The sequence below is a fragment of the Novosphingobium bradum genome, assembly GCF_042646485.1.
GTDB classification, from domain to species: domain Bacteria; phylum Pseudomonadota; class Alphaproteobacteria; order Sphingomonadales; family Sphingomonadaceae; genus Novosphingobium; species Novosphingobium bradum.
The window spans coordinates 1-111,413 of sequence record NZ_JBHRTQ010000004.1 but is presented as its reverse complement, the minus strand read 5'-3'; the positions used below and the strand labels follow the sequence as shown (position 1 = coordinate 111,413).

The following is a 111,413-nucleotide window of genomic DNA, read 5'->3' as shown; positions in this document are numbered from 1 at the left end:
CGCGAATACGGCAATGTCCAGATCCCGCAGGAGGCCTTCATCGCGGCGCTCCGGATGGGCGAGGAATAACCCTGGCGTCGCCGCGCCACCCTTTGCGGGGCAGGCCGCGGTGGCCAGACGCCAGACATCGAACGGAACGCGCGGGCCAAGGCCGGCGTTTCGCCACTGACCAGACCAGAAGAGAACCACCAGAACCATGGCATCGTACAAGGACCCCGGCTTCCAGGAACGCACCGCGATCGCGCGCCAGGCGCGCGAAAAGGCGCTGAAGCTGCTCGCCGCCAAGCCCGTGCTGGATGAAGCGGAGATCGCCGCGCGCGCCGCCGCCCAGCAGGCGCGTGAAGAGGCCGCCGCCCGCAAGAGCGCCGAACGCAAGGCCGCCATCGCCCAGGCCAAGGCCGATAAGATCGCCGCGCGCGAAGCGGCCGAAGCCGCGGCAGCCGAAGCCGCCGCCGCGCCGCTCAAGGCCCAGCTCAGTGCGGCGGAACAGAAAGCCCTGCGCGACGCCCGCTACGCCGCGCGCAAGGCCCGCAAGAAGTAAGCCCCAAGCCGGGGCTGCGTGCCGCCCCGGCCTGTTTTTGGCCTCGGCCGATGCCGGCCGCGCCCCGCCGGATGTGCACAAGGCCATCGCGGTGCTGCATTTTTCTCGTCCATGCCCCCCCGCCGCGCCAACGATCGCGGTGGGGGGCGTGTTGACGCGCCTGCCCTCCGGGCCTTGCGGGCCTGATGCATCCAAATCGGCGCAGGATCGGGGCACTTCCTTTGAAATGGAGGTACTCGTGGCGGCGATCACCACGTGAAAATTGGTGAACAATTTGCCGCTCAATATCTGCGTATAAAAATTATCGTTTTATGTGCATCATTAAAACGTGATATAGAGATCATGTTGAATGTTGGTGTAAATAGTTATGGTGTTTGGCATTGCCTCAATGGAGGCGAATCTTAATATTCGTCTCGTCACTGGAGAGTTTGAAATCATTTCGTGGTTGTATCACAATGGTCCGACACGCTCGCGCGAACTGTCCCTATGCACGAAGGTTTCCATTGCGAACTTCCAGATTATCCTTCGCAGGCTGAAGGATGACAATATCATCATCAGTTGCCGCGATGAAGATGATCGCCGGGTCCGCTTGTTCGATCTAGCTCCGGATGTGCGGAACGAGTTCATGAATTGGCTGTGTGCAAGCGCTATTGCAAGCAAACCTCTGGCGCGGGGGGGGGCTAGTATTGGCCCGGCGTCCCCGGAGGCAGGATTGCGGTAATTGGCGCCCGGGGGGGGCGGCGCGCGCCATGGCCCGGGCGCGGTGGCGCCTGCGGGCATGGCAGACAAGGTTCACGCTGGCGTCACGATGGCTCGTGGCCCGTTCCCATTACCATCCTTATGCGTTCGCTGATTGCCTGGGCTTCGGCCTTGGCGAATGGCGCCTGCAGCGATGTGGCCCTTTCTGGGGAAGGGCGAAGGCTGGCGCGTGAGCGCGCGCGGCGCGTTTCCCGGTTTCCCGTTCCGGCAATTCGGCTGCCTCGGACTGGTCGCCGGCTGCGCCTGTTCGTGGCCAGAAATGGCCTGGATGGTAGTGCCGGCCCGCGTCGATCGATGGCTGATCGCGCCTCCAGCCTGATGTTTGGCCGGCTCTCCTGCGCGATCAATTTCAGCATCGCCCGTATGACGGCACTCCTGGCCATCGTGTTGAATGAGCAAATTTTCCTCGTACCGACTGATTTTTGTGAATAAATTTTGGATGTAAAAGTCGCTGTCCAAACATAAATGCAATATATATAGTTTTATCATGCATTTCGAGAAGCGATAGAGCGGCCATCTTCCTGAGTAATGAGGGGTACGGTATGTTTGTTCGTTTCGCTAAGTCGGTCTCGATTGTCGCGCTGGGAATCGGCTTGGCTTCTGTAGGCTCGGCGCCTGCGGCCGCGCTCGGCTCCGATGGCACCTTTGCGGTGGGTCAGCCGCTTCTCGGCACCGCCCCGCCGGTGGTGAGCCCCCAGGCCGCTGCCGGCGCCGCGTCGGCCGCCGCGGGTACCGCCACGCAGCAGGCCGTGATCACCGCCGCTGTCTCGGCCCAGAACAAGACCGATCTTGCTGCCTACAAGACCGCCGTTGCCGCCACGGCGACCGCCGGCTCGGCGCTCACCGCCGCCAATGCCGCCCTGGGTAAGGCAACCACCGCCGCCAACTCGGCGACGGCGACGAAGAGCGCCCTTCAGGCCAGCGTGACCTCGGTCACCAACGCCATCACGGCGCAGACGACCACGGCCGCCAATGCGCTGACCGCCTACAACACGGCCGTCACCACCGCCGGCGGCAACCTCGCCGCGCCGGCCGTTGTCACGGCCAAGCTCAACCTCGATGCCGCCAATCTGACCCTCAGCACCCTGCAGGCCCAGCTGGCCCCGCTGCAGTCGGCCCTGGCTACGGCCGTGACGGCGGAAACCGCCGCCATCACCGCCCAGAACAGCGCCCAGGTCGCCCAGGTCACCGCCCAGAACAACGTCAACCTGGCGAACACCTCGCAGACCAACGCGCTCAGCACCCTGAACGCCGGCCTGGCCGCCAACACCGGTCTGGTCTCGGCGCTCGGCGTCTACAACCAGGCCACCGCGAGCTCGCTGGCCGCCAACTATGGCTCGCTGACCCCGGTGATCGACCCGGCGGCGGTCCCGCCGTTCAACGACAACGGCTTCGCCCGCAACACCGCGCTCTTGGCCAATGCCGCCAGCAGCGCGCAGAAGAACATCTCGCTGGCCTCCTCTGCCCTCTCGGGCGACACGGCTGCCACGAGCATCGGCGCGCACTTCGAGACCGAAGTGCTCGGCGCGCTGGTCGATCACGAAGGCCGGATCACGGCCAACACCGCGGCGATCACCGCGGAAACCTCCGCCCGTGTCGCGGCCGATACGGCCGAGACCAACGCCCGCATCGCGGCCGACACGGCCGAGACTAACGCCCGTATCGCGGCCGATACGGCCGAGGCTAACGCCCGCATCGCCGGTGACGCCGCTCTGCGCACCGACCTGACGGCGGAAACCACTGCCCGGGTTGCCCAGGGCAAGGAACTGCGTGACCGGATCGCCAGCTCGACGGCGACCTCGATCGCGCTGGGCGGCACGGCGATCCTGCCGGATACCAACTTCACCCTCTCGGGCAACGTTGGCTTCTACCAGGGTGCCCAGGCTGTCGCGCTCAACGCGGCGGCCAAGGTTGGCCCGAACATCTATGCCACGGCAGCCGTTGGCGGTGGTCTGAACAAGCATGGCGAAGTGGGCGGTCGCGTCGGCTTCGTGTTCGGCTTCTGAGCCTGACCGGAACAGCTTAGTCTCCTGGGGCCAAACACCCGGGATGGCTCGGCGGGGGCCGCTTCTCTTCGGAGAAGCGGCCCTTTTGCCGTTGTGAACGTCATGCCGCGCGGGGGCGAGAGGTGGGGCGCAGGGGGATCGGGCGCGCGGCCGGGGTGCCCGGCGCCGGTTCCACCGGCGCACGCACGATGCGGTTGCGGCCGTCCTTCTTGGCCGCATAGAGCGCCGTGTCCGCCGCCTTGAGCGCGGCGCGCGGATCGCTGGTGGCGAAGACATCGGCAAGGCCGGCGGAGAAGGTGACCTTGCCGAAGGGCACATCCGTGGCGCGGTTGACCATGCGGCGCTCAGCCAGGTGTTCGCGCGCGCTGTCGAGCAGGGCAAAGGCCTGGTCCATGGTCCGGCCGCGCAGCAGGACCACGAATTCCTCGCCGCCGTGGCGGGCCACATGGCAGCGATCGTCGGAAATCTCGCCAAGGACAGCGGCGACGACCTTGAGCACCCGGTCGCCGGCCTCGTGGCCGTGGGTGTCGTTGATCCGCTTGAACCGGTCGATGTCGGCGAAGGCGAGGCACAGCGGCTCGCCGGCGGCGCGCGCGGCGACAACCTCGCGCTCGAACCGGGATTCGAACGAACGGCGGTTGGGCAGGCCGGTGAGGTGATCGATCTCGGCGGCGCGGCGGGCATCCTCGAGGCTGCGGTGTAGCGCGCGGGTCTGCTTTTCCGAACGGGCGAACTGGCCTTCGATCTCGCGGGTGCGCTCAAGCATGGCGCGGGTGATCGCGACGAGATCGCTCAGCACGGCTCCGGCCTGGGGACCCTGCTGAAGCTCGGCGACCTGGCTGCCCAGCGCGGTGCGATAGGCGCTGGTGGCGCGGCCGGCTTCCTGGGTGGTGCGGGTGAAGACGTCGACGGTGTCTTCCAGGCGGTCGGTCAGGCGGGTGAGGGATTGGAGCTCGTCGGCCGGGCCGTGGTGCCCGCGCATTTCGGCCAGCCATTCGAAGGTGACGGGCTCGCCCGCTGCGCGGCGGTGGGCAATCGCGCCCGACAGGCGCGGATCGTTGCCCGACACGCAATCGAGCGCCACGCACAAGGTGGTGTGCGAGAGGTGCAGGTGGTTCTCGGCGAGGAAATCGCCCAGCGCCGCGACCTGGGCGCGCAAGGCCGCGGCCGAGGCCGGCGCCTCGGCGGACGGCGGCGTTTCTGCGGGGGGAGCCGTCGGACCGGCGAACAGCGCGGCGAGGCGCTGGAGCAGGGGCCGGGGCGCGGCGGGAAGGTTTGCGCTGTCCATGGATGCACGAACGGCCGGGACGGCGGGATTTTAAGGTTAAGGCGGGGCCAGGGATGACGCGGGGCTGTGCGGCCGCGCCGTCGCCGCCGCTTCAGCAGACCGAGCGCTGGACCTTGCCGACCGTGCCGTCGGCCTCGGCGAGGAAGGTGGTGTGTTCGCGGCGCAGGTATTCGACCCGGGCCGGGGGCAGGTGGAACTGGAAGGCGAGGCCGGCCTTCTCGCCATCGCACCAGCGCACGGTGCCTTGCAGCGAATCGCCGGATTCAAGGCGGACCAGCACCGGGGTGCCGGTGGCCAGGGTCGCGCCGCCCGTGGTCAGGCAGCAGCCTTCGGAATTGATGTTGACCAGGGTCACGCCGCTTTCCGCGCCATCGGGCGCGGCCATGCGGGCGTGCAGCGTGACTTTCAACCGTTCGGACCTGTGCACCCACTTCTGCTCCGGCACCGCGACCTCCTTTTTCCCGCCGCCAGGTATATCGCCGGATGGTAAATGCCTTGCTAATCGATTGCCCTGATTTGGGGCGGTGGCGCAGGCTCAGCAGGTGTTGGAGGTGGCCGCCGGCGAGGGGTTGTAGAGCTGGCTGAGATCACGGTCGTCGCGCACGTACATGGCGGCGGCGCGGTAGATCGTGGGCGAGGTGGTGCTGCCGATCGTGAAGAAGATCGGCTTGTACCTGTAGTAGACCTCGACGAACATGATCGCCGAGGCCGGATCGGCGGTGACCACGGTGCCGGTCGGCCCCATGCCGGCGAAGCTGGTGCCCGAGCTGCCGGTCCCTTGCGTGCCGTATTTCGAGCTGCCGATGGTGCTGAGACCGCGGCAGCGCTGCCAGTGGATCCACTGGCCGCCGCCGGAATTCTGTTCGAGGCTGGACAGGATGACCCGGCCGTTCGTGTAGATCTGCAGGCCCGGGTAGACGAGATCGACCTGGGCGAAGGCATCGTTCACGTCGTATTCGCGCATCATCGCGCCGTTGGTGCCGGTGGCCTGCTTGGCGCGGCTGGCGTTGTCGGCCACCTGGATCGCCACCTGGCTGACCCGGGTGTAGACCAGCGCCATGTTGGCCAGCTCGATCGTGCCGAGGCCCACGGTCATCAGCAGCGGCGCGACCATGGCGAATTCGACGGCAGAGATCGCCGCGCGGTCGGCGACGAGCCGGCGGGCCGTGCGGCGCAGGCGGGCGATCACGGGCAGACCCGCGTGGTCGACCAGCCCGGCTGGCTGGCGAAGGGCTGGTTGCGGAGCATGGTGGTGGCCTTGATCGACGTGGTGGGCGAGAGGCCGATGGCGCTGCCGCCCGGGATGATGCTCGCATAGGAGACTGTGGCGGTATATTCGACCACGTCGTTGGCGCCGCCGATGCCGGAACGGCCGCCATCGGCATCCCAGGTATTGTTGCCATTGGCATCCTGGAAGCATTCGGTGGTGTCGCGCACCCCGTTGCCGTTGGTGTCGGTGAAGTCTTCCGGGCGGCCCACGGTCTGGAAGGCCTGGTAGTTCTCGCGCACGAAGGTGACCGTGGCATTGGGCAGGATCGCCTGGACCCGGTCGCGCACGAAGGTGTCGATCGCGGTCTGGCTGGCCTGGGCGGTTTGCAGGCTGGAATTGCGCCCGGCCTGCTGCATCGCCCCTTCCAGCACGGCGCGCATATAGACGTTGAGGCCGAATTCGATCGAGCCAAGCAGGAGCATGGCCACCACCGGAATGATGATCGCGAACTCGACCAGCGCCGCGCCGCGCGCGTCGGCGGCGAGGCGGCGCAGGGCGCGGGCGGCGCGCGCGGTCATGTCTTGAGCCTCAGGTTGGCGATTCGGCTGGCGATGTCGCGGAAGGTGGTCTGCAAGGCCGAGGTGCTGGTGGCCGCCATCGCCGAGCCGCCATTGCCGGCGCAGGAGGTCATCTCGGTGGTCACGGCCTGGCCGAAGCCGATCACCCAGACCGTGTAGCCCATGTCCTTGGCGCGCTGGCAGGCGGCGAGATAGCGGGCGTTGTGATAGGGCTTGAGCGCCGTGTCGCAGGCCGAACCGGTCGTGGTCGGGGCGGTCATCACCCGGTTGTCGAGGTATTCGATGCCGTAGGCGCTGTAGAAGGCTTCGCAGTAGGGCGACATCTCGCCATCGGTGAGGAAGATGATGTGGCGGCTGATCGAGGTCACGCTGCCCGAGTTGACATTGGCCGACATGATCCCGTTGGGATTGGCCAGGCGCGCCCCCCAGATCATGCCGATGTCATGATAGGTCCCGCCCCAGGGGGTGAGCGTGCCGAGATAGGTTTCGATCCAGGTGGGCACCGTGGTGGGCGCCGAGGTGTCGACCGTGGTGAACTTCTGCGCGCTGGGCACGCAATATTCGGTGATCGTGCCCAGATCGAGGAAGGAATCGAGGTTGCCGCTCTGCCCGCGATCGTATTCCAGATCGGGGAAATAGGGCTTCCAGCGCGTGGCCTCGGAGCTGGGGGCGCTGGCCACGTCAAGGTCGGTCGCGCCGGCCACGATGGCGGCGGGATCGATCAGCGAATTGACCGTGGAGCGTTCCTCCATGCAGCCGTCCCAGGTGGCGGTGGTGGTGGTGATCCCGGTGGTCCCGGTCATCGCGCCCAGTTCGACCAGATCGTAGGTGCCGGTGGTCGGCACCGTGGCATTTGGCAGGATGGCACTGGCGATGGTGACCGCGGCGCGGTTCCGGATGGTCGAGGTGTCGATCGTTTCGGGCTGGTAGCGGATGGTCGAAAGGGTATAGGCGCGGGTCGCGGTGGAGCCGGTGATGGTCGAGGTGGTCTTGTTGCGAACGCAGACCGACTGGTTCTTCTTCGTGGCCGCCGTCCAGGAATTGGGCGTGTAGCTGGTATCGCTGACATTGCTCGGCGGGGTGCCGCTCTGCTGCGGGTTCTGGCCGGTCTGGTCGGGATACTTGTTGTAGGAATAGAGGTAGCACTCGTCCTGGGTGAGACCCTTCATCGTATCGGTATTGGTCGAGGCGCCGGTCTTGGTGCCCTTCCAGATCGGCCGGTCGAATACGCCGACCCGGCTCTGGTAGGTGGCCGTGCTGGCGATATAGGACGAAGGAATGTCGGCAGGGCTGCTGGCGAGCAGGTTGGTCATGTTGACCGTGCCGGCATAGGGCACGAAGCCGAAGCGCACGCGGGTGGTCCCGCCCGAGGGGATGGCGGCGGCGATCGTGTAGTAGAACGAGCGGATCGCGCTCTTCAGCCCCTCGATCTTGGACGTGCTGCCCGAGCTACAGTTGGTGCCATCGGTCTGGCAGGCCATCGAGCCGGTGGTATCGAGCACCATCATCACGTCGATGTTGGAAACCTGGAACTCGGCGCTGCAATTGGCGGTGAGGGTGAAGGTGTTGGTCCCGAAGATCTTCATGATCGTGGTCGGCACGGTGGTGGTGGCCACGCCGGCGATCACCCCGGTGGAGGGATTGGTCAGGGTCAGGCTCGTGCCGGTCGCATTGGCCGCGGCGCCCTGGTAGTTGATGGCGAACATCTTCTGGGCCTTGGCCTGCTCGGTCGTCCCCCAGGCGCCCGACTTGGCCTGGGCGCGGCGGCCGGCGAGAACGCCGGCGTCGCAGGCGTTCTGGAGGCTGGTCTGGGCCATGTAGGCGCGGCTCATGTCGACCCCGCCGCCCACCAGGATGAGGATCGGCGGCAAGGCGGCAGCCACCAGGGCGAGCACGTTGCCGGCGGTGTTGCGGCGCAGGCGGCCAAGGAAGCTGCCGGCGCGGCAGGCCAGGTGGGCCAGGGAGCGTCTGGCAAATGAGCGGCGGGCGCGGTTAACCATTGGCAAGGCAGTCGGCTGTGGATCCGGGCCGGATGGTAGGGCGCGAGGGGTTAAGGAAGGGTTTGAATCGGTTGTCGCGCGGATTACGGCGCGGGCGCCCCCTCGGGAACAACGTCGATCTCCACCGCGCGGTCGGGCGCGAGGTACTGGCGGGCCAAGGCCTGGACGTCGGCGGCGGTAAGCGCGGCGAGGCGGGCGCGGGACTGGAGCTGGCGCTCGATCCGGTCGGGGCGGGTCTGGGCGCGGCCCACCAGGGCAAGCCACGAGCGGTTGCTCTTCAGGGCATTGGCGAAGGCATCGAGCATGGGTTCGCGGGCGCGCTGGAGCAGGTCATCGCTGACCGGTCGGGCGCGCAAGGCCTCCACCGTCTCGCGGATCGCGGCGCGGGTGACGGCGAGGTCGGCCAGGTTGACCGAGGCGGCCACCGCGAAGGTGCCATAGCCGCGCCAGACGCGGCTGGTCTCGCTGTCGGCGGCGGGCGAATAGGCCTTGCCCAGCTTTTCGCGCAAGGTTTCGACCAGGGTGATCCGCGCGACCTTTTCAAGCAATTCCAGCGTCATCGCCGCGACCGGATCCTCGCCGTCGCGGGTGGGCCAGGTGAGGCGCACGATCGCCTGGTCGGCCGGGCCGGTGTGGCGCACGATCCGCACTAACCGGTCCTGGGTGAAGGGGCGCTGGCGCTGCTCGGGATAGGGGCGGAATTCGGCCTCGCGCGGGGGCAGCGCGCCGAAGGTGCGGGCGACCAGGGCGATCGCCTCGTCTTCGGCAACATCGCCGACCACCCCGATCTCGATGGCGCCATGGGCGAGCCGATCGGCCACGGCCTCCTTGAGCCGGGCGAAGTCGAGCGCGCGATAGGCCTCGGCCGGCTGGAAGGAGAAGCGCGGGTCCTCGTCGGACAAAAGGCCGCCCAGCGAGGAGCCAAGCGCGCTGGCCGGCGTGGCGAAGCGCTGGGCGAAGAAGGTGTTGACGTTCTGGCGATAGATCACCTCGCCTTCCGCCCGGTAGCCGGGATCGGTGACATAGGCCGCCATGAGCTGGAGCTGGAGGGCCAGGTCGGCCGGGGTGGTCTGGGTGATCGCGGTGAAGGATTCCGGACCGGACTGGAGATCGAGTCCGACCGTGCGCCCGGCGAGGATCGACTGGAGCTGGTCCTGGCTGTGCCGGCCAAGGCCGCCGGCGGCAAAGGCGCTCATCATCTCGGTGGCCAGCGGATTGTCGCGGGTGGCCAGCATATCGCCGCCATCGAGGTCGAGCTGGACCAGCACCCGGTCCTGTTCGAGGCCGGTCTGCCTGAGGTTGAGGCGCACGCCATTGGCAAAGCGGATCTCGCGGATGCCCAGCGCTGCTTCGCGCCGATCGGCGACGACCGTGCCGGCGGGGCCGAAATCGGCATAGGCGAAGGTTGCGGGCGCGCGCGCGTCGGTGCGGGGCAGCGGGCCGCGCATCGCCTCGTCCCAGGCCGCGCGGATCGCCTCGGCCCCGCCCTCGGGCGCGCGGCGGCCGGCGAAGCGCAGCAGCGGCCGGTCGAGCGGCACGGCCTCGCGCCGCAGCGCGGCCAGCACGGCCCCGGGGGTGATCGCGGGGATGAAGGCCTCGAGCCGGGCGAGCGAGCTTTCGGGGGTGGCCGGAACCTGGTCGTCGCGCACCAGGGCAAGGGCGGCGTTGACGAGCGCCGCGTTGGAACGGGTGGCCGCGGCCCGGGCGCCATTGCGGTGGGCGGTGCGGACGATGGCCACCTGTTCGGCGACTTCCGCGGTGCTGAACCCGTGGGCAAGGGCGCGGCGGTATTCGCGGGCGGCGGCCAGCAGGCCCGTGCGCCAGCCGCCGTCGATCGTGTCGATCTCGAGGCTGGTGGTGCGCCCGGCGCGGAACACCTCGCCGGTGGAGAGCGAGGCGGCGCGGAACGGCGCTTGCGGCTGCCGCGCGAGGCGCTGGAAACGCCGGCCGAGGATGTCGTAGCCGATCTGGCGCAGAAGGTTCTCGCGGCGACGGGCGGCCGTATCGGGCCGGTCCTCGTAAGGCCCGTGGCGCGAGGCGGTGATGCGTTCCGACAGGGCGGGATCAACGAGGATTCCGGTGCGGCCCCGGTCGTCGAAGCGGACCGGCCCGGCCGAAGGCTGGGGCGGGGAGGGCGCGGCCTGCCAGTCGGCGAAGTGCTGGCGGATCGCAGCCTCGGCAAGATCGGCGGGCAGGTCGCCGATGACCACCACGGTGGTTTTCGCCGGCACATAGGTGCGGCGCCAGAAGGCGCGCAAGGCTTCGGCCGTGGCTGCGTTCAGGGTCTCGGTCGTGCCGATCGGCAGCCGCTCGGCATAGCGGGCGCCGGGGTTGAGAAAGCGCATCTCGTCGATCGCCGCCCGCAAGGCGAAGGTGTTGCGGTCGCGCATTTCGGACAGGACCACGCCACGTTCGCGCCCGACCGCCGCGGGGGCCATGGTCAGTTCGCTCGCGGTCTCGCGCATGAGCATCATCGCGGTGTCGAGCAGGGCGGGATCGGCGCGCGGCAGGTCGAGGGTGTAGAGGGTGTAGTGGAAATTGGTCTGGGCATTGGTGTCGGCCCCGAAGGCCAGGCCCTGGCGTTCGAGCAGGCGGACCATTTCGCCCTCGGGCACCCGGGTCGATCCGTTGAAGGCCATGTGCTCGACGAAATGGGCATAGCCGCGCTCGGCCTCGGTCTCGTCGAGCGAGCCGGCCGCGATCTCCATGCGAACCAGCACTGTGCCGCGCGGGGTGGCATTGGACCGGACGATGAATCGCAGGCCATTGGCGAGCTGGCCAGTGCGAAAGGCGGGATCAATCGCAATGTCGCTCCGCTCCATCGCCCAGACCGGGCGCGGGGCGACGACGCTGGAAGCGGACGAAGGCGGGGCGACCTGCTGCGCGCAGGCGGCCAGCGCCAGCGCGAGCAGGAGAATCAGGCGGCGGACCATCGCGCCGAGCCTAGGGACGCCAGCGCGGGGGGCAAGGGGCGTCCGCCGGCGGTTCAGGCCAGGAAGTCCCCCTGGTTCAGCCCCACCAGCACCCCGGCGATGCCGAAGCCCACGATATCGGCCAGCCCGTCCCTGTTCATGTCGGCGACTTCGCGGTGGTAGGTGTTGTCGTTGGTCCAGCCCTGGTTGGCGCCGAAGTTGGCAACGTCCAGGCCAGCCTCGCTGAAGGTGCCGTCGCCCTTGCCGAAGGCGATGAGGGTGCCGGCCTGGCCGAAGCCGACGATGTCGGCCACATGGTCGCCGTTGACGTCGGTGACCAGGCGGCTGAAGCTGTCGTTGCTGGCCCAGCCCTGGCTCGCGCCGAAATTGGCGAGGACCAGATTGGCGCTGGCGAAAGTGCCGTCGCCGTTGGAGAGGGCGACGAGCGTTCCGGCGATGCCGAAGCCGACCAGGTCGGCCCTGCCGTCGCCGTTCACGTCGGCCAGCGCGCGGTGGAACGAATTGTCGCTGGTCCAGCCCTGGTTGACCCCGAAGTTGGCGATGCCGGTCTTGACCGCCTGGAATGTGCCGTCGCCATTGCCGAGGCTGACGAGGGTTCCGGCAAAGCCGAAGCCGACGAGGTCGGCCTTGCCGTCGCCGTTGACGTCACCGACGAAGCGGGCGAAGCCGTTCTGGCTGGCCCAACCTTGGTTGGACCCGAAGTTGGCGACGCCAGTGAAGGGATTGTCGAAGGTCCCGTCGGCCTTGGCGAGGGACACCAGGGTTCCGGCGATGCCGAACCCAACGATGTCGGCGCGGCCGTCGCCATTCACGTCGGCGAGCTCCCGGTGGAAGCTGTTGTCGCTCGACCAGCCGGCGGTCTGGCCGAAGTTGGCGACGACCACGGCGGCGTTCGAGTAGCTGCCATTGGGTGAGCCGAACGAGACCAGCACGCCCGAAAAGCCGAAGCCGACGATGTCGGCATAACCGTCGCCGTTCACGTCGGCGAGGTGGCGCGGGTTCTGGTCCTGGCTGGCCCAGCCGTTGGCCGGGTTGAAATTGGCCACCACCGCCGCCCCGGGATGGGTGAAGGTGAAGGAGAACAGGCCGTCGGCGAACTGGAACTGCTCGACGCGTTGCAAGGTATCGATGCCTTCGCTTGTCGTGCTGATCATCAGGACATGGCTGGTAGTGTTGCGCCCGAATGTCACGCTGCCCCGGGTTACTCCGAAAACGGCCACATCGGCGCCCGTCCCGCCGTCAAGGGTATCGTTAGCACTTCCGCCGACGAGGGTGTCGGCCCCGCCGCAACCGCGAAGATAGTCGATGCCACTGCGGCCATCGAGCAGGTTTGCGGCATTGTTGCCGAACACCTGATTTGGCAGATCGCTGCCCGTGAGGTTGATGGGCGTGGTCGTGTTCGGATTGAGGTCAGCCTGGAGCAGTTCGATTTCGGAACCGGCGGGCAAGGCGAAAGTGGTCAAGGCAATGACGACATCATTGCCACCACCGACATCCTCGATCACCGAATCCGCGGAGTTGACAATATAGGTATCGTTTCCAGGGCCTCCCACATATGTTGCAGCGGTCGCCCTGGGTGGGAAAAAGTCGTCTCCGGCCGTGCCGAACACCGGGTTGGAGAACAGGCCGATGAAATCGCCACCGGCCGGCGAGATGCCCCCGGTCAGTTTGAGCCGATAGTCGGCGATGCCGTCACCGGTAGAATCGAGCAGCAAGGCCGGAACGCTCAAATAGGTGCCCAGACGCAGGTCTCCCGCATGGCCGGAAAACGCAGCGGAGCCGATGTAGTACCGCGCACCCCAGATCTGCAGCTTGTCCTCACCGCTGGTGAAGTCCGTCACGGTATCGTTTACGGTGCTGGCGTCGCCCAGCATATCGTCAAGCGAGATGTCAAAGAGATCGGCGCCGGCACCGCCGGTCAGGGTGTCGGTCCCGAGCCCGCCGGTCAGGGTGTCATTGCCGCCATTGCCGATCAGGGTGTCGTTGCCGCCGAGGCCGCTTAGCAGGTTGCTGGCCTCGTTGCCGGTCAGCGTATCGTTGTTCGAGCCGCCGATCGCGTTTTCGATCGTGACTCCGAAGGCAATCGCCAGGTTGCCGGTAAACTGGAATGGCGGCGTACCGGCTGCAATCAGCGAACCCAAGGTGACCTGCACCCAGTGATAAAAGTCCTGGTAGGCAAATTGCTGGCTCACCGGGACATTCACTCCCAGCGCATCGGCCTGATCGGACAGCGTCCAGATTCCAAGGTCGGAATAGGCCCCGGGGCGCAGGTCGATGTTGTTCTTGCGTGTGAAGTTCGACAGGTCGATCGTATCGTTCCCACCAGCATCGTAGATCGTCCGGTAGCCGATTTCGCCCTGCTGGAATTGATAGGTCGTATCGCCCGTGCGGGTGGCCGCATCCGCGCCGTAGATGGATTGCACGGCGATGATGTCGGCCACCATCGGTGTGAGCGCGGTCACGATCGACGGGTTGGCGCCATAGCTCGAGCCATTGAACCACAGCGTGTAATACTGCGATTTCTGCGTATAGGACATGACCGTGTAATTGGTCTGGTCATAGGTGGTCGGCAGGGTGCTGGTGCCGTCGAACGGATGCTTGAGTCCCAGAGCGTGGCCGATCTCGTGGATCAGGGCCTCGTAGCCTTGGGAGCCAGGCGCAACGATGCCGCCGCTGAGCCCGATGTTGATCCAGATGTCGCCGGCCTTGGTGCCGGGAGCCTGGTAGGCGTGGCCGAGTTCATTCGCGCCGAAATTCGAACTGAAGGCGACGCGCAATTCGCCGCGCGAGGTCGCATTGTCCGCCACTTCGGTAAAGTTGGGTGCGATCAGCTCGTCCCACGCCTGAATAGCCTGTCGGAAATAGGCCGCCTGCTGGCTCGTGAAGGTCTGGTAGCCAATGCTGGGCTCGGTCCCCGCCGCATATTCAGGCCAGATCGAACCTGGGCCGGGTATCGAAAATGTGAACTGGCCCGACGTCAGCGCCCCGCCCGGTGTCACCAACGCATTGTTCACGGTCGTGAATGACAAGGGAAACACGGCCATTGCTGATTTCCTTCCCCATCCTGGGCCGAGTCACGTGCTCAGCCCCCAATTCAGCGGTCCATGTCGCGATGCGCCGATGTGCACGTTGTTTCTCGTGCGTTCCGGTGGTGTCAAGCGCGAGCGACGTGTCGGCGGGGGTAGTCCCTTCATCGCACGGCGCCGGTCAGAGCAGGAAATCGCCCTGGTTCAGCCCGACCAGCACCCCGGCGATGCCGAAGCCGACCACGTCGGCCAGGCCATCGTGGTTCATGTCGGCGACTTCGCGGTGGAAGGTGTTGTCGCTGGTCCAGCCCTGGCCCGAGCCGAAGTTGGCAAGATCCTGGCCGGCGTCGGTGAAGGTGCCGTCGCCATTGCCGAAGGCGACGAGGGTGCCGGTCGGGCCGAAGCCGACGATGTCGGCGATATGATCGCCGTTGACGTCGACGACGAGGCGGTTGGAGGCATCGTTGCTGGTCCAGCCCTGGCCCGCGCCGAAGTTGGCGAGGACCAGATTGGCATTGGCGAAGGTGCCGTCGCCGTTCGAGAGGGCGACCAGGGTGCCGCCCTGGCCGAAGCCGATGAGGTCGGCCTTGCCGTCGCCGTTCACGTCGGCCAGTGCCCGGTGAAAGGCGTTGTCGCTGGTCCAGCCCTGGTTGACGCCGAAGTTGGCGAGGCCGGTGATCACCGGCTTGAAGGTGCCATCGCCATTGCCGAGGCTGACCAGGGTGCCGGCGTAGCCGAAGCCGACCAGATCGGCCTTGCCGTCGCCGTTCACGTCGCCCACCGTGCGGGCAAAGCCGTTCTGGTTGGCCCAGCCCTGGTTGACGCCGAAATCGGCCACCCCGGTGAAGGGGTTGTCGAAGGTGCCGTTGGCCTTGGCAAGCGAGACCAGGGTGCCGGCATAGCCGAAGCCGAGGATGTCGGCCCGCCCGTCGCCGTTGATATCGGCCAGTTCGCGGTGGAAGCCGTTGTCGTTGGCCCAGCCTGCGGTCTGCCCGAAATTGCTGACGACCACGGCGGCGGTGGAGAAGGTCCCCGCCGCCGATCCGAACGAGACCAGCACCCCGGCATAGCCGAAGCCGACGATGTCGGCATAACCATCGCCATTGATGTCGGCCACGTGGCGCGGATACTGGTCCTGGCTGGCCCAGCCGTTCGCCGGGTTGAAATTGGCCACCACCGCAGCGCCGGGATTGGTGAAGGCGAAGGAATAGAGCCCGTCGGAAAAGCGGACCTGTTCCACGCGGACCAGCCGGTCGGTCCCCTCGGTGGTCGTGGCGAGGACGAGGGTATGGGCGGTCTGGTCGTGCGAGACAGTGACCGCGCCGCGGGCATCGGCAACCAGCGCGACGTCATTGCCTGCGCCGCCATCGAGCACGTCGTTGCCGGTGCCGCCGGAAAGGTAGTCGCCCCCGCCCGCGCCCGACAGGGTATCGTTGCCGGCCGAGCCTTCGAGGAAGTCGCGCCCTGCAAGGCCGGTCAGGCTCTCGGCGCTTGCCGTGCCGACGAGATGGACGCCGACGGTCTGCCGGACCACGTCGGACAGGGCGAACGTGCCGTTGACGGTCACGCGGAAGGCGCCGGAGAGGCCGGCCCCGGATACGGCCCAGCTGCCGCCCGCGCCGGTCACCTGGACATCCCACAAGGGCATGGCCGAGGTGTCGAACAGGTCCGTGCCGGTGGCGAAGTCGGCGATCGTGTCGGTCGCGACCGGGGTGGAATCGGTCGCATCGAGGAACACGAAGCGATCGGCCCCGCCATCGCCGCTCAGATAGTCCACCCCCGCGCCGCCGACGAGGGTATCGGCGCCATCGCCGCCAAAGAAGGTATCGTTTCCGCCCAGCCCCGCGAGGTAGTCCGCCCCGGCGAAGCCCTGGATCTGCTCGCCCGCCGCCGTGCCGGTGATCTGGTCGGCCGCGGGGCCGCCCAGCACGTAGACCCGCTCGACATTGGCGATCTGGACGGCGGAGCTGGCGAGCGAGACGATGAACGGGGAATAGTAGGCGGCGGACGTGATCGTGAGCGTGTCGTTGCCGGTGCCGCCATCGATGCTGAAGGCCGGCGCCGAGGTGGCGATCTGGAGCGACAGGCTGTCATCGCCGGTGCCGCCGAGCATGGTCACCGCGCCATAGCCGGGGGCGACCACCGCGCTGATGGTATCATTGCCGTCGCCGCCGTCGAGCGAATCGCCGCCCGAGCCGCCGGTGATGCTGTCAGCCCCCAGCCCGCCCGAGATGATGTCGCGCGCGGCCACGCCGGCGATGATGTCGGCCGCGGCGCTGCCGGTCTGGGTGAGGGTCTCGGTGGTGGCGTTCCAGGACCAGCTGGCGACCTGGGTGCCATCGTTGGACGCGCTGCCGTAGAGATACTGGATGGCCTGGAGATCGAACGTGCCCAGCGTGGACCCGGTCGAGCTGCCGGGGGTGTAGCTCATCACCGTGTGGGCAAAGTCGTTGAGCGAGGGATCGAGGGTGATGGTCCCGTCGAACGGATGCTTGAGGCCGAACGCGTGGCCGACCTCGTGCAGCACCACGTGCAGGTTCGAGGCATCGGCGGAGGACAGGAACACGTCGCTGTCGACCCCGTAGCGGCTGTCGGTGCCGTAATAGGCGAAGCCGGCGAAGCCGGCCTGGCCCAGCAGGGCCATGTCATAGACCCCGAAATTGATGTCGCCCACGCCCTGGGTGACTTCGAACAGGGTAACCCCCGAGGCCGAGGCCCACATATTGAGCGCGGTGCGCGCAACGCCCTGCTCGGCGCTGGTCAGCGGGCGGAACGAGGCCAGTTGCGCGGCCGAATAGGTGTCGGCGAGATAGGCCGGGGGCGTGGCGGCAAACGAATAGGTGTAGAACGCGGCCTTGCCCGGACTCGACGAAATCGAGTCGGAGAGCAGCGCCGTGTAGTCAGTGACAACCGTCATGCGTGTCAGGTCCCCTGGCGGGCCGCAGCCGTCACAGAGGCCCGCAGCCGGAATCTATCGCGCCCTAGATAGCCGGAGAAAATTACCGACCTCTGAATTGGGCCGCAGTGCACCTACAGGCATCCAGTCGTGGGGCAAGCCGTTAGCGTCAGACCAGGAAATCGCTCTGGTTGAGCCCGACCAGGACCCCGGCAATGCCGAAGCCGACGATGTCGGCCAGCCCGTCGCGATTCATGTCGACCACTTCGCGGTGATAGGTCGTGTCGCTGTTCCAGCCCTGGTTCGCGCCGAAATTGGCAATGTCGGTGCTGGCCTTGGTGAAGGTGCCGTCGCCATTGCCGTAGGCCACCAGCGTACCTGCGATGCCGAACCCGACGATGTCGCCGATGTGATCGCCGTTCACGTCAGCGACATGGCGCGCGTAGGTGTCGTTGTTGGTCCAGCCCTGGTTCGTGCCGAAATCGGCCAGCACCATCTGTGCATCGGCGAATGTGCCGTCGGTTTTCGCCAAGGCGACCCAGGTTCCGGCGTTGCCGAAGCCGACGATGTCCGCACGTCCGTCGCCGTTCACGTCGGCCACCGTGCGGTGGGTGAACAGGTCGCTGCCCCAGCCCTGGCCGACGCCGAAGTTGGCGATGGCCGTGTTCACCGGCTGGAACGTGCCGTTGCCATTGCCGAGCGCCACCAGCGTTCCGGCAAAGCCGAAGCCGATGATGTCGGCATAGCCATCGCCATTGACGTCGGCCACCGTGCGGTTGAAGCCGGTCATGTTCGCCCAGCCCTGGTTTTGCCCGAAATCGCCAAGGCCGGTGATGGGGCCGTTGAAGGTACCGTCGGCCTTGGCCAGGCTGACCATGGTGCCGGCATAACCGAACCCGACGATGTCGGCCCGGCCATCCTTGTTCACGTCGACCACCACGCGGTGGAACATATCGTCCGTGGTCCAGCCCGAACTCTGGTTGAAGTTGGTGCCTGCCAGGGTTGCGCTGGAGAAGCCGGTTGCGGACCCGGAGGAAACCAGCACGCCGAGAATGCCAAAGCCGACGATGTCGATATAGCCGTCGCCGTTCACATCCGCGAGATGGCGGGGAAACAGGTTCTGGCTGGCCCAGCCGTTGGCCGGGTTGAAGTCGGCGACGATGGCCGCGCCGGGATTGGCGAAGCTGAACGAATAGAGTCCGTCGTTAAACTGGAACTGCTCGACATGTCGGGTGGTGTCGGTGCCGTTCACCGCATCGGACAGGATGAGCTTGTGGTTGACCGTGTCGCGGGTGACGGTCGAGGTGCTGCGCGCCACGCTGTAATAGGCGATGTCGTTGCCGCCGGCTCCATCGATGGTGTCGTTGCCGTCGATCCCGGAGAAGCCGTTCGCTGCGGAATCGCCGACGAAGGTGTCGGCGAACCGTGTGCCGCCGTAACGCGAGATGGCGTTGTAGACATCGCCCGCCGCATCGCCGGTGCGCGCCGCGGGATTGACGAGGTCGATCGTGACCCCCGAGGCAGCGTTCAGATAGATGACCGCGTCGATCCCGCCCCCGCCGGTCATCGTGTCGGCTCCGGCACCGCCCTCCATCGTGTCCGCGCCCGGTCCGCCGTCCATCACGTCGTTCCCGGCCCCGCCCAGAAAGTAATTGTCCTGGCTGTCGCCGGTCAGGGTATCGGAAAAGCCGGAGCCGATGATTCCTTCGATGCTGTAATAGACATCGCCGGCGGCATCGCCGGTGTTGGCGGCGGGACTGGCCAAGCTGACGATCAGGCCAGAACCAGCGGTCGCGTAGCCGACCATGTCGAGGCCATTGCCGCCGTCGAGCGTATCGGAACCGCTCCCGCCATCGAGCCTGTCGCTTCCGTCACCGCCTTCAAGGTAATCATTGCCGGCGTAGCCAAGGATGGTGTCGTTGCCGGCGAATCCATTCGCCCGGTCGCCCAAGGCAGACAGGGTTATCGAATCGTTCCCCGACATCGCCGCAGAGATCAGCGCGAGTTCATCCGAGTTCGATGCGGTGAGCGCGGCGTTATAGATCGCAACGGCGCTGACCGATATGCCGGAGAGCTGCCACAAGAGCGTGCCGCTTGAGGTGCTGCTTTCGGAAATGCTGGTGATCGTCCCCGCGGTCACCGCTTCATTGACTACCGTAATGCCCTGCCCGCCGAAGGTGAGGAACTGACTGTCGAAGGCGTCAGAGGCGTAGACCCAGAGCGTGGTGCCAGCGCCGCCCTGCGACATGAAATCGAAGTTGGCGGAATACCAGTAGAGGTCCACCTGCGTGTAATCGAACGCGAAGTTCTGATTGACAGTAACCGACGCCATCGTCCGCCTCCAGCCCAAAGCGGTTAAATTGGTTGGCCGAAAGTTAAGCCTGTGAAGAGGCTAAGGGCAAGATAATTAACCGTGGCACACGGTCTGCATCGCTCCGTGGGCGGAGGCACAGGTTCCCCGCGCCGCCAGGACGTCTCAAGCCTGGACGGAAATGTGCTGCGCGCGGCTCCCTGCCGGCGGCATTGCCGGTAGGGAGCGCCTCGGGCGATTACTTGCCGCGCAGCTTGCGGTGCTTGGTGAGGTCGAACACCTCGCTCGGACCGCCGTCGTTTTCCAGCAGGCCGAGGCGGCGGGCCACTTCCTGGTAAGCTTCTTCCTCGCCGCCAAGATCGCGGCGGAAACGGTCCTTGTCGAGCTTCTCACCGGTGATCATGTCCCACAGGCGGCAGCCGTCGGGGCTGATCTCGTCGGCCAGGATCACGCGGCTGTAGTCGCCGTCCCAGATGCGGCCGAACTCGAGCTTGAAATCAACGAGGCGGATGTTGATCGCGGCGAACATCCCGACCATGAAATCGTTCACCCGGATCGCCATGGAGGAGATGTCCTGCATCTCCTCGTTGGAGGCCCAGCCGAAGCAGGCGATGTGTTCCTCGGCGACCATCGGATCGCCCAGCGCATCGTCCTTGTAGTAGTATTCGATCAGGGTGTGGGGCAGCGGTTCGCCCTCGGGAATGCCGAGGCGCTTGGAGATCGAGCCGGCGGCCACGTTGCGGATCACCACCTCGATCGGGATGATCTCCACCTGGCGCACCAGCTGTTCGCGCATATTGAGGCGGCGGATGAAATGGGTGGGGATGCCGATGTGCGAAAGGCGAGTGAACACATATTCGCTGATGCGGTTGTTGATCACGCCCTTGCCGTTGATCGTGCCCTTCTTCTGGGCATTGAACGCGGTGGCATCGTCCTTGAAGTACTGGATCAGCGTGCCCGGTTCGGGGCCTTCATAGAGGATCTTGGCCTTGCCTTCGTAGATCTGGCGGCGACGGGACACGGGCAATTCCTTCAGGCGGGGGCGCGGGAGAGCCGGCCCTGAAACAGCAAGCCCCGGCTGGATGCGCGGGCCGGGTGGCAACCACGCGGCGCGCCGGGGCCATCGCGAAGGAGCGCCCATATCGCCGCGCGGCCCGAAATGCAATTGGCAGGCGGCCGGGCTTGCCGGCGAACCATGGGCGGGCAGGGCCGAGGTCAGCCGGCCCGGGCGGCCTCGTCGATAGCCTTGACCACTTCGGCGCGGATCGCCTGCCAGACCGCGCGTTCCCCGGCGCGATCGGCCGGGATGGTTTCGATGATGAGATCGGCGGCTTCCTCGACCATGCCGCTGACCCAGGCCACCGGCACGCCCAGGGTGGCCTGGTGGTGAGGCAGTGAGCTGACCAGCATGATTGCGATCATGGTCGGCTCGGCCAGCCAGCGCATCAGGCAGAACAGGCTCTGCTCGACCATCTGCCCTTCGAGCGCGCCAACCGCGCCCAGCCCCAGCCGATCGAAGGCCTCGCGCCCTTCGGGAAAACGCGCGTAGAATCGCTCCATCACCGGGCCGGTCAGGTCGCCGATCACCTCGGCCGCGCGCTCGAGAGCGGCCTCCATCAAGGCTTCGCGTTCGGCCAGGGACAGGGTCTGCGGCGCGGCAAGGCTGGTCATCGGGCGCTCTCAATCATGCTTTCACAATGTATGTTAACATGGCGAGGCCGCGCGGAATTGACTTTCGTCAATCGCGGGCTGCGATTTCGGGGCGGCGGTGCCGCGCTTGCATGGCCATCGGCCGGGCGCGCCATGTCGGCCCCACGGCCGAAATCAGGGCCGACAGCAGGGCCGAAAGCGAAGTTTCAGCAATTCTTGCAGGGGCCAGGCTCGGGCGGCAGACCGTCGGTCATGTCCGGCAGCGCCAAGCGATAGCCCATTCCGCGCAGGGTCAGGATGCGATCGGGGCCAAGCTTGGCCCTGAGCCGGTTGCACAGAACTTCGATGGCATTGCTCGTGACATTGCGATCCCCCGGCCACAGCGCTTCCGAGATCTGCTGCTTGGTGAGGAACCCGCCGTTGGCAAGCAGCAGGTTCTGGAGCAGGCGGAACTCGTTGCGGGTAAGGGCAAGGCATTTCCCGGCGCGCCAGGCGCAGCGGGCCTTCATGTCGAATTCGATGTCGCCGAAGGTCATCCGCGACGCCGCCTTGCCGGCATTGCTCCGCACGGCGGCCCTGAGGCGGGCGGCGACTTCCTCGGAATGAACCGGCTTCAGCAGGATGTCGTTGGCCCCGGCGTCAAGCGCCGCGACCCGCTCGCGCCAGTCGTCCCTGGCGGCGAGGACCAGCACGGGCTGGGTGAGCCCGGCGGCACGCAGTTCGGCGACCGTGCCAGCGGTGCAGGGCGCTTCGCGGCCCTGATCGATCAGGATCGCCTGGGTGCTGGCACGCAGCGGGCTGGCCGGAATTTCCGCGGCCGTGCCCACCGCAGCCAGCATGAACCCGGCCAGCCTGAGGCGATGGGCCAGCCGGTCGAAGATGCCGCCGCCCTGATCGATCACCATCAGCAACATGGCGCCTCGATCCCCGCGACCATCAGCCTCGCGGCGCCCTTGCCGCCGTTCTCCCGTTCCCGGCTCACCCGCGCGTTCCCCCGCGCAAGCGGCGCCTTGTCGTGCGCCGGTTCTCGGCAGCGCCGATGCGATTGCCGGTCAGGGCCGTGACCGCCGCGATCGTCCGTGCCCGCGAACCGGGCGAGGACTATTGGCTTGCGTGAATCTGACAAAATTCGATGTCCGGGATGGCCAATTTTTAGTCAGGTCGCATGGTTGGCTTTGTGAAATCAAGACTTAAACTGACAATGTAAGGTTGATGTAAGGATTAACTTGAGGCTAACTCTCCATTAATGTGGCTCAACTGATAATACGTTTTCAGAGATATTTAAGCATTAACTCGAATGATTCCGTGCATCGGAAAGTATTGATTGGTGGGACTGTGCCAACACGAAAACCAGCTCCGGCGATGCGGGCATTGGCCTCTCCTGTCCGTCGCTTGCTGCATCGCCTTGCCGCCAGCCGCGCGGGCAACGTGCTCGTGGTGGCGGCGTTCAGCCTGCCGCTGGTGATCGGCGCGGTCGGTCTGGCCATCGACGTTGCCGGCTGGCAGCAGTCCAGGCGGGCTCTGCAGGGCGCTGCCGACAGTGCGGTCTATTCCGCCGCGGTTGCCTCGGCCGCGGGCGCCTCGGCCGACCGGGCGCGGGAGGAGGCCAGGGCCGTGCTGTCCACCTATGGCCTGGTCAATGGCGCCAATGGGGTGACGATCACGGTCAGCAATCCCCCCACGATCGGGAACTACACCGCCAACAGCAATGCCTGGGAGGTCAAGGTTGGCAAGGCCCAGGACCTGCGCTTTGCCAGCCTGTTCCTGAGCGCCGCGCCCACGGTGTCTGTGCGGGCCGTGGCCAAGGCGGGATCGGGCGGCAGCGGCTGCATCCTGGCTTTGAGCACGACCGCGGCGAAGGCGGTCAACGTGACCAACAACGGCCAGATCGCCAATCCCAATTGCGTGGTCTATTCCAATTCCGCCGATACCAAGGCGCTCTCCTGTTCCGACAACTGCTCGATCAAGGCTTCCACTTCGGTCGTCGGCGGCATCTCGACCTACAGCAATGCCGCCATGACCGGCGCGTTCAACCGCACCGGCCAGGCGCCGATCGCCGATCCCTATGCCGCGGTCGATCCCGGTGCGGCCGGAGGGTGCACCCAGACTTCGGCCGTCACGACGGCGACCACGCTCAACCCGGGCCACTATTGCGGCGGCTTCAACGTCAGCGGATCCAAGACGCTGACCCTCAATCCCGGCATCTATTTCGTCGATTCCAAGTTCTACTTCACCAACGGGGCCAAGCTCGATGCCACCAGCGGGGTCACCATCGTCATCAACGGCTCGTACTGCATCGGGCTTGGCGATTGCGCGGTGGGCAACGGGGTGGGCAACAACGCCACGATCAACATCACCGCGCCGACCTCAGGTCCGACGGCGGGCATCGCGATGATGGGGCCGCGGACCGGCGCCGATGGCAAGAACCAGGAGTTCACCAACAACTCCTACCTCAATGTCCAGGGCGCGCTCTACTTCCCCAGCCAGAAGCTTCACTTCAACGACAATTCGAACATGAACAGCGCGCTGTGCACCCAGCTCATCGGCTCCACGGTGCAGATCGACAACAACGCCAACATGAGCCCGAACTGCACCGGCACCGGGGTTACCCCCATCGGCAGCGGCGGCAGCGGCTCAACCGGTATGCTGGAGTGATGACGATGATCCGGTTGCCTTTCGCCGCGATCGGGCGCCTGCGCCGCGACACCGGCGGCCTTGCCGCGGTCGAGTTCGCCCTGGTCGCCTCGGCGCTGATCGGCCTGCTGGTCGGCGCGATCGACTATTCGCTGTGGTCGCTCTCGCGCACCATTGTCGAACGCGCCGCGCGCGGCGGGTCGGAATATGCCGCGGCCAACGGCTACTCTTCCGCGGCCATTGCCACCGCGATCACCTCGGCGACCAGCGCCCCCGCCTTCCTGTCCACCATTTCGGCCAGTCCCGCCCCGACCAGCTGGTGCGGCTGCCAGAGCAGCGGCACCAGCATCACCGCGGCCACCTGCAATTCCACCTGCGCCAATGGCCAGAAGGCGGCCACCTATGTGACGGCCAGCGCCAGCGCCACCTATACCCCGATCATGACCTGGCCCGGGGTCCCGGCAACGGTCGCCGTGTCGCAAAGCAACACAGTGAGGATTAAGTGAGCCGGCCCCGCCCTGATCGCCGCCCCAGCCACGGTCGGCCTCACTGCCTTGCCGCCGACACGCGCGGTTCGTCGGTCGTCGAGGCGGCGCTGGTCATGCCGGTCCTCCTGTTCATGGTCCTTGGCGCCATCGATGCCGGGCGGGTGCTGTGGGTCCGCAACACCCTGCAATACGCGGTGGAAAGCGCGGCCCGGTGCGCCGCGATCGACAGCAACAGTTGCGCCACCACCAGCGCGATCCAGAGCCATGCCGCGGCCATGGCAACAGGGCTCGGCGTGGCCGCCTCGGCGTTCACGGTGTCGAGCCCCGGATGCGGCGAAATGGTCGCGGTAACCTACACCTACACCGGCGGGATTTCGTCGGCGATCAACTTCCAGCCCACCTTCACGGTCAGCGCCTGTCACCCCTGATGCCGCCGCCGAAGCCACGCGGCCACGAGGAACCCATGCAATTGCCCGCCGGAAACGCGAACATGACCCAATATATGCAACGTCTGCCCACCACCCGGGGGCGCATCGTCCGGGGCGGGAGAACCATGCTGGCCGGCCTTGAGGCCGCTGCCGCCTACCGCAAGGCGATGACCAATTTCCAGGACGCCTGTGCCGAACTCCAGCGGCAGACCAATGCGCTCAAGACCTTCGCGAGCGCAGTCGCCCGCGCGCCCGGCAGCGTCACCTTCGCGGACCTTGCCTCGGAGGGGGATTCGTTCGGCACACCGGCGGCATCGGCGGCGCAATGGACGGCGCGCGACTTTCCCAGTCCCGCAACCTTGCAGGCCACGCTGTGCCTCCGCAACAGCGCCCGCCAGGACCTGCTGAACCTCTGGAGCCAGATGCCGGCAGCGGTGCGGCAGAAATTCACGCCGCCGCCCAGGTCGTGAGGCAAGGGCGAGGCAGGCCCAAACCCGCTCCAGTCCGGACGCCCCTGCGAGCCGAGGCGAGGGCCACGCCTTTCGCGCCGCGCGAAGTGCCCCCCAAGATCGCCCCCGGAATTACCTCATCACAGGCGAACAATGGCGAAATCCGGCGGTCAGGCCGGGCCATTCCAGGCAGATGCCTGCGGATTTGTCAGTGCGCGGAACCCCTTGCGATCAGGCAAGTGGTGCCCGGGGACGGAATCGAACCGCCGACACCGTGATTTTCAGTCACGTGCTCTACCAACTGAGCTACCCGGGCATCGCCTGATCGTGCAGCGCCGCCCGCATCGGGCGGCGGAGCGGGACGGCCCGGGGTTGGTATCGGGCTGCCCAGCGATTGGAAGCGCGCCTATGGCGAAGGGGCGCGCGGTTGGCAATAGGGTTTGTTGGGTTGGAACCCGCCGAGCCTAGACTTCGTGGCCGAATACGTCGCGGGCAACGGTTCGCAGGTATTTCCACGCCAGGGCCGGAGGCAGGCCGCCGATCAGGGGATGCAGCGGCAGGGGCATCCCGGCGCCGGCCATGGCGCGGGCTTCCTCCACGCTGACGATGCGGTGGCTGCGGTTCTCGGCGCGCAGGTCCGCCGCCGTCTGCGCGAAGGAGATGTTGCTGGTCTCGGTATCGCCCGCGTTCCACGCGCCATACATCCGCACGTCGTTCATCAGGTAGGGGCCAAGCTCGGCCCAGGCGGCATCGAGATCATCGGCCACGAACAGCACGGTGGTGTTGTCGCGGTGGTTGAGCAAGCACATCCCCGGCTCGTGGCCATGGGCGCGGCAGGCGGCCTCATAGGCGGCGCGCAGTTCCTCGTTGCCCTTCTGGGCGATGAAATCCAGGCCGTGGCGCCCGGCGCGCTCGGCCGCCGGGATCGATCCGCCGCCCCAGGCGATGCGCGGCCCGCCGGGCGTGACGGGGGCCGGGGTGACATGGATCTGGCGGCCTTCGTGCTCCACCGGCTCGCCGCCCTTGATCTTGAGGAACAGGGCGAGCTTTTCCTCCGCGATCGCGCCGCGCCGGCCATAGGGCACGCCGTGCATCTCGTATTCGCGCGGCATATAGCCAAGGCCGCCAACATAGGACACCCGGCCCTGCGACAGGATATCGAGCACGGCGGCGTCTTCGGCCAGGCGGACCGGATCGTAGAGCGGCAGCTGGACGATGGCGATGCTGATCCGCAATTGCGCGGTGCGCGCGGCGATCGCCGAGGCGAGGATCATCGGCGAGGGGAGATAGCCGTCCTCGCTCATGTGGTGTTCGGAAAGGGTGGCGGCAAGGCAGCCCCGGGTCTCGGCCCAGGCGCAGATTTCCGGCACGGCGGCGTAAAGCTCGGTGGTTGGCGCGCCATTGGCCGGTGCGCGCATATCGAACCGCATCGTGTACATCGGTGATCTCCCTTGTGCGGCGGACATCGGGGGAATCGGCCGAGTGGTCAAGCCGGGCGGCCGGGCGGCCTCAGTCCTCGGGTTCCTCCACCTCGGCGCGGGGGCCGGGCAGGGCATAGCCATCCTGGAGCCATTGCAGCAGGTCGCGGTCGCGGCAGCGGGCGGAGCAGAACGGCGCGTGGGCAGGCAGGCGGGGCTTGCCGCAGATCGGGCACTTGCGGGCAGGGGCGGAGGCGGTCATGCGGCAAGCGCCTGCGCGTAGCAGCCATCGAGCGCAAGGGCCGAATCGATCCGCCATTCAAGCGCTCGGCCGGTGCGGCGGACAAGCTGGGCCTCCCATCCGGGGGTGAACGCGGCCCGCACGGCGGGGTGGGCGACCAGCAGCAGGCGCGGCCCCGGCTCGGCCACGGCCTCGGCGCGGCGCAGCAGCAGGCGGGCGGCGGCGCCGGGCCGATCGGCCATCAGGCGGTGGACCAGCGAGGGGCGTTCGAGCCGGGCGACCAGCTGCACGAGGCCGAAGCCGTTCATCGCGGTGCGTTCGTGCGGCCAGTCGGCCAGGGCGGCGCCGAGCGCCTCATCCACCGCGCGGCGATCGGCCTTGGCCTCCAGCGTGGGAAAATCGATGCCGATCGAGCCGGCAAGGTCGAACCGGCGGATCGCGGCGGCGGCGGCATTCGCCGCGGCCAGGGCCAGCGCCGGGGCGGGCAGGGTGCCGTCAACGTCGATCACGGTCATTCCGGGGGTGGGGCTGATGGTCAGCGTGCCGCCGGGGAAGGCCACATCGCCGGCCCAGGCCTGGCCCCACAGCTCGTCCCAATCGGCCGGCAGGCGGCGGACCACGCGAACCGGGGCGCCAGTGGCGGCGAGCCGGTCGGCAAGGGTGGGGGCGGGGCAGGCCGGATCGGCGCTGGGGCGGGCCTGGGCGCGCTTGAACCGGCCCCGTTCGGCCAGCGCCGCGCGGGTCACGGCAAGGCGGATCGGCGCGCCCTCGCTGGCCTCGCGCGGGAGCCGGTCGACCAGCGCTTCCTCGCCAGAGGGGAAGCGGGCGGTGCCGCGCGCCGAACCGGCGGCGCGGTGGAGGAGCACGGCCTCGGCAACGAGGCCGGGGGCGAGGCGGCCGGGCCAGTCGATCCGGGCGGCGAGAACGGCGTCGCCGTCAACCAAGATCGCGCGCTGTTCGGCGATCCCGTCCTCGACCAGCCATTCAGGCAAGGACGAAGCCCGCCGCCTTGAGCAGCGCCCGGGTTTCGAACAGGGGCAGGCCGACCACGCCGGAATGGCTGCCGCCGATCCATGCGATCAGCCCTTCGGCGCTGCCCTGGATGGCATAGCCGCCGGCCTTGCCGTGCCATTCGCCGCCGGCGAGGTAGGCGGCGATTTCCTCTTCGCACAGCGGCTTGAAGCGGACGACGGTTTCGCTGATGCGCTCGCGCAGGGTGCCGTCGGGCGCCTTGAGCGCAATGGCCGAGAGCACGCGGTGGCGCCGGCCGGAAAGCAGTTCGAGGCAGTGGCGGGCAGTCGCCTCGTCTTCCGCCTTGGGCAGGACGCGGCGGCCGCAGGCCACCACCGTATCGCCGGCCAGCACATGGTCATCGCCGGCGGCAACGGCCATGGCCTTTTCGCGGGCCATGCGGCGGGCATAGTCGCGCGGGGGTTCGGCCTTGCGCGGGGTCTCGTCGATGTCGGCGGCGGCCACGCGGGCCGGGGTGATGCCGAGCCGGCCGATCAGGTCACGCCGGCGGGGCGAGGCGGAGGCCAATACGAGGGTTGGCGCCGGGGTTCCGGCCATGATGGTCAGAAGCCGCCGGGTCCGCCGCGGCCGGGCATGAAGCGGTAGGTGATGCGGCCCTTGGTGAGATCGTAGGGAGTAAGCTCGACCAGCACTTCGTCGCCGACCAGCACGCGAATGCGGTTCTTCCGCATCTTGCCGGCGGTATGGCCAAGGATCTCGTGATCGTTTTCCAGCCGCACGCGGAACATCGCGTTGGGCAGGAGTTCAACCACCTGGCCGCGCATCTCGAGCAGTTCTTCCTTCGCCATCCGCTATTCTGGTCCGTTCCAACTGGCCGTCTGGGGGCCGACAATCCGCCGCGCCCATACCTGCGAGGGAGCAAAAAGGGAAGCCTTTCCGGCCAGCCGCGCGCGGGGGCGCTTATCCCGGGGAACGCGCGGGGGGGCGGGCGGTATCAGGCCCGAGACAATTTGTTACCGCGCGCCGGCTTGTCCGGGCGGAGCCAGCGGGGCAATTGCGGCAGGGGGAAGGTGCCGCCAACGGACCAGGAGCTTGTTGCCTTGCGCGTTTCCCTGATTGCCCTGTTGCTTGCCGGAACCCTGTTCTCGTCGCCCCCGGTGCGGGCCGAGGTGCGGGCCGAGGGCGGCGCCGACGCCGCCGACGCGCAGCGCCGGGACGACAGCGCCGAGCCGCAGGCCGGCGAGATCGTGGTGATCGCCACGCGCATCAAGGGCGCGGTCGAGGCGCCGCAGAAGCCGGTCCAGGTGCTGACCGAGGAGGATATCGCCAGCTACGGCGCAGCCTCGATCACCGACCTGCTCGATGCCCTGGCCCCGCAAACCGGATCGGGGCGCGGGCGCGGCGGCGGGCACCCGGTGGTCCTGCTGAACGGCCAGCGGATTTCGGGTTTCCGCGAGATGCGGAACATCCCGCCCGAGGCGATCCGCCGGATGGAGATCCTGCCCGAGGAAGTGGCCCTGCGCTATGGCTACCCGGCCGACCAGCGGGTGATCAACTTCATCCTCAAGGACAATTTCGCCGCCACCACCGTGGAAGCCGAATATGGCCGGCCAACGCGCGGCGGGACCGATACGGCCAAGCTGGAAGGCTCGCTGTTCCGCACCGCGGGGCAAAGCCGGCTGAACCTCACGGTCACCGCCGACGATACCACCCCGCTGTTCGAGAGCGAGCGCGCCGTGCGCCAGGCGCCGGGCAGCGTGCCGACCGTGGCGGGGGATCCGGATCCCGCCTCGGCTCGGACGCTGATCGCCGATAGCCGCGACATCGGGGTGAATGCCACATGGACCAAGGGGCTGGGCGAAAATGGGCTGGCCGGCACGATCACGCTCAACGGCGCCTATACCCGCGCCGATTCGACCAGCTTTTCCGGCCTGTCGCTGGCGACCGATCCCGCCGGAACCGTGGTCCGCGCATTAGGCGATCCCCTGCTGCGCCGCACCCGCACCGATACCGCCGAGGCCGGGGCAACCTGGGCGCGCCCGCTCGGCACCTGGCAGCTGACCGCGACCCTCGATGCCAGCCACGCGATCACCAACACCGCGATCGACCAGCGCGCCGTGGTGACGGGCACCCTGGCGGCAAGCGGGCCGGTCAGCTTCACCACCCCGGCGCCGGACCTGGCCCGGGGAGTGAGCGATTCTGCGACCAGCCTGGTGACCGTGGTCGGCCGTCCGCTGAGCCTGCCGGCCGGCGATATGGCCGCCACGCTCAAGGCCGGCTTCGCCTGGACCGGCATCGCCAGCACCGACACCCGCAATGCCGGCGGGGAAACCCGGCTGCGGCGCGGCGATGCCTCGGTGGGGGTGAACCTGGGCCTGCCCCTGGCCAGCCGGCGAAACGGCGTTCTGCCCGGGATCGGAGACCTCACGCTCAATCTCAGCGCGGGGCTGGACCACCTGTCCGACCTCGGCACCCTGACCGACTGGAGCGCCGGGCTGACCTGGGGGCTGACCGGGCAGCTCAGCCTCCAGGCGAGCTACATCGTCAACCAGGTGGCGCCGGGGCTGAGTGACCTCGGCAATCCGCTGGTGCAGACCTTCAACGTGCCGGTCTATGATTTCACCCGCGGCGAAACCGCGCTGGTGACCGTGACCAGCGGCGGCAACCCCGCGCTGGCCCGCGAGACCGACCGCGACGTGAAGCTGGGGCTGACCTGGCAATTGCCCTTCCTTGCGCGCTCGAACCTGCTGGTCGAATATTTCCGCAACAATTCCGACAACGTGACCGCCGCTTTCCCGCTGCTCACCCCGGCCATCGAGGCCGCCTTCCCGGCGCGGGTGACGCGCGATGCGAGCGGACGGCTGGTGGCGGTCGACCGGCGGCCGCTGACCCTGGCCAACGAGACTGGATCGCGCCTGCGCTGGGGCTTCAACCTGGCCGGCCCGCTGGGCAAGCCGAAACCGGGATCAGGCGGCGGCCGCTTCGGTGGCGGTCGCGGCATGGGCGGCCCGCCACCCGGCGGCGGCATGGATGGCCCGCCGCCCGGCGGAGGCGGCTTTGGCGGCGGTGGCTTTGGCAGTGGCCGGGGCGGCAACGGTCAGGGCCGGTGGAACCTGTCGCTCTACCACACGGTGCAATTCGTGAACCGGGTAACCGTCATCCAGGGCGGCCCGGTGCTGGATCTGCTCTCGGGCGATGCCCTGACCGGCGGCGGCCTCGCCCGCCACAGTCTCGAATTCGAGGGCGGCGCGTTCTACCGGGGCATTGGCGTCAGGCTCAACGGCACCTGGACCGCGCCGACCCACGTGCACGGCAGCGGCGCGCCGGGCTCGGCCGACCTGCGCTTCGGCGCGCTGGCCAAGGTGTCGATGCGGGTCTTTGCCGATCTCGGCCAGCAGCGCGCGCTGACCAATGCTTCGCCCGTCTTCAAGGGCGCGCGGCTGTCGCTGAAGGTCGACAATGTGTTTGACGCGCGCCAGCGGGTGACCGACCAGTTCGGCGCGGTGCCGATTTCCTACCAGCCCGACCTGGTCGATCCGCAGGGGCGGGTGGTCCGCGTGGAATTTCGCAAGCAGTTCTGAACGCGCCCCTCCGGATTACCAGAACGGATCGCAGCCCAGCAGCGCATGGCGCGCCTCGCTGGCGCGGTGCAGCAAATGGCGGGCCTGCGCCTCGTCATCCGGCGCGGCAGCGCCAAGGACCGCCCGGGCCACCGCCAGGTCATTGAGCAGGCCAAGCCGGTCCTGCAGCTCGGCAAGGGCGGCAAGGAACCGGTCGCGGCGCTTGCGGGAGGCTGCGGGCGCTGGCAGCCCGGCAAAGAATTCCACTGCATAGCGCAGCTTCTTGGCGTCCTTTCGCAGGGTGTGGCGGGCCTCGTCGGGGAGGTCGGCGAGATGGTGGCCATGGCGCCGCACCCGCTCCAGCCGCTTGTCGAGCGCGGCGGCGGCAAACGGCGCGAGCGGGGCGGCGCGCAGCTCCGCCGTGAGCGGGGCATCGCGCCAGCCGCCCAGCATGGCCCATTGCGCGAGATCGAGCATCAGGCGGCGCGTCGCCGGCGCGGCCAGCGCCCGGCTCACTCCGCGCCAGGCGACCTCGCGGCGCGGCTTCAGGGCGGGGCGCAGGTCCGGCGCGCAACGCTCCCACAACACGTCAAGATCACGCGCCGCGCCCAGCACCCGGGCCAGGCCACGCACGGCAGAATCGAGCCGGGCCGATTCGCCGTCGCGCAGCAGCGGGGCGAAGACCGCATGGGCCGAACGCAGCCGGCGCAGGGCAACCCGGGCCTGGTGCAGGGCTTCGCCGTCGCGCGTGGCGAGCAGGATCGCCTCATTGCGGCGATAGTGGTGGAGGCAGCCGGTCACGATTGCGGCGCAGGCGCCAACCACGCCGGTGGCAGGGGTGAGCGCCACCGGCGCCGCCTTCTCGCTGCCCGGCAGCGCCCCCACCAGCCGGAACCCGCGATCGGACTTCGACAGGACCCCGATCCGCAAGGGTGCAACCTGGTCGAGCCGCCGCGCCAGCGCAAACAGATCATCCGCCGCGCCCGACACCAGTTCAAGCTCAAGCTCGGCAAAGCCGGTGGCGCGATCGCGCGCATGAACCTGGCCGCGATCGAGCACGGCGGCAATCGTGGTCCGGCCCTCGGCCAGGGTGAAGCGGGTGCGCTCGCAGTCCACCGTGAACCGGATCGCCAGGTCGCCGGCATGGCGCCCGAGCGCTTCCTCCAGCGGGCCGCGGCTGTCGACCACGGGCGTCAGCGAACGCACCGCGAACTCCCACTCGCCCCGCGCGAACAGCCCCGCGCCGGGGGCATGGCGCTGCTTCACGGTCTGGACCAGGCGGTGGCCGTCGCGGCGGATCCGCAGGGCCAGGCCGTGGCGGCGCAGGCGGTCATCGGGCGTGTCGAAATAGAGCGAGCGCAACTGGCGAACCTCGCCCGCGCCCAGCACACCGCTTTCGGCCAGCCGATCGGCGGCCTCGGCGGTCAGGTCCAGCTTGAGTTCCACTTCGCTGCCCATGGGCGAGGGGTCTGCACCCGGCCGCCCGTTCAATCAATGGCGGGGATCAAACGCGGCCCGCCCGTTTGGCCCCTCCCCAAGCGCGGCGCGATTGCCTATCTGCCTGACCATGGCCCGCTCTCCCGCCGGAACCCCGCCCAATCCCCAGGGCGCCGAACGCTTCCTGGAACAGGCGCAGGCGGCAACCGTGCGCGGCACCGAACAGCCCGATATCGACAAGGGCGTGGCCGCGATCCGCGAGACCCTGCAAACCCTGCCGGCCCGGCCCGGCGTCTACCGGATGCAGGATGCGCGCGGCGACGTGCTCTATGTCGGCAAGGCGCGGGTGCTTCGCAACCGGGTGGCCAATTACACCCAGGTCGATCGGCTGCCGCTGCGCCTCAGGCGGATGGTCAGCCAGACCCGCGGCATGACCATCGTCACGACCAATTCCGAGGCCGAGGCGCTGCTGCTCGAAGCCCAGCTGATCAAGCGCTACCGCCCGCCCTACAACGTGCTCCTGCGCGACGACAAAAGCTTCCCCTTCATCCTCCTGCGAAGCGATCACGAATTCCCGCGCATCACCAAGCATCGCGGGGCGCGGCGGGCGGCGGGCAACTATTACGGGCCGTTCGCCAGCGCCGGCTCGGTCAACACCACGATCAACGCGCTGCAGAAGCTGTTCCTGCTGCGAAGCTGCACCGACAGCTTCTTTGCCCGGCGCGACCGGCCCTGCCTGCTCTACCAGATCAAGCGCTGCTCGGCGCCCTGCGTCGGGCGGATTGATCCGGCGGCCTATGGCGAGCTGGTGGCCGAGGCCAGGGATTTCCTTGGCGGGCGGAGCCAGGCCGTCCAGCGCAAGATCGAGGCCCAGATGGCCGAAGCCGCCGAGGCGCTGGATTTCGAGCGCGCGGCCATGCTGCGCGATCGGCTGCGCGCGGCCACCTTCATCCAGGGCAGCCAGGCGATCAACGCGCAAGGGCTGGGCAATGCCGATATCTTCGCGATGGCCAGCAAGGGCGGGCAGATCGCGGTCCAGGCCTTCTTCATTCGCGGCGGGCAGAACTGGGGCCACCGCGCCTTCTTCCCCACCCATACCGAGGGGCTGGACGAGGCCGAGGTGCTGACCAGCTTCCTCGCCCAGTTCTACGAGGAAGTGCCCCCGCCGCGCTGCGTGCTGGTGGACCGCGCCCTGCCCGAAGGCGAATTGCTGGCCGAAGCCCTGCGTGAGGGCGCGGGCGGCAAGGTGGAGATTTCCGTCCCCCAGCGCGGCGATCGGCGGCGGCTGATCGAGCAGGCGGTCCGCAATGCCGCCGAAGCGCTCGACCGGCGGCTGGCCGAAAGCGGCACCAAGGCCCGCACCTTGCGCGAAGTGGCCGAATTCTTCGAGCTTGCCGAAGTGCCGCAGCGGATCGAGGTTTACGACAACAGCCATATCCAGGGCACCAATGCGCTGGGCGCGATGGTCGTCGCCGGCCCGGAAGGCTTCCTCAAGAACCAGTATCGCAAGTTCAACATCAAGGCCGCGCAGACCAATGATGATTTCGCGATGATGCGCGAGGTCATGGCCCGCCGCTTCGGGCGCGCGCTCGCCGAAGACCCCGACCGCGAGGCCGGCACCTGGCCCGACCTGGTCCTGATCGATGGCGGCAAGGGCCAGATGAGCGCGGTGAAGGAAGTGGTCGAGGAACTCGGGATCGAGGACCTGCCGCTGATCGCCATCGCCAAGGGGCCGCATCACGGGCGCGAAGGGCGCGAGGTGTTCCACTTCCCCGATGGGCGGGAGAAGACCTTGCCGGTCAATTCGCCCGTCCTGTTCCATCTCCAGCGCCTGCGCGACGAGGTGCACCGCTATGCCATCGGCGCGCACCGGGAAAAGCGCAGCCGGGCGATCGTCGCCAGCCCGCTGGATGAGATTCCTGGCATCGGCCCGGCGCGCAAGCGCGCGCTGCTCCTCCATTTCGGCACGGCGGGCAAGGTGCGCGCGGCCAGCCTCGATGATCTCCAGTGCGCCCCCGGGGTGAGCGCGGCGGTCGCCCGCACGATCTACGATTTCTACCACCCCGGCGGGTGAGCGGCGCTGTTCAGCCCAGCACGCGGGCGGCGGCGTCCTCGCTCAGGCGGCTGAGCGCTTCCTGTGTGGTGGTGGCGACCAGCCGGCCCGCCCGGTCGTAAATCTCGCCGCGCGCCAGCAGGCGGCCATGGGCGGCGCGGTCGCTCATCGTGGTGTAGAGCAGCCACTGGTCGGCGCGGACATCCGGCTCGTGGAACCAGACCATGTGATCGAGGCTGGCGGTGTTCACCTCGCCGCGCCACCAGTTGAGGCCATGGCGCACGTCTGAGGCCTGCATCAGGCTGACGTCGCTCATATAGGCCAGGGCCGCGCGGTGGCGGGCCGGATCATCGCCGATCGGCGCGCCGAAGCGCAGCCAGACATGGACCGGGGCGGGGCGTGGCTCGGCCAGGTCCCACTGGGCCAGGTCCACCGGGATCATGTCGAAGGCGCGGCTGTCGGAGACGATCAGCGAGGCGATCCGCGCCAGCGGGCCGGTGCCCGCGCGCTCGGCGGCCACGGTGGCCAGCGCCTCCTCGGGCGAAATGGTCGCGGGCATTTCCGGCTGGTGGGCCACGCCGGGTTCGGGCGCATGGAACATGACCGAGGCGGTCAGGATCGGCTTGCCGCCCTGTTCGGCGACCACCCGGCGGTGCGTGAACGAGCGCCCGTCGAGATCACGCGCGACCCGGAAGGCGATCGGCTGGTCAACCGCGCCGGGGCGCAGGAAGCGGCAATGGAACGAGGCGGCGGGGCGCCCGTCGGACACCCCTGCGCCCACGGTGCTGGCCTCGGCCGCGAGCAGGGCCTGGGCGACGACCTGCCCCCCATAGATCCGCGCGCGCCCGGTCCGCAGCGCTTCCGGCGTGGCGGCGGCGGTCCAGACATCGCCGCCCTCGCCCTGCACCGCGAGGTGGGAGAGCAGGGCCAGGGCTTTGGGGTGCGGGGCTTGGGACATGGCCGCGTCACTTGGCCCAAGGCGCCGGGCCGGTCAACGCGGCCCCGTGCCGGCGGGGGCGGTCAGCGCTTGCCGGCGATCCGCGCCAGCAGGCGCCAGCCCAGCGCCTTGGCGCCGTTGCGCGCCGGCCAGCGGCCGGGCGCGCGGGGCTTGAACCCGATCCGGCGCAGCACCTTGTTGAAGGCGCGGGCATCGGCCTCGGCAAACGACCATTCCGAGCGCCAGGTGATCGACAGCGAAACCGAAGGCTGCGGGCCATTGCGGACGAAATGCGGGGCCATGACCGGCACGAACAGCGCCTCGCCCGCCGCCAGGGCGAATTCGGTGCCGCCGGCCAGCAGGCCATCGTCCCAGTGCAATTCGCGCCCGCCACCGGTGTGGTAGGATTCGTGAGTCTCGTCGGGCGCGTAGCGCGCGTCCCCGGCGGGAAACTGGGTCATCACCTTCGCGCCGCGCACCTGGAGCAGGATGTTGTGCTCCGGGTCGAAATGGTAAGGCGTCACCCCGCCCGGCGAGGTGATGAACACGAAGCCCTGCAACTTGAGCATGGCCCCGGTGCGCGGCTCGATCGCCTCGCGCAGTTCGGCCAGCAGGCCATGGAGTAGGTCGGCATAGGCGGGAACCTGTTCGATGTTCTTGAGCGCCGCCCAGGAACCGGTCTCGCCGATCCGGCGGATGGTCTCGCCAATCGGAATGCCGGTGGGCGCGGGCTTGCCGTCGATGCCCAGCGGCAGGTCGGCGAAGTTGTATTCGATCGAGCCGGGCGGGAGCGCCTCGGCCAGCGCGGCAAGGGCATCCAGCTCAAGCAGCGGGTGGGTGCCGAGGTTGTGGACAAACCTGTGCGGAACCTCGGGATAGTTCCGGGCAAAGGTGTGGAGCGATTCTTGCGGGAACACGGTCATGGTTGGTCTCCGGACGGGCGGCGACCCGTTGGGAAGGCGTCGTCCCGGACTTGATCCGGGACCGGTGCCGGGCTGGCGCGGCGATCGGCGCGGGCGCGTTCGGCTTTCAGCAGCGGGCTGAACAGGGCGCGGCGCAGCCTTCCCCCGATGCCAACCGAAAAGCGGCCGATGGCGCGGCGCTCGCGCCACACATGGTCGATCATCGGGTGATCGGCGGCGGCGCACGAATCGCACCAGTCGAGCGCCGGATCGGCCAGCAGCGCCAGGTTCTCGCGCTGGAGCAGGACGCCGGGCGAAAACCGGGCGAAGCGCTCGTCGAAGGCGGTCTTGTAGGAAAAGGCGCCGGGCGGGGCGAGAAAGGTGGCTAGCATGGCCAGCGGCGCGCCATCGAGCGAAAGGGTCAGCCGCTCCAGCCGGCCGCGCGTCGCGGCCCCGTCCAGCGCCTCGGCGAACAGGCGCGCGGTGGCCGGGCTGGCGGCCAGCGCGGACCCGGCGCCGCCCTTCCACCCGGCCGCTTCCAGCGCGAGGAAATCGGCGGTCCATTGCGAAAGGCCGGTGCCGTCGCGGCGGCGCGTGACGGCCAGCGCGCCCTGTTCGGACAGGCGGGCATATTGGCGGCGCAGCTCCTTGCGCTTCTTTCCCGAGAGCGCCGCCTCAAGATAGGCCTCGGGCGCCAGCGATGAGGCGAGCAGGGCGCGTTCCTCGCGGTGGACGAGGCCGCAGGGGCGTTGTTGTTCGGTGCAGACCCGTTGCAGGGCCGTTGCAAGCGGGCCATCGAGCGGGATCTCGGCCAGATGCAGGAACAGCGCCGCGCCCGCCGCGCCGTCGACATGGGCAAGCAGCGCGCGCCAGAACGGCGCCTCGTGGCCTTGCGCCACCAGCGGCACGCCCAGAAAGGCATTGCCGTGGAGCCAGTTGCCCAGATGCGGCACCGGCCGGCCATAGTAGCGTGGCGAACGTGCCAGCGGGAGCAGGCCGAGCCATTCCCCGCCCGCCTCCAGCACCATGACCTCGGCCTCGCCCGCCTGATCCAGCGCGGCAAGGGCGGGGGCAAGATACCAGCTTTCGTGGAACGGGTTCGGCTCGGCGGCCCGGCCGGCAAGCGAATCCCAGCGCGCGCGGGCTTCGGGCGCGGTCAGTTCGGCCATGGCAATGCGGCGCAGCCGCGCGGGCGCGCCCGTGGTCGCGGGCGGCGCGCTGCCGGTGCCTTGCGGCGCGAGATCGGCCAGCCATGCCATGCCAGCGCCCTAGCAAAGGGGCGCAAAGGATTTCCTAACGGCGCGCCAGATCAGGCCGCCGCCTTGCGCGCGATGGCCGAAAGCCCCTTGGTCAGTTGCAGCAGGCCGTTGAGGCGGGCCTTGGGATCGCCCCAGGCGCGGTTGACCACCAGCTTGTTGTCGGGACGCAGCTTGATCGTGCCCTCCAGCCGCTGGGCATAGGCTATGAGGCCCATCGGATCGGGGAAGCTGTCCTCGTGGAAGGTGACAAGGGTGCCCTTGGCGCCCACGTCTATCTTGGCGATGTTGGCCGCGATCGCCTGGCGCTTGATCTGGATGAGCTTGACCAGGTTGGCCGTGGGCGGCGGCAGCGGGCCGAAGCGGTCGATCATTTCGGCCGAGAGGCTTTCGATCTCGCCCTGGTCCTCGGCATCGTTGAGGCGGCGGTAAAGCGCCATGCGGACCGCGAGATCGGGCACATAGTCGTCCGGGATCATGATCGGCGCGTCGACCGTGATCTGCGGCGAAAGCGCATTGCGCTCGCGCGCCAGGCCGATCTCGCCGGCCTTGGCCGCCAGGATCGCGTCTTCCAGCATGGCCTGGTAAAGTTCGAAACCCACCTCGCGGATATGGCCCGATTGCTCGTCGCCCAGCAGGTTGCCGGCGCCGCGAATGTCGAGATCGTGGCTGGCAAGCTGGAAGCCCGCGCCCAGGCTGTCGAGATCGCCCAGCACCTTGAGGCGCTTTTCGGCCACTTCGGAAAGCTGCTGGTCAGCGGGCGTGGTCAGATAGGCATAGGCGCGCAGCTTGGCCCGGCCCACGCGCCCGCGCAGCTGATACAGCTGGGCGAGACCGAAGCGATCGGCGCGGTGGATGATGATCGTGTTGGCGCTGGGGATATCCAGCCCGCTTTCCACGATCGTGGTGGAGAGCAGCACCTCGTACTGCTTTTCGTAGAAGGCGCTCATCCGCTCTTCCACTTCCGTCGGGCTCATCTGGCCGTGGGCGGTGACGAAGCGCACTTCGGGGACGGTCTTCCTCAGCCAGTCCTCCACTTCCGGCATATCGGCGATGCGCGGCACGACGATGAAGCTCTGCCCGCCGCGATGGTGTTCGCGCAGCAAGGCCTCGCGCATCACCATGTCGTCCCATTCCATCACGTAGGTGCGAACGGCGAGCCGGTCGACCGGCGGGGTCTGGATGGTGGACAGCTCGCGCAGGCCGCTCATGGCCATCTGGAGCGTGCGCGGGATCGGGGTGGCGGTCAGCGTCAGCACGTGGACATCGGCCCGCAACTGCTTGAGCTTTTCCTTGTGGGTCACGCCAAAGCGCTGCTCCTCGTCGACGATGACCAGCCCCAGCCGCTTGAACTTCACCGTTTTCGACAGGATCGCATGGGTGCCCACCACCACATCGGTGGTGCCCGCCGCCAGCCCGTCGCGCGTGGCATTGGCCTCCTTGGCGGTAACCAGCCGGGAGAGGCGCCCCACTTCCAGCGGGAAACCGGCGAAGCGCTCCTGGAAATTGGTGAAGTGCTGGCGGGCCAGCAGCGTGGTGGGGGCGACCACCGCGACCTGCTGGCCGGCCATGGCCGCGACGAAGGCGGCGCGCAGGGCCACCTCGGTCTTGCCGAAGCCGACATCGCCGCAGACGAGGCGATCCATCGGCTTGCCCGAGCCGAGATCCTCCAGCACGTCCTCGATCGCGCGGTCCTGGTCCTCGGTCTCGTCCCAGGGGAAGCGATCGACGAAGGGGCCGTAGGAATGCTCGTCGGGCACCAGCGCCGGCGCGTGCTTGAGCGCGCGGGCGGCGGCGACCTTGAGCAATTCGTGCGCGATCTCCTGGATGCGCTCCTTCAGGCGGGCGCGACGCTTCTGCCAGGCCTCGCCGCCCAGCCGGTCCAGCGTCACCGCCTCGCTCTCGCTGCCGTAGCGCGAGAGGACTTCGAGGTTCTCCACCGGGATGTAGAGCTTGTCGCCCCCGGCATAGACCAGCATCACGCAATCGTGCGGGCTCTTGCCCACGGGGACCGATTGCAGCCCTTCGTAGCGGCCGATGCCGTGGTCCATGTGAACCACCAGGTCGCCCGGGCTGAGGGCCGACAGCTCGGCGAGGAAGGCGTCGGCGCTTTTCTTGCGGCGCTTGCGGCGCACCAGCCGGTCGCCCAGGATGTCCTGCTCGGTGACGACTTCGAGGCTGTCGTTGGCAAAGCCGGTTTCCAGCGGGAGGACGAGGGCGACCGGCGCCCCTTGCGCGGCCAGCCCCAGGGCTTCCTGCCACGAATCGGCCAGGACCGGCGCCGGCCCCCCGAGCTTGGATTCGGCCGCCTCGCCCAGGATCGCGGCCAGCCGGGCGCGGCTGCCCACCGAATAGGCCGCGATCAGCGCCTTGCGGCCCTTGCGCGCCTGCCCGGTCAGGTAGGTGGCGGCGGCCTCGTAGATGTTGTCGCCCGAGCCGCTGGTGATCCGGGCGCGTTCGGGGGCGAAATCGCGGCCCGAGGAGAAACCGAAATCGACGATGCCCGGGCCTTCGGGCTGGGCGAAGATATCGGCCTTGTGCACCGGCCAGTCGGCCAGCTTGCGGTCCAGTTCGTCCCGGCCAAGGTAGAGCGTCTCGGGCGGCAGCGGGCGGTAGGCGCCCGGCGCCTTGGCCGCGCTGTCGGCGCGGCTGGCGAAATAGTCGGCGATATCGGTCAGCCGTTCGTCGGCCGAGCCGAGCGAGGCGCTGTCGACCACCACCAGATCACCCTTGCCCAGATGGTCGAACAGGGTTTCGAGGCGCTCCTCGAACAGCGGGAGCCAGTGCTCCATGCCGGCCAGCCGCCGCCCGTCGCTCACCGCCTGGTAGAGCGGATCGGTGGTGGAATGGGCGCCGAACTTCTCGCGGTAGCGGGTGCGGAAGCGCTTGACCGTATCGTCGTCCAGCAGCGCCTCGCTGGCGGGGAGCAGCAGGTGCTCGGGCACCTCGCCCACGGAACGCTGGGTATTGGGATCGAACAGGCGCAGCGTTTCCAGCTCGTCGCCGAAGAAATCGAGCCTGAGGCCGCCATCTAGGCCGGAGGGATAGATATCGAACAGCGAGCCGCGCACCGCATATTCGCCGGCATCGACCACGGTGTCGGTGCGGGTGTAGCCTTGGCGCTGGAGCAGGGCGATCAGGCTCTCCCGGCCGATCTCCATCCCGGGCTTGAGCAGGCGCACCGATTCGCGGATGCGGAACGGGGTGAGCACGCGCTGGAGCACGGCGTTGATCGTGGTGACCAGCAGTTGCGGGCCGCCCCTTTCCCCATTGGCAGCCTTCTGTTGCAGGCGGTGCAGTGCCGCAAGGCGGCGGGCGCCGATCGCCAGCGCGGGGCTGGCGCGGTCATAGGGCAGGCAGTCCCAGGCCGGGAACTCGATCACCTCCAGCTCAGGCGCGAAGAACTTCGCCGCCTCGCCCACCGAACGCATGGCGGCTTCATCGGGGGCGATGAACACGGCGCGGCCTTTTGCGGCGCGCGCAAGGTCGGCCATGACCAGCGGCTGCGCGCCGCGGGCCAGCGAAGCGAGCGTCAGCGGGGCCGTGGCGGCAAGGATGCGGGCGATATCAGGCATGGCAGGAGAGCGGGCGGGTAGCCGTTCGCCCCGCGGAAATGAAGCGAAAAGGCTGGCGGATGGCGGCAGGTCGGCGGGAGAGAGGCGCCGGCCTGGCGGGAGTCCGGTGGGCAACGGGGGGATTGTGCTGGACATTGCCCGAAAGGACAGGGCAGCAACCGGGGGAGGCAGCAGGGAGAGCGCGCATGGATCATCGGCGGTATTGCAAGGCGGCACTGGCCGGGATCGCAGCCATTGCGCTGGCTTCGCTGTCTTCTGCCGCCGTGGCGCAGTGGGAGGGCAAGGGGCTGGCGCCCTCGGCCAACACGCAGGATCCGGCCGCGCCGTTCCATATCGATCTCGCCGGGGTGGACATGGCCTCGTGGCCGCCGGTCCACGATCCGCGCACGCCGGGCTTTCCGGCAGCGGTGGACCTGCCCGACGGCACCCTGCCGCCGGCGGGCGCGACCGGCAATTTCATCATCGGCCCGTCCCATGCCCCCGCGCCCGAAACCGTGGCGCGCGCCGGGGTGCCCCGGGGCCGGCTGCTAACCTTCACCATGCATTCGGCCGAGAGCACGATCTACCGCCCCGGCATCGCGCGCGAGGAGCGCGGGTTCAACCAGAGCGTGTTCGCCGCTGCCACCGCGCCCGGCGATCCGTCGCAGCTCCTGGTCACCACCAGCCGGGCCGGAACCTGGACGCGGATCGTGCGGGTCTATGTCCCGGCGCAGGTCCGGCGGGGCAAGCCGGCCCCCTTGCTGGTGATCGGCGATGGCGATGTCGCGCGCGATGGGGGGCAGTTCTACGCGACCGTGCTGGACAACCTGATCGCCGCCCGGCGCATTGCCCCGATGGTGGCGGTGATGATCGGTTCGGGCGGGCAGGATGCCCAGGGCAGCGAACGCGGCCGCGAATACGATACGGTTTCGGGCACTTATGCCCAGTGGGTGGAAAGCGAGGTCCTGCCCCGGGTGGAGCGCGAGGCCGGCGTGGCGCTGAGCCGCGATCCCGATCAGCGCGCGGCCATGGGGATCAGTTCGAGCGGGGTGGCTGCCTTCACCATGGCCTGGTTCCGGCCCGACCTCTACCACCGGGTCATCGCCTGGTCGCCGACCTTCGTGAACCAGCAGTGGCCGCGCGATCCGGCGCTGCCGGGCGGGGCCTGGCAATACCATTCGCCCTGGGCCGGGGTGGCGCCCGCCCCGCTCGATAGCGGCGGGTTCCTGCACACCGGGCCGGCCAGGGGGCCGCTCGGCACGCCGCTGATCCCCGCATCCCCGCGCAAGCCGATCCGCTTCTGGTTCAGCGTGGGCGACCGCGACCTGTTCTACCCGGTGGGCCAGATGGCCGACGGGATGCACGACTGGGTGCTGGCCAATGAACGGGTGGCCGCGGCGCTGGCCGCCAAGGGCTATGCCTACCAGTTCCTGTTCGCCCGCAAGGCGCGCCACGCCGACCAGGACCTGATCGCGCAGACCCTGCCGGCGGCGCTCGAATGGGTGTGGGCGGGCCAGCGGGTGCCCTGAGCCTGCCGGAGTCGAACCGCTCAGCGCGGGATTTCGACGTAGTCCAGCAGCTTCATCCGGTCCATCAGCGGACCGGCATATTCGTCGGGCACCGACAGGGTGCCCAGCGCCCAGCCCAGGATGTCGACGTCTTCCTCGTCGATCAGGGCTTCGAACCAGGCGAGTTCGGACTCGCCCCATTCCTTGTGGAAACGGTCGAAGTAGCAGCCGATCATGTAGTCGGCCTCGCGGGTGCCGCGGTGCCAGGCGCGGAACTGGAGGCGTTTGAGGCGATCAAGATGCTTGGCGTCGTCCATGGCTGCGCGCGCTAGGCCATCGGCGCGGCCGGAGCAAGCCGGGCGCGCGGGAACACGCCGGAAGCCGGGCAGTCTGCGACCGCTCCGCCCGGCTCCGGCATGGCTCCCCGCTTACCTGCCCTTGAGCGCGGCGAGGATTTCCGGACCCTTGCGGCCGGCCAGGTCCTTGGCCAGTTCGCCCATCAGCACCTGTTCGAGCTGCTTGTGATAGTGGCGGCGCATCTCGCCCAGGGTGCGCGGGGCGGCGATCAGGACCAGGTTGTCGATCTTGTGGCCCAGCACCTGCGCGTTGAGCCAGTTCACCGCGGCGATGGCATGGGCATCTTCCGAAACCAGGGTGCCGGCATGGTTGCCCGCGCTGGAATGATGGCCGGTGCCCGAATGGTTGTGGGCATCGAGCTTGGGGCTGGGCAGGGGATCGAGCTCGGGCGTGGCTTCATTGCCGGCATTGCGGAAAAGCTGGAAATTGTTCCCGTCGACCAGAGCGATGACGGTGCCGTGGGGAAGTAGCATGGGGTGCTCCCTGTTTCTTGCGGATCAGGTGCACCACCCTTTGCGCTTGCGTTCCATGCGCTGAGTCAAAATGGGGGGCAAAACGGGGGCATCGGCGGCGAAAAGGTGGCGAAACGCGCGTGGGTGGCTATGAACCGGCGCGATGCGTCCCGAGCGGCTCAATCCCCTGTTTGCGACCAGCGCCGGCCTGAAGGGCGTGGGCGCCGGGATCATGCGCCCGCTGGAGAAGCTGGGCCTCACCCGGGTGCGCGACCTGGTCTATCACCTGCCCGACCGCTTCGTGCAGCGCCGCGCCGTCGCCGATCTCGACGAGGCCAGCGTGGGCGAACAGATCGTGGTGCGCCTGACCATGCGCGAATACCGCGCGGGCGGATCGGCGCGGGCGCCCTTCCGGGTCCATGCCGAGGATGCGGCGGGCAATGTCTGCGCGCTCACCTATTTCGGGCGCAATGCCGGCTGGGCGCGCAAGCAGTTGCCGCTGGGCGAAAGCCGGTGGATCGCCGGGCGGCTCGACCAGTTCGGCCAGACCTTGCAGATCGTCCACCCCGAACACGTCGCCGATGATGGCGCCGTGGCGCTGGGCACCCTGTGCGAGCCGGTCTACCCCCTCTCGGAAGGGCTGACCCAGGGACGGATCGCGGCGCTGGTCGGCCAGGCGCTGGCCCAGGTGCCCGACCTTGCCGAGTGGATCGAGCCGGGCCTCAAGGCGCGGACCGGCTGGCCCGACTGGAAGCCGGCCCTGCTCGAAGCCCACCGGGGCGAACACAAGCTGGCGCGCGATCGCCTCGCCTATGATGAATTGCTGGCCAACAGCCTCGCCCTGATGCTGGTCCGCGATGCCAACCGGGCGCGGGCTGGCCAGCCCTTGCGCGGCGATGGGCACCTGCGGGCCAGGCTCTCGCTCCCCTTCGCGCTGACCGGCGCGCAGCGGCGCGCGATCGCCGAGATCGAGGGCGACATGGCGCAAGGCTCGCCCATGCTGCGCCTGCTCCAGGGCGATGTCGGCGCGGGCAAGACCGTGGTGGCGCTGGAGGCCATGCTGATCGCGGTGGAAGCGGGCGCCCAGGCGGCATTGCTGGCCCCAACGGAAATCCTCGCCCGCCAGCACCACGCCACCCTGACGCGCATGGCCGCGGGCACCGGGGTGACCATCGCCCTCCTCACCGGGCGCGACAAGGGCCGGCAGCGCGAATCGATCCTGATGGGGCTGCTTGATGGCTCGATCCAGATCTGCGTGGGCACCCACGCGATCTTCCAGGACGCCGTGGCCTACCGCGATCTCGCTCTTGTGGTAATCGACGAGCAGCACCGCTTCGGGGTCGGCCAGCGGCTGATGCTGACCCAGAAGGGCCAGAATTCCCCGCAAGGGCGGCGCACCCCGCACTGCTTGGCGATGACCGCCACCCCGATCCCGCGCACCCTGACCCTCGCCCAATATGGCGAGATGGACGTGAGCCGGCTCGACGAGATGCCGCCCGGGCGCCAGCCGATCGATACCCGGGTGGTCGCGGTCGAACGGATGGACGATGTGGTCGGCGCGCTGGAGCGGCACCTGGCCACCGGGCAGCAGGCCTATTGGGTCTGCCCGATGGTGCGCGAGAACGAGACCGTCGACCTCGCCGCCGCCGAGGCCCGTTTCGCCCAGTTGCAGGTCCGGTTCGGGGGCGATGCGGTGCTGGTGCACGGGCAATTGCGGCCCGAGGTCAAGGACGCCGCGATGGAGCGGTTCGCGGCCGGGCAGGCCCGGCTGCTGGTGGCGACCACGGTGATCGAGGTGGGGGTCGACGTGCCCAATGCCACGCTGATGGTGATCGAGCAGGCCGAGCGCTTCGGCCTTGCCCAGCTTCACCAGCTGCGCGGCCGGGTGGGCCGGGGGGCGGAGAAATCGACCTGCCTGCTCCTGCGCGGCGAGGCGCTGTCCGAAGTGGCGCGCGAGCGGCTGGCCCTGATGCGCGAGACCCAGGACGGGTTCCGCCTTGCCGAGGAAGACCTGCGCCTGCGCGGTGGGGGCGAACTGCTGGGCACCCGCCAGTCGGGCGACACGCCGTTTCGCGTGGCGAGCCTCGAACAGATCGCCGAACTGCTGCCGCTCGCCCACGATGACGCGCGCCTGCTGGTCGAACGCGATGGCGGCCTCACCGGTGAACGCGGCGAGGCGGCGCGCCAGTTGCTCTACCTGTTCGAGCGGGACTACGGGGTGCAACTGCTGCGGGGTGGGTGAGCCGGCGGCGGCGCGGGAAACCCTGCGATCCGCGCAAGCCCGAAAAACGCGAAAGGGCGCCCTTGCGGACGCCCCTGCGGCTTCTTGGTACTTGGAAAATGTGGTCGGGGAGAGAGGATTCGAACCTCCGGCCCCTGCCTCCCGAAGACAGTGCTCTACCAGGCTGAGCTACTCCCCGACCGGATGCCCCCGCTTGCGCCGGGGCAGGGCAGGAGCGCGCCTATAAGGGGCGATTTCCCGGTTGCCAAGTGCGAGTTGCAATTATCTCGCGGCACCGCCCCGCGCAGGCCGGCCTGTGGAAAATCGCCGGCCTTGGCAATTGCCCGCACCGGGCTATTCAGGGGCGCATGGCCGCGCACCCCACCTTTCCCGATTCCGCCGATCCCTCGCACTTCGAGTGGCAGTACCTCGCCCTGATGCGGCGCGTCTGGGACGAGGGCAGCGAGCGGGTCGACCGCACGGGCGTGGGCACGCGCTCGCTGTTCGGGGCCGAGCTGCGCTTCGACCTGGCCGAGGGGCGCATTCCCCTGCTGACCACCAAGCGGGTCTACTGGAAGACCGCGGCGCGCGAATTCCTGTGGTTCCTGACCGGCGATACCAACATCCGCGCCCTGTGCGCGCAGGGCGTGGAAATCTGGACCGACTGGCCGCTGGCCCACTATCGCCGCGAGACCGGCGAGGACATTTCGCGTAAGGATTTCTCGGCGCGGATCGTCGCCGATGCCGAATTCGCCGCGCGCTGGGGCGATCTCGGCCCGGTCTACGGCAAGCAATGGGTCAACTGGCCGATTTACGAACCGGCTGGCGACGGCCTGTTCCGCCAGCGCCCGCAAGGGGTGAACCAGGTGGCCGACCTGGTGCGCTCCCTGCGCGAGAACCCGGGGAGCCGGCGGCACATCGTGGAAGGGTGGAACGTGGCCGAGCTGGACCGCATGGCCCTGCCGCCCTGCCACAAGTCCTACCAGTTCCACGTGGACGGGCGGCGCCTGTCCTGCCTGCTCTACCAGCGCAGCTGCGACGTGGCGCTGGGCCTGCCGTTCAACCTGTTCGGCGCGGCGCTGTTCACCCGGATGCTGGCCCAGCAATGCGATCTGGAGCCGGGCGAACTGGTGTGGATGGGCGGCGACGTGCACCTCTATCGCAACCATGCCGCCCTGGTGCACGAACAGCTGAACCGCCTGCCCGCGGGCAGTCCGCGGCTGGAACTGGCCCGGCGGCCGGATTCGATCTTCGCCTATGGAATCGAGGATTTCGTGGTGACCGGCTATGCCCCCCAGGCGGCGATCGCGGCGCCGGTCGCGGTCTAGGGGCGCAGCCACGCGCAAACCGCCGGCTCGGCCGGGCGATTCGCACGCCTGTCCGGCGTCATGCAGGGTGGTTTCGGGGGCAACGAATTTTGCTCTGAATGGCGGATTTTCGCGCCTTTGGACCGGTTCGGGGCAGGGGCGGAGCCAAGGAATTTCACCGGGCTTCCGCAAGGTGGCGATGGGCTGTTGACAGCCCCGTTTCGCTGGCCTAGTGGCGGCGCTCCCCAAGGGGCGAGCGGGTGTAGCTCAGTTGGTTAGAGTGCCGGCCTGTCACGCCGGAGGTCGCGGGTTCGAGCCCCGTCACTCGCGCCACTTGGGGCAGTTTTCTGCCAAAGCGGAAATGAGGAAGGCGCCGATTTCGGCGCCTTTTTTCGTTTGGGGCCGGGCGCCCGGCAATCCCGGGTCAGGCCGTGGGAGGGCGCGCGGGCGCTGCGTTCAGCCCCAGCGGCCGGTTTCCATCCAGATCAGGAAGCGGCGCATCGGCAGGAGCCAGAGCAGCCCCAGGACAATGTAGACAGGCGTCTGCGCCAGCGCGGGCCAGGTGCCGATCAGCGAGGGCACGTAGCGCGCGATGACCACGCCATAGGCCATCAGCGCGGCGAACAGCGCGAGCACGCCCACCGGGATGCGCCAGGTCGGTTCGGTTCGCATCAGGCTTCTCCTTCATGGATGCGGGTAGGCGTGACCACGGCGGCCAGCCGGCGGTCATGCGCTTCATGGGGCAGCGAATCGACGCGCTGGACATCCCAGGCGAGGCCGATCGGCACCGCCTCGGGGTGGGCTTCCAGCCAGCGGTCATAGTGTCCGCCGCCCTGGCCGAGGCGGTGGAGATCGGCGGTGAAGCCGATCAGCGGCACGAAGACCGTGGCCGGGCTGACCAGGGGCGCATCGGCGCGGGGCTGGAGGTGGCCCATCGGGCCGGGCTCCAGGTCCGACAGGTCGAACGGGTCGGTCCAGGCGCGAAAGGCCATCGGGCTGGTGCGCGATTCGAACCAGGGTAGGGCAAGCTGGCGGCCGTTTTCCTGGAACCAGCGGGCATAGCCCAGGGTGGGCGCCTCGTTGGCCGTCGCGTGATAGAGCCCGACGGTCGTTCCCTCGGACACCCGAGCGGCGACCGGGGCCGGCGGGCGCATCAGGATCAGCGCGCGCGTGTTGGCCGGCAGCGCCGCGACATGGGCACGACGCTCGGCCCGCAGGCGGGCGCGCAGGGTGGGCTTGTCGGTCATGGCGCTTTCATAGGGGACGGGGAGGGCGGGGCAAGTGGGGGGCGCAGGCCTGCCCCCTCCGTCAGCCCTGCGGGCTGCCACCTCCCCCAGCGGGGGAGAATCGGGCGCGGCGCTTCGTGGCCACCTTGATCAGGCATGGATGGCCGTCTGGCCTTTCCTGGCGGCATCGGCCCACTCCCCCGGCCCGACCACCCGTTCAGTGTATCCTGTCGGGTGGTCGGGCCGGGGGAGCGGGCCGGTGCCGCAAGCCCCTGACGGATGTCAGGGGCGCACCAATCCTAAAAGTGACGGGACCACCATGGGCCGTTGCCGTGAAATCCTCTGACGCCTCAACGTCAGGTGGGGACCGTGTATTCCGGACCAGGGTCCGGGCAGGGACAGCCCCCTTGGATTGCTTATAGCCTCAGGGATGTTCGAAGGCTCGTACCGGGCAGTACCCGTCGGCCCATGACTTAGGCCTCGTCGGCCATAGTCTCAAGGGCGGCGGCGCATTTTTCGAGCGCTTCGGCGATGGATTCGAGCCGGGCGGCCAGAGCCATGTCCTCAACCGGGGGCGGCGGGGGCGGGGGAGGCGGCGGCGGAGGTGGCGGGGGCGGCGGTGCGCCGGGGCCGTGGCGGGATTCGTGCAGTTCGTCGGCCAGGACGATCGCGGCGAACAGCAGCATCCGGGTTTCGTTCTGGTTGGCCCCGGGGCCAAGGGTGCGAACCTTTTCATCCACCATCCGGCCCAGGCCGAGGATATGCTCTTCCTCGCCGGGCGCGCAGGCCACGGTGAAGGTGCGGCCGCCGATGTGCAGGTTGACGTTGCTCATGCGCCCGCCCCCTCCTGCTCGGAAATGAGAAGATCGAGATCGTGGAGCGTTTGCGCCACGGCGCTACGCAGCCGATCGTGCTGGCGGGCGATATCGCCCGTGCGCGTGCCGACGCGGGTGGAGGCCTGGTTGATGCGCGCGAGGGCGGCATCGATGCGCGCCAGCGCCGTTTCGGTTCGTTCGCCCGTCATGCGCGCTTCGCTAGCGCAATTCGCGCCGAGATCAAAGCGGCTCGGGCCGTAAACTTGACGCGGTGCAGCGCGTCCGCGAAAGGGCCGCAGTCCCGAATCGACGCGCGCGTGGGGCGCGCCGATGGTTGCCCTGGAGCCTGAACGCATGAGCATCGACCCGTCTCGCCTGGGGCCAATGGCCAACGCCATCCGCGCCCTCTCGATGGATGCGGTGCAGGCGGCCAATTCCGGCCACCCCGGTATGCCGATGGGCATGGCCGACGTGGCGACCGTCCTGTTCAGCCAGTTCCTCAAGTTCGATCCGGCCCAGCCCAGGTGGTCCGACCGCGATCGCTTCGTGCTTTCGGCCGGCCATGGCTCGATGCTGATCTATTCGCTGCTGCACCTGACCGGCTATGCCTCGCCCTCGCTGGAGGACATCCGCAAGTTCCGCCAGATCGATTCGGTCTGCGCCGGGCACCCGGAAAACTTCCTGATCGACGGCGTGGAATGCACCACCGGCCCGCTGGGCCAGGGGTTCGCCATGGCCGTGGGCATGGCGCTGGCCGAGCGGCACCTCAACGCGACCTTCGGGGATGACCTGGTCGATCACCGCACCTGGGTGGTCGCGGGCGACGGCTGCCTGATGGAAGGCCTCAACCACGAGGCCGTGGGCCTGGCCGGCACGCTGAAGCTGGGCCGGCTCAATGTCCTGTGGGACGACAACAAGATCACCATCGACGGCGATACCTCGCTTTCGACCACCGAAGACGTGCTTGGCCGCTATGCTGCCTCCGGCTGGCACACCACGTCGTGCGACGGCCATGACTTTGCCGACGTGGCCCGCGCGCTGGCCGAAGCCGCCGCCGATCCGCGTCCCTCGCTGGTCGCCTGCCGCACGGTCATCGGCAAGGGCGCGCCCAACAAGCAGGGCGGGCACAATGTCCACGGCAGCCCGCTGGGCGCCGACGAGATCGCCGCTGCCCGCGAATACCTGGGGTGGAGCGCCGCGCCGTTCGAGATCCCGGCCGACATCCTGGCTGACTGGCGCTCGCTCGGCGCGAAGGGCGCCGAGGCGCGTGCCGCCTGGGAAGCTCGCGCCGCCGCTGCCGGCGACAAGGGCCGGGAACTGGCCCGCCGCATGGCTGGCGAACTGCCGGCCGATACCGGCTTTGCCGCCTATGCCGCCGAAATCGCCGCCAGCCAGCCCAAGGTCGCCACCCGCAAGTCGAGCGAGATGGCGCTGGAAGCCCTGACCGTGGGCGTGCCGGAAATGGTGGGCGGCTCGGCCGACCTTACCGGCTCGAACAACACCAAGACCAAGGCCACCGGCCCGCTGACCGCCGCCGACTATGCCGGGCGCTATGTCTATTACGGCATCCGCGAATTCGGCATGGCCGCCGCGATGAACGGCATGGCGCTGCATGGCGGCGTGATCCCTTATGGCGGCACTTTCCTGGTCTTTGCCGACTATGCCCGCAACGCGATCCGGATGTCGGCGCTCCAGCGCGCCCGGGTGATCTACGTGCTGACCCACGATTCGATCGGCCTTGGCGAGGATGGGCCGACCCACCAGCCGGTCGAGCACGTGATGAGCCTCAGGATGATCCCGGGCCTCAACGTGTTCCGCCCGGCCGACGCGATCGAGACGGCCGAGGCCTGGGAACTGGCCCTGCAGGCGAAGGACCGGCCTTCCGCGCTGATCCTCACCCGCCAGAACCTGCCCGCCGTGCGCGCCGACACCGCAATGAAGAGCGCCAGGGGCGCCTATCGCCTCAAGGCGGCGGAAGCGGCGCGCCAGGTCGTGCTGCTGGCCACCGGTTCGGAAGTGGAACTGGCGCTCAAGGTGGCGCAGGACCTCGAAGGCAAGGGGATCGGCGCCGATGTCGTCTCGATGCCGTCATGGGAACTGTTCGACGCGCAGGACGCGGCCTATCGCGCCGACATCCTGCCCGCCGGCACGCTGAAGGTTTCGATCGAGGCCGGCGTCACGCTCGGCTGGCAGAAGTATGTCGGCGACGGCATCACCGTGGGGCTGGACCGCTTCGGCGCCTCGGCCCCGGCGGAAGTGCTGTTCGAGCATTTCGGCTTCTCGGTGGAGAAGATCGTTCCGCGGATCACGGCCCGGCTGGGCTGATCAGTCCTCAACCAACCAAGAACACGAACAGGCAGGAGTGCAGACATGGCGACGAAGGTGGCGATCAACGGTTTCGGGCGCATCGGGCGCAATGTGGCGCGCGCCATCCTGGAACGCACGGACCACGATCTCGAACTGGTCTCGATCAACGACCTGGCCTCGCCCCAGGCCAACGCCATGCTGTTCCAGCGCGATTCGGTCCACGGGCCGTTCTCGGGCACCGTGGAAGTTGACGGCAACGATCTTGTCATCAACGGCAAGCGCATCGCGGTGACCGCCGAGCGCGATCCCGCCAACCTGCCGCACGGCGCGCAGGGCGTGGATATCGTGCTGGAATGCACCGGCTTCTTCACCGATCGCGCCAGTTGCGAAAAGCACCTCGCGGCCGGCGCGAAGAAGGTCGTCATCTCGGCGCCCGGCAAGAACGTCGATCGCACCGTGGTCTTCGGGGTCAACCATGACCAGCTGACCGCCGCCGACACGATCATCTCCAACGCCTCGTGCACCACGAACTGCCTCGCGCCGTTCGCCAAGGTGCTCAACGATGCCATCGGCATCGAGCGCGGCCTGATGACTACGATCCACGCCTATACCAACGACCAGAAGATCCTCGACCAGATCCACGAGGATCCGCGCCGCGCCCGCGCCGCCGGCATGAGCATGATCCCGACCACCACGGGCGCTGCCCGCGCGGTGGGCGAAGTCCTGCCCGAACTGAAGGGCAAGCTCGACGGTTCGGCGATCCGCGTGCCGACCCCGAACGTCTCGGTGGTCGATCTCACCTTCACCCCCAAGCGCGACACCACGAAGGACGAAGTCAACGCGCTGCTCAAGGCGGCCGCGGAAGGCCCGCTCAAGGGCGTGCTGGGCTATTCGGACGAGCCGCTGGTCTCGATCGACTACAACCACTGCCCGAACAGCTCGACCATCGACAGCCTGGAAACGGCCGTGATCGACGGCAAGCTGGTGCGCGTGCTCTCCTGGTACGACAACGAATGGGGCTTCTCCAACCGCATGGTCGACACGACCGGCGCGCTGGCCAAGTTCCTCTGAGCTGAGATGACGGTCGGCCGTCTCCTCGGCATCGCGCGGCACGACCGGCCGCGCGGGCCGATGGAGACGGTCGAGCGCGTCAGGGTGACGCGCGAGTTGGGGCTTGCGGGCGACTATCGCGGGGCGATTCTCCCAGGCAAGTCGGGCCGGCGGCAGATTTCGCTGATCGAGGCGGAATCGTGGGCCGCAGCCATGGCCGACCTCGGGGCCGATGTCCCCTGGCAGGAACGCCGGGCCAACCTGCTGGTCGCGGGCCTGCGGCTTCCGCGCCAAGCCGGGCCGATCATCGCCATCGGGCCGAGCCTGCGGATAGAAATCACCTGCGAATGCGATCCGTGCAGCCGCATGGAAGAAATGACGAGTGGGCTCAAGGCCGCGCTCCTGCCGGACTGGCGGGGCGGGGCACTGGGCCGAGTGCTCGCGGACGGCGAAATTGCCGTCGGGGATGAAGTGAGGATCGAGACATGAGCACCTTCAAGAAACTGGACGATCTGGGCGACGTGACCGGCAAGGTCGCGCTGGTGCGCGTGGACCTCAACCTGCCGATGCAGGATGGCGCCGTCACCGACGATACCCGCGTGCGCGCCGCCGCGCCGACGATCCTCGAACTGGCGGCCAAGGGCGCCAAGGTGCTGCTGCTGGCCCACTTCGGCCGGCCCAAGGGCGAACGGGTGTCCACCCAGTCGCTCTCGATGGTGGTCGATTGCCTCCAGACCGTGCTCGGCAAGGAAGTGATGTTCGTGCCCGAGATCGCCGGACCGGTGGTCGCGCAGAGCGTGGGCATCCTGCGCCCCGGCGACATTGCCGTGCTGGAGAACACCCGGTTCTGGAAGGGCGAGGAAAAGAACGACCCCGAACTGGTCAAGGCGATCGCCGAAAACGGCGACTTTTACGTGAACGATGCCTTCTCCGCCGCGCACCGCGCCCATGCCTCCACAGAAGGGCTGGCCCACGTGCTGCCGGCCTATGCCGGACGCTCGATGCAGGCCGAACTGGAGGCGCTGGAAAAGGCGCTGGGCAATCCGGCCAAGCCCGTTGCCGCCGTGGTCGGCGGGGCCAAGGTTTCCTCCAAGCTCGACGTGCTCAAGCACCTCGTTTCCAAGGTCGATCACCTGATCATCGGCGGGGGCATGGCCAACACCTTCCTTGCCGCGCGCGGGGTCGATGTCGGCAAGAGCCTGTGCGAGCATGATCTCAAGGCCACGGCCGAGGAAATCCTCGACAATGCCGACAAGGCCGGCTGCACCGTCCACCTGCCCTATGATGTGGTGGTGGCCAGGGAATTCCAGGCCAATCCGCCATCGGTCCGCACCTGCAACGTCCACGAGGTGGCGGCCGACGAGATGATCCTCGATGTCGGGCCGCAGGCGGTCGAAGCCTTGGGCGATGCGCTCAAGACCTGCCGCACCCTGGTGTGGAACGGGCCGATGGGCGCCTTCGAGATGGCCCCGTTCGACACGGCCACCGTGGCCCTGGCGCGGATCGCGGCGGCGCTGACGAAGGAAGGTTCGCTGGTTTCGGTGGCCGGCGGCGGCGATACGGTCGCCGCGCTGAACCATGCCGGAGTGGCCGCCGAGTTCAGCTATATCTCGACAGCGGGCGGGGCCTTCCTCGAATGGATGGAAGGCAAGGAACTGCCCGGCGTGGTGGCGCTCGAGGGGTAAGCCGGATCACCAATCCCGTGGCGGGCCATCCGGCCTCGCCATGGGAATGAGGGATGTCAGCGCCAGCCCGGCAGCCACATCCACCACTGGAAGCTGGGCTTGCCGCAGCACAGTTGCGCGGCCGAGAGGATCGGCCAGAAGGTGGCGAACAGCGCGGTGGCCAGGACCAGCGTGGCCGGGGCAAGCCAGCGCCAGCGATCGGCGCGGCGCCACAGGGCATCCAGCGCCAGCCCCAGGCAGGCCATCAGGAAGGCGCCCGGCAGCAGGTAGTGGTAGTAGAACTGCACCGGCTTGCCGTTGGCTACCCACATCCCGATGCAGGCCAGGTAAAGCAGGGCGGTGGCCAGCGCATCATGGCGCCGCTGCTTCCACCCGGCCCACAGCGCCCAGCCGAGCGCGGGGATGCCGGCCCACATCGCCAGCGGATTGCCCAGCATGATCACGCCGCGCTGCGCGCCCTCGACGTTTTCGTAGAGGAACCAGATCGCGCGGGAATCGAGCACCCATTGCCACCACACCGACTGGTAGGGATGGTGCTTCACCACCGAGTGCTGGAGCCTCAGCATATAGCCCTGGTATTCCACGATCCTGAGCGGGTTGATCGCCTTGGTCTCGTAGAAGAAGGCCGGCAGGAAGGTGGCGAAATAGACCAGCAGGGGCAGGGTGCCCAGCCACAGCGCGGCCTCGGCCAGGCTGATCCCGGCAATGGGCGCGCCTTCGGTGGCCAGCAGCGCATGGCGACCATGGCGGCGCAGGCGCAGCAAGAGGAAGGCAAGGCCGGGCAGGGCGGCGGCGGCCAGCGCGTTCCACTTGGCGCCCAGGGCAAGGCCAAGGAACAGGCCGGCCAGCGCCAGCCGCCAGCGCGCGGTGCCCACGCGATCGGCGCGCACGGCCCCGGCCAGCATCCACATCGCCAACATGGTGAAACTGGCCATGAAAATGTCGAGCATGGCGATCCGGCTGACCACGAACCAGGTGAAGCTGGTGGCCAGTAGCAGGGTTCCGGCCAGCGTGGCGAAGCGGCGCTGGCTGGCCAGCCACAGGGCGCGGCTGAAGGCATAAAGGCCCAGCGTGCCGAACAGCGCCGGCATGATCCGCCAGGCCCAGGGTTGATCACCGAACAGGAGGATGCCGGCGGCGATCAGCTCCTTGCCGACCAGCGGGTGCTCCGGGTTGATGGGCTTGGCCATCGACAGGAGGACGCGGGCCGCCTTCACGTAGTGGACTTCGTCGAAATAGATCCGCCCGGGGACGTCGAGGCGCAGCAGGAGCAGGGCGAGGAAGATCGCCGCGATCCCCGCGCACCAGGGCTGCGGATCGGAATCGCGCACGGGGTGGGCGGTGGCGTCGTGGAACACCGCGCGGGCCTTGTGGAGTAGCTCCCTCATCGGAGGCTGCGATAGCCGCAGGGGGGGGGCGGGGGCAACCCGGCTTCCTTCCCCTCGCAGGGAGGACTTTGCTTCTGCCGCACAGCCTTGCCGATCCGCGCCGGCGCTTCTAATGCGCTCCCCCATGAAGAAGACCACCGGACAGGACCGCTCGATCACCCGCAACTGGCGCGCCGCCACCCAGGCCGTGCGCGGCGGCACCTGGCGGTCGGAGCATGGCGAGACGAGCGAGGCGCTCTACCTCACCTCGGGCTATACCTACGACGATGCGGCCACGGTCGCCGCGCGGTTCGCCGGCGAGCAGGACGGGATGACCTATTCGCGCCTGCAGAACCCCACCGTGGCCATGCTGGAGGAACGCATCGCCCTGATGGAGGGCGCCGAGGCCTGCCGCGCCCAGGCCTCGGGCATGGCGGCGATGACCGCCGCGCTCCTCTGCCAGCTTTCGGCCGGCGATCATGTCGTGGCCGGCAAGGCCGCCTTCGGTTCGTGCCGTTGGCTGGTCGACAGCCTGCTGCCGCGCTTCGGCATCGAGGCAACGGTGATCGACGGCACGGTGAACGCCGAATGGGAAGCGGCGATCCGCCCCAACACCAGGGTGTTCTTCTACGAAACCCCGGCCAACCCCACGCTCGAACTGGTCGACATGACCCATGTCAATGGCCTGGCCCGCGCTCACGGGATCACCACCGTGGTCGACAATGCGTTCTGCTCGCCGGTAATCCAGCGGCCGATGGATTTTGGCGCCGACGTGGTGGCCTATTCGGCCACCAAGTTCATGGATGGGCAGGGGCGGGTGCTGGCCGGCGCGGTCTGCGGCTCGGCGCAGTTCATCAACGACAAGCTCCTGCCGTTCCACCGCAACACCGGGCCGAACCTGGCGCCGTTCAACGCCTGGGTCGTGCTCAAGGGGCTGGAAACGCTCGAACTGCGCCTGCGCCAGCAGAGCGCCAATGCCCTGGCGGTGGGTCGCTTCCTCGAAGGGCGCGTGCCCAGGATCATGCACCCCGGGCTGGAAAGCCATCCGGCGTTTGCCCTCGCGCAGAAGCAGATGAGCCTGCCGGGCGCGATCTTCTCGTTCGAGCTGGACACCCGCGAACAGGCCTGGGCCTTGCTCGATGCGCTGGAGCTGATCGACATCTCCAACAACATCGGCGACACCCGTTCGCTGATGTGCCACCCGGCCACCACCACCCACCACAACATGGGGCCGGAAGGGCGCGCCGCGATGGGCGTCACCGACGGGATGCTGCGCCTCAACGTCGGGCTGGAAGACCCGCTGGACCTGATCGAGGATCTTGACCGGGCACTCGCCGCCGCCGGCCTCTGACCGGCGCGAACCGGCGGGCGCACGCCACCAAAAGGTGGAAAAAGGGAACCCGATCCGGCCGAAGGGGGTTCACCCTGGGCAGGGAAAGGATTACCCATGTCGGCCATGAAGGAACTCTTCCAGCATTCGGCGCTGACGGACGGGGTCACCGTCCGGGTGGCCGTGAACTTCCTTCCCGAGCAATCGCGGATCGAGGCGGGCAAGTGGTTCTGGGTCTATCACATCCGGATCGAGAACGATTCGGACCAGCCCGTGCAACTGCTCACCCGCCACTGGCGGATCACCGATGGGCAGGGCCATGTCTCGCTGGTCGATGGCGATGGGGTGGTCGGCGAACAGCCGCTGATCGCGCCGGGCGCCAGCCACGATTATGTCTCGGGCTGCCCGCTTTCCACGCCGCAAGGCTCGATGGAAGGGTACTACGCCTTCCGCCGGGCCGATGGCACGCGGTTCGAGGCGGCGATCCCCTACTTCCCGCTGGCCGCACCCGCCACGGCGGGCTGACCGGCAGCCCGCGCGCTCACCGCTTCGCCAAGCCGCGGCTTGCCCCGAACGGTCCCCCGCACTAGACCGCAGCCATGAAGCGCACGCACCTGCCGCTCAACGCCCTGCGCGTGTTCGATGCCGCCGCCCGGCACCTGTCGTTTACGCGGGCGGCCGACGAGCTGGCGGTGACCCCGGCCGCCGTCGGTCAGCAGATCCGCGCGCTCGAGGATCTGCTCGGGGTCGTATTGTTCCGCCGCACCTCCAAGGGGCTGGAGCTGACCGAGGAAGCCGCGGCCGGCCTGGAGCCGCTGCGAACCGGCTTTCTCCATTTCGAGGATGCGGTGCGCGCGATGCAGGCGGGCCAGGCCAGCCATGTGTTCACCATCGCCGCCCCGCGCGACGTGCTGGCCACATGGCTCGCGCCGCGCCTGGCTGCCTATCGCGCCGCCCATCCCGATGTGCGCTATGCCCTGGTCGATGCGGAAAACGCCGATTTCACCGAGGCCAACCTTGATCTCGCGATCCGCTGGACCGAAGGCCCGGGTGATCTGGAAGGCGTGGCCCTGGGCGCCGCGCGCCGGGTGACCGTGGGCGAGGGGCCGTGGATCGCCTGGCCGGGCGATCCGGAACCGGGCGGCGAGGGCGCGGAAGAGCCGCCGGTTCACGTGGCCGACGCGGGCCTCGCGCTGTCGGCCGCCGCCGCCGGTCTTGGCCGGGCGCGGGTGCCCGAACTGCTGGCGCGTGCCTGGCACGAGGCCGGCCGCATCGCCGCGCTGGGCCAGGCCGAGGATTGCCGCCGCGGCTACTGGCTGGTGGCGCCGCCCCCGCAGTGGCGCCAGAAGAAGGTCAAGGCGCTGGTCGCCGCGCTATCGCTCTAGGGCGGGAAGGCCTTGCGGCCTTCCCGCGGAGATCACCGCCGGTAATAGCGCCGGCAATGCTTGTTGTACTTGGTGCGCGCGATCTCGTGGCCACCCACGCCGCCAGCCGCCGCGCCGACCAGTACGCCGGCCGTGGTGCCGCCGGTCAGCACCGCGCCCAGCACGCCGCCGGCCACCGCGCCAACTGCTGCGCCTTCGGTCTTGTTGAGTCGCTTGCAGGCGCGCGCTTCGGCCGGGTTGGCCCCGGTGAGGGCGAGGGCGGCGATGGTTGAGGCCATGGCGGCGCGGCTGAACAGTCTGCTGGTCATCGAGGGTATTTCCTCCACTTGTGGTGTTGCGTGCCCCCCTGAAACGCTGCTTGCCCGTTCCGGTGCCCGAGGCCAAGCCCCTTCACGCAAGCGCGGCGCCTCCGGCAAGGGAGACGCCGCGCTTGCGCCGGGATGCGCGGTCAGCGGTCGCGGCGGTCGGTCGCGCTGCCGCCGGAAGGCTTGGCGGCCTTGGTGCTGTTGCCCTGCTGGCCCGAGTGGCCGGCCTGCTGCTGCGGTTGCCCGCTGGTGCTGGCGCCGCCCTGCTGCTGGCGACCCGGTGCCTGGCCCTGCTGGCCCTTGGTGCCGGACTGCCCCTGCTGCGGCTGGCGCAGGCTGCCCTGGTTCTGTTGCTGGCCGGCCTGGCGGCCCTGCTGGTTCTGGTTGCGGTCGTTCTGGTTCATCGTCTCTCTCCGGGGGCTGGACACGCACAGGTCGATTGCCTTCGCGCATCGCCTTCCCAACGATCCGCGCGCGCCGCCCGTTTCACGCCTCGCCCCGATCGCGGCCCGGGCTGGCGCGCCGCGCCTGGCCGGCCTCCCGCGACGGCACGGGCCTCGCGCCATGGCGGGCGCACCGAATCCCTTGACCTTGCCCGCTATCCCCCGTAAGGGCGCCGACTTCCGCAACAGGCCTGTCCTGTCTGCGGCGTAGAGCTGAACATTGCCGGTGCGGGTCTGTCCATCCTGAGCTTGTCGAAGGATTGGAGCCTCAGCCGTCAAAGTAACCCGGCGGCTTTCTGGCCCGGGTGGAGAGTTTTCGGCTCGTGAGGCACCGGTCGGGCAGTGGCCCGCATTCGGCGCGTTCGCGGGTTCCGCATTCTCTTCACTTGTGTTGGCGCGCTGTCACAAACCAAGGTGAAGAGTACTTCATGCCCACTATCAACCAGCTGATCCGCAAGGGTCGCGAGCCGCAGAAGGCCAAGAGCAAGGTTCCGGCGATGGAGCAGAACCCGCAGAAGCGCGGCGTCTGCACCCGTGTCTACACGACCACGCCGAAGAAGCCGAACTCGGCGCTTCGCAAGGTGGCCAAGGTCCGCCTGACCAACAGCCGCGAAGTCATCTCCTACATCCCGGGCGAAGGCCACAACCTCCAGGAGCACTCGGTGGTGCTGATCCGCGGCGGCCGTGTGCGCGACCTTCCGGGCGTGCGCTACCACGTGCTGCGCGGCGTCCTCGATACGCAGGGCGTGAAGGACCGCAAGAAGTCGCGTTCGAAGTACGGCGCCAAGCGTCCGAAGTGAGGCCGTGCGGCGGCCTGGTCCGCCGCTGCCCCATGCTGGTTATTCGGCCGCGCAGGCGTTTGAGCGCCCCGGCCAGAGATTAAGGAATTTGCGATGTCTCGTCGTCGTCGTCCCGAAAAGCGGGAAATCCTGCCCGATCCCAAGTTCGGGGATCAGATCCTGTCGAAGTTCATGAACAACCTCATGCTCGACGGTAAGAAGTCGGTCGCTGAATCGATCGTCTATGGTGCGCTCGACACCATGCAGACGCGCGCCAAGGCTGATCCGATCCAGCTGTTCCACGATGCCCTGAACAACGTGAAGCCGCAGATCGAGGTCCGCAGCCGCCGCGTCGGTGGCGCCACCTACCAGGTCCCCGTGGAAGTGCGCCCCGAGCGCGCCCAGGCTCTGGCGATCCGCTGGCTGATCACGGCCGCCCGCAACCGTTCGGAAACGACGATGTCGGCGCGTCTCTCGTCGGAGCTGCTCGACGCCGCCAACAACCGTGGCAACGCGGTGAAGAAGCGCGAAGACACCCACCGCATGGCCGACGCCAACCGCGCGTTCAGCCACTACCGCTGGTAAGCGCGGCGGCGGATTTTCTGCCCGCCTTCAAACGGTCACAAACGTAACCATATGGGCGGGAGCCTGAACCGGCTCCCCCCATGCTCCCAAGGAACTTCCCATGGCCCGCAGCCATCCGCTCGAAAAGTACCGGAATTTCGGTATTATGGCGCACATCGACGCCGGCAAGACGACGACGACCGAGCGCATCCTCTACTACACCGGCAAGTCCTACAAGATCGGCGAAGTCCACGACGGCGCCGCGACCATGGACTGGATGGAGCAGGAGCAGGAGCGCGGCATCACGATCACGTCGGCCGCGACGACCTGCTTCTGGAACGATCACCGCCTCAACATCATCGACACCCCCGGCCACGTGGACTTCACCATCGAGGTCGAGCGTTCGCTGCGCGTGCTCGACGGCGCGGTTGCCGCGTTCGACGGCGTGGCCGGCGTTGAGCCGCAGTCGGAGACCGTGTGGCGCCAGGCCGACAAGTACGGCGTGCCGCGGATGTGCTTCATCAACAAGCTCGATCGCACCGGCGCGAACTTCAAGTACTGCGTCCAGACGATCATCGACCGCCTTGGCGCCAAGCCCGCCGTGCTCTATCTCCCGATCGGCGCGGAAAGCGATTTCAAGGGCCTGGTCGACCTGGTCGAGCAGCGCGCGATCATCTGGAAGGATGAGAATCTCGGCGCCGAATTCTCCTACGAGGAAATTCCGGCCGACATGGCCGACGAGGCCGCCGAATACCGTTCGCAGCTGATCGAGCTTGCCGTCGAGCAGGACGACGAGGCGATGGAAGCCTACCTCGAGGGCAACGAGCCCGACGTGGCGACGCTCAAGGCGCTGATCCGCAAGGGCACGCTCGGCCAGGCGTTCGTGCCGGTGCTGTGCGGCTCGGCGTTCAAGAACAAGGGTGTCCAGCCCCTGCTCGACGCCGTGGTCGACTACCTGCCGAGCCCGCTCGACATCGAGGACGTCCAGGGCATCAACCCCGACACGGAAGAGCCCGACAGCCGCGCCACCTCGGACGACGCGCCGTTCTCGGCCCTCGCGTTCAAGATCATGAACGATCCCTTCGTCGGTTCGCTGACCTTCACCCGCATCTACTCGGGCACGCTCGTCAAGGGCTCGTACCTGAACTCGGTGAAGAACAAGAAGGAGAAGGTCGGCCGTATGCTGCTGATGCACTCCAACAACCGCGAGGACATCGAGACCGCCTATGCCGGCGACATCGTGGCCCTGGCCGGTCTCAAGGAGACCACCACCGGCGACACGCTGTGCTCGGAAAAGCAGCCGATCATCCTGGAACGCATGGAATTCCCCGAGCCGGTGATCGAGCTGTCGGTGGAACCCAAGACCAAGGCCGACCAGGAGAAGATGGGCATCGCGCTCAACCGTCTCTCGGCCGAGGATCCCTCGTTCCGCGTCTCGACCGATCACGAATCGGGCCAGACCATCATCAAGGGGATGGGCGAGCTCCACCTCGAGATCCTGGTTGACCGCATGAAGCGCGAGTTCAAGGTCGAGGCCAATGTCGGCGCGCCGCAGGTGGCCTACCGCGAATACCTCGCCAAGCCGATCGACCTCGATCACACCCACAAGAAGCAGTCGGGCGGCACCGGCCAGTTCGGCCGCGTGAAGGTCAAGGTCACCCCGGGCGAGCGCGGTTCGGGCTTCGTCTTCAAGGACGAGATCAAGGGCGGTAACATTCCGAAGGAATATATCCCCGCGATCGAGAAGGGCTTCCGTGAAACCGCTGCCACCGGCTCGCTGATCGGCTTCCCGATCATCGACTTCGAGGTCCTGCTCTACGACGGCGCCTACCACGACGTCGACTCGTCGGCCCTGGCCTTCGAAATCTGTGCCCGCGGCGCCATGCGCGAAGCGGCCCAGAAGTCGGGGATCAAGCTGCTCGAGCCGATCATGAAGGTCGAGGTGATCACGCCGGACGAATATCTGGGCGACGTGATCGGCGACATCAATTCGCGGCGCGGCCAGATCCAGGGCACCGACACCCGTGGCAACGCCCAGGCGGTCACCGCCATGGTGCCGCTGGCGAATATGTTCGGCTACGTGAACCAGCTGCGCTCGTTCACGCAGGGTCGTGCGAACTACTCGATGTTCTTCGACCACTACGACGAGGTTCCGGCCAACGTCGCGACCGAGCTGAAGGCGAAGCTGGCTTAAGGCGGGGGCCGGCGTAAGGCCGGGCTTGCATAAGCTGGCGGATCACTCTAGGGGCGGCGCCTGATTTCAGCGGGTGCCGTCCTTCCCGCAGATTCTCAATCATCGAACAGAAGGTTTGGACAATGGCTAAGGCTAAGTTTGAGCGGAACAAGCCGCACTGCAACATCGGCACCATCGGTCACGTCGACCATGGCAAGACCACGCTGACGGCGGCGATCACCAAGGTGCTGGCCGAAACCGGCGGCGCCGAATTCACCGACTACGCGAACATCGACAAGGCTCCGGAAGAGCGCGAGCGCGGCATCACCATCTCGACCGCCCACGTCGAGTACGAGACCGCCAACCGCCACTACGCCCACGTCGACTGCCCGGGTCACGCGGACTACGTGAAGAACATGATCACCGGTGCCGCCCAGATGGACGGCGCGATCCTGGTCGTGAACGCCGCTGACGGCCCGATGCCGCAGACCCGCGAGCACATCCTGCTTGCCCGCCAGGTCGGCGTGCCGCAGCTGGTCGTCTACATGAACAAGGTCGACCAGGTCGACGACGCCGAGATCCTCGAGCTGGTCGAGCTGGAAATCCGCGAGCTGCTCAGCTCCTACGGGTTCGACGGCGACGCCATCCCCGTGATCCCGGGTTCGGCCCTGGCCGCTCTCGAAGGTCGTGACGATGCCATCGGCAAGGATTCGATCAACGCCCTGATGAAGGCCGTCGACGAATTCATCCCGCAGCCGCCGCGCCCGACCGACAAGCCCTTCCTGATGCCCGTCGAGGACGTGTTCTCGATCTCGGGTCGTGGTACGGTCGTCACCGGCCGCGTCGAGACCGGCATCGTCAAGGTTGGCGAGGAAGTCGAGATCGTCGGCCTCAAGGACACCCAGAAGACCACCGTCACCGGCGTCGAAATGTTCCGCAAGCTGCTCGACCAGGGTGAAGCTGGCGACAACATCGGTGCCCTCGTTCGCGGCATCAAGCGTGAAGACGTCGAGCGCGGCCAGGTCCTCTGCAAGCCCGGTTCGGTCAAGCCGCACACCGAGTTCTCGGCCGAGGTCTACGTGCTGTCGAAGGACGAAGGTGGCCGTCACACGCCGTTCTTCGCCAACTACCGCCCGCAGTTCTACTTCCGCACCACCGACGTCACCGGTGAGGTCGTTCTCCCCGAGGGCACCGAGATGGTGATGCCGGGCGACAACTTGACCCTGGCCGTCAAGCTGATCGCGCCGATCGCCATGGACGAAGGTCTCCGCTTCGCTATCCGCGAAGGTGGCCGGACCGTCGGTTCTGGGGTTGTCAGCAAGATCACCAAGTAATATAGGCCGCGCACCGGCGGGGGATTCGCTTCCCCGCCGGTCCGGTTTTCACTGATCGCTCCGCTCTTTGCCGAGATGGAAGAGGGCGGATCGGTCAGCTTTGTTTTTGCTCATTCTCATCGGTAGTGGACATGGAAGCTCAGAATATCCGCATTCGCCTCAAGGCATTCGATCACCGCGTGCTTGACCAGGCGACCGGCGAAATCGCGGAAACCGCCCGCCGCACCGGCGCGCTGATCCGTGGGCCCATTCCCCTCCCGACGCGGATCGAGAAGTTCACGGTCAACCGCGGCCCGCACATCGACAAGAAGTCGCGTGAGCAGTTCGAGGTTCGCACCTACAAGCGGCTGCTCGATATCGTGCAGCCCAACGCTGCCACCGTCGACGCGCTGATGAAGCTCGACCTGGCCGCTGGCGTGAACGTCGAGATCAAGCTGGCCTGACCCGATAAGGGCGGGAGGGCGCAGTCCCGGACCTGATCCGGGACCGTCCACGGTCCGGCCGGACCTTACCGGCCAAGAGTTTCGAGCCTTCGGGTTCGCATTCCTTCCGGCCTCCAGCCGGACTTTGCGGGAAACCGCACGGACATAGGGATACCTCCGGCCGATCCTCGGATCACCAGGCCGGGCAGCGTCCCCCGTCTCGCCGCCGCGAGCCTTCGGGCAAATGGTGGCACTTCGGCCCGGACGGGGCGCGCTTCACACTACGGGCCGAACACGCCCATGGGGATGGTCTCCATGGGCCTCTGTGAGGAGAATGGATCATGCGTACCGGCGTGATCGCTAAGAAGGTGGGGATGACCCGCCTTTTCCAGGAAGACGGACGGCACGTGCCGGTCACCGTGCTTTCGCTGGAGAACTGCCAGGTGGTTTCGGTCCGTACTGCGGAGCGTGACGGTTACGTCGCGCTGCAGCTCGGTGCCGGCGAAGCCAAGCAGAAGAATGTTGCCAAGCCGCAGCGTGAGCACTTCGCCAAGGCGGAAGTGTCGCTCAAGGCCCAGGTCGCCGAATTCCGCGTCGCCGACGATGCCGTGGTCGACGTTGGTTCGACCATCGCCGCTTCGCACTTCGTTGCCGGCCAGCTCGTCGACATCACTGGCCAGACCCAGGGCAAGGGCTTCCAGGGCGCCATGCGTCGCTGGGGTTTCGGCGGTATGCGCGCCACCCACGGCGTGTCGATCAGCCACCGTGCCCACGGTTCGACCGGTAACCGCCAAGATCCGGGCCGCGTCTTCAAGAACAAGAAGATGGCCGGCCACATGGGCGATCGCCAGCGCACCCAGCAGAACCTCGAGGTCGTCCGCACCGACGACGAGCGTGGCCTGATCTTCGTCAAGGGCTCGGTGCCCGGCTCGAAGAACGCCTGGCTGCTCGTCCGCGACGCCGTCAAGGTCTCGCGCCACGGCGAAGCCCCGTACCCCGCCGGCCTCAAGCAGGCCGCGAACAGCAACACCCCGGCTGCCGACACGCCCGCTCCCGAAGCGGCGCCCGAGGCAACCGATGGTCAGGAGGGCTAAGTCGTGAAGGTCAAGGTCCTCAACCTCGACGGCAGCGCCGGCAAGGGCGAAGTCGAGCTGTCGGATGCCGTGTTCGGTCTCGAACCGCGCGCCGACATCCTGCACCGCGTCGTCACCTGGCAGCTGGAAAACCGCCGCGGCACCGCCCGCAAGGCGCGTGAGCGCTCCGACGTTGCCCGCACCGGCAAGAAGTTCGGCCGGCAGAAGGGCGGCGGCACCGCCCGTCACGGCGACCGCAAGGCGCCGATCTTCATCGGTGGCGGCAAGGCCCATGGTCCGCGCGTTCGCGAGTTCGATATCTCGCTGAACAAGAAGGTCCGTGCGCTCGGTCTCAAGATGGCGCTGTCCTCGAAGGCCCAGGCGAACCTGGTCGTCGTCGAGAACCTCGAAGTCGACGGCAAGACCAAGGCTCTCGCCGGCCAGCTCGCCAAGGCGAACTTCGGCAAGAAGGTCCTGGTCATCGACGGCGACGCGGTGAACGACAACTTCGCCAAGGCCGCGCGCAACCTGATCGGCATCAACGTGCTGCCGGCGATCGGTGCCAACGTCTACGACATCCTGAAGCATGATACGCTGGTGCTGACGCGCGCCGCTGTCGAGAAGCTGGAGGCGCGTTTCAATGGCTAAGGACGCAATCGACACGCGTCACTACGACGTGATCGTGGCTCCCCACATCACCGAGAAGACGACGCTGCTCTCCGAGCACAACGCCGTGGTCTTCAAGGTCGCCGACAAGGCAACCAAGCCCCAGATCAAGGCGGCCGTGGAAGCGCTGTTCGACGTGAAGGTCGTCGGCGTGAACACGCTCACCCAGAAGGGCAAGACCAAGCGCTGGAAGGGCAAGCCCTACAAGCGTTCGGACGTGAAGAAGGCCGTCGTGACCCTGGCCGCGGGCCAGTCGATCGACGTGACCAGCGGGATCTGAGGCGCGAACCATGGCACTCAAGAACTATAACCCGACCAGCCCGGCCCGTCGTGGCCTGATCCTGGTCGACAAGTCGTCCCTGTGGAAGGGCAAGCCGGTCAAGGCGCTTACCGAAGGCAAGCGCAAGACGGGCGGCCGCAACAACAAGGGTCACGTGACCTCGCGCGGCATCGCCGGCGGCCACAAGCAGAAGTACCGCTTCGTCGACTTCAAGCGTCGCAAGTGGGACCAGCCGGCCACCGTCGAGCGTCTGGAATATGACCCCAACCGCACGGCGTTCATCGCCCTCGTCAGCTATGCCGACGGTGAGCAGGCCTACATCCTGGCGCCGCAGCGCCTGGCCGTTGGCGACCAGGTGATCGCCGGCGAGAAGACCGACGTGAAGCCGGGCAACGCGATGCTGCTCAGCCAGATGCCGGTCGGCACCATCATCCACAACGTGGAGATGAAGCCGGGCAAGGGCGGGCAGATTGCCCGTTCGGCCGGCACCTATGTCCAGGTCGTCGGTCGTGACCGCGGCATGGTCATTGTCCGCCTGAACTCGGGTGAGCAGCGCTACCTGCGCGGCGATTGCATGGGCACGGTTGGTGCGGTCTCGAACCCCGACAACCAGAACCAGAACCTGGCCAAGGCCGGTCGCAACCGCTGGCTTGGCAAGCGTCCGCTCACGCGCGGCGTCGCCAAGAACCCGGTCGACCACCCGCACGGTGGTGGTGAAGGCCGCACCTCGGGTGGCCGCCATCCGGTGACCCCGTGGGGCAAGCCGACCAAGGGTGCCCGGACCCGCCACAACAAGCGGACCGACGGCATGATCATCCGTTCGCGCCACGCGAAGAAGAAGAGGTAATCGACCATGGCACGTTCCGTCTGGAAGGGCCCCTTCGTCGACCTGCACCTGCTGAAGAAGGCCGAGGTCGCGCAGGACGCCGGTTCGCGCGCTGCCCCGATCAAGACCTGGTCGCGGCGCTCGACGATCATCCCGCAGTTCGTTGGTCTGACGTTCACCGTCTACAACGGCCACAAGTTCATCCCCGTTGCCGTTTCGGAAGAAATGGTCGGCCACAAGCTTGGCGAGTTCGCGCCCACGCGCAGCTTCCCCGGCCACGCCGCTGACAAGAAGGGCAAGCGCTAATGGGCAAGGAAAAGTCCCCCCGTCGCGTTGGTGACAAGGAAGCGCTGTCGGTCGGCACGCAGATCCGCGGTTCGGCCCAGAAGCTGAACCTCGTCGCCGGCCTGATCCGTGGCAAGACCGCGGAAGAGGCGATGAACATCCTCGCCTTCTCGACCAAGGCGATGGCGGTCGATGCCCGCAAGGTGCTCGCCTCGGCGATCGCGAATGCGGAAAACAACCACAACCTCGACGTCGACGCGCTCGTCGTCGCCGAGGCTTCGGTTGGCAAGTCGATCACCATGAAGCGGTTCCACACCCGTGGCCGCGGCAAGTCGACCCGCATCCTCAAGCCGTTCAGCCGGCTGCGGATCGTCGTCCGTGAAACCGAAGCCGAGGAGGCCTGAACCATGGGTCACAAGAGCAACCCGATCGGCCTGCGCCTCCAGATCAACCGGACCTGGGACAGCCGCTGGTACGCCGAGGGCAAGAGCTACGGCAAGCTGCTGGCCGAGGATCTCAAGATCCGCAAGTTCATCATCGAGACCCTGCCGCAGGCGGCGATCTCGAAGGTGGTGATCGAGCGCCCGGCCAAGCTGTGCCGCGTGTCGATCTATGCCGCCCGTCCGGGCGTCATTATCGGCAAGAAGGGCGCCGACATCGAGAAGCTGCGCTCGCAGCTCGCCAAGATGACCGCCAGCGACGTCAAGCTGAACATCGTCGAGATCCGCAAGCCCGAGATCGACGCCAAGCTCGTCGCCCAGGGCATCGCTGACCAGCTGATCCGCCGCGTGGCCTTCCGCCGCGCGATGAAGCGGGCCATGCAGTCGGCCATGCGGCTCGGCGCCGAAGGCATCAAGGTGGTTTGCGGCGGCCGTCTCGGCGGCGCGGAAATCGCTCGTGTCGAGCAGTATCGCGAAGGCCGGGTGCCGCTGCACACGCTGCGCGCCAACATCGACTATGCCGAAGCCGAGGCTCTGACGACCTACGGCATCATCGGGATCAAGGTGTGGGTCTTCAAGGGTGAGATCCTCGGCCACGATCCGATGGCGCAGGATCGCCTGATGATGGAGGCCCAGACCTCCGGCGTGCGCCCGGCGCGCGAAGACCGCAGGAACTAAGCCATGCTGCAACCGAAAAAGACCAAGTTCCGCAAGGCCTTCAAGGGCCGCATCCATGGCCTGGCCAAGGGTGGTTCGGATCTCAACTTCGGCTCCTACGGGCTGAAGGCACTTGAGCCGGAGCGGATCACCGCCCGCCAGATCGAAGCGGCCCGCCGCGCGATCACCCGCCACATCCGCCGCCAGGGCCGTCTGTGGATCCGCGTCTTCCCGGATGTGCCGGTGTCGAAGAAGCCCGCCGAGGTCCGCCAGGGCAAGGGCAAGGGCTCGATCGAATACTGGGCTGCCCGCGTGAAGCCCGGCCGCGTGCTGTTCGAGCTCGACGGCGTTCCCGGCCCGCTCGCCGCGGAGGCTTTCAGCCGCGCCGCGATGAAGCTGCCGATCAAGACCAAGGTTATCGCCCGCCTCGGCGATACCTCGCACCTCGGAGGCGAATAATGGCCAAGGTTACCGATCTTCGCGCCAAGAGCGACGACCAGCTGACCGCTGACCTCGCCGACCTCAAGAAGGAGGCCTTCAACCTCCGCTTCCAGGCCGCGACCAACCAGCTGGAACGTCCGGCGCGCATCAAGGAAGTGCGCCGCGACATCGCCCGCATCAAGACGCTGCAGACTGAGCGTTCTCAGTCGGCCAAGGCGTAAGGAGCACCACGAATGCCCAAGCGTATTCTCATCGGGACCGTGGTCTCCGACAAGACCGACAAGACCGTGGTCGTGAAGGTCGAGCGCAAGGTGAAGCACCCGCTGTACGGGAAGATCATCCGCCGCTCGAAGAAGTATCACGCCCACGACGAAGACAACGCTTTCCACACCGGGGAAGTCGTCCGCATCGAGGAAACCGCGCCGATCTCCAAGCTGAAGAGCTGGAAGGTGATCGAACGGGTGACCGCGGGCAAGACTGCCGCGCTCGAAGCCGAAGTCTGAGGAAATTTGGAACTGCCGGACTGGTTCCGGCAAGCCACTAGGAAGGAACCGGATCAATGATCCAGATGCAATCCAACCTCGACGTCGCGGACAACAGCGGCGCCAAGCGCGTCCAGTGCATCAAGGTGCTGGGCGGGTCGAAGCGTCGGTTCGCGGGCGTTGGCGACATCATCGTGGTGTCGATCAAGGAGGCGCAGCCCCGTGCTCGCGTCAAGAAGGGCGACGTGCACCGCGCCGTCATCGTGCGGACCCGCAAGGATGTCCGCCGCGCCGATGGCTCGGTCATCCGCTTTGACAGCAACGCCGCCGTGCTCGTCGGCAAGAACGAAGAGCCGATCGGCACCCGTATCTTCGGCCCTGTGGTCCGCGAGCTTCGCGGCAAGGGCTTCATGAAGATCATCAGCCTCGCGCCGGAGGTGCTGTAATGGCCGCCGCAAAGATCAAGAAGGGCGACTCGGTCGTCGTGCGTTCGGGCAAGGACAAGGGCCGTACCGGCACTGTCCTTCAGGTCCTGCCCAAGGATGGCAAGGTCCTGGTCTCGGGCGTCAACGTGATTGCCCGTCACCGCAAGCCGACCCAGGTCAATCCGCAGGGCGGCATCGACCGCGTCGAGGCGCCGATGGCGATCTCGAAGGTGTCGGTTGCCGACAAGGACGGCAAGCCCACCCGCGTGCGCTTCGAGGAGCGCGACGGCAAGAAGGTCCGCGTGGCCGTCAAGTCCGGGGAGACGATCGATGGCTGAAAAGTACACGCCGCGCCTGAAGGCCAAGTTCGACGCCGAGATCGCCGCCGCGATGCAGGCGAAGTTCGGCTACAAGAACGCGATGGAAATTCCGAAGCTCGAGAAGATCACGCTCAACATGGGCGTGGGCGAGGCGAGCCAGGACAAGAAGAAGGTGACCACGGCCGCTGCCGAGATGGAACTCATCGCCGGCCAGAAGCCCGTCATCACCAAGGCGAAGAAGTCGATCGCGCAGTTCAAGCTGCGTGAGGGTATGCCGATCGGTTGCAAGGTCACCCTGCGCCGTGAACGGATGTACGAATTCCTCGACCGTCTGGTCACCATCGCGATGCCCCGCATCCGCGACTTCCGCGGGCTCAACCCGAAGTCGTTCGACGGTCGCGGCAACTACGCGATGGGTCTCAAGGAGCAGATCATCTTCCCGGAGATCAGCTACGACCAGATCGAGAAGGTGCGCGGCATGGACATCATCGTGACCACCACCGCCAAGACCGACGAGGAAGCGCGCGAACTGCTGCGCCTCTTCGGTTTCCCCTTCCCGCAGGACGCTGCTGAACAGCAGCAGGCCGCCTGATCAGATTGGCGAAAGAGAGCTTAAGTCCATGGCGAAACTGAGTTCAGTCAACAAGAACGAGCGTCGTAAGAAGCTCGTTGCGAAGTACGCGGCCAAGTTTGCCGCGCTCAAGGCCCAGGCCAACGACAAGTCGCTCGACGAAACCGAGCGCCTGATCGCCCGCCTGAAGATGGCCCAGCTGCCGCGCAATGCGAACCCGACCCGGGTCCGCAACCGCTGCGAAACCACCGGCCGCCCGCGCGGCTACTATCGCAAGTTCGGCCTTTGCCGCATCGAACTCCGTGATCTTGCCAACAAGGGCATGATTCCGGGCGTGACGAAGTCGAGCTGGTAAGGATCAAGCGATGGCACTGACCGATCCCCTGGGTGATATGCTCACCCGCATCCGCAATGGCCAGCAGGCGAAGAAGGATTCCGTCCTTTCGCCGGCTTCGAAGCTGCGCGCCCGCGTGCTCGAAGTGCTCCAGCGCGAGGGCTATATCCGCGGCTATTCGGAGGACGCCACCGGCGCCCACCCGCAGCTGCGTATCGAGCTGAAGTATTTCGAAGGCGAGCCGGCGATCAAGCACGTCGCTCGTGTCTCCAAGCCGGGCCGTCGCGTCTACTCGGGTTCCAAGGAACTCCCGGTGGTTCGCAATGGTCTTGGCATCACCATCGTCTCGACGCCGCGCGGCGTGCTCTCGGATGCCGAGGCACGGGCGCAGAACGTCGGTGGCGAAGTGCTGGCGGAGGTGTTCTGATGAGCCGCATCGGCAAGAAGCCGGTGGCGATCCCGAGCGGGGTCACCGCCGATATCGCGAACGGGATCCTCACCGTGAAAGGCCCCAAGGGCACGCTCACGCTGAACCTGCGCGACGAGATCAGCTACACCGTCGATGGCGACACCATCCTCGTGAAGCCGGCCAACGACACCAAGCAGGCGCGCGCCTTCTGGGGTATGCAGCGCACGCTGGTCGATAACCTCGTCACCGGGGTGACCCAGGGCTACACCAAGGTCCTCGAGATCACCGGCGTCGGTTACCGCGCTAACGCCCAGGGCAAGAACCTGAAGCTGCAGCTCGGCTACAGCCACGATGTCGACTTCTCGGTGCCGGAAGGCATCGAGATCAAGACCCCGGACAACACCACGGTGGAAATCTCGGGTATCGACAAGCAGCAGGTCGGCCAGGTTGCCGCCGAAATCCGCCGTTGGCGCAAGCCCGAGCCCTATAAGGGCAAGGGCATCAAGTACCGCGGCGAGTACATCTTCCGCAAGGAAGGGAAGAAGAAGTAATGGCCAAGCTCTCGCTCTTCGACCGCCGTCGCCGGCGGGTTCGCACCGCGCTCAAGGCGCGCGCTGGTGGCCGTCCGCGGCTTTCGGTGCACCGTTCGGGCCGTCACATCTACGCGCAGATCATCGACGATGCCGCCGGCCGCACGGTCGTTGCCGCCTCGACGCTGGTCAAGGGCTCCAAGGGGCCGGGCGCAACGGTGGCTGCCGCTGCCGATGTCGGCAAGGCGCTCGCCGAAGCCGCCAAGGCGGCTGGCGTGACCTCCGTGGTGTTCGACCGCGGCGGCTTCCTGTTCCATGGCCGCGTCAAGGCGCTGGCCGATGCCGCCCGTGAAGGCGGGCTGGAGTTCTGAGCATGGCTGACGAAACCAACATCGAAGGCGGCCCGGCCGTCGAAGCAGCCGCTCCCGAAGCAGGTGCCGGCGAACAGCGCGAGGCCCGTGGTGGGCGTGGTGGCGGCGGTGGTCGTGGCCGTGGCGGCAACGATCGCGGCGGCCGTGACGGCGGCCGTGGCCGTGGGCGCGACGATCGCGGCCGTGGCCGTGGCGGCGACGACGAGGGTGGCGAGGAGCTGATCGAAAAGCTCGTCCACATCAACCGCGTCTCCAAGACGGTGAAGGGCGGCAAGCGCTTCGGCTTCGCGGCGCTGGTCGTCGTGGGCGACGGCAAGGGCCGGGTCGGCTTCGGTCATGGCAAGGCGCGCGAAGTGCCCGAGGCTATCACCAAGGCGACCGCCTCGGCCAAGAAGAAGATGATCCGCGTTCCGCTCAAGGAAGGCCGGACCCTGCACCACGATGGCCGCGGCCACTTCGGCGCCGGCAAGGTCAATGTCCGCTCGGCCCCGGCCGGCACGGGCATCATCGCCGGCGGTCCGATGCGCGCCGTGTTCGAGAGCCTGGGCGTTCATGACGTGGTGACCAAGTCGGTCGGTACGTCTAACCCCTACAACATGATCCGCGCCACCTTCGACGCGCTGACCGACCAGACTTCGCCGAAGTCGGTCGCCCAGCGTCGCGGCAAGAAGGTCGCCGACCTGCTCGGCCGCGCCGGTGGCAGCGCTGCCGAGGCGGAAGCCGCGGCCGAAGCGATCACGGAGTAAGCTGTCATGGCGAAGATCAAGATCAAGCAGATCGGTTCGCCGATCCGTCGCCCGGAAAGCCAGAAGAAGATCCTGGTTGGCCTGGGCCTGGGCAAGATGCACCGCGTGGTCGAGGTGGAAGATTCCGCCGAAGTGCGTGGCGCCATCGCCAAGCTGCCGCACATGGTGGCCGTGGTCGATTGACCCTGGCGTCTGTGCCGAGTGAATGCGGGGACGAGGACCGGGTGAGCAACCCGGCCTCGGCCCCGCTTTCGCGTCAGCACCAGGCGTCCGCTCCGACCGACCTTGCGCTGCTCAATGGGGTGCGCGGGCTGGCGGCGATCGCCATCCTGTTCTGGCATTACCAGCACTTCTATTTTCCGGTTGGCCTGATGGCGCCGGTGCCCGGGTTCACCGCGCACCTTCCCGGCTACGCTGTGCTCTGGCCGCTCTACGACTTCGGCAACTATGCGGTGCAGGCCTTCTGGATGCTGTCCGGGGTGGTCTTCGCTCACGTGTACCTCTCCGCGCGGTCGAGCGGGCGCGATTTCGCGATCAACCGCTTCGCCCGGCTCTACCCGTTGCACCTGCTCACTTTCGTCGTGGTCGGCCTGCTCCAGGGCGCCGTGCTGAGCCGCTTCGGTGCGACCTTCATCTATGGCCCGGGCGACGGGTGGACCGCGCTCCAGCACCTGGGCATGGCTTCGGGCTGGGGGTTCCCGCGTGGGCGCGAAAGCTTCAACGGGCCGATCTGGTCGGTTTCGGCCGAAGTGGTGGTCTATGCGCTGTTCTGGTTTGCGCGGCCGCTGCTGCGCCGCCGGCCTGTCGCGGCCCCCGTGCTGGTGGCGGCCATGGCCATGGCCCTGTGCGCGGTCGGTCTTGAAAACGAGATCGTGCGCTGCCTCTATCATTTCATGCTCGGGGTCGCGCTCTACACCCTCTCTGGCGCCTTGCGGACCGGGCAGGGTGTCGCTGCCGCCGCGTTCGGCGCCGCGGTGGCGAGCGCGGCGGTCGCCGCGGCGAACCCCAGCGTGGCGATCATCGCCGGGGGCGGGGCGGTGATGCTGACCTGCCTTCTGCTGGAGCGCCGTGTGGGCCGCCCGCTGACCCGCGTCTGTGACTGGCTGGGCGACAACACCTACGGCCTCTACCTCTGGCACGTGCCGGTCCAGCTAAGCCTGCTGCTGCTTTTTCCCGCGCGTCACGCCTTGCCCGCGCTTGCTTCGCGGCCGGCCTTCCTGGTCGCCTTCCTGGTGGGCATGATGCTGCTGGCCCGACTGTCCTTCCTGCTGATCGAGCGGCCGGCCCGGATCCTCATCCGTCGCCGGCTTGCGGGCCAGCACTCCGCCGTGGCCGTTCCCGCGGCCTGACCGCGCCCCGGTTGCGAGCCGCGGCCGGGACCGGCCGGTTCCCGCTCAACCCCGGCAATCGCCCCAGACCACCAGGTCGTCTGCCAGCAGCCAGTCCTCGACGTGGCGCTGCATCACCGGGCGGCAATGGGCGTGCACGTAGCGGTTCACCATGGCCCAGGTCTCGGGCACGACCGGGCCGTTGCGGACCACCACCGGCACGACCACCGTGCCCGGCCGCGCGGCGAGGACGCGGCGCAGTTCGGCCACGGTGTCGAGATGGCTGACATTGCGTTCGCTCGCCTGGCTGAGATGGGTTTCGAAGGCGAGCGGGGTGGGCAGGGCGTTGCCGGTCAGCGGATAGAGCTGGGCGGGGCCGGCATAGACCAGCAGGCCTCTGGTGCGCGGCGTGCCGCCGTGGGCGCGGATCGCCTGGGCCAGTTCGGCGAAAGTGCGCGCCGAACGCTCGGCCTGGCCCGGGCGAAACGGCGTTTCGGCGCGCAGGCTAAGCCCTGCCAGGGCCAGGGCGATCCCGATGCCCAGCCAGCCGCGGCCCAGCAGCGGCGCGGCGCAGGCGCACAGCACCACCAGCAGGGGCAGGGCATAGTGCGGGTAGAAATTGGGGATCGCGGCCAGGCCGATCAGGGCCGCCAGCAGCCAGCCGGCGGGAAAGCTGCGGCTCTGGCGCGGCAGCAAGGCGAGGCCGATGGCGGCGGCCAGCACCATTGGCATGATCAGGCGCCACAGCAGGACGAGGCGCAGCGACGAGCTCGCCCAGTCGCCGCCCTTGGCCAGGTTGGCGATGACCATGGCGTGCCACCATTCGCCCCAGTGGCCCACCGCCGCGTAATACAGCGCGATCAGCAGGGTGGGCGCCGCGCCCAGCATGGCCCAGCGGGCGGCGCGGGCCATCAGCCAGGCCAGCGGCTCGGGTGAACGGCGGGTGGCGGCGATGAGCACCAGGCCGAAGTAGGCGCCCTCGAACAGGGCGCTGGTCTTGATCGTGATCGCGCAGCCGGCCAGTACCATGGCGAGGCTTGCGGCCGGGCTGTTCCCACCGCGCTCGAGCCGGGGCTGCGCGCGCAGGACCAGCAGGGCGGCCCCGGCGACCAGCAGGTTGTAGAACACCGGGCTTTGCCCGCCGAAGCCGAACAGCGGGGTCAGCCACACCAGATAGAGCGCGCCGGCCAGCAGCGCCCCCCGGGTTCCGGTCCAGCGCATCGCGATGCGGGCGATGACCAGGGCCGTGCCGGCGGCACTGGCGGTGGCGGCAAGCTGGTAGGCCAGCGGGGCGGCCGAGATCCCGGTGATCGCCCAGTAGACCAGGAACAGGCCCAGCGGCTTCCTGTCCCACACGTCGACATAGGGCAGGGCGCCATGATGCATGGCGATCCCCACGGTCTGGTAGAAGGTTTCGTCCGCCGTGATGTCGGGATCGCCAAAGGAACTCCAGCGCAGCACCAGCGCCAGCAGGGCCAGCACCGCGCCCTGGACGAGCGGCCGTCCCGCCATCACGCGCAGGCCCGGCTGCTCCGCTTCGATAGTCGCCATGAACGATCCCCCCGGCGCGCAGTCTAGCGGCGATCGGCGCGGTGAAAAGGGGGTGACAGGCCGGGCGCCTTCGCCTAAGGGCGCCGCTCCCATCAAGCGCGATTCAAAGCGAAAGCGAGTGCTACGACATGAAACTCAATGACATCCGTGACAATTCCGGTGCCCGCAAGGGCCGTATGCGCGTTGGCCGCGGCATCGGTTCGGGCAAGGGCAAGACCGCCGGTCGCGGCCAGAAGGGCGCCAAGGCGCGTTCGGGCGTGTCGGTCAACGGCTTCGAGGGCGGCCAGATGCCGCTCCATATGCGGATCCCGAAGCGCGGCTTCAACAACATCTTCGCCAAGGACTTCGCCGAGGTGAACCTGGGCCTGATCCAGAAGGCGATCGAAGCCGGCAAGCTCGACGTGAACGCCACGATCGACCATGCCGCGCTCAAGGCCGCTGGCCTCGCTCGTGGCGGCAAGGACGGCGTTCGCCTGCTCGGCAAGGGCACCTTCTCGGCCAAGGCGAACTTCGCGGTCAACGGCGTTTCGGCCGGTGCCAAGGCCGCGGTGGAAGCCGCCGGCGGTTCGGTGACCCTGCCCGAGGCCGGTCCGACCGAGCAGGAAAAGAAGAACGCCCGCCGCGACGCCAACAAGGCGGCGGCCAAGGCCTGATCCCACGCCTCGCCCCGGCGGAAGCCGGGGCCGCTGGCCTGCTTGCGTCTGACCGATGCCGGTCCCGGGTTCGGCCCGGGGCAGTGCCATCGGCGGCGCGGGGTTCGACAAGCGCGGCGCCGCCCTGTATGGGGCAGCCACGCAACCAAGGCTTCATTCCGACATGGCTTCACGCGCCGACAATATCGCGAGCACCCTCAGCCTCGCCAACTTCTCCAAGGCCACCGAGCTCAAGAAGCGGATCTGGTTCACGGTCGGCGCGCTGATCGTCTTCCGGTTCCTCAGCTTCGTGCCGCTGCCGGGCGTGAATCCGCTGATCCTCTCGGATCTCTACAGCCGCACCCAGGGCGGCATCCTCGATCTGTTCAACACCTTCTCGGGTGGCGGGCTCCAGCGCATGAGCCTGATCGCGCTCGGCGTGATGCCCTACATCACCGCCTCGATCGTGGTGCAGCTTGCCGCCTCGCTCCACCCGGCACTCGCCAGCCTCAAGAAGGAAGGCGAAAGCGGGCGCAAGAAGCTCAACCAGTACACCCGCTACGGCGCCGTGGTCCTCACCGCGGTGCAGGGCTGGTTCGTGGCCTCCGGGCTTGAAGCCTATGGCGCCTCCAGCGGCCTCCAGGCCGTGGTCATGCCGGGGGTGGTGTTCCGCGTCGGCGCGGTGATCTCGCTGATCGGCGGCACCATGTTCCTGCTGTGGCTGGGCGAACAGATTACCTCGCGCGGCATCGGCAACGGCACCTCGCTGATCATCATGGCCGGCATCGTGGCGCAAATGCCCACTTTCGTCGCCAACCTGTTCGAGGGCGGCCGGTCGGGCTCGATCTCGGGCTTCACCATCGTCGGCCTGGTGGTCCTGCTGGTGGCGCTGATCCTGGGCATCTGCTTCTTCGAGCGCGCCACGCGGCGGCTGCTGATCCAGTATCCCAAGCGCGCCACGCAAAAGGGCATGATGCAGGCGGATCGCAGCCACCTGCCGCTCAAGCTCAACACCGCGGGCGTGATCCCGCCGATCTTCGCCTCGTCGCTGCTGCTGCTTCCGCTGACCATCACCCAGTTCGCCGGCAAGTCGCTCAACCCGGATTCGGGGATGGGCAACTTCGTGACCCAGCTCAACCTCTATCTCGGCCACGGCAAGCCGCTCTATATGCTGCTCTATGCGGTGGGCATCGTGTTCTTCTCGTTCTTCTACACCGCGGTGGTCTTCAACCCCGAGGAAACGGCCGAGAACCTGAAGAAGAACGGCGGCTTCATCCCGGGCATCCGCCCGGGCAAGAACACCGCGACCTATCTCGATCACGTTCTCACCCGCATCACGGTGATGGGCGCGGCCTATATCATGATCGTCTGCGTCGTCCCCGAATGGGTGATCGCGCAGACCGGCGTCCACCTGTTCTTCGCCGGCGGCACCTCGCTGCTGATCGTGGTCAACGTCACGGTTGATACGATCACCCAGATCCAGTCGCACCTGCTGGCCCACCAGTATGGCGACCTGATCAAGAAGGCGAAGCTCAAGGGCCGGATGCGCTAGGCGCGGCGGGCCGCAAGACCGCCCGCGCCGATCATATCGGGCAGAAGTCCGTGCCGCGGACTTGACGAACGGCACAGTTGTCGGATGAAGCGCGTGAGACCGCACGGGCGCGCGTTACAGGGAGGCCTCCATCATGAACATCATTCTGCTGGGGCCTCCGGGCGCGGGCAAGGGCACCCAGGCCCAGCGCCTGGTCGAACGCCACGGGATGCGCCAGCTCTCGACCGGCGATATGCTGCGCGCAGCGGTCAAGGCCGGAACGCCGGTCGGCCTCCAGGCCAAGGCCGTGATGGAGCGCGGCGAGCTCGTTTCGGACGAGATCGTCTCTGCCCTCATCGGCGAGGAACTCGACGCGATGGGCGCCGATGCCGGCGCCATCTTCGACGGCTATCCGCGCACCGAAGCCCAGGCCGGCTCGCTCGATGCGATCCTCACCGGCCGGGGCCGCAGCCTTGACCGGGTGATCGAACTCGCGGTCGACGAGGATGCCCTGGTCGAACGCATCACCGGCCGGTTCACCTGCGCCAATTGCGGCAAGGGTTATCACGACACGTTCGAGCAGCCTCGTCAGCTCGGCGTCTGCGACAAGTGCGGCTCCACCGAGTTCAAGCGCCGGCCCGACGACAACGAGGAAACCGTGCGGACCCGCATGGCCGAGTATCGCGCCAAGACCGCGCCGATCCTGCCGATCTACGAGGCCCGCGGGATCGTCTCGCGCGTCAACGGCATGGCCGACATGGACGATGTCACCGCCGCGATCGAGAAGATCATCGCCGGCTGATGCCTGGCTGTCCTCTCCCCACCGGGGAGAGGCTGCCTTGCCTTGACGCTCGGCGGCAGGGGAACTGCCCCGCCAGCGTGCCATCCCGTCGTCAACCGCCTGGCGCGCGCCGCCGCGCCGCCCTGCCAAGCAACCCGCGTTAGGGTTTCCGGGCGCTCCGTCCCATCCTGAACCGCCACCATCGCGCCAGTGGCGCCGCGCGGCCGCGCCGCCTATCGCCCGGCCGGAAGGGCAGGGGGCAAGCCGCAGATGGCCAGATTCGTACAGAACACGGCGGAAGTCGCGCGGGCGCTCGCCGGGCTCCTCGCGCCCGCCCACCGGCTCTATCCGGCCGACCGGCAGGTGCCGCGCCTCATGCTGCTTGATGGCTTGCGCGGGCTGGCTGCCGTAGCCGTGCTGTTCTTCCACTACCGCCACTTCCTCTACCCGCCCGGCACCTTCCGCTCGCCCGGGATCGCCGGGCGAGTCCCGCTCGAAAGCCTGCTCGGCCCGCTTTACGAGCTGGGCCACTTCGGGGTGCAGCTGTTCTGGATGATCTCCGGCTTCGTCTTCGCCGCGGTCTACTATGGCCGCCCGGCGACCAGCCGCGAATTCGTGGTCAACCGCTTCGCCCGGCTCTATCCGCTGCACTTCGCCACCCTGCTGGTGGTCGCCGCCGAACAATGGGCCGCAAGCCTGCGCTTCGGCACGCCGCTCCTGTTCACCCACAACGATCCGGCGCACTTCCTCCTCCAGCTTGGCTTCGCCTCCGATTGGCTGGCCAGCACGGGAATGTCGTTCAACGGGCCAATCTGGTCGGTCTCGGTCGAGGTCGCGGCCTATGCCCTGTTCTGGCTGACCCGGCGCTGGCTCCCGGGGCTGGGCCTGGCCGGGCCATTGGCCCTGGCCGCGGCGATGACCGTGCTGCGCCGCGAGGTCGGCGGGACAGAGGTGTTCGCCTGCGGCTTCCACTTCTTCCTCGGCGTGGCGCTGTGCGCGATCTGGCGCAGCTTCGCCGCCCTGCCGCGCCTGCTGCTGGGGGCCGGGCTGGCGGCCATGGCGCTGGGCGCGGCGGGCCTTGCCCGGATCGACCCGCGCGAGACCGAGATCGTGGCGGTGGTCCTGCTGCCGCTGCTGCTGGGCGGGCTGATCCTCGCGCTCGTCGCGGCCGATCCCTTCGCGCCCGCCTGGCTGCGCCGTGCCCTCGGCGCGCTGGGCGATCGGACCTACAGCATCTATCTCGTCCACGTTCCCGTCCAGCTGGCTCTGTTCCTGGTCCTGGGCGCGCGGGTCTCCGGCCTGGCCGGCCAGTGCTGGTTCCTTGCCCTGTTCCTGGGCCTGGTCCTGGCGCTCGCCTGGCCCTGTTACCACTGGTTCGAAGCCCCCGCGCGCGACTGGCTGCGCCGATATGCCCGCGCGCAGCGCCGGGCCGCACGCGCGCCGGTCCTGCCCGCCGGCCAGGGGCTTGCGGCCGCGGGCAGGGGGTGGCACAAGGATAGCGCAAGCCAGTCCGCCGTTTTTCGCGGCGTTGACAGCTAGGGCGAATCGTCCTAAGCGCGCCCTTCACTCGAACAAACGGGTCAGTCCGGCAGGCGATACCTCGCGTGATATGTCACGTGCTCGCCATCCGGACTTTTGCCGTTTCATCGCAGTGAACCCGCGTTGAGATAGGAAGCGCCATTCGGCCAACTTCCTGTGGAGCTTGGAGAATTTAAGTGGCACGTATTGCCGGGGTCAACCTCCCCACCAACAAGCGCGTGATCATCGCGCTCACCTACATTCACGGTATCGGCCCCAAGTCGGCCAAGGACATCGCCGACAAGCTGGGGATCGACCACAGCCGTCGCGTTCAGGACCTGACCGACCAGGAAGTCCTGCACATCCGCGAGACGATCGACGCCGAATTCACTGTCGAGGGCGATCTGCGCCGCGAGACGGCGATGAACATCAAGCGCCTGATGGACCTCGCCTGCTATCGCGGCCTGCGTCACCGCAAGGGCCTTCCGGTCCGCGGCCAGCGCACTCACACCAACGCCCGTACCCGCAAGGGCAAGGCCAAGCCCATCGCCGGCAAGAAGAAGTAAGGCCGCCCGGGAGGCGTTCGGCGCCTCCGGCAGGTCTGCTCCTTTTCCCGATTTTCGACAGGAATTCAGCACATGGCACGCGAACCCCAGCGCATCAAGCGCCGCGAGCGCAAGAACATTTCGAGCGGCATCGCTCACGTGAACGCCAGCTTCAACAACACCATGGTCACCATCACCGATGCCCAGGGCAATGCGATCTCGTGGTCGTCGGCCGGCATGATGGGCTTCAAGGGCAGCCGCAAGTCGACTCCCTATGCCGCCCAGGTCGCGGCTGACGATGCCGGCAAGAAGGCCGCCGAACACGGCGTCCGCACCCTCGAGGTCGAGGTCAAGGGTCCCGGCTCGGGCCGCGAGAGCGCGCTGCGCGCCCTCCAGGCGGTCGGCTTCACCATTACCTCGATCCGCGACGTGACCCCGATCCCGCACAACGGCGTGCGCCCGTCCAAGCGTCGCCGCGTCTGATCGACCTGCTGCGGTGGCCGGGCCCGGCCATCGCAAATCTCGAGAAGCCGCGGTCCCCCACCGGGACCCGCGGCTTTTCCCGCCAGAACATACCCTAGGGGAAGTCCATGACTGTCAACATCAAGAACTGGCAGGAACTCAAGAAGCCCAACAATCTGGACATCAAGCCCGGCAACGATCCCAAGCGGCGCGCGACCTTCGTCGCCGAGCCGCTTGAGCGCGGTTTTGGCCTGACGCTCGGCAACGCGCTGCGCCGCGTGCTGCTCTCCTCGCTGCAGGGCGCCGCGATCACCTCGATCAAGATCGAGAACGTGCTCCACGAATTCAGCTCGCTCGCCGGCGTGCGCGAGGACGTGACCGATATCGTCCTCAACGTGAAGCAGATCGCGCTTCGGATGCAGGGCGAAGGCCCCAAGCGCCTCCAGCTCTCCGCGACCGGCCCGGCCGAGGTCAAGGCCGGCGACATCGCCGTGACCGGCGACATCGAGGTCATGAACAAGGACCTCGTGATCTGCCACCTGGATGAGGGTGCGACCCTCAACATGGAACTGACCGCCGACACCGGCAAGGGCTATGTCCCGGCCGTGTCGAACCGTCCGGTCGATGCGCCGATCGGGCTGATCCCGGTCGATTCGCTCTACTCGCCGGTGCGCCAGGTCTCCTACAAGGTCGACAATGCCCGCATCGGCCAGGAGCTTGACTACGACAAGCTCAGCCTGAGCATCGAGACCGACGGCACGGTGACCCCGGAAGACGCGGTGGCCTATGCCGCGCGCATCCTCCAGGACCAGCTCGCCCTGTTCGTCCACTTCGAGGACGTGGCCCCGACCGGCGCCTCGCCGATGATCGGCATGGCCGCCGCTCCGGCCGAGGAAGGCGATACCAACCAGCTCAACCGCTACCTGCTCAAGAAGGTGGACGAGCTGGAACTGTCGGTCCGTTCGGCCAACTGCCTCAAGAACGACAACATCATCTACATCGGTGACCTGGTCCAGAAGACCGAGGCCGAGATGCTCCGCACGCCGAACTTCGGCCGCAAGTCGCTCAACGAGATCAAGGAAGTCCTGAGCTCGATGGGCCTGCGCCTCGGCATGGACATCCCCGGCTGGCCGCCGGAAAACATCGAGGAAATGGCCAAGAAGCTGGAGCAGGAACTGCTCGGCTGATGGCCTCGCGAGCTCACCCTTCGCGACGGCGAAGGGTGGGAATCGCACCGGGTTCCGGCAGCCGCCCCAAGCGCTGCCAGGTCTGGGCTACCTGACACGGGCTCATAACGAACGGAGAAGAAAATGCGTCACAAGCTGGGCCAGCGCAAGCTGGGTCGTACCTCTGCCCACCGCATCGCGATGCTGCGGAACATGGCCGCCTCGCTGATCAAGCACGAGCAGATCACCACGACTCTGCCCAAGGCGCGCGAACTGCGCCCCTACCTCGAGAAGCTGATCACCCTTGGCAAGCATGGCGGCCTGTCGAACCGCCGCCTGGCCCACGCCCGCCTGCTCGATGACGCCCAGCTGGTGAAGCTGTTCGACGTCCTGGCCGCGCGCTACGCCGATCGCCAGGGTGGCTACACCCGCATCATCAAGGCCGGCGTGCGCGCCTCCGACGCCGCCCCGATGGCGGTGATCGAACTGGTTGACCGCGACACCTCGGCCAAGGGCCAGGATTCGGGTCCGGTGCTGACCGAGGAAGATTTCGCCGAAGCCTGATCCCGGGCTCGTCGGAAGGCATTCGGGGGCGGCCGCGCACACAGGCGCGGCCGCCCCTTTTGCGTCGTGGGGGCAGGGCGGCGCGAAGCGCTTGCAAGCCCGTTGCAGGGCGCTTGCATTGTCCTCATATCTGGGCGCCGTGATCCCGATCGCCGCCTCGCGTTCCCTGGCCGCCGCCGCGGCCCTCTGCTTGCTGGCCCTGCCGGCCGGCCCAGCCTTTCCGGAGCCCATGACCCAGGCCGCCAGCCCGCCCCCCGCCTATCCCGCCACCCGCAAGGACGCCCTGGTCGAAACCTTGTTCGGCGAGGCGATCGCCGATCCCTATCGCTGGCTCGAAAACGATGTCCGCAGCGATCCCGAGGTGGCCGACTGGGTGGAACGCCAGAACGCGCTGACCGCGCGCTACCTCGCCGGCCTGCCGCAGCGCGACTGGCTGCGCGCCCGCATCCGCGACCTCATGAACCATGAACGCTTCGGCCTGCCGGTGCGGGCGGGAGGGCGCTATTTCTATATGCGGAACGCGGGCCTGCAGAACCAGGCGCAACTGTTTGTCCGCAAGGGGCTTTCCGGAAAGCCCCGGCTGCTGGTCGATCCCAATGCCTGGGCCGCCGACGGGGCCACCGCGCTCGATGCGTGGAAGCCGTCGCGCGATGGGCGCTTCCTGCTCTATTCGGTACAGGACGGCGGGAGCGACTGGCGCACGCTCAAGGTGCTCGATGTCGGTTCCGGTGAGGTGCTCGGCGATACGGTGCGCTGGGCCAAGTTCACCCATCTCGACTGGGTGGGCAGCGAAGGCTTCCTCTATTCGCGCTTTCCCGAGCCGGCGCCGGGCGAGGCCTTCCAGCAGCGGTCCTACAACCAGACCGTGTGGTTCCACCGCCTCGGCACCGACCAGGCGGCGGATGAACTGGTCCATGCCACGCCCGACCACCCGGAGCTCGGCCACGCCGCGCAGGTCACCGCCGACGGGCGCTGGGCGGTGATCACCACCTCCAGCGGGACCGATGCCCGCCATGCGATCCATCTCATCGACCTCAAGGCGCGCCGCAAGGGCCAGTGGCTGGTGCGCGAACTGGTGGGCGGCATGGACCATGACTGGCAACTGGTGGAGAGCTTGAACGGGACCATGTGGTTCCTCACCAACCAGGGTGCGCCGCTCTATCGGCTGGTGTCGATCGATCCCGCCGCGCCCGTGCCCCAATGGCACGAGGTGGTGGTCGAAAGCGCGGACAAGCTGGAGCACGCGGCGGTGGTGGGCGACAAGCTGGTGCTCAACTACCTCAGGGATGCCAGCAGCCGCGCGGTGGTGCTCGATCTGGCGGGCCAGGCGGCGAGCGAGATCGCGCTCGCGGACATCGGCACGGCCAGCGGCTTCCATGGCGAACCGGGCGATCCGGAAACCTTCTACGCCTTCACCAGCTTCAACCGGCCTTCCAGCATCTACCGGCTGGACCTGGCCACCGGAAAGTCGCAGGTCTTTGCCCAGCCGGAACTGGGCTTCGATCCCGATCAGTTCGTGGTCGAGCAGCGGTTCTATGCCTCGAAGGACGGGACCCGCGTGCCGCTGTTCCTGGTGCGCGGCAAGGCGGCGGCAGCGGCGGGCAAGCCGGTGCCCACCCTGCTCTATGGCTACGGCGGGTTCGACGTTTCGCTCACCCCCGCCTTTGCCGCCTCGCGGCTGGCCTGGCTGGAGGCGGGCGGAGCCTTTGCCCTGGCCAATATCCGCGGGGGCGGGGAATATGGCCGGGCCTGGCACGATGGCGGGCGGCTGGCCAACAAGCAGAACGTGTTCGACGATTTCATCGCGGCCGCCGAATACCTGATCGCAGACGGGATCACGACCGCGCGGCAACTGGCGGTGCAGGGTGGCTCCAACGGCGGGCTGCTGGTGGGCGCCGTGGTCAACCAGCGGCCCGACCTGTTCGCCGCGGCCAATCCGCAGGTCGGCGTGATGGATATGCTCCGCTTCGACCGCTTCACCGCCGGGCGCTACTGGGTGGACGACTATGGCCACCCCGACCGCGAGGCCGATTTTCACGTGCTGCGCGCCTATTCCCCGCTCCACAACATAGCCAGCGGCAAGGCCTATCCGGCGATCTTGGTGACCACGGCAGACACCGACGACCGCGTCGTCCCCGGCCACTCCTTCAAATATACCGCCGCGCTGCAAGCCGCGCCAATCGGCAACCAGCCACACCTGATCCGCGTGGAAACCCGCGCCGGCCACGGTTCCGGCAAGCCCACCGACAAGGCGATCGAGGAAAGCGCCGACGTGCTCGCCTTCCTGGCGGCGGCGACGGGGCTAAATGTGCCGGCGGGGGCGAGCGGAATGCAGAGGCGTTAGCGCGCGCCAGCGCCTTTTCCGCGGTGCGTTACCCTGGGGTGTCGGCTCGATGAAGGTTTTCGCCTGCCGGTCTGGCGGTAGCGCCTTGGCAGTGAATGCGGCATTGCTGGGCGGAGCGGTTATAATTGACCGGGAAATCGCACCAAAACGTCATGCCAGCGCAGGCTGGCATCTATCTCGCTCGGACACGATGGGTAGATCCGCGAATGTTCCGCGTGGCGGCGGAAGATGCCAGCCTGCGCTGGCATGACGGCAGGGTGGCGGTATGCGATTGCCGCGCGGTCACACGCTTGGCGCAGGCCACCTCTGCGTTTTCTGCAAAAATCGGGAAGGCTCAGCCCTCAGCCTTCAGCCCTTGACCTGGCAGGCGATGCCCGAGCTTTTCAGCGTGGAGCACAGGGCATTGGCGGCGGCGGGATCGGGGGCGACGGCCTGGAGGCGATAGACGGTGCCGATATCGGCGGTGCCCTGGATCACGCGGTGCTTGACTGCTTTGAGCGCTTCGCTGCTGCCCGCAAGGCGGGTCCAGCCGGCTTCGGCGGCGGCCTGCGAGGTATAGGCGCCGACCTGGACGCCGACGCCGGTGGGGGCCGCCTGTTCCCCGGCAATGTTGACCGAGGGGGCAGGCGCCGGCGCTTCGTGGCCGCCGAGGCGGGCCTGCTGGGTCTTGCCTTCGGAGACGGCGAAGGCGCTGTCGCCGGTGCCGGCATAGGTCTTGCCGCCCTGGTCGGCGGGAACCTGCTTGTAGGGCTGGGCGGGAGCCTTGATCACGCCGCCATCGGCCACTTCGGGGCCGGCGGGGCCGCGATGGCCCATGAACCACAGCGCGCCGCCAATCCCGGCGAGGAGGATCAGGCCGAAGACGAGGACGCGCAGGACCCGCGCGGTATCGAGGGTGCCTTCATCATCATCGTCGTCGTCAGCGCTTTCGAGCCAGGGGAGGCGTTCATCCTCATCCAGCGCGAGCTGGGGCGCCGCGCCTTCCAGCACTTCGGCGGGGGGAAGCCCATCGGCCGCCAGCGCGCCAACGCGCGGCTCATCGGCGGGGGGATCGAAGGGGTGGTGTTCACCCTGCCCATCGCGCTGATCCATCATGCCCTCCGTTTTCCCATTGGCCCGATGTTCACAGTTCCTCGACCGCTTCGACGCCGAGGATTGCCAGGCCGTTCTTCACAAGTTGCCCGATTTGTGCCCCGAGGAAAAGCCTTGCCCCGGTGAGAACTGCGTCCGTTCCGACGATGAATCTCTTATCGGGACGATCGTTGCCGATGTTCCAGTAGGCGTGGAAGGCGGCGGCGAGATCGCCGAGGAAGAAGGCCACGCGGTGCGGTTCGCGCGCGACGGCGGCGGCTTCGACCAGGCGGGGGAACTGGGCGGCCAGCTTGACCAGGGCCAGTTCCTCCTCGCCCAGCAGGGCCAGGCCTTCCGGCGAGGGCGCGAAGCCTTCCGCCGCGCCCTTGCGAAGGGTGGAGCGGATCCGGGCATGGGCATACTGGACATAGAAGACCGGGTTGTCCTTGCTGGCTTCCACCACCTTGGCAAAGTCGAAGTCCATCTGGGCTTCGGGCTTGCGGGTGAGCATGGTGAAGCGGACCACGTCCTTGCCCACTTCGCGCACGACATCGGCCAGGGTCACGAACGTGCCCGCGCGCTTCGACATCTTGACCGGTTCGCCATCGCGCAGGAGCTGGACCATCTGGACCAGCTTGACCTCGAAGGGCTTGGGCGTCTGCCCGTCCGCCCCGGTCAGCGCGGCGACGGCGGCCTTGATCCGCTTGACCGTGCCGGCATGGTCGGCGCCCCAGATATCGACCAGCGCGTCGCATTCCTGCGCCTTCTGGAAGTGATAGGCGAGATCGGCGCCGAAATAGGTCCAGGTGCCGTCGGACTTGCGGATCGGGCGATCCTGATCGTCACCGAACTTCGTGGAGCGGAACAGCGGAAGCTCGACCGGCTCCCAATCCTCGGGCGTCTTGCCCTTGGGGGCTTCGAGCAGGCCATCGTAGACCAGATCGTGGGCGCGCAGCCACTGTTCGGCCGCATCGACCTTGCCGGAAGCCTGGAGTTCGGCTTCCGAGGCGAACACCTCGTGGGTGATGCCGAGCAGGGCGAGATCGGCGCGGATCATCTCCATCATCGCGGCAACCGCGCGGGTGCGGAACAGGACCAGCCATTCGCTTTCGGGCGCGGCGGCATATTTGTCGCTGAATTCGGCGGCGAGAGCCTGGCCGACGGGAACCAGATAGTCGCCCGGGTAAAGCCCTTCGGGAATCTCGCCGACGCTTTGCCCGAGCGCCTCGCGGTAGCGCAGGTGGACCGAGCGGGCGAGGACCTGGACCTGGGCGCCGGCGTCGTTGACGTAATATTCGCGGCGGACCTGGTGGCCGGCGAATTCGAGCAGGGCGGCCAGCGCATCGCCCACCACCGCGCCGCGGCAATGGCCCATGTGCATCGGGCCGGTGGGATTGGCGGACACGTATTCGACGTTGACCGTGGTGCCGGTGCCCATGGTGGAGCGGCCATAGTCGCCGCCCAGCGCGGCGATCGCGGCCAGTTCGGCCAGCCAGGCCTGGGGCGCCACGCGCAGGTTGATGAAGCCGGGGCCGGCGATCTCGGCGGCGGTGACTTCGGGGATCTTGGTCAGCTCGCCCACCAGGGCTTCGGCCAGCGCGCGCGGGTTCATCCCGGCGGGCTTGGCGAGGACCATCGCCGCATTGGTGGCCAGATCGCCATGCGTGGGATCGCGCGGCGGTTCGACCGTGACGGCGGCGTGGTTCAGCCCGGCCGGCAGGGCGCCGGCGGCGACGAGCGCCTCGAGCGCGGCGGCGACATGGCCGGCGAAGCGGGCGTGAAGGGTGGTGGCAGGGGTGTTTGCAGACATGGCCGCGCGCCTAGCCGGTTTGGGGCGCGGGGGGAAGTGGCTGGGGGGCATACTGGCCGTCGACAGGCGCAGGCCGAGCGGACCCTGCGGCCTGTTTCCCGATTCCGCTCAGGCTGAGCCTGTCGAAGCCCCGTCCGGCCGGGAGCCGCCCGGCCTCAGCGCGTGGCGTTGTAGGCCAGTTGCTGCTCGGTCAGCTGGAAGCCGACCAGGACCTCGAAGGTGGCGCGGGCCACGGCGGCGCGCACATCGGGCTGGGCCAGCGGATCGATCGCGGCATCGGCCTCGCCGGCCTTGCGCTTGCGGGTGATGCGGTGGCGGATGTCCTCCGGCAGGGTGGCCTCGGCGCGATCGATATAGGCGCCGGCCTCGGCATGGGCCTGGGCGCGCTCCTGCCCGTCGGCGAAATTGAGGGTGACCGTGCCGACCCGCTTGGAGACCACTGCGTTGCCGCCGCGCAGGACCGTGACGAACCAGGGCAGTTGCACGGTGCGGGCGCCGCGCGCGTCGGTGCGGCGGGCAAGGACGTCAAAGCTGGTCTGCGACCAGACCTTGTCGCCGGTGGCCTTCTCGTCGCAGGCGGGGCGCAGGTTGGTGATCGCGGCGGCCAGGTCGATCGAGCCGGCATCCGTGGCGCCGGGGGTGCGGAACAGGGTGACGTCGCCGGTATAGTCAGGCACGCCAACCGCCGGGCAGGCGCCGCGCACCGCGCTGATGCCCACGCCTTCGTCAACGACGATATCGCCCTTGCTGCGGCAACCGCCCAGGGCGACGGCGAGCAGGGCAATTCCGGTTGCGGCGAGCAGGCGGGGGCGAGTGATCATCCACGGGTCCTTGGTTGCGCGTGGCGCCGCGTGGAGCGGACGCGGCAGCTTCGTCGTGCTGCCCTAGCGGGACAGGCCGGGACGCGCTAGGGGCCACGAGATGAACGCGCCATTTCCCGCCTCCGATTCCGCCGGGCCTCATCCTGGTGCGCCCCTGCGGCTGCTGATCGCGGCTCCGCGCGGTTTCTGCGCCGGGGTGGACCGGGCGATCGAGATCGTCGAGCGGGCGCTGGAGCGCTATGGCGCGCCGGTTTTCGTGCGCCACGAGATTGTCCACAACCGTTTCGTGGTGGATGGGCTGAAGGCCAAGGGCGCTGTTTTCGTGGACGAACTGGACCAGGTGCCCGACGGCGCGCCGGTGATCTTCAGCGCCCACGGCGTGCCCAAGGCGGTGCCCGAGGCGGCCAGCGCGCGCGGGCTGGATTGGCTCGATGCCACCTGTCCGCTGGTGAGCAAGGTCCATCGCCAGGCCGAGCGCCAGATCGAGGCCGGGCGGCACATCCTGTTCATTGGCCACAAGGGCCATCCCGAGGTGATCGGCACGCTGGGCCAGGTGCCCGAAGGGACGATCACCCTGGTCGAGACCGAGGCCGACGTGGCCGCGCTCACCTTCGCGGCCGGCCAGCCGCTGGCCTTCCTTACCCAGACCACGCTTTCGGTCGACGATACGGCGGCGGTGATCGCGGCGCTGAAGGCGCGGTTCCCGCAGATCGTCGGCCCCAAGGCCGAGGACATCTGCTATGCGACCTCCAACCGCCAGGCCGCGGTCAAGGCGATCGCGCTGGAGTGCCAGCTGGTGCTGGTGATCGGGGCGCCCAACAGCTCGAATTCGCTGCGGCTGGTCGAAGTGGCCGAGCGTTGCGGCGTGCCGGCCCGGCTGATCCAGCGGGCCGCCGAGGTCGAGGACGAATGGCTCGACGGCGTGACCACGCTGGGGCTGACCGCCGGGGCCTCCGCCCCCGAGGAGCTGGTGCGCGAAGTGGTGGCGCGGATTGCCGCCTGTCGCGCCGTGCACGAGGAAACGGTGGTCACGGCCGAGGAAAAGATGGTCTTCAAGCTGCCCCGGCAACTGGTTGACTGAGCGCGCGGGAGGCAAGCCATGGCCGTCTATACCCACCTCGGCGCCGAGGATCTCGCGCGCCTGATCGCCGAATTCGACGTCGGCTCGCTTCGCAGCGCCAAGGGCATCGCCGAGGGCGTGTCCAACAGCAACTGGCTGATCGAGACCGCCGGGCGCGACGGGCAGGGCGCCCGGTTCATCCTCACCGTCTACGAGGAGCGGACCGAGGTTTCCGACCTGCCGTTCTTCCTCGGCCTGATGGACCACCTCTCCGACCATGCCTGCCCGGTTCCGGCCACGATCCATGACCGGCAAGGCCAGGCCTTCCGCACGCTGGACGGCAAGGCGCTGGCCCTGATCGAGTTCCTGCCCGGCGTCTCGGTGAGCCAGCCGACCCAGGGCCAGGCGCGCGCGGTTGGCGCGGCGCTGGCCCGAGTGCACCTGGCCGGAGGCGACTTTGCCATGCGCCGGGCCAACACGCTGGGGCCGGCCGGCTGGCGCGAGCTGATCGACGGCTGCGGCGCGGGCGGGCTGGAAGGGATCGACCCGGCGCTGGGCGATCTGGTGCGCCGGGAACTGGCCGAGATCGAGGCGCAGTGGCCCGCCGGGCTGCCATCCGGCGTGATCCATGCCGACCTGTTCCCCGACAATGTGCTGATGCTGGGCGACGAGGTGACCGGGCTGATCGACTTCTATTTCGCCTGCACCGACCTGTTCGCCTATGACGTGGCGGTGACCCATGCCGCCTGGTGCTTCGATGCGACGGGCACGCGGTTCGACGCGGCGCTCTCGGCGGCCTTGCTGGCCGGCTACGAGGCGGTGCGGCCGCTGAGCCCGGCCGAGCACGCGGCCCTGCCGCTGCTGGCGCGCGGCGCGGCGATGCGGTTCCTGGCCAGCCGGGCCTATGACTGGCTGCACACCCCGGATGGCGCGCTGGTCACCCGCAAGGATCCGATGGCCTTTGCCCGGCGGCTTCAGTTCTATCGTGAAAACCCGGGCCTGTTCGCTTGAAACACGTCGAGATTTTCACCGACGGGGCCTGCAAGGGCAATCCCGGCCCGGGCGGCTGGGGCGCGATCCTCAGGATGGGCGAGCACGAGAAGGAACTGGCCGGCGGCGATCCGGCCACCACCAACAACCGCATGGAGCTGATGGGGGCGATCGCAGCGCTGAACGCGCTCAAGCAGCCGTGCCGGGTGACGCTTCACACCGACAGCAAATATGTGATCGACGGGATCACCAAATGGGTGTTCGGCTGGCAGAAGAACGGCTGGAAGAACGCGGCGAAAAAGCCGGTGGCCAATGCCGAGCTGTGGCAGGACCTGATCGCCGCGGCCCGGCCGCACCGGCTCGAATGGGTCTGGGTCAAGGGCCACGACGGCCATCCCGAGAACGAGCGGGCCGACCGGCTGGCCAGCGACGCGGCCGAGGCGGCGCGGCGCTGACGCGGGCGGCGGCGGGCAATCGGGCAGGGCCGCCCGTTTCCCGATCCGGTGGCGGGCCGCGCTCCCGGCGAAATGCACCTAACCGAAAGTTAACCACCCCTGGCCTATTCGGCCGGAATGCAAGTGCTTCTCCTCCTTGGCGTGACGCTGGCCCTGATGGCCGGGCTGACCGCAGTCGAACGCTGGCGCAATCCGGGGGCCACCGATTGGGCGATCAACCTCCAGTCGTGGGTGATCAACATGGCCATCGCGCTGATGGCCAGCCATTTCTGGCCGCGCTGGCTGGGCGGCTCGCTGATCGATGCGGCCAGGCTGCCGCTGTGGCTGGGTCTGCCGCTGTTCTTCCTCCTGCGCGATTTTCTGGAGTGGTTCTATCACCTGTGCCAGCACCGCATCCCGGCGCTGTGGGCGATCCATTCGCTGCACCATTCCGATCCGGAAATGACCGCGCTGACCACCAACCGCCATTTCTGGGGGGATCAACTGGTCAAGTCGCTGACGATCTGGTCGGCCACGGGGATGCTGATCGATGCCACCGATACGATCCTGGCGATCTATGGCGCCGTCAGCCTCTACAACTATTTCATCCACGCCAACCTGCGGATCGATTTTGGCCGCTTATCGTGGCTGCTCAACTGCCCGGCCTATCACCGGCGGCACCATTCGCGGCTGCCCGAGCACTATGACAGCAACCTGGCCGCGCTGTTTCCGATCTGGGACGTCCTGTTCGGCACCTATCGCCGCCCCGACGGCTGGCCGCCATGCGGCCTGGACGAGGGCAAGCCGGAATCGCTGACCGAGCTGGTGACCTGGCCGGTGCGGAGCCGCGCCGACGCCGACAAGCCCGCGCTGGGCGAGGCCTGAGCGCAGCGGATATCCCCCGCGCCGGGGCCGGCATCGCTTGCCAGGACGCCGGTTTTGAGCGAATTGCCGGCCATGGTTCCGGCGATTTTCGGTCTTTCCGGTCTGGCGCTCACCGCTGACGAGCGCGCCTTCTTCGCCGATGCCGATCCGGCGGGCTACATCCTGTTCGGCCGCAACGTGGCCAGCCCGGCACAGTTGCGCGCGCTGACCGACGAGCTGCGCGCGATCCATGGCCGCGAGCGCCTGTTCATCTGCATCGATCAGGAAGGCGGCCGGGTTGCCCGGATGAAGCCCCCGGTCTGGCCGGCCTATCCCGCCGGCGAACCCTTCGCCCGGCTCTACGACGTGGCCCCCGCCAGCGCGATCGAGGCGGCTCGGTGCAATGCCGAAGCCCTTGGGCTGGACCTGGCCGAGGCGGGGATCAGTGTCGATTGCTGGCCGCTGCTCGACGTGCGCCAGCCCGGCGCCCACGACGTGATCGGCGATCGCGCGCTGGGCGATGAGCCCCTGCGCGTCGCCGCGCTGGGCCGCGCAGTGCTGGACGGGCTGGCGCGCGCCGGGGTGGCCGGCGTGGTCAAGCATATGCCCGGCCACGGCCGCGCCCTGGCCGACAGCCACAAGGAACTGCCCACCGTCACCGCCAGCGCGGCCGAACTGGAGCGGGATGTCGCGCCCTTCCGCGCGCTCGCCCAGGCGCCGATCGCGATGACCGCGCATATCCGCTACACCGCCTGGGACGCGGATCGCCCGGCCACGCAATCGCCGGTGGTGATCGGCAAGATCATCCGCGAGGCCATCGGCTTCGGCGGGCTGCTGCTGACCGACGATCTCGACATGGAAGCGCTTGATGGCACCGTGCCGGAGCGGGCGGCGCGCTCGCTTGCCGCCGGGTGCGACCTTGCGCTCAACTGCTGGGCCAGGATGGCCGACATGGTGGGGATTGCCGCGGCCTGCCCGGACATGGCGCCGGTCACCGCGCAGCGCCTGGCCGCAGCCCTGGCGCAAACCGGCGATCTGGTCGCCGATCCCGCCCGCCGCGCGCAGCTGGCGGCCCGGCGCGACAGTCTGCTGGGGCTGGCATGAACCTGCCACCGGTCCAGCACGCCTTCACGGGCGAGGACTGGGCCGGGCCGGCCGCCGCGCCGACCGACGATGCCGCGCTCTATCTCGAACTGGATGGCTGGGAAGGGCCGCTCGATCTCCTGCTCGACCTTGCCCGGCGGCAGAAGGTGGACCTGCGGCGGATCTCGATCCTGGGCCTGGTCGACCAGTATCTGGCCTATATCGATCGCGCCGAAGCCCTGCGGCTGGAACTGGCGGCCGATTACCTGGTGATGGCGGCCTGGCTGGCCTATCTCAAGTCGGCCCTGCTGCTCCCGCGCGAGGAACAGCCCGATCCCAGCCCCGAGGAGCTGGCGCTGCGGCTGCAATTGCGCCTCCAGCGGCTGGGCGCCATGCGCGAGGCCGCGGCCCGGCTGATGGCGCGCGACCGGCTGGGGCGCGACGTGTTTCGCCGGGGCACGCCGGAAGGCCTGCGGGTCGAGCGGCGCCATGCCTGGACAGCCACGTGGTTCGATCTGGTCCAGGCCTATGGGGCGGTGAAGGCACGCACCCGGCCGGTGGTCCACATGGTCCGCGAGCGGCCGGTGATGACGCTGGATACCGCTCTGGCGCGGGTTTCGACCATGCTCGGCGTGAGCCTCGACTGGATCGAATTGCGCGATTTCCTGCCGGTGCAGGCCGAGGGGGACTGGGCCGATCCCAGGCTGCGGCGCTCGGCCCTGGCCTCGAGCTTCGTGGCGGCGCTGGAACTGGCGCGCACCGGCAGGGCGGAACTGGCGCAGGACGAGGTGTTCGGGCCGCTGCGGCTCAGGGGGCTGCGGGCATGATCCTCCAGCAGCCTCAGGACGAGCGGAATCCCGGCGATCTCGTCCGCGCGGTCGAGGCGGCGCTGTTCGCGGCGACCGAGCCGATGAGCGCCGAGGCGCTGTCCGCGCATCTGGGCGGGGCCGAGGTGTTGCCGGCCCTGCGCGAACTGGCCGGGCACTATGCCGGGCGGGGCGTGGAACTGGTCGAGCGCGGCAGGCGCTGGCACTTCCAGACCGCGCCCGATCTCGCCCACCTGTTGCGGCGTGAGCGCGAGGAGGTGCGCCGCCTGTCGCGCGCGGCCACCGAAGTGCTGGCGATCGTCGCCTATCACGAGCCGGTGAGCCGCGCCGAGATCGAGGCGATCCGCGGCGTCCAGACCGCGCGGGGCACGCTCGACGTGCTGCTGGAGGCTGGCTGGGTGCGCGTCGCCGGGCGGCGCGAGGTGCCGGGCCGGCCGGTGATCTATGCCACCACGCCCGAGTTCCTCGCCCACTTTGGCCTCGCCTCGCGCCGCGACCTGCCCGGAATCGCGGAATTGCGCGCCGCCGGCCTGCTCGATCCGGTGGAGGATGCGCTGGAAGAAGCGCTGGCCGGAGCCGGCGGCGCGCCGGTTGCGCCGCCGCCAGTCGACAATCCCGGCGGCGAGACTCGCAATCCGCCGGAAAACGCCCTAGATTAAACCATCAAGGGGGCTTATCCCGGCCACCGCGGCGCCTGGCATCGGCCAGTGGCGCCAAGGCTTGCCGCCTCAGGAGTTTATCACATGGGTTTCGGATCAATCGGGCACTGGATCATCTTGCTGGTGGTGGTGCTGATCCTGTTCGGCCGTGGCCGCGTTTCCGAGATCATGGGGGATTTCGGCAAGGGCATCAAAAGCTTCAAGCAGGGTCTGAACGACGACGAGGCGCCGCGCAACGTAACGCCGCCCGCCGCCCAGATTCCGGCCAACGCTCCCCCCGCCGCTCCCGCCGAGCCGGCCGCCACCCAGTCGTCGACCGACACTGTCCAGCGCTGACGCCCTCTAGCGGGCCGCTGCTGCCATGTTCGATATCGGCGCCGACGAGCTGCTGCTGACGGCGGTCGTGGCCATCGTGGTCATCGGCCCCAAGGATATGCCGCGCGCCCTGCGGACGGTGGGCCGCTGGGTCGCGAAGATGCGGCGGATGTCGAATTCCTTCCGCGCCGGGATCGACAACGTGATCCGCGAGGCCGAGCTGGAGGAGATGGAGGCTGAGTGGCGCAAGCAGAACGCCGCGATCATGGCGAGCCATCCGCCCAGCGCCGCCGAGGCCGAGGCTCTGGCTGCGGGAACGGGCGGTGATCCGGCCGCCCTGCCGGCTCCGGTGGCCGATCCCGTTGCCGCTGTTCCGGAAGATGCCGTGAAGCCAGAGGTCTAGGCGATGGTCTTCACTGTTTCCGACATCGATGAGAGCCAGGCACCGCTGCTCGATCACCTGATCGAACTGCGGACCCGGCTGATGCGCTGCATCATCGCCCTGGCCGTGGCCTTCGGCGTCTGCCTCTATTTCGCCCAGGACATCCTGGGCATCCTGCTCCACCCGCTGGCCGCCGCCGGGCAACAGAAGCTCGTCTATACAAAGCTCTACGGGCAATTCTTCGTGGAGATGAAGGTGGCGCTGTTCGCGGCCTTCTTCGTCTCGTTCCCGGTGATCGCCAACCAGCTGTGGGCCTTTGTCGCCCCGGGGCTCTACGCCAAGGAGAAGCGGGCCTTCCTGCCGTTCGTCTGGGCCACTCCGGTGCTGTTCACGGCCGGGGGGGCGCTGGCGTATTTCGTCGTCATGCCAACGGCTTTCCGCTGGTTCCTCGGATTCCAGGGCAAGCAGGGCGGCATCCAGGTGGAGGCGCTGCCGAACTCCGAGGACTACCTTGGCCTTGTCATGCAGTTCATCCTCGCCTTCGGGATCAGCTTCCTGCTGCCGGTGCTGCTGCTGCTGCTCAACCGGGCCGGCATCGTAACCCGCGCGCAACTGGCGGGCGCGCGGCGCTATGTCATCGTCGGCATCGTCGCGCTGGCGGCGGTGATCACCCCGCCCGACGTGGTCTCGCAACTGATGCTGGCCGTGCCGCTGATGCTGCTGTTCGAGGGCGCGTTGGTGGTGATGTGGCTGGGCGATCGCAAGGCGGCGAAACAGGCTTCGGCCGAAACCAGCGTTCCGGCCGTCCCGCCGGCCGCCTAGCCTAGCGTCCGCCGCTGGCCGGGGGCGACGAAGCCGCCGCCCAGGCCTTGCGCCCGCCGACCCAGGTTTCCAGCACTTTGGTTTCCCTGAGCTCGCCCGGGCTGGCGAGCAGCGGATCGCGATCCAGCAGCAGGAAATCGGCGCGCTGGCCCACCTCCAGCCGGCCGAAGCGCCCCTCGGCGAAAGCGGCCCAGGCCGCCCCGGCGGTGGCGGCGGCCAATGCGGCTTCGCGGGTCAGGCGCTCCTGCGGTTGCCAGCCGCCAAAGGGCTGGCCGGCGGCGTCCTGGCGGGTGGTGGCGATGGCGAGGTTGGCCCATGGCGCCAGGCGATCCGCGCCGCTGGCGCCCGAGCCAAAAGCCAGCGGCACGCCGGCGCGGGCCAGCGAAGCCCAGGGCTGCACGCTGGCCAGGCGCGCTTCGCCAAGGCGCGCGGCGGCCAGCGCCGGGGCCAGGGCGCCGGGCTGGACCGCGACGACGATCCCGCTGCTGCCCAGCTTCGCCAGATCGGCCGGATCGACCACTTCGGCCCCGTCGATCCGCCAGCGCCGGTCGCCCTTGTAGGTCTGGGCGAGTTCGGCGAAGGCGGTGATGCCGGCGGCGACGGCCTGGGCGCCGTGGGCTTCGAGCGCCACCTGGAAACGGTCGATCCCGGCGCGGCTCATCAGGTTCCTGAGCTGGGTTTCGGAGCTGCGTGGCAGTCCGACTTGTGTGGCCCCTGTTGGCGTGGGCGCATCGGCATAGGGCGCCTTGAGCCAGGCACCGCGCGTGGCCAGCGCGCCATCGGCCACCAGCGCCACGCCGCCCAGCCGCAGGCGGTCGTCATAGAGCCAGGGCGTGGGGCCGGGGCCGGCGATCAGGCTCATCGCATCGGTGCCGGCGGCATAGGCAAGCACGCGGACACGCAGGGCGCCGAGATCCCCGGCGCGGCGATAGGCCTGCCAGTCCTCGATTCCGGTGCCCATGTCGGTGACGGCGGTGATCCCCTGCGCGAGCAGGGCGTCCTGCGCGGCGGCAAGGGCAAGGTCGCGGTCTTCCGGGCGCGGCGCGGGGGCAGCGCGGGCCACCATGTCCATCGCGGCCTCGATCAGCAGGCCGGTGGGCCGGGGGGGCGCCTTGCCGGGGCCAGGCGCGCGCAGGATGCGGCCGCCGGCCGGGTCTTTCGTCGTCGCGGTGATCCCGGCGGCGGCAAGGGCGGCGGAATTGGCCCAGCCCTGGTGGGCATCGGCGCTTTCGAGCCAGACCGGGCGATCCTTCACCACCTGGTCAAGCGCGGCGGCGGTGGGCTGGCCCAGCACGGCCGGATCCCAGCCGCGCCCCAGCACCCAGGCGCGGTCGGGGTGGGCGGCGGCATAGACGGCGATCCGCCCCTGCGCCTCGGCCAGCGTGCGGGCCGGCGACAGGTCGAGCGTGAGCGCGGCAAAGCCGATCCGCATGACATGGGCATGGGCATCGACCAGCCCGGGCATCAGCACGCGGCCCTGGCCATCGAGCAGGTAGTCCACCCGGGCCGGGCGCTTGTCGCCCTGGCGGAGAACCTGGGCGATCCGCCCGTCGTTGCCGATGAGCAGGCCGGTCAGCCGTTCGACCCGGCCGGCGGAATCGAGGGTGAAGCCGTCGACATGATCAACCAGGGTATCGGCCCGGGCGGTCGTCGCCAGCAGCGCGGCAGGCAGCATGGCAAGCAGGGCGACAGGCAGGGCGGCCAGCCGCCAGGCCGGCCGCGGGGCGGGCCGCGACGGGGCAGGGGCGATCACGTTTGCGCCGGGCTTACTTCGTCTTGCCCGGCAGCGGCAGGCGGCGGACCAGCGCGCTGGTATCCTGCCGGCCGCCACCGATCGCCTGAACCTCGGCGTAGAACTGGTTGACCAGCGCGGTGATCGGCAGCGAGACGCCCAGCCCCCGCCCTTCGTCCATCGCCAGGCCCAGGTCCTTTCGCATCCAGTCCACCGCGAAGCCGAAATCGAACGCGCCTTCGGCCATGGTCTTCCAGCGGTTGTCCATCTGCCACGATTGCGCCGCGCCGCCCGAGATCGCCTCGTAGACCTTGTCCATGTCGAGGTGGCTGGCCTGGGCGAAGCGCACGGCCTCCGACAGCCCGGCGACAACCCCGGCGATGGAGATCTGGTTGACCATCTTGGCAAGCTGGCCATAGCCCGGCTTGCCGATGTGGACGACCCGGCGGGTATAGGCGGCGAAGATCGGCTCGGCCGCGGCCATGGCTTCGGGCCGGCCGCCGCACATCACGGTGAGCGTGCCCTGTTCCGCGCCGATCTGGCTCCCGGTCATCGGCGCATCGACGCAGAGGATCTCCTTGTCGCGCGCCTCGACGTAGATCTGCCGGGCGATGCGGGCCGAGGCCGTGGTGTGATCGATGAACAGGCCGCCGCGCTTGAGCCTGGTGAACACGCCGGCCGGGCCAAGCACCACATCGGACAGGTCATCGTCGTTGCCAACGCAGGTCAGCACCACGTCGGCGCCCTCGGCGGCTTCGGCCGGGCTTTTCGCCACGCGGACCGACAGCCCCTGGTTGGCTTCGAGCCAGGCATCGAGCCGGCCCTGCGAGCGGTTGTAGACGGTGAGGCGGTGGCCGGCATTGGCGAGATGGCGGGCGATCGGGGCGCCCATCACGCCGAGGCCGAGGAAGCTGACATTGCGAGGCTGGGTCATGACTGCGTTGTTTAGCCGCTCCGGCGGCGTTGACCAGAGTGCATTGGGACCAGAGCGCACTGGAACCAGAACATCGGCGCGAGGCGAAGCAACCTTGCGGGCGAAGACCTATGCGGGCCGGGGCCGGGCGGCTATCGGGGCGCCATGACATCGGCCCGATTCGAGCGCATCGCCCGCCTGCTGTTCTGGGCTGCCATGGTGGGCGCCTGCGTGCTGGCGCTGATGCCCCAGCCGCCGCACCTGCCCACCGACCGCTTTGGCGACAAGGTGAACCACATCCTCGGCTTCGCCACGCTGGCCGCCCTGGCGGCGCTGGGCTGGCCGCGCGCGGAACGACTGCGGGTGGTGGAGCGGCTCTCGTTCCTCGGCGCGCTGATCGAGGTCGCCCAGTCGGTCCCCTTGCTCCACCGCGATTGCGACATCCGCGACTGGGTGGCCGATACGGCCGCAATCGTGGTGGTGACCGGCATCGCCGCAGTGCTCGCGCGCTGGCGCCGGGGCGGTGCCGCCGTGGCCCCCGCCGAATAGCGGTTCGACAACCCGCGCGCTTTCCAGTAGGGCGCGGCCATCATGCAGAAGTTCGCCAATCAGGCCGTCCAGGCCACCTCGCTCCTGACGCTCGCCGATGTCCGCGCGGCGGCGGAGCGGATTGCCGGCAAGGTGGTCCACACGCCGACCATGCACAGCCGGACCCTGTCCGACATTGCCGGCTGCGACATCTGGATCAAGTTCGAGAACCACCAGTTCACCGCCGCCTACAAGGAGCGCGGCGCGCTCAACGCCCTGCTGCTCCTGCCCGAAGACCAGCGTTCGCGCGGGGTGATCGCCGCCTCGGCCGGCAATCACGCGCAAGGGCTGTCTTACCACGGCCGGCGGCTGGGCGTGCCCGTCACCATCGTCATGCCGCGCACCACGCCGATGGTGAAGGTGATGCAGACAGAATCCGTGGGCGGCACGGTCGTGCTCGAGGGTGAGACCTTCGACGAGGCTTCGGCCCATGCCCGCCGGCTGGAGCAGGAGCTGGGGCTGGCCTTCGTCCACCCGTTCGACGAGCCGGCGGTGGCTGCCGGCCAGGGCACGGTCGCGCTCGAAATGCTCGAGGACGTGCCTGAGATCGATACCCTGGTGATCCCGGTGGGCGGCGGCGGGCTGGCCTCGGGCATGGGCACCGCGGCGCGCGGGCTCAAGCCCGATATCCGGCTGGTCGGCGTCGAGGCAGAGCTGTTCCCCTCGATGTTCAACCTCTTGCGCGGCACCCGGCACCCGATCGGGGGCGATACCCTGGCCGAAGGCATCGCCGTGTTCGAGCCGGGCAAGTTCACCAGCCAGGTGCTGGGCGCCCTGCTCGATGATTTCCTGCTGGTGAGCGAGAGCGAGATGGAAAGCGCGCTCGCCCTGCTGCTCCAGATCGAGAAGACCGTGGTCGAAGGCGCGGGCGCGGCGGGCCTCGCCGCGGTCCTGGCCAACCGCGAGAAGTTCGCTGGCCGAAAAGTCGGCATCGTGCTGTCGGGTGGCAACATCGACACGCGCCTGCTGGCCAATGTGCTGCTGCGCGACCTGGCCCGCTCGGGCCGCCTCGCCCGGCTGCGGCTGACCTTGCAGGATCGCCCCGGCGCCCTGTTCAAGGTGATGGAAGAGTTCAACCAGCACAACATCAACATCATCGAGATCTGGCACCAGCGGATCTTCACCCACCTGCCGGCCAAGGGGCTGATCACCGACATCGAGTGCGAGGCGCGCGATCGCGAGCAGCTCGAAGCCCTCGTCGCCGCCCTGCGGGCCAAGGGCTACGACGTGAGCCAGGTCGACGTGAACTGAGGGCGTCCGGCCGGGGCCGGGCTGGTGGCCTGCCTTGGCGCTGCGGGGCGCTTGCAGGACGCTTGCGGGGCGCTTGCGCCGTGCCGCCCCATTTTCGAGGCAAAGCCCATCCGTATTAGCCGCGAAATTCGTGGTTAAGGCTCTTTCATCCTTCGGGCGCTGGCGGCATAACCACAGGAACGACGGCGCGAACGGGTCGCGCACGGGATGGCAAGGACGCCAGGCGAAGTGACAGCACCTGTCCGATTTCCGCGGTTCTTCGTCACCACGCCGTCGCCGTGCCCCTATCTGCCCGGTCGGATGGAGCGCAAGGTCTTCACCGAGCTGAAAGGTCCCCATGCCGATGCGCTCAACGATGCGCTGAGCCGGATCGGCTTCCGCCGCAGCCAGACGGTCGCCTATCGCCCTTCGTGCATGAGCTGCACCGCCTGCCAGTCGGTCCGGGTGATCGCGCCGGAATTCCGCGCCTCGCCCACCCAGCGCCGCAATCTCAAGCGCAATGCCGACCTTGAGGTGAGCGAGTGCCAGCCCTGGTCCACGGCCGAACAGTTCGAGTTGCTCCAGCGCTATCTTGGCGCGCGCCACCCCGGCGGCGGCATGGCCCAGATGGACGAAACCGATTTCGCCGACATGGTGGAACATACCCCGGTCACCAGCGTGGTGACCGAATACCGCGAGCCGGGCGATGGATTTACCCCGGGCCGACTGGTCGGCGCCTGCCTGACCGACCGGCAGGGCGATGGCCTGTCGATGGTCTACAGTTTCTTCGATCCGACGCATGAAACGCGCTCGGGGCTTGGCAATTTCATCATTCTCGACCACATCCAGCGGGCAGCCCGGATGGGCCTGCCCTATGTCTATCTCGGGTACTGGGTCGAACAGTCCGAGCGGATGCAGTACAAGATTCGCTACCGGCCGCTCGAACGTCTCGGCCGCCAGGGCTGGGAACGCATTGCCGATGCCGAGCAGGACCGTCTCGTCGCCGCCATTGCCGGCCCCGGCCGCGCCGTCGGCCCCACGATGGATGCCGCCAGCCCGGCCGGAACCAAGGACAACCTGCCCGTGGGCGACGCCGATCGCGCCTTCGCCTGAACCACGCGCCGGCCGGGTGGCGGCAGCACCCGTTTCCACGCGGCGCCGGGCGCTGGGGTTGGCGCTTGGCCTCGTGCTGCTGGCGCCCGTGCCCGGCCGCGCCCAGGGCGCCGGCGCCGCGCCCGAGCAGGACCTGAAGGACCTCATCCCCGATTCGGCGGTGGTCGATCCCGAAGCCTGGGCGCGCGGCGCGCCGGCGGCGCCGGATGCTCCGGCCACGCCCGCTCCGGTCGCCCCGCTGGCCGACCTGCCTGGCCTCACCGTGCCTTGGCCCGACAGCCTCGCGCCGCCGCCGGCGCTGGCCTCGCTACCGGTCGAGCCGGATGTGGCCGCGGCCCTGGCGCAGGAGGAGCAGCAGGCCTTCCCGGCTCCCGAGGCCGGGGTGCGCGGCGAGGAGGTGAAGGTGGGCAACCATCTGACGCTGGTCTTCCCGCAGACCTTCAAGGCCTTTCCCGGCCAAGGCGCCTTCCTCGACCGGTTCCGGGCGCTGTCGGCCTTGCGGAAATACGATACCGAGAAGGATACCATCGCGCAGGTTTCCGCCCGCGCCCGGGCCGACAAGGACCTGCTCGAACGCCTGCTGCGGATCTATGGCTATTATGATGCGACGGTGACCCAGACCGTGGGCAATCCGCGCGTGCCGGGCGCCGGGGCGGGGGAGACCAGCGCGGATGCCGCGGTGCGCTTCGACATCGCGCCGGGCGAGCGCTTCCGCCTCGGCGCGATCGACCTCGGGAACCTGGCCGCCACCGGTCCGGACTATCTCTTGTTCCGCAAGGCCTTCCCGCTCCAGCCGGGCGAACCGCTCGACAATGACCGGATCGTGGCGGCGCGCGACCAGCTTGACGTCCAGCTTGGCGAGAACGGCCATGCCTTCGCGCATCTGGGCGCTCCTGAACTGCTGGTCGATCACAAGCGCGCCGAGGGCGACCTGACGATCCCGGTCGAGCCGGGGGGCAAGTATCGCTTCGGCCCGGTGGTCAGCCAGAACCCGCGGTTCCTCTCCTCGCACCACCTGGCCGACATCGCCCGGTTCGAGCGCGGCGATATCTACAAGCGCACCGACCAGGAGGATCTCAAGCGCGCGATCCTGGCGACGGGGCTGGTCTCCAGCGTGACGGTGACCCCGCGCGAGCTGTCCGCGCCGCCCGCGCCGGGGCAGGCCGGTGAAGTGGCGCTGGACGTGGGCCTGGTTCCCGGGCCGCTGCGGACCATCGCGGGCCTGGCCGGCTACGACACGGCCGACGGGGTGCGGCTGGAGGCGAGCTGGGAGCACCGCAACTTCTTCCCGCCCGAGGGGATGTTGCGCCTGCGCGGCGTGGCGGGCACCAAGGAGCAGCTGGTCGGCACGACCGTGCGCTGGAACAATTTCCACGGGCGCGACCAGGTGCTGACCCTCGATCTCTATGGCAACACGGTCAACCGCGATGCCTATACCGCGCGGACCATCGCCTTCACCTCCACCTTCGAGAAGCTCACCACGCTCTTGTTCCAGAAGCCGTGGGTCTGGTCGGTCGGCCTGGAAGTGGTGGCGACCCAGGAGCGCGAGAGCGCGGTTTCGGGCCAGTTGGTGCCGCGCAACACCTATTTCGTGACCGCCTTGCCGGTGCGCGGGGCCTTCGACCGCTCGGACGACCTGCTCGATCCCACCCGGGGCTGGCGCGCCTCGCTGCGGATTTCGCCCGAGGTTTCCAGGCAGAAGGGCGGGCCGCGCGTCACCTATGCCCGCGTCCAGGCCGATGCCTCGGCCTATCTGCCGGTGGGCGGCAAGGTGGTGCTGGCGGCGCGGACCCGGCTGGGGGCGATCCCCGGCACGGACCTTGCCAATATCGCGCCGTCGCGGCGCTTCTATGCCGGCGGCGGCGGCTCGGTGCGCGGCTATGGCTACCAGGAGATCGGCCCGCGCGACACGGCCAACGCGCCGTCGGGCGGGCGCTCGCTGGCGGAATTCAGCCTCGAGGCGCGGATCAGCACGGGGCTGCTGGGCGGGGCGCTGCAACTGGTGCCGTTCCTCGATGCCGGCTCGGTGTCCGCCGCGGTAACGCCGACCTTCAGGGACATCCGCTACGGGGCGGGCCTTGGCCTGCGCTACAAGACCGGGTTCGGGCCGATCCGGCTTGATCTGGGCACGCCGCTCAATCGCCGGCCGGGGGACAGCCGGGTGACGGTCAGCGTGGCGCTGGGGCAGGCGTTCTGATGCCCGAAGCGCCCGAACCGGCGGCGCCGGCGGCCGATGTGGTGGCGGCCCCCGCCATGGCGCGGCGGGGGCGGCTCCATGGCTGGCTGCGCTGGATCGCGGTGGCGCTGGCCGGCCTGCTCGCTCTGGTGGCGATCGGCCTGCTGGTGCTCGAAAGCCCGATCGGCCATCGCTTCGTGGTTGACCGGATCGCCCGCTATGCGCCCGCATCCGGGCTGCGGGTGGAGATCGGGCGGATCGACGGCTCGCTGATGGGCGCGGCCTACTTGCGCGACGTGACCTTTTCCGACCCCGATGGCCTGTTCCTGCGGGTGCCGGTGGTCGAGCTGGACTGGCGGCCACTGCGCTGGTTCACCAGCGGGCTCGACGTGCGAAAGCTGGTCTTGCGGCAGGGGCTGCTCTATCGCGGGCCGCATCTGAGGCCCGGCGATCCCGATGCCCCGCTGCTGCCTGATTTCGACATCCGGGTGGACCGCTTTCAGCTGGACCGGCTGACCGTTGCCAAGGGCATCTTCGGCGAGCAGCGCCGGATCGACCTGCGCGCCCGGGCCGATATCCGCAAGGGCCGGGTGTTCCTCAGGCTCGACAGCCGGCTGGGCGGGCAGGACCGGCTCCAGGGCACGCTCGACAGCGAGCCCAGGCGCGACCGCTTTGCCCTGAAGGTCGATGTCAACGCCCCCAGGGGCGGATTTCTCGCCACCCTGGCCGGGGCGAAGGACAGCCTCGCGGTTCGCGTCGACGGGGCGGGGCGCTATGCCGCGTGGACCGGCCGGGGGCTGGTCAGCCAGCCGGGGCTGGTCCTGGCCGATCTTGCCCTGGCCAATCGCGGCGGGCGCTACAGCTTCAGCGGCCCGGTCCGTCCCGACGGGTTCCTGGGCGCAATCGCCGCGCGGGCGGCCGGGCCGGAAGTGGCCGTTTCGGGCGAGGGGACCCTCGCCAGTTCGGTGCTCTCGGGGCGGTTCTCGGCGCGCGGGCGCGGCGCGCTGCTGGGCGGCAATGGCACGATCGATCTGGCGCGCAACGCCTTCCGCCAGGTGCGGCTGGACCTCGCCCTGCGCGATCCCGACCTGTTCGGGCCGGGCCTCAGGGTAGAGAATGCGCGGGCCAGCGCCACGCTCGACGGCGCCTTCCGCGAGGTCGTGATCGATCACCGGATCACCGCCGATCGTCTGCTGGCCGGCGGGCTGCGGGCCGAGCGGCTGGTCCAGGAAGGGCCGCTGACCCGGGCGAACGAGCGCTGGACCTTCCCGCTCAACCTCACCGCTGCGCGGGTCGTTACCGGCAGTGCCCTGATCGACGGGCGGGCACCGGGCAAGGCCGCGATGGGCGGCCATGCGCGCGGCACGATCCGGGTTGCGGGCACGCGGGTCTGGTCCGATCCGCTGGAGATCGGCATTCCCGGCCTCGGCGCGGCGCTGGTGCTGTCCGGCGATACGCGGACCGGCGCCTATCGCCTGGCCGGCCCGGTAGCGGCGCGCGACCTGGCCCTTGCCAATCTCGGCGCGGCCGACGCCGACCTGACGCTCGATGCCCGGTTCGGCGCCGTGCCGTGGCTGGCCCAGGCAGACCTGCGCGGGCGCATGGCGCGGGTGACCAATGCCACCCTGACCACGCTGGCCGGCACCGGCCTGCGGTTTGCCGGCCATGTCGCGATCGGCCGGAACCAGCCGCTCCTGTTGCAGCGCATGGCGATCGAGGCGAGCAAGCTGGCGCTTCGCATCGATGGTCGGGTGCTGCCCGACGGGACCATCACCTTGGGCGGCACCGGGCGCCATGCGGACTATGGCCCGTTCACGGTCCAGGCGCAGGTGGCCGGCGACGGTCCCCGCGCCGTGCTGGTCTTTGCCCACCCGCTCCCGGCGGCGGGGCTGAAGGACGTTCGCGTGGCGCTTGCGCCGATCCCGCAGGGGTTCCGGATCGAGACCGCGGGCCAATCGCGGCTGGGGCCGTTCGCGGGCACATTGGGGCTGTTCGCCCCGCCGGGCGGGCAAACCCGGATCGAGGTTGAAAAGCTGGCGGTTTGGAAAACCGCGGTCAGCGGCACGCTGGTGTTGGTCGGCGGGGCGGCGCAGGGCACGCTCGCGCTTGCCGGCGGCGGGGTCGACGGGACCATCGGCCTTGCCCCGCGCGGCGGCGGGCAGGGCTTCGACGTGGCGCTGACCGTCAGGGATGCGCGTTTCGGCGGCGATACGCCGCTGGCGATCGGCGCGGCGCGGATCAATGCCGCCGGCACCCTCGCGCAGGGCCATGCCACGGTGAGCGGCAATGGCTTTGCCGAGGGCGTGCAGAGCGGGAGCCTGTTCATCGGCCGGCTGGCCGCCAATGCCGCCCTGGCCGATGGCAAGGGGCAGGTGACCGCCAGCCTTGCCGGGCGGCGCGGCAGCCGCTTCGCCCTGCAACTCGTGGCCGACATCGCCCCGGACGAATACCGCCTGCTGGCCAGTGGCTCCTTTGCCGGGGAACGCATCGCCATGCCGCGCCGGGCAGTGCTGTCCCGCACGGCGCAGGGCTGGTCGCTGGCGCCGGCGCAGGTCGATTTCGCCGGAGGGCGGATCATTGCCTCGGGCAGCTTCGGCGCGGGCACGACGCTGGACCTTGCCCTGTCGGACCTGCCGCTGGCCCTGGCCGATATCTATGCCGGCGACCTCGGGCTGGCCGGCCAGGCTTCCGGCACCGTCGCCTGGCGCCAGCGCGAGGGCGCGGCACCCGCCGCCGATGCCCGGCTGGAAATCAAGGGGCTGTCGCGCTCGGGACTGGTGCTGACCTCGCGGCCGGTCGACCTGTCGCTGGTGGCGCGGCTGGGTGAGCGCGACCTCGAAATGCGCGCCCTGATCCGCGAGGGCGCCGCCGTGCGCGGCCGGTTGCAGGGGCGGATCGACGCGCTGCCGGCGGCGGGCTCACTGGGCGAGCGGCTGGCGGCCGGCGCGCTCGCCGGCCAGTTGCGCTATGCCGGCCCGGCCGATGCCCTGTGGCGGCTGGTCGCGCTGGAAACCTTCGACCTGACCGGCCCGCTCGACCTTGCCGCCGATGTGTCCGGCACGCTCCGGGATCCGCAGATCCGCGGCACGCTCGCCAGCACCGACCTGCGCCTGCAATCGGCGCTCACCGGCACCGATATCCGGGGGATCGCGGCGCGCGGCAGCTTTGCCGGTTCGCGCCTCCAGCTCGCCACCTTCGCCGGGCGCGCCCGCAATGGCGGGATGGTGAGCGGGAGCGGCGAGATCGACCTGGCCGGCTTGGGCGGCGGGCGCGGGCCGGCGCTCGACCTGCGCCTCGCCGCGCGCGGGGCCGAGATCGTCTCGCGCGATGACATGGCGGCCACGGTGACCGGGCCGATCCGCATCCTGTCCGATGGCCAGGGCGGGACCATCGCCGGGCGCCTCGCGATCGACAGCGCGCGCTGGACCCTGGGGCGCGCCTCGGTGGCTGCCGCGCTGCCGGGCGTGACGACCCGCGAGATCAACCTGCCCTACGACATTGCCCCGGCCCGCGCGCCGGCCACGCCCTGGCGCTACCTGATCGACGCGCGCGGGCGCAGCCGCATCCAGGTGCGCGGGCTGGGGCTCGACAGCGAATGGGGCGCCGACCTGCGCTTGCGCGGAACCACCACGGCCCCGGCGATCGCCGGCCGGGCCGACCTGGTGCGCGGCGGCTACGACTTTGCCGGCAAGCGCTTCGAGCTGACCCGGGGCGCGATCCACTTCGATGGCAATGCGCCGCCCGATCCCAGGCTCGACATCGCCGCCAGCGCCGACATGACCGGGCTGACCGCGACCGTGACCGTCACCGGCACGTCGAACCGTCCGGAGATCCGCTTTTCCTCGGTGCCGGCCCTGCCCGAGGAGGAGCTGCTCTCGCGCCTGCTGTTCGGCAGCTCGATCACCCAGCTTTCGGCGCCCGAGGCCGTGCAGATCGGCGCGGCGCTGGCCTCGTTGCGCGGCGGGGGCGGGCTGGATCCGATCAACAAGCTGCGGAGTGCGATCGGGCTCGATCGCCTGCGGATCGTCGGCGCGGACGCCGCGCTCGGGCGCGGAACCTCGATCGCGGTGGGCAAGAACATCGGCCAGCGGATCTATGTGGAGATCGTGTCGGACGGGAAGGGCTACAACGCGACCCAGCTCGAATACCGGGTGACCCGCTGGCTTTCGCTGCTGGGCACGATTTCCTCGATCGGGCGGCAGGGAATCGATGCCAAGATTTCAAAGGATTATTAACTTCCTGCGTGCTTAGGCGATTGCCGCATTAACGAGATTTTCGCCGGTAAGGTCGCAAACGGGCGCGCATGACATTCGCAAACAGGCTTTCGGCTGTGGTCCGGGGCTGGATCCGTGCCGGAGTCGGGATGCGCCGGCTGATCCTGGTGACCTTCGTCGCCCTGTCGGTCTTTTCCGCCATGCTGGTGGGGGGCTTCCTCCAGGCGACCGCCGCGGCCGACGATGCCACCCGCGCCGACGAACGGCGGCTGGTGGATAACCAGTTGCGCGATTACACCCGCCGCCTCCTCGCCACCGAAACCGTGCAGCTCACCTGGGACGATGCCGTGCGCGCGGCGGGCGGGCAGGGCCAGGGCGCCCGGGCCGCGCCGATCGACCCGGCCTGGGCCGATACCAATCTCGGCCAGTTCCTGTCGCACGTGATCGATGCCGACGAGATGTATCTCGTCAGCCCGGACGGCGCGCTACTGCGCGGCTGGCGGGGCGGGCAGGTGGCGGAGCCAGCGGCCTTCCAGCCGATCGCGCCGGCGGTGCGGCGGATCGTGGGGGCGCCGGCGGGCGATCGTTCCTACAACGGCGCAATCGCGGGTTGGCGCCAACTGGCCGACCGGCCGTGGCCCTACGATGCCCATGGCCGTCCGCTTACCCGCTGGGCCGGCGAGTTCATCTGGCATCGCGGCCGGCCGGCGCTGATGAGCGTGGTGGCGATCACCCCCGACATCGCGCTGCCCTTGCTACGGCGCACACCCAACCATGTCGTGGTACTGCGCTTCCTCGACGAGGCCATGCTGCGCGAGATCGGCGCTGCGGTGCTGCTGCCCGATATGCGTTTCAGCCAGGTGGCCCCCGGCGGCGACGAACGCAACGCCATGGCCCTTCGTGGACTGGATGGGCGCGTTCTGGGCTGGCTGAGCTGGCAACCCCATGCGGTGGGAGCGATCGTGCTCAAGCGCACGATGCCGCTGCTGGCGGTCTATCTGCTGTTCTTCGTGGGCGTGCTGGTGCTGGGCACCCTGATGATCCGCCAGGCCCTGCGCGTCGCGCGCGAACTGGCCGCTAGCGAGGCCCAGGCCCATCACCACGCCCTGCACGATCCGATGCTGGGCCTGCCCAATCGCGCCCACGTGCTGCAACGGCTACGCAACCAGCTCCAGCCGATCGAGGGCGAGGCCGTGCCGGCCTCCGGAGAGGACCCGCCGGCGCAGCCCGAGGTGCTGCTCGCATATTTCGACCTCGATCATTTCAAGGCGATCAACGAAAGCGTCGGGCACCATGTCGGTGACGACCTGCTGGTCCAGATCATCGCCCGCGTGCGCGAACGGATGGGGCCGGCCGACGTGCTGGGCCGCCTGGCCAGCGACGAATTCGTGCTCATGCGGCCGGCGGCCGGCGGGCGGGATGCCGCCGACCGGCTGGGCGATGAACTGATGGGGGTCTTTGCCGAGCCCTTCGCCGTGTTCGGCCATTCGGTCCCGGTTACGGCCTCCTGCGGCATTGCCTGGGCGCCCGACCACGGCCTTGATCCCAAGGCCTTGCTGCGGAGCGCCGATATCGCCCTGTTCCGCGCCAAGCAGCGCGGCCGCGCGCGCTATCGCCGCTTTACCCACGACATGGACGCCACGATCCGCTGGCGCCTGGACATGGAAGTGGAACTGCGCCGCGCGATCGCGCTCGATCACCTGACCATGGTCTACCAGCCGATCGTCAACGTGGCCGATGGCTCGATTGCCAGCTTTGAAGCCCTGCTGCGCTGGCACCACCGCGATCGCGGCGAGATCGGGCCGGGAATCTTCGTGCCGGTGGCCGAACAGGCCGGGCTGATGCCGCTACTGGGCGATTGGGTCCTGCGCCGGGTGTTCGCCGACAGCCACGATTTCGGCAATGCCGAGATTTCGGTGAACCTCTCGCCGCTCCAGCTGGTGGCGCGCGATTTCCTGCCGGGCCTGCGGGCGATGATCGCCGACGAGAAGGTTGATCCCTCGCGCTTTGCCTTCGAGATCACCGAGGGGGTCCTGCTCGACAATTCCGAGCGGGTGATCGGGCTGATCACCGAATTGCAGGACATGGGCTTCCGCATCGCGCTCGATGATTTCGGCACGGGCTATTCCTCGCTCGCCTACCTGCGGGCCTTCCCGTTCGACCGGATCAAGATCGACCGGTCCTTCGTCCAGGGCATCGAAAGCGATGTCGACGCCCAGTCGATCCTGCGCGCAATCGTCGCGCTGGGCCGCACCTTGCGGATGAAGGTAGTGGCCGAGGGGGTGGAGACCCTGCTCCAGCAGCAGCTGGTCCATGCCGCCGGTTGCCAGCTGATCCAGGGCCACCTCTATTGGCGCGCCCTGACCCCAGAGCAGGTCGTCGCCCTGCTGGCGACCGACCGGGTGCAGGACCTCAGGATGGCGGTCTAGGGTCCGGACTCAATTGGCCCACCAGATGATGGCGGCGACGATGAG

At 68.5% G+C, this 111,413-nt stretch carries 107 protein-coding genes and 3 tRNA genes (1 of these 110 running past the window's edge); 71 read left to right on the top strand and 39 right to left on the bottom strand.

Annotated features, from left to right (window positions below):
* From lepA to ACFOD9_RS03980, 4 genes are all read left to right on the top strand, one after another.
* Positions 1–69: the end of a translation elongation factor 4 gene (gene lepA / locus ACFOD9_RS03995; RefSeq protein ID WP_379508795.1), read on the top strand. 1,749 nt of this gene lie to the left of the window's left edge; only the last 69 of its 1,818 coding nucleotides appear in the window; its start codon lies beyond the left edge, outside the window; the stop codon is at positions 67–69.
* A gap of 127 nt (positions 70–196) precedes the next feature.
* Positions 197–541, top strand: coding sequence for a DUF6481 family protein (locus ACFOD9_RS03990; RefSeq protein WP_379508794.1), 345 nt, complete (start codon positions 197–199; stop codon positions 539–541).
* 840 nt (positions 542–1,381) lie between these two features.
* A complete protein-coding gene (locus ACFOD9_RS03985) occupies positions 1,382–1,732 on the top strand; it encodes a hypothetical protein (protein ID WP_379508793.1) in 351 nt (116 codons plus the stop codon).
* 110 nt (positions 1,733–1,842) lie between these two features.
* Positions 1,843–3,306 (top strand): hypothetical protein, encoded by a 1,464-nt coding sequence (locus ACFOD9_RS03980; protein ID WP_379508792.1) that lies wholly within the window; start codon positions 1,843–1,845, stop codon positions 3,304–3,306.
* A 100-nt stretch (positions 3,307–3,406) separates the two neighbouring features.
* On the opposite strand, the gene ACFOD9_RS03975 is transcribed toward ACFOD9_RS03980, so the two are convergent.
* The 12 genes from ACFOD9_RS03975 to ACFOD9_RS03920 all read right to left on the bottom strand — a co-directional run bounded on the left by ACFOD9_RS03975 (position 3,407) and on the right by ACFOD9_RS03920 (position 22,112).
* On the bottom strand, positions 3,407–4,594 hold the full coding sequence (locus tag ACFOD9_RS03975) for a GGDEF domain-containing protein (protein WP_379508791.1): 1,188 nt from the start codon (positions 4,592–4,594) through the stop codon (positions 3,407–3,409).
* A gap of 91 nt (positions 4,595–4,685) precedes the next feature.
* Positions 4,686–5,039 carry a PilZ domain-containing protein gene (locus ACFOD9_RS03970; RefSeq protein ID WP_379508790.1) on the bottom strand — a complete coding sequence of 118 codons (354 nt, stop codon included), beginning with the start codon at positions 5,037–5,039 and terminating at the stop codon, positions 4,686–4,688.
* A gap of 90 nt (positions 5,040–5,129) precedes the next feature.
* A complete protein-coding gene (locus ACFOD9_RS03965) occupies positions 5,130–5,783 on the bottom strand; it encodes a TadE/TadG family type IV pilus assembly protein (RefSeq protein ID WP_379508789.1) in 654 nt (217 codons plus the stop codon).
* Positions 5,780–6,382 carry a TadE/TadG family type IV pilus assembly protein gene (locus tag ACFOD9_RS03960; RefSeq protein WP_379508788.1) on the bottom strand — a complete coding sequence of 201 codons (603 nt, stop codon included), beginning with the start codon at positions 6,380–6,382 and terminating at the stop codon, positions 5,780–5,782. The genes ACFOD9_RS03965 and ACFOD9_RS03960 overlap by 4 nt, the downstream gene beginning before the upstream one ends.
* Complete coding sequence (locus tag ACFOD9_RS03955) at positions 6,379–8,382, bottom strand: TadE/TadG family type IV pilus assembly protein (RefSeq protein WP_379508787.1); 2,004 nt, start codon at positions 8,380–8,382, stop codon at positions 6,379–6,381. The genes ACFOD9_RS03960 and ACFOD9_RS03955 overlap by 4 nt, the downstream gene beginning before the upstream one ends.
* A gap of 83 nt (positions 8,383–8,465) precedes the next feature.
* Positions 8,466–11,315, bottom strand: coding sequence for a M16 family metallopeptidase (locus ACFOD9_RS03950; protein WP_379508786.1), 2,850 nt, complete (start codon positions 11,313–11,315; stop codon positions 8,466–8,468).
* 53 nt (positions 11,316–11,368) lie between these two features.
* A complete protein-coding gene (locus ACFOD9_RS03945) occupies positions 11,369–14,359 on the bottom strand; it encodes an FG-GAP-like repeat-containing protein (protein WP_379508785.1) in 2,991 nt (996 codons plus the stop codon).
* Between the two features lie 163 nt (positions 14,360–14,522).
* Positions 14,523–17,258, bottom strand: coding sequence for an FG-GAP-like repeat-containing protein (locus ACFOD9_RS03940; protein ID WP_379508784.1), 2,736 nt, complete (start codon positions 17,256–17,258; stop codon positions 14,523–14,525).
* Positions 17,259–17,406: 148 nt separating this feature from the next.
* Positions 17,407–19,569 (bottom strand): calcium-binding protein, encoded by a 2,163-nt coding sequence (locus ACFOD9_RS03935; RefSeq protein WP_379508783.1) that lies wholly within the window; start codon positions 19,567–19,569, stop codon positions 17,407–17,409.
* A gap of 217 nt (positions 19,570–19,786) precedes the next feature.
* Positions 19,787–20,569 (bottom strand): phosphoribosylaminoimidazolesuccinocarboxamide synthase, encoded by a 783-nt coding sequence (purC, locus tag ACFOD9_RS03930; protein ID WP_379508782.1) that lies wholly within the window; start codon positions 20,567–20,569, stop codon positions 19,787–19,789.
* Between the two features lie 194 nt (positions 20,570–20,763).
* Positions 20,764–21,219 carry a hypothetical protein gene (locus ACFOD9_RS03925; RefSeq protein WP_379508781.1) on the bottom strand — a complete coding sequence of 152 codons (456 nt, stop codon included), beginning with the start codon at positions 21,217–21,219 and terminating at the stop codon, positions 20,764–20,766.
* A 185-nt stretch (positions 21,220–21,404) separates the two neighbouring features.
* A complete protein-coding gene (locus ACFOD9_RS03920; RefSeq protein WP_379508780.1) occupies positions 21,405–22,112 on the bottom strand; it encodes a winged helix-turn-helix domain-containing protein in 708 nt (235 codons plus the stop codon).
* Positions 22,113–22,590: 478 nt separating this feature from the next.
* Here ACFOD9_RS03920 and ACFOD9_RS03915 point away from each other — a divergent pair, with 478 nt between their 5' ends.
* The 4 genes from ACFOD9_RS03915 to ACFOD9_RS03900 all read left to right on the top strand — a co-directional run bounded on the left by ACFOD9_RS03915 (position 22,591) and on the right by ACFOD9_RS03900 (position 25,218).
* The gene (locus ACFOD9_RS03915; RefSeq protein WP_379508779.1) at positions 22,591–23,853 is read left to right on the top strand and encodes a pilus assembly protein TadG-related protein; all 1,263 of its coding nucleotides are present in this window, start codon (positions 22,591–22,593) and stop codon (positions 23,851–23,853) included.
* 5 nt (positions 23,854–23,858) lie between these two features.
* A complete protein-coding gene (locus ACFOD9_RS03910) occupies positions 23,859–24,338 on the top strand; it encodes a TadE/TadG family type IV pilus assembly protein (RefSeq protein WP_379508778.1) in 480 nt (159 codons plus the stop codon).
* Positions 24,335–24,748, top strand: coding sequence for a TadE/TadG family type IV pilus assembly protein (locus ACFOD9_RS03905; protein ID WP_379508777.1), 414 nt, complete (start codon positions 24,335–24,337; stop codon positions 24,746–24,748). Before ACFOD9_RS03910 ends, ACFOD9_RS03905 begins: the two co-directional genes overlap by 4 nt.
* A 62-nt stretch (positions 24,749–24,810) precedes the next feature.
* A complete protein-coding gene (locus ACFOD9_RS03900) occupies positions 24,811–25,218 on the top strand; it encodes a hypothetical protein (protein WP_379508776.1) in 408 nt (135 codons plus the stop codon).
* Positions 25,219–25,437: 219 nt separating this feature from the next.
* Here ACFOD9_RS03900 and ACFOD9_RS03895 read toward each other — a convergent pair.
* The 6 genes from ACFOD9_RS03895 to infA form a co-directional block, all read right to left on the bottom strand.
* A tRNA-Phe gene (locus ACFOD9_RS03895) sits at positions 25,438–25,513 on the bottom strand.
* 148 nt (positions 25,514–25,661) lie between these two features.
* Positions 25,662–26,636, bottom strand: a complete 975-nt coding sequence (locus ACFOD9_RS03890; protein WP_379508775.1) for an LLM class flavin-dependent oxidoreductase — start codon at positions 26,634–26,636, stop codon at positions 25,662–25,664.
* A gap of 70 nt (positions 26,637–26,706) precedes the next feature.
* Entirely contained in the window at positions 26,707–26,877 is a 171-nt protein-coding gene (yacG, locus tag ACFOD9_RS03885; protein WP_379508774.1) for a DNA gyrase inhibitor YacG, read from the bottom strand.
* Positions 26,874–27,848 (bottom strand): ribonuclease, encoded by a 975-nt coding sequence (locus ACFOD9_RS03880; RefSeq protein ID WP_379508773.1) that lies wholly within the window; start codon positions 27,846–27,848, stop codon positions 26,874–26,876. Before ACFOD9_RS03880 ends, yacG begins: the two co-directional genes overlap by 4 nt.
* Positions 27,841–28,425, bottom strand: coding sequence for a Maf family protein (locus ACFOD9_RS03875; RefSeq protein ID WP_379508772.1), 585 nt, complete (start codon positions 28,423–28,425; stop codon positions 27,841–27,843). The genes ACFOD9_RS03880 and ACFOD9_RS03875 overlap by 8 nt, the downstream gene beginning before the upstream one ends.
* Positions 28,426–28,430: 5 nt before the next feature.
* Complete coding sequence (infA, locus tag ACFOD9_RS03870) at positions 28,431–28,676, bottom strand: translation initiation factor IF-1 (protein ID WP_039338683.1); 246 nt, start codon at positions 28,674–28,676, stop codon at positions 28,431–28,433.
* A gap of 252 nt (positions 28,677–28,928) precedes the next feature.
* Here infA and ACFOD9_RS03865 point away from each other — a divergent pair, with 252 nt between their 5' ends.
* Positions 28,929–31,409 carry a TonB-dependent receptor plug domain-containing protein gene (locus tag ACFOD9_RS03865; protein ID WP_379508771.1) on the top strand — a complete coding sequence of 827 codons (2,481 nt, stop codon included), beginning with the start codon at positions 28,929–28,931 and terminating at the stop codon, positions 31,407–31,409.
* A gap of 15 nt (positions 31,410–31,424) precedes the next feature.
* Here ACFOD9_RS03865 and ACFOD9_RS03860 read toward each other — a convergent pair whose 3' ends face one another.
* Positions 31,425–32,846: a CYTH and CHAD domain-containing protein gene (locus tag ACFOD9_RS03860; protein WP_379508770.1), complete on the bottom strand. Its 1,422-nt coding sequence runs from the start codon at positions 32,844–32,846 to the stop codon at positions 31,425–31,427.
* A 109-nt stretch (positions 32,847–32,955) separates the two neighbouring features.
* On the opposite strand from ACFOD9_RS03860, the gene uvrC reads away from it, so the two are divergent.
* A complete protein-coding gene (gene uvrC, locus ACFOD9_RS03855) occupies positions 32,956–34,899 on the top strand; it encodes an excinuclease ABC subunit UvrC (RefSeq protein WP_379508769.1) in 1,944 nt (647 codons plus the stop codon).
* Between the two features lie 10 nt (positions 34,900–34,909).
* On the opposite strand, the gene ACFOD9_RS03850 is transcribed toward uvrC, so the two are convergent.
* From ACFOD9_RS03850 to mfd, 4 genes are all read right to left on the bottom strand, one after another.
* The gene (locus tag ACFOD9_RS03850) at positions 34,910–35,836 is read right to left on the bottom strand and encodes an acyl-CoA thioesterase (protein ID WP_379508768.1); all 927 of its coding nucleotides are present in this window, start codon (positions 35,834–35,836) and stop codon (positions 34,910–34,912) included.
* A gap of 62 nt (positions 35,837–35,898) precedes the next feature.
* Positions 35,899–36,738, bottom strand: a complete 840-nt coding sequence (locus ACFOD9_RS03845; RefSeq protein ID WP_379508767.1) for a transcriptional regulator — start codon at positions 36,736–36,738, stop codon at positions 35,899–35,901.
* Positions 36,735–37,976 carry a GNAT family N-acetyltransferase gene (locus tag ACFOD9_RS03840; protein WP_379508766.1) on the bottom strand — a complete coding sequence of 414 codons (1,242 nt, stop codon included), beginning with the start codon at positions 37,974–37,976 and terminating at the stop codon, positions 36,735–36,737. The genes ACFOD9_RS03845 and ACFOD9_RS03840 overlap by 4 nt, the downstream gene beginning before the upstream one ends.
* A 50-nt stretch (positions 37,977–38,026) precedes the next feature.
* Complete coding sequence (gene mfd / locus ACFOD9_RS03835) at positions 38,027–41,548, bottom strand: transcription-repair coupling factor (protein WP_379508765.1); 3,522 nt, start codon at positions 41,546–41,548, stop codon at positions 38,027–38,029.
* A gap of 185 nt (positions 41,549–41,733) precedes the next feature.
* Here mfd and ACFOD9_RS03830 point away from each other — a divergent pair, with 185 nt between their 5' ends.
* Positions 41,734–43,056, top strand: a complete 1,323-nt coding sequence (locus tag ACFOD9_RS03830) for an alpha/beta hydrolase (protein WP_379508764.1) — start codon at positions 41,734–41,736, stop codon at positions 43,054–43,056.
* Positions 43,057–43,076: 20 nt separating this feature from the next.
* Here ACFOD9_RS03830 and ACFOD9_RS03825 read toward each other — a convergent pair whose 3' ends face one another.
* Together ACFOD9_RS03825 and ACFOD9_RS03820 are read right to left on the bottom strand one after the other, a co-directional pair.
* Positions 43,077–43,352 (bottom strand): FAD assembly factor SdhE, encoded by a 276-nt coding sequence (locus ACFOD9_RS03825; RefSeq protein WP_379508763.1) that lies wholly within the window; start codon positions 43,350–43,352, stop codon positions 43,077–43,079.
* Positions 43,353–43,463: 111 nt separating this feature from the next.
* Positions 43,464–43,865, bottom strand: a complete 402-nt coding sequence (locus tag ACFOD9_RS03820; RefSeq protein ID WP_379508762.1) for a baeRF12 domain-containing protein — start codon at positions 43,863–43,865, stop codon at positions 43,464–43,466.
* Positions 43,866–44,007: 142 nt separating this feature from the next.
* Here ACFOD9_RS03820 and recG point away from each other — a divergent pair, with 142 nt between their 5' ends.
* Positions 44,008–46,086 (top strand): ATP-dependent DNA helicase RecG, encoded by a 2,079-nt coding sequence (gene recG / locus ACFOD9_RS03815; RefSeq protein WP_379508761.1) that lies wholly within the window; start codon positions 44,008–44,010, stop codon positions 46,084–46,086.
* A gap of 101 nt (positions 46,087–46,187) precedes the next feature.
* On the opposite strand, the gene ACFOD9_RS03810 is transcribed toward recG, so the two are convergent.
* Positions 46,188–46,264, bottom strand: a tRNA-Pro gene (locus ACFOD9_RS03810).
* A gap of 169 nt (positions 46,265–46,433) precedes the next feature.
* Between ACFOD9_RS03810 and thyA the strand changes: the two genes are divergently transcribed.
* Both thyA and ACFOD9_RS03800 read left to right on the top strand, forming a co-directional pair.
* Positions 46,434–47,393, top strand: coding sequence for a thymidylate synthase (gene thyA, locus ACFOD9_RS03805; protein WP_379508760.1), 960 nt, complete (start codon positions 46,434–46,436; stop codon positions 47,391–47,393).
* A gap of 235 nt (positions 47,394–47,628) precedes the next feature.
* Positions 47,629–47,705: transfer RNA gene (locus ACFOD9_RS03800), tRNA-Asp, on the top strand.
* Positions 47,706–47,828: 123 nt separating this feature from the next.
* Here the strand turns inward: ACFOD9_RS03800 and ACFOD9_RS03795 are convergent.
* The 4 genes from ACFOD9_RS03795 to ACFOD9_RS03780 all read right to left on the bottom strand — a co-directional run bounded on the left by ACFOD9_RS03795 (position 47,829) and on the right by ACFOD9_RS03780 (position 49,622).
* Positions 47,829–48,044, bottom strand: coding sequence for a DUF2842 domain-containing protein (locus ACFOD9_RS03795; RefSeq protein ID WP_379508759.1), 216 nt, complete (start codon positions 48,042–48,044; stop codon positions 47,829–47,831).
* A complete protein-coding gene (locus tag ACFOD9_RS03790; protein ID WP_379508758.1) occupies positions 48,044–48,619 on the bottom strand; it encodes a 5-formyltetrahydrofolate cyclo-ligase in 576 nt (191 codons plus the stop codon). Before ACFOD9_RS03790 ends, ACFOD9_RS03795 begins: the two co-directional genes overlap by 1 nt.
* A 452-nt stretch (positions 48,620–49,071) precedes the next feature.
* The gene (locus ACFOD9_RS03785; protein ID WP_379508757.1) at positions 49,072–49,431 is read right to left on the bottom strand and encodes a cell division protein ZapA; all 360 of its coding nucleotides are present in this window, start codon (positions 49,429–49,431) and stop codon (positions 49,072–49,074) included.
* Entirely contained in the window at positions 49,428–49,622 is a 195-nt protein-coding gene (locus ACFOD9_RS03780) for a hypothetical protein (RefSeq protein WP_379508756.1), read from the bottom strand. Before ACFOD9_RS03780 ends, ACFOD9_RS03785 begins: the two co-directional genes overlap by 4 nt.
* 145 nt (positions 49,623–49,767) lie before the next feature.
* Here ACFOD9_RS03780 and tkt point away from each other — a divergent pair, with 145 nt between their 5' ends.
* Genes tkt through ACFOD9_RS03760 form a run of 4 tightly spaced genes read left to right on the top strand, consistent with a single transcriptional unit; the run spans position 49,768 to position 54,455 of the window.
* Positions 49,768–51,738, top strand: coding sequence for a transketolase (tkt, locus tag ACFOD9_RS03775; RefSeq protein WP_379508755.1), 1,971 nt, complete (start codon positions 49,768–49,770; stop codon positions 51,736–51,738).
* Positions 51,739–51,783: 45 nt separating this feature from the next.
* Positions 51,784–52,791 (top strand): type I glyceraldehyde-3-phosphate dehydrogenase, encoded by a 1,008-nt coding sequence (gene gap / locus ACFOD9_RS03770; RefSeq protein WP_379508754.1) that lies wholly within the window; start codon positions 51,784–51,786, stop codon positions 52,789–52,791.
* Positions 52,792–52,797: 6 nt separating this feature from the next.
* The gene (locus ACFOD9_RS03765; RefSeq protein ID WP_379508753.1) at positions 52,798–53,259 is read left to right on the top strand and encodes an MOSC domain-containing protein; all 462 of its coding nucleotides are present in this window, start codon (positions 52,798–52,800) and stop codon (positions 53,257–53,259) included.
* Positions 53,256–54,455, top strand: a complete 1,200-nt coding sequence (locus ACFOD9_RS03760) for a phosphoglycerate kinase (RefSeq protein ID WP_379508752.1) — start codon at positions 53,256–53,258, stop codon at positions 54,453–54,455. Before ACFOD9_RS03765 ends, ACFOD9_RS03760 begins: the two co-directional genes overlap by 4 nt.
* Positions 54,456–54,511: 56 nt before the next feature.
* On the opposite strand, the gene ACFOD9_RS03755 is transcribed toward ACFOD9_RS03760, so the two are convergent.
* The gene (locus ACFOD9_RS03755; protein WP_379508751.1) at positions 54,512–55,843 is read right to left on the bottom strand and encodes a phospholipid carrier-dependent glycosyltransferase; all 1,332 of its coding nucleotides are present in this window, start codon (positions 55,841–55,843) and stop codon (positions 54,512–54,514) included.
* Between the two features lie 124 nt (positions 55,844–55,967).
* On the opposite strand from ACFOD9_RS03755, the gene ACFOD9_RS03750 reads away from it, so the two are divergent.
* From ACFOD9_RS03750 to ACFOD9_RS03740, 3 genes are all read left to right on the top strand, one after another.
* Positions 55,968–57,173, top strand: coding sequence for a trans-sulfuration enzyme family protein (locus ACFOD9_RS03750; protein ID WP_379508750.1), 1,206 nt, complete (start codon positions 55,968–55,970; stop codon positions 57,171–57,173).
* A gap of 105 nt (positions 57,174–57,278) precedes the next feature.
* A complete protein-coding gene (apaG, locus tag ACFOD9_RS03745; protein WP_379509005.1) occupies positions 57,279–57,677 on the top strand; it encodes a Co2+/Mg2+ efflux protein ApaG in 399 nt (132 codons plus the stop codon).
* A 74-nt stretch (positions 57,678–57,751) separates the two neighbouring features.
* The gene (locus tag ACFOD9_RS03740) at positions 57,752–58,537 is read left to right on the top strand and encodes a LysR family transcriptional regulator (RefSeq protein WP_379508749.1); all 786 of its coding nucleotides are present in this window, start codon (positions 57,752–57,754) and stop codon (positions 58,535–58,537) included.
* A gap of 32 nt (positions 58,538–58,569) precedes the next feature.
* On the opposite strand, the gene ACFOD9_RS03735 is transcribed toward ACFOD9_RS03740, so the two are convergent.
* Positions 58,570–58,845, bottom strand: coding sequence for a glycine zipper 2TM domain-containing protein (locus ACFOD9_RS03735; protein ID WP_379508748.1), 276 nt, complete (start codon positions 58,843–58,845; stop codon positions 58,570–58,572).
* Between the two features lie 140 nt (positions 58,846–58,985).
* Positions 58,986–59,246 carry a hypothetical protein gene (locus ACFOD9_RS03730; RefSeq protein ID WP_379508747.1) on the bottom strand — a complete coding sequence of 87 codons (261 nt, stop codon included), beginning with the start codon at positions 59,244–59,246 and terminating at the stop codon, positions 58,986–58,988.
* A 467-nt stretch (positions 59,247–59,713) separates the two neighbouring features.
* On the opposite strand from ACFOD9_RS03730, the gene rpsL reads away from it, so the two are divergent.
* From rpsL to ACFOD9_RS03605, 25 genes are all read left to right on the top strand, one after another.
* A complete protein-coding gene (rpsL, locus tag ACFOD9_RS03725; RefSeq protein ID WP_379508746.1) occupies positions 59,714–60,085 on the top strand; it encodes a 30S ribosomal protein S12 in 372 nt (123 codons plus the stop codon).
* 93 nt (positions 60,086–60,178) lie between these two features.
* Positions 60,179–60,649 carry a 30S ribosomal protein S7 gene (gene rpsG / locus ACFOD9_RS03720; RefSeq protein WP_379508745.1) on the top strand — a complete coding sequence of 157 codons (471 nt, stop codon included), beginning with the start codon at positions 60,179–60,181 and terminating at the stop codon, positions 60,647–60,649.
* 100 nt (positions 60,650–60,749) lie between these two features.
* Positions 60,750–62,822, top strand: a complete 2,073-nt coding sequence (gene fusA, locus ACFOD9_RS03715) for an elongation factor G (RefSeq protein ID WP_379508744.1) — start codon at positions 60,750–60,752, stop codon at positions 62,820–62,822.
* 122 nt (positions 62,823–62,944) lie between these two features.
* Positions 62,945–64,135, top strand: a complete 1,191-nt coding sequence (gene tuf, locus ACFOD9_RS03710) for an elongation factor Tu (protein ID WP_379508743.1) — start codon at positions 62,945–62,947, stop codon at positions 64,133–64,135.
* A gap of 131 nt (positions 64,136–64,266) precedes the next feature.
* Positions 64,267–64,578, top strand: a complete 312-nt coding sequence (gene rpsJ / locus ACFOD9_RS03705) for a 30S ribosomal protein S10 (protein WP_047820271.1) — start codon at positions 64,267–64,269, stop codon at positions 64,576–64,578.
* A gap of 320 nt (positions 64,579–64,898) precedes the next feature.
* Positions 64,899–65,651 carry a 50S ribosomal protein L3 gene (gene rplC / locus ACFOD9_RS03700; RefSeq protein ID WP_379508742.1) on the top strand — a complete coding sequence of 251 codons (753 nt, stop codon included), beginning with the start codon at positions 64,899–64,901 and terminating at the stop codon, positions 65,649–65,651.
* A 3-nt stretch (positions 65,652–65,654) separates the two neighbouring features.
* Positions 65,655–66,278, top strand: a complete 624-nt coding sequence (rplD, locus tag ACFOD9_RS03695) for a 50S ribosomal protein L4 (protein ID WP_379508741.1) — start codon at positions 65,655–65,657, stop codon at positions 66,276–66,278.
* Positions 66,271–66,576: a 50S ribosomal protein L23 gene (locus ACFOD9_RS03690; protein WP_379508740.1), complete on the top strand. Its 306-nt coding sequence runs from the start codon at positions 66,271–66,273 to the stop codon at positions 66,574–66,576. The genes rplD and ACFOD9_RS03690 overlap by 8 nt, the downstream gene beginning before the upstream one ends.
* Before the next feature lie 10 nt (positions 66,577–66,586).
* Entirely contained in the window at positions 66,587–67,423 is an 837-nt protein-coding gene (gene rplB / locus ACFOD9_RS03685) for a 50S ribosomal protein L2 (protein ID WP_379508739.1), read from the top strand.
* A gap of 6 nt (positions 67,424–67,429) precedes the next feature.
* The gene (gene rpsS / locus ACFOD9_RS03680) at positions 67,430–67,708 is read left to right on the top strand and encodes a 30S ribosomal protein S19 (protein WP_379508738.1); all 279 of its coding nucleotides are present in this window, start codon (positions 67,430–67,432) and stop codon (positions 67,706–67,708) included.
* The gene (gene rplV, locus ACFOD9_RS03675) at positions 67,708–68,091 is read left to right on the top strand and encodes a 50S ribosomal protein L22 (RefSeq protein ID WP_379508737.1); all 384 of its coding nucleotides are present in this window, start codon (positions 67,708–67,710) and stop codon (positions 68,089–68,091) included. Before rpsS ends, rplV begins: the two co-directional genes overlap by 1 nt.
* 3 nt (positions 68,092–68,094) lie before the next feature.
* Positions 68,095–68,805: a 30S ribosomal protein S3 gene (gene rpsC / locus ACFOD9_RS03670; protein ID WP_379508736.1), complete on the top strand. Its 711-nt coding sequence runs from the start codon at positions 68,095–68,097 to the stop codon at positions 68,803–68,805.
* 3 nt (positions 68,806–68,808) lie between these two features.
* On the top strand, positions 68,809–69,243 hold the full coding sequence (gene rplP / locus ACFOD9_RS03665; protein ID WP_379508735.1) for a 50S ribosomal protein L16: 435 nt from the start codon (positions 68,809–68,811) through the stop codon (positions 69,241–69,243).
* Complete coding sequence (rpmC, locus tag ACFOD9_RS03660; RefSeq protein ID WP_379508734.1) at positions 69,243–69,446, top strand: 50S ribosomal protein L29; 204 nt, start codon at positions 69,243–69,245, stop codon at positions 69,444–69,446. Before rplP ends, rpmC begins: the two co-directional genes overlap by 1 nt.
* Positions 69,447–69,458: 12 nt before the next feature.
* Positions 69,459–69,728, top strand: coding sequence for a 30S ribosomal protein S17 (gene rpsQ, locus ACFOD9_RS03655; protein ID WP_379508733.1), 270 nt, complete (start codon positions 69,459–69,461; stop codon positions 69,726–69,728).
* Between the two features lie 56 nt (positions 69,729–69,784).
* Complete coding sequence (gene rplN / locus ACFOD9_RS03650; RefSeq protein WP_379508732.1) at positions 69,785–70,153, top strand: 50S ribosomal protein L14; 369 nt, start codon at positions 69,785–69,787, stop codon at positions 70,151–70,153.
* Positions 70,153–70,470 (top strand): 50S ribosomal protein L24, encoded by a 318-nt coding sequence (gene rplX, locus ACFOD9_RS03645; RefSeq protein WP_379508731.1) that lies wholly within the window; start codon positions 70,153–70,155, stop codon positions 70,468–70,470. Before rplN ends, rplX begins: the two co-directional genes overlap by 1 nt.
* Complete coding sequence (gene rplE / locus ACFOD9_RS03640) at positions 70,463–71,044, top strand: 50S ribosomal protein L5 (RefSeq protein ID WP_379508730.1); 582 nt, start codon at positions 70,463–70,465, stop codon at positions 71,042–71,044. Before rplX ends, rplE begins: the two co-directional genes overlap by 8 nt.
* A 28-nt stretch (positions 71,045–71,072) precedes the next feature.
* Positions 71,073–71,378, top strand: coding sequence for a 30S ribosomal protein S14 (gene rpsN, locus ACFOD9_RS03635; protein WP_379508729.1), 306 nt, complete (start codon positions 71,073–71,075; stop codon positions 71,376–71,378).
* Positions 71,379–71,388: 10 nt separating this feature from the next.
* Complete coding sequence (gene rpsH / locus ACFOD9_RS03630) at positions 71,389–71,784, top strand: 30S ribosomal protein S8 (RefSeq protein ID WP_185663853.1); 396 nt, start codon at positions 71,389–71,391, stop codon at positions 71,782–71,784.
* Positions 71,784–72,317: a 50S ribosomal protein L6 gene (rplF, locus tag ACFOD9_RS03625; RefSeq protein WP_379508728.1), complete on the top strand. Its 534-nt coding sequence runs from the start codon at positions 71,784–71,786 to the stop codon at positions 72,315–72,317. The genes rpsH and rplF overlap by 1 nt, the downstream gene beginning before the upstream one ends.
* A complete protein-coding gene (gene rplR, locus ACFOD9_RS03620) occupies positions 72,317–72,667 on the top strand; it encodes a 50S ribosomal protein L18 (protein ID WP_379508727.1) in 351 nt (116 codons plus the stop codon). The genes rplF and rplR overlap by 1 nt, the downstream gene beginning before the upstream one ends.
* A 2-nt stretch (positions 72,668–72,669) precedes the next feature.
* Positions 72,670–73,413, top strand: coding sequence for a 30S ribosomal protein S5 (rpsE, locus tag ACFOD9_RS03615; RefSeq protein WP_379508726.1), 744 nt, complete (start codon positions 72,670–72,672; stop codon positions 73,411–73,413).
* A gap of 6 nt (positions 73,414–73,419) precedes the next feature.
* Complete coding sequence (rpmD, locus tag ACFOD9_RS03610) at positions 73,420–73,596, top strand: 50S ribosomal protein L30 (RefSeq protein ID WP_379508725.1); 177 nt, start codon at positions 73,420–73,422, stop codon at positions 73,594–73,596.
* Positions 73,593–74,762 carry an acyltransferase family protein gene (locus tag ACFOD9_RS03605; RefSeq protein ID WP_379508724.1) on the top strand — a complete coding sequence of 390 codons (1,170 nt, stop codon included), beginning with the start codon at positions 73,593–73,595 and terminating at the stop codon, positions 74,760–74,762. The genes rpmD and ACFOD9_RS03605 overlap by 4 nt, the downstream gene beginning before the upstream one ends.
* 45 nt (positions 74,763–74,807) lie before the next feature.
* On the opposite strand, the gene ACFOD9_RS03600 is transcribed toward ACFOD9_RS03605, so the two are convergent.
* Positions 74,808–76,292, bottom strand: coding sequence for a hypothetical protein (locus ACFOD9_RS03600; protein WP_379508723.1), 1,485 nt, complete (start codon positions 76,290–76,292; stop codon positions 74,808–74,810).
* A 128-nt stretch (positions 76,293–76,420) separates the two neighbouring features.
* Between ACFOD9_RS03600 and rplO the strand changes: the two genes are divergently transcribed.
* From rplO to ACFOD9_RS03555, 9 genes are all read left to right on the top strand, one after another.
* On the top strand, positions 76,421–76,945 hold the full coding sequence (gene rplO / locus ACFOD9_RS03595) for a 50S ribosomal protein L15 (protein ID WP_379508722.1): 525 nt from the start codon (positions 76,421–76,423) through the stop codon (positions 76,943–76,945).
* A gap of 163 nt (positions 76,946–77,108) precedes the next feature.
* Complete coding sequence (gene secY, locus ACFOD9_RS03590; protein ID WP_379508721.1) at positions 77,109–78,476, top strand: preprotein translocase subunit SecY; 1,368 nt, start codon at positions 77,109–77,111, stop codon at positions 78,474–78,476.
* Between the two features lie 133 nt (positions 78,477–78,609).
* Positions 78,610–79,257, top strand: a complete 648-nt coding sequence (locus ACFOD9_RS03585; protein ID WP_379508720.1) for an adenylate kinase — start codon at positions 78,610–78,612, stop codon at positions 79,255–79,257.
* 249 nt (positions 79,258–79,506) lie between these two features.
* Positions 79,507–80,775, top strand: coding sequence for an acyltransferase family protein (locus tag ACFOD9_RS03580; protein WP_379508719.1), 1,269 nt, complete (start codon positions 79,507–79,509; stop codon positions 80,773–80,775).
* 176 nt (positions 80,776–80,951) lie between these two features.
* A complete protein-coding gene (rpsM, locus tag ACFOD9_RS03575) occupies positions 80,952–81,320 on the top strand; it encodes a 30S ribosomal protein S13 (protein ID WP_379508718.1) in 369 nt (122 codons plus the stop codon).
* A gap of 72 nt (positions 81,321–81,392) precedes the next feature.
* The gene (gene rpsK / locus ACFOD9_RS03570) at positions 81,393–81,782 is read left to right on the top strand and encodes a 30S ribosomal protein S11 (RefSeq protein ID WP_058736858.1); all 390 of its coding nucleotides are present in this window, start codon (positions 81,393–81,395) and stop codon (positions 81,780–81,782) included.
* 107 nt (positions 81,783–81,889) lie between these two features.
* Positions 81,890–82,948, top strand: a complete 1,059-nt coding sequence (locus ACFOD9_RS03565; protein WP_379508717.1) for a DNA-directed RNA polymerase subunit alpha — start codon at positions 81,890–81,892, stop codon at positions 82,946–82,948.
* A 123-nt stretch (positions 82,949–83,071) separates the two neighbouring features.
* Complete coding sequence (gene rplQ / locus ACFOD9_RS03560) at positions 83,072–83,491, top strand: 50S ribosomal protein L17 (protein WP_379508716.1); 420 nt, start codon at positions 83,072–83,074, stop codon at positions 83,489–83,491.
* Positions 83,492–83,720: 229 nt separating this feature from the next.
* On the top strand, positions 83,721–85,835 hold the full coding sequence (locus ACFOD9_RS03555; RefSeq protein WP_379508715.1) for a prolyl oligopeptidase family serine peptidase: 2,115 nt from the start codon (positions 83,721–83,723) through the stop codon (positions 85,833–85,835).
* A gap of 348 nt (positions 85,836–86,183) precedes the next feature.
* On the opposite strand, the gene ACFOD9_RS03550 is transcribed toward ACFOD9_RS03555, so the two are convergent.
* The 3 genes from ACFOD9_RS03550 to ACFOD9_RS03540 all read right to left on the bottom strand — a co-directional run bounded on the left by ACFOD9_RS03550 (position 86,184) and on the right by ACFOD9_RS03540 (position 89,537).
* The gene (locus tag ACFOD9_RS03550; RefSeq protein WP_379508714.1) at positions 86,184–86,927 is read right to left on the bottom strand and encodes an SPOR domain-containing protein; all 744 of its coding nucleotides are present in this window, start codon (positions 86,925–86,927) and stop codon (positions 86,184–86,186) included.
* A 31-nt stretch (positions 86,928–86,958) separates the two neighbouring features.
* A complete protein-coding gene (argS, locus tag ACFOD9_RS03545; protein ID WP_379508713.1) occupies positions 86,959–88,716 on the bottom strand; it encodes an arginine--tRNA ligase in 1,758 nt (585 codons plus the stop codon).
* 155 nt (positions 88,717–88,871) lie between these two features.
* Entirely contained in the window at positions 88,872–89,537 is a 666-nt protein-coding gene (locus ACFOD9_RS03540; RefSeq protein WP_379508712.1) for a hypothetical protein, read from the bottom strand.
* A 100-nt stretch (positions 89,538–89,637) separates the two neighbouring features.
* Between ACFOD9_RS03540 and ispH the strand changes: the two genes are divergently transcribed.
* From ispH to tatC, 10 genes are all read left to right on the top strand, one after another.
* Positions 89,638–90,618, top strand: coding sequence for a 4-hydroxy-3-methylbut-2-enyl diphosphate reductase (gene ispH / locus ACFOD9_RS03535; protein WP_379508711.1), 981 nt, complete (start codon positions 89,638–89,640; stop codon positions 90,616–90,618).
* 18 nt (positions 90,619–90,636) lie between these two features.
* The gene (locus ACFOD9_RS03530) at positions 90,637–91,608 is read left to right on the top strand and encodes a homoserine kinase (protein WP_379508710.1); all 972 of its coding nucleotides are present in this window, start codon (positions 90,637–90,639) and stop codon (positions 91,606–91,608) included.
* Entirely contained in the window at positions 91,605–92,042 is a 438-nt protein-coding gene (gene rnhA / locus ACFOD9_RS03525; RefSeq protein ID WP_379508709.1) for a ribonuclease HI, read from the top strand. Before ACFOD9_RS03530 ends, rnhA begins: the two co-directional genes overlap by 4 nt.
* A 123-nt stretch (positions 92,043–92,165) precedes the next feature.
* Positions 92,166–92,906, top strand: coding sequence for a sterol desaturase family protein (locus ACFOD9_RS03520; RefSeq protein WP_379508708.1), 741 nt, complete (start codon positions 92,166–92,168; stop codon positions 92,904–92,906).
* Between the two features lie 72 nt (positions 92,907–92,978).
* On the top strand, positions 92,979–93,989 hold the full coding sequence (gene nagZ / locus ACFOD9_RS03515) for a beta-N-acetylhexosaminidase (protein ID WP_379508707.1): 1,011 nt from the start codon (positions 92,979–92,981) through the stop codon (positions 93,987–93,989).
* A complete protein-coding gene (locus ACFOD9_RS03510; RefSeq protein WP_379508706.1) occupies positions 93,986–94,795 on the top strand; it encodes a segregation and condensation protein A in 810 nt (269 codons plus the stop codon). Before nagZ ends, ACFOD9_RS03510 begins: the two co-directional genes overlap by 4 nt.
* Positions 94,792–95,454, top strand: a complete 663-nt coding sequence (gene scpB, locus ACFOD9_RS03505; protein ID WP_379508705.1) for an SMC-Scp complex subunit ScpB — start codon at positions 94,792–94,794, stop codon at positions 95,452–95,454. Before ACFOD9_RS03510 ends, scpB begins: the two co-directional genes overlap by 4 nt.
* A gap of 84 nt (positions 95,455–95,538) precedes the next feature.
* Positions 95,539–95,790, top strand: a complete 252-nt coding sequence (locus ACFOD9_RS03500; protein ID WP_379508704.1) for a twin-arginine translocase TatA/TatE family subunit — start codon at positions 95,539–95,541, stop codon at positions 95,788–95,790.
* 25 nt (positions 95,791–95,815) lie between these two features.
* Positions 95,816–96,172 carry a Sec-independent protein translocase protein TatB gene (gene tatB, locus ACFOD9_RS03495; RefSeq protein WP_379508703.1) on the top strand — a complete coding sequence of 119 codons (357 nt, stop codon included), beginning with the start codon at positions 95,816–95,818 and terminating at the stop codon, positions 96,170–96,172.
* Between the two features lie 3 nt (positions 96,173–96,175).
* Entirely contained in the window at positions 96,176–96,973 is a 798-nt protein-coding gene (tatC, locus tag ACFOD9_RS03490) for a twin-arginine translocase subunit TatC (protein ID WP_379508702.1), read from the top strand.
* A 1-nt stretch (position 96,974) separates the two neighbouring features.
* Here the strand turns inward: tatC and ACFOD9_RS03485 are convergent, their stop codons facing one another.
* Both ACFOD9_RS03485 and ACFOD9_RS03480 read right to left on the bottom strand, forming a co-directional pair.
* Complete coding sequence (locus tag ACFOD9_RS03485) at positions 96,975–98,648, bottom strand: amidohydrolase (protein ID WP_379509004.1); 1,674 nt, start codon at positions 98,646–98,648, stop codon at positions 96,975–96,977.
* Positions 98,649–98,739: 91 nt separating this feature from the next.
* A complete protein-coding gene (locus ACFOD9_RS03480) occupies positions 98,740–99,639 on the bottom strand; it encodes an NAD(P)-dependent oxidoreductase (protein ID WP_379508701.1) in 900 nt (299 codons plus the stop codon).
* Positions 99,640–99,783: 144 nt separating this feature from the next.
* Here ACFOD9_RS03480 and ACFOD9_RS03475 point away from each other — a divergent pair, with 144 nt between their 5' ends.
* From ACFOD9_RS03475 to ACFOD9_RS03450, 6 genes are all read left to right on the top strand, one after another.
* Positions 99,784–100,167, top strand: a complete 384-nt coding sequence (locus ACFOD9_RS03475) for a hypothetical protein (protein ID WP_379508700.1) — start codon at positions 99,784–99,786, stop codon at positions 100,165–100,167.
* A 42-nt stretch (positions 100,168–100,209) separates the two neighbouring features.
* Entirely contained in the window at positions 100,210–101,457 is a 1,248-nt protein-coding gene (locus ACFOD9_RS03470) for a threonine ammonia-lyase (RefSeq protein WP_379508699.1), read from the top strand.
* A 228-nt stretch (positions 101,458–101,685) separates the two neighbouring features.
* The gene (locus ACFOD9_RS03465) at positions 101,686–102,549 is read left to right on the top strand and encodes an arginyltransferase (protein WP_379508698.1); all 864 of its coding nucleotides are present in this window, start codon (positions 101,686–101,688) and stop codon (positions 102,547–102,549) included.
* 58 nt (positions 102,550–102,607) lie between these two features.
* On the top strand, positions 102,608–104,746 hold the full coding sequence (locus tag ACFOD9_RS03460; protein WP_379508697.1) for an autotransporter assembly complex protein TamA: 2,139 nt from the start codon (positions 102,608–102,610) through the stop codon (positions 104,744–104,746).
* Positions 104,746–108,960: a translocation/assembly module TamB domain-containing protein gene (locus tag ACFOD9_RS03455; protein ID WP_379508696.1), complete on the top strand. Its 4,215-nt coding sequence runs from the start codon at positions 104,746–104,748 to the stop codon at positions 108,958–108,960. Before ACFOD9_RS03460 ends, ACFOD9_RS03455 begins: the two co-directional genes overlap by 1 nt.
* 128 nt (positions 108,961–109,088) lie before the next feature.
* Complete coding sequence (locus tag ACFOD9_RS03450; protein WP_379508695.1) at positions 109,089–111,368, top strand: putative bifunctional diguanylate cyclase/phosphodiesterase; 2,280 nt, start codon at positions 109,089–109,091, stop codon at positions 111,366–111,368.
* The last annotated feature ends 45 nt before the right edge of the window (positions 111,369–111,413 follow it).

What these genes read in the sequence shown, in the direction of transcription:
- ACFOD9_RS03990 (WP_379508794.1), top strand. Translation starts at nt 197, where the DNA reads ATGGCATCGTACAAGGACCCCGGCTTCCAGGAACGCACCGCGATCGCG.
- ACFOD9_RS03985 (WP_379508793.1), top strand. Translation starts at nt 1,382, where the DNA reads ATGCGTTCGCTGATTGCCTGGGCTTCGGCCTTGGCGAATGGCGCCTGC.
- ACFOD9_RS03980 (WP_379508792.1), top strand. Translation starts at nt 1,843, where the DNA reads ATGTTTGTTCGTTTCGCTAAGTCGGTCTCGATTGTCGCGCTGGGAATC.
- ACFOD9_RS03975 (WP_379508791.1), bottom strand. Translation starts at nt 4,594, where the DNA reads ATGGACAGCGCAAACCTTCCCGCCGCGCCCCGGCCCCTGCTCCAGCGC.
- ACFOD9_RS03960 (WP_379508788.1), bottom strand. Translation starts at nt 6,382, where the DNA reads ATGACCGCGCGCGCCGCCCGCGCCCTGCGCCGCCTCGCCGCCGACGCG.
- ACFOD9_RS03955 (WP_379508787.1), bottom strand. Translation starts at nt 8,382, where the DNA reads ATGGTTAACCGCGCCCGCCGCTCATTTGCCAGACGCTCCCTGGCCCAC.
- ACFOD9_RS03950 (WP_379508786.1), bottom strand. Translation starts at nt 11,315, where the DNA reads ATGGTCCGCCGCCTGATTCTCCTGCTCGCGCTGGCGCTGGCCGCCTGC.
- ACFOD9_RS03945 (WP_379508785.1), bottom strand. Translation starts at nt 14,359, where the DNA reads ATGGCCGTGTTTCCCTTGTCATTCACGACCGTGAACAATGCGTTGGTG.
- ACFOD9_RS03940 (WP_379508784.1), bottom strand. Translation starts at nt 17,258, where the DNA reads ATGACGGTTGTCACTGACTACACGGCGCTGCTCTCCGACTCGATTTCG.
- ACFOD9_RS03935 (WP_379508783.1), bottom strand. Translation starts at nt 19,569, where the DNA reads ATGGCGTCGGTTACTGTCAATCAGAACTTCGCGTTCGATTACACGCAG.
- ACFOD9_RS03925 (WP_379508781.1), bottom strand. Translation starts at nt 21,219, where the DNA reads ATGACCAGCCTTGCCGCGCCGCAGACCCTGTCCCTGGCCGAACGCGAA.
- ACFOD9_RS03920 (WP_379508780.1), bottom strand. Translation starts at nt 22,112, where the DNA reads ATGTTGCTGATGGTGATCGATCAGGGCGGCGGCATCTTCGACCGGCTG.
- ACFOD9_RS03910 (WP_379508778.1), top strand. Translation starts at nt 23,859, where the DNA reads ATGATCCGGTTGCCTTTCGCCGCGATCGGGCGCCTGCGCCGCGACACC.
- ACFOD9_RS03900 (WP_379508776.1), top strand. Translation starts at nt 24,811, where the DNA reads ATGACCCAATATATGCAACGTCTGCCCACCACCCGGGGGCGCATCGTC.
- ACFOD9_RS03890 (WP_379508775.1), bottom strand. Translation starts at nt 26,636, where the DNA reads ATGTACACGATGCGGTTCGATATGCGCGCACCGGCCAATGGCGCGCCA.
- yacG (WP_379508774.1), bottom strand. Translation starts at nt 26,877, where the DNA reads ATGACCGCCTCCGCCCCTGCCCGCAAGTGCCCGATCTGCGGCAAGCCC.
- ACFOD9_RS03875 (WP_379508772.1), bottom strand. Translation starts at nt 28,425, where the DNA reads ATGGCCGGAACCCCGGCGCCAACCCTCGTATTGGCCTCCGCCTCGCCC.
- infA (WP_039338683.1), bottom strand. Translation starts at nt 28,676, where the DNA reads ATGGCGAAGGAAGAACTGCTCGAGATGCGCGGCCAGGTGGTTGAACTC.
- ACFOD9_RS03860 (WP_379508770.1), bottom strand. Translation starts at nt 32,846, where the DNA reads ATGGGCAGCGAAGTGGAACTCAAGCTGGACCTGACCGCCGAGGCCGCC.
- uvrC (WP_379508769.1), top strand. Translation starts at nt 32,956, where the DNA reads ATGGCCCGCTCTCCCGCCGGAACCCCGCCCAATCCCCAGGGCGCCGAA.
- ACFOD9_RS03850 (WP_379508768.1), bottom strand. Translation starts at nt 35,836, where the DNA reads ATGTCCCAAGCCCCGCACCCCAAAGCCCTGGCCCTGCTCTCCCACCTC.
- ACFOD9_RS03845 (WP_379508767.1), bottom strand. Translation starts at nt 36,738, where the DNA reads ATGACCGTGTTCCCGCAAGAATCGCTCCACACCTTTGCCCGGAACTAT.
- ACFOD9_RS03840 (WP_379508766.1), bottom strand. Translation starts at nt 37,976, where the DNA reads ATGGCATGGCTGGCCGATCTCGCGCCGCAAGGCACCGGCAGCGCGCCG.
- mfd (WP_379508765.1), bottom strand. Translation starts at nt 41,548, where the DNA reads ATGCCTGATATCGCCCGCATCCTTGCCGCCACGGCCCCGCTGACGCTC.
- ACFOD9_RS03830 (WP_379508764.1), top strand. Translation starts at nt 41,734, where the DNA reads ATGGATCATCGGCGGTATTGCAAGGCGGCACTGGCCGGGATCGCAGCC.
- ACFOD9_RS03825 (WP_379508763.1), bottom strand. Translation starts at nt 43,352, where the DNA reads ATGGACGACGCCAAGCATCTTGATCGCCTCAAACGCCTCCAGTTCCGC.
- ACFOD9_RS03820 (WP_379508762.1), bottom strand. Translation starts at nt 43,865, where the DNA reads ATGCTACTTCCCCACGGCACCGTCATCGCTCTGGTCGACGGGAACAAT.
- recG (WP_379508761.1), top strand. Translation starts at nt 44,008, where the DNA reads ATGCGTCCCGAGCGGCTCAATCCCCTGTTTGCGACCAGCGCCGGCCTG.
- thyA (WP_379508760.1), top strand. Translation starts at nt 46,434, where the DNA reads ATGGCCGCGCACCCCACCTTTCCCGATTCCGCCGATCCCTCGCACTTC.
- ACFOD9_RS03795 (WP_379508759.1), bottom strand. Translation starts at nt 48,044, where the DNA reads ATGCGAACCGAACCGACCTGGCGCATCCCGGTGGGCGTGCTCGCGCTG.
- ACFOD9_RS03790 (WP_379508758.1), bottom strand. Translation starts at nt 48,619, where the DNA reads ATGACCGACAAGCCCACCCTGCGCGCCCGCCTGCGGGCCGAGCGTCGT.
- ACFOD9_RS03785 (WP_379508757.1), bottom strand. Translation starts at nt 49,431, where the DNA reads ATGAGCAACGTCAACCTGCACATCGGCGGCCGCACCTTCACCGTGGCC.
- ACFOD9_RS03780 (WP_379508756.1), bottom strand. Translation starts at nt 49,622, where the DNA reads ATGACGGGCGAACGAACCGAAACGGCGCTGGCGCGCATCGATGCCGCC.
- tkt (WP_379508755.1), top strand. Translation starts at nt 49,768, where the DNA reads ATGAGCATCGACCCGTCTCGCCTGGGGCCAATGGCCAACGCCATCCGC.
- gap (WP_379508754.1), top strand. Translation starts at nt 51,784, where the DNA reads ATGGCGACGAAGGTGGCGATCAACGGTTTCGGGCGCATCGGGCGCAAT.
- ACFOD9_RS03765 (WP_379508753.1), top strand. Translation starts at nt 52,798, where the DNA reads ATGACGGTCGGCCGTCTCCTCGGCATCGCGCGGCACGACCGGCCGCGC.
- ACFOD9_RS03760 (WP_379508752.1), top strand. Translation starts at nt 53,256, where the DNA reads ATGAGCACCTTCAAGAAACTGGACGATCTGGGCGACGTGACCGGCAAG.
- ACFOD9_RS03755 (WP_379508751.1), bottom strand. Translation starts at nt 55,843, where the DNA reads ATGAGGGAGCTACTCCACAAGGCCCGCGCGGTGTTCCACGACGCCACC.
- ACFOD9_RS03750 (WP_379508750.1), top strand. Translation starts at nt 55,968, where the DNA reads ATGAAGAAGACCACCGGACAGGACCGCTCGATCACCCGCAACTGGCGC.
- apaG (WP_379509005.1), top strand. Translation starts at nt 57,279, where the DNA reads ATGAAGGAACTCTTCCAGCATTCGGCGCTGACGGACGGGGTCACCGTC.
- ACFOD9_RS03740 (WP_379508749.1), top strand. Translation starts at nt 57,752, where the DNA reads ATGAAGCGCACGCACCTGCCGCTCAACGCCCTGCGCGTGTTCGATGCC.
- ACFOD9_RS03735 (WP_379508748.1), bottom strand. Translation starts at nt 58,845, where the DNA reads ATGACCAGCAGACTGTTCAGCCGCGCCGCCATGGCCTCAACCATCGCC.
- ACFOD9_RS03730 (WP_379508747.1), bottom strand. Translation starts at nt 59,246, where the DNA reads ATGAACCAGAACGACCGCAACCAGAACCAGCAGGGCCGCCAGGCCGGC.
- rpsL (WP_379508746.1), top strand. Translation starts at nt 59,714, where the DNA reads ATGCCCACTATCAACCAGCTGATCCGCAAGGGTCGCGAGCCGCAGAAG.
- rpsG (WP_379508745.1), top strand. Translation starts at nt 60,179, where the DNA reads ATGTCTCGTCGTCGTCGTCCCGAAAAGCGGGAAATCCTGCCCGATCCC.
- fusA (WP_379508744.1), top strand. Translation starts at nt 60,750, where the DNA reads ATGGCCCGCAGCCATCCGCTCGAAAAGTACCGGAATTTCGGTATTATG.
- tuf (WP_379508743.1), top strand. Translation starts at nt 62,945, where the DNA reads ATGGCTAAGGCTAAGTTTGAGCGGAACAAGCCGCACTGCAACATCGGC.
- rpsJ (WP_047820271.1), top strand. Translation starts at nt 64,267, where the DNA reads ATGGAAGCTCAGAATATCCGCATTCGCCTCAAGGCATTCGATCACCGC.
- rplC (WP_379508742.1), top strand. Translation starts at nt 64,899, where the DNA reads ATGCGTACCGGCGTGATCGCTAAGAAGGTGGGGATGACCCGCCTTTTC.
- ACFOD9_RS03690 (WP_379508740.1), top strand. Translation starts at nt 66,271, where the DNA reads ATGGCTAAGGACGCAATCGACACGCGTCACTACGACGTGATCGTGGCT.
- rplB (WP_379508739.1), top strand. Translation starts at nt 66,587, where the DNA reads ATGGCACTCAAGAACTATAACCCGACCAGCCCGGCCCGTCGTGGCCTG.
- rpsS (WP_379508738.1), top strand. Translation starts at nt 67,430, where the DNA reads ATGGCACGTTCCGTCTGGAAGGGCCCCTTCGTCGACCTGCACCTGCTG.
- rplV (WP_379508737.1), top strand. Translation starts at nt 67,708, where the DNA reads ATGGGCAAGGAAAAGTCCCCCCGTCGCGTTGGTGACAAGGAAGCGCTG.
- rpsC (WP_379508736.1), top strand. Translation starts at nt 68,095, where the DNA reads ATGGGTCACAAGAGCAACCCGATCGGCCTGCGCCTCCAGATCAACCGG.
- rplP (WP_379508735.1), top strand. Translation starts at nt 68,809, where the DNA reads ATGCTGCAACCGAAAAAGACCAAGTTCCGCAAGGCCTTCAAGGGCCGC.
- rpmC (WP_379508734.1), top strand. Translation starts at nt 69,243, where the DNA reads ATGGCCAAGGTTACCGATCTTCGCGCCAAGAGCGACGACCAGCTGACC.
- rpsQ (WP_379508733.1), top strand. Translation starts at nt 69,459, where the DNA reads ATGCCCAAGCGTATTCTCATCGGGACCGTGGTCTCCGACAAGACCGAC.
- rplN (WP_379508732.1), top strand. Translation starts at nt 69,785, where the DNA reads ATGATCCAGATGCAATCCAACCTCGACGTCGCGGACAACAGCGGCGCC.
- rplX (WP_379508731.1), top strand. Translation starts at nt 70,153, where the DNA reads ATGGCCGCCGCAAAGATCAAGAAGGGCGACTCGGTCGTCGTGCGTTCG.
- rplE (WP_379508730.1), top strand. Translation starts at nt 70,463, where the DNA reads ATGGCTGAAAAGTACACGCCGCGCCTGAAGGCCAAGTTCGACGCCGAG.
- rpsN (WP_379508729.1), top strand. Translation starts at nt 71,073, where the DNA reads ATGGCGAAACTGAGTTCAGTCAACAAGAACGAGCGTCGTAAGAAGCTC.
- rpsH (WP_185663853.1), top strand. Translation starts at nt 71,389, where the DNA reads ATGGCACTGACCGATCCCCTGGGTGATATGCTCACCCGCATCCGCAAT.
- rplF (WP_379508728.1), top strand. Translation starts at nt 71,784, where the DNA reads ATGAGCCGCATCGGCAAGAAGCCGGTGGCGATCCCGAGCGGGGTCACC.
- rplR (WP_379508727.1), top strand. Translation starts at nt 72,317, where the DNA reads ATGGCCAAGCTCTCGCTCTTCGACCGCCGTCGCCGGCGGGTTCGCACC.
- rpsE (WP_379508726.1), top strand. Translation starts at nt 72,670, where the DNA reads ATGGCTGACGAAACCAACATCGAAGGCGGCCCGGCCGTCGAAGCAGCC.
- rpmD (WP_379508725.1), top strand. Translation starts at nt 73,420, where the DNA reads ATGGCGAAGATCAAGATCAAGCAGATCGGTTCGCCGATCCGTCGCCCG.
- ACFOD9_RS03600 (WP_379508723.1), bottom strand. Translation starts at nt 76,292, where the DNA reads ATGGCGACTATCGAAGCGGAGCAGCCGGGCCTGCGCGTGATGGCGGGA.
- rplO (WP_379508722.1), top strand. Translation starts at nt 76,421, where the DNA reads ATGAAACTCAATGACATCCGTGACAATTCCGGTGCCCGCAAGGGCCGT.
- secY (WP_379508721.1), top strand. Translation starts at nt 77,109, where the DNA reads ATGGCTTCACGCGCCGACAATATCGCGAGCACCCTCAGCCTCGCCAAC.
- ACFOD9_RS03585 (WP_379508720.1), top strand. Translation starts at nt 78,610, where the DNA reads ATGAACATCATTCTGCTGGGGCCTCCGGGCGCGGGCAAGGGCACCCAG.
- ACFOD9_RS03580 (WP_379508719.1), top strand. Translation starts at nt 79,507, where the DNA reads ATGGCCAGATTCGTACAGAACACGGCGGAAGTCGCGCGGGCGCTCGCC.
- rpsK (WP_058736858.1), top strand. Translation starts at nt 81,393, where the DNA reads ATGGCACGCGAACCCCAGCGCATCAAGCGCCGCGAGCGCAAGAACATT.
- ACFOD9_RS03565 (WP_379508717.1), top strand. Translation starts at nt 81,890, where the DNA reads ATGACTGTCAACATCAAGAACTGGCAGGAACTCAAGAAGCCCAACAAT.
- rplQ (WP_379508716.1), top strand. Translation starts at nt 83,072, where the DNA reads ATGCGTCACAAGCTGGGCCAGCGCAAGCTGGGTCGTACCTCTGCCCAC.
- ACFOD9_RS03555 (WP_379508715.1), top strand. Translation starts at nt 83,721, where the DNA reads ATGACCCAGGCCGCCAGCCCGCCCCCCGCCTATCCCGCCACCCGCAAG.
- ACFOD9_RS03550 (WP_379508714.1), bottom strand. Translation starts at nt 86,927, where the DNA reads ATGGATCAGCGCGATGGGCAGGGTGAACACCACCCCTTCGATCCCCCC.
- argS (WP_379508713.1), bottom strand. Translation starts at nt 88,716, where the DNA reads ATGTCTGCAAACACCCCTGCCACCACCCTTCACGCCCGCTTCGCCGGC.
- ACFOD9_RS03540 (WP_379508712.1), bottom strand. Translation starts at nt 89,537, where the DNA reads ATGATCACTCGCCCCCGCCTGCTCGCCGCAACCGGAATTGCCCTGCTC.
- ispH (WP_379508711.1), top strand. Translation starts at nt 89,638, where the DNA reads ATGAACGCGCCATTTCCCGCCTCCGATTCCGCCGGGCCTCATCCTGGT.
- ACFOD9_RS03530 (WP_379508710.1), top strand. Translation starts at nt 90,637, where the DNA reads ATGGCCGTCTATACCCACCTCGGCGCCGAGGATCTCGCGCGCCTGATC.
- nagZ (WP_379508707.1), top strand. Translation starts at nt 92,979, where the DNA reads ATGGTTCCGGCGATTTTCGGTCTTTCCGGTCTGGCGCTCACCGCTGAC.
- ACFOD9_RS03510 (WP_379508706.1), top strand. Translation starts at nt 93,986, where the DNA reads ATGAACCTGCCACCGGTCCAGCACGCCTTCACGGGCGAGGACTGGGCC.
- scpB (WP_379508705.1), top strand. Translation starts at nt 94,792, where the DNA reads ATGATCCTCCAGCAGCCTCAGGACGAGCGGAATCCCGGCGATCTCGTC.
- ACFOD9_RS03500 (WP_379508704.1), top strand. Translation starts at nt 95,539, where the DNA reads ATGGGTTTCGGATCAATCGGGCACTGGATCATCTTGCTGGTGGTGGTG.
- tatB (WP_379508703.1), top strand. Translation starts at nt 95,816, where the DNA reads ATGTTCGATATCGGCGCCGACGAGCTGCTGCTGACGGCGGTCGTGGCC.
- tatC (WP_379508702.1), top strand. Translation starts at nt 96,176, where the DNA reads ATGGTCTTCACTGTTTCCGACATCGATGAGAGCCAGGCACCGCTGCTC.
- ACFOD9_RS03485 (WP_379509004.1), bottom strand. Translation starts at nt 98,648, where the DNA reads ATGCTGCCTGCCGCGCTGCTGGCGACGACCGCCCGGGCCGATACCCTG.
- ACFOD9_RS03480 (WP_379508701.1), bottom strand. Translation starts at nt 99,639, where the DNA reads ATGACCCAGCCTCGCAATGTCAGCTTCCTCGGCCTCGGCGTGATGGGC.
- ACFOD9_RS03475 (WP_379508700.1), top strand. Translation starts at nt 99,784, where the DNA reads ATGACATCGGCCCGATTCGAGCGCATCGCCCGCCTGCTGTTCTGGGCT.
- ACFOD9_RS03470 (WP_379508699.1), top strand. Translation starts at nt 100,210, where the DNA reads ATGCAGAAGTTCGCCAATCAGGCCGTCCAGGCCACCTCGCTCCTGACG.
- ACFOD9_RS03455 (WP_379508696.1), top strand. Translation starts at nt 104,746, where the DNA reads ATGCCCGAAGCGCCCGAACCGGCGGCGCCGGCGGCCGATGTGGTGGCG.
- ACFOD9_RS03450 (WP_379508695.1), top strand. Translation starts at nt 109,089, where the DNA reads ATGCGCCGGCTGATCCTGGTGACCTTCGTCGCCCTGTCGGTCTTTTCC.